This is a genomic window from Mesorhizobium sp. MC2-1-1 (assembly GCF_057597255.1).
Map to the genome: position 1 here is coordinate 3,848,150 of NZ_CP195205.1, position 109,906 is coordinate 3,958,055.

111 protein-coding genes, 1 tRNA gene, 2 pseudogenes and 1 riboswitch (1 of these 115 only partly in view) are annotated in these 109,906 nt (G+C 64.2%); of the genes and pseudogenes, 54 read left to right on the top strand and 60 right to left on the bottom strand.

Annotation, left to right across the window (positions count from 1 at the left end; translation table 11 throughout):
• The first annotated feature begins 108 nt into the window (after positions 1-108).
• Both ACR64R_RS19015 and ACR64R_RS19020 read left to right on the top strand, forming a co-directional pair.
• Positions 109-1,635, top strand: coding sequence for an ABC transporter permease (locus ACR64R_RS19015; protein ID WP_487357842.1), 1,527 nt, complete (start codon positions 109-111; stop codon positions 1,633-1,635).
• The gene (locus tag ACR64R_RS19020; RefSeq protein WP_487357843.1) at positions 1,632-2,714 is read left to right on the top strand and encodes an ABC transporter ATP-binding protein; all 1,083 of its coding nucleotides are present in this window, start codon (positions 1,632-1,634) and stop codon (positions 2,712-2,714) included. The genes ACR64R_RS19015 and ACR64R_RS19020 overlap by 4 nt, the downstream gene beginning before the upstream one ends.
• A gap of 15 nt (positions 2,715-2,729) precedes the next feature.
• On the opposite strand, the gene ACR64R_RS19025 is transcribed toward ACR64R_RS19020, so the two are convergent.
• The 5 genes from ACR64R_RS19025 to ACR64R_RS19045 form a co-directional block, all read right to left on the bottom strand.
• Positions 2,730-3,527 (bottom strand): phosphodiesterase, encoded by a 798-nt coding sequence (locus tag ACR64R_RS19025; RefSeq protein ID WP_487357844.1) that lies wholly within the window; start codon positions 3,525-3,527, stop codon positions 2,730-2,732.
• Positions 3,528-3,569: 42 nt separating this feature from the next.
• Positions 3,570-4,670, bottom strand: coding sequence for a sn-glycerol-3-phosphate ABC transporter ATP-binding protein UgpC (gene ugpC / locus ACR64R_RS19030; protein WP_487357845.1), 1,101 nt, complete (start codon positions 4,668-4,670; stop codon positions 3,570-3,572).
• Positions 4,671-4,681: 11 nt separating this feature from the next.
• On the bottom strand, positions 4,682-5,596 hold the full coding sequence (locus tag ACR64R_RS19035; RefSeq protein ID WP_487357846.1) for an ABC transporter permease subunit: 915 nt from the start codon (positions 5,594-5,596) through the stop codon (positions 4,682-4,684).
• An 8-nt stretch (positions 5,597-5,604) separates the two neighbouring features.
• A complete protein-coding gene (locus ACR64R_RS19040; protein WP_487357847.1) occupies positions 5,605-6,489 on the bottom strand; it encodes a carbohydrate ABC transporter permease in 885 nt (294 codons plus the stop codon).
• Between the two features lie 106 nt (positions 6,490-6,595).
• A complete protein-coding gene (locus ACR64R_RS19045) occupies positions 6,596-7,948 on the bottom strand; it encodes an extracellular solute-binding protein (RefSeq protein WP_487357848.1) in 1,353 nt (450 codons plus the stop codon).
• A gap of 336 nt (positions 7,949-8,284) precedes the next feature.
• On the opposite strand from ACR64R_RS19045, the gene ACR64R_RS19050 reads away from it, so the two are divergent.
• Positions 8,285-9,325 (top strand): endonuclease/exonuclease/phosphatase family protein, encoded by a 1,041-nt coding sequence (locus tag ACR64R_RS19050; protein WP_487357849.1) that lies wholly within the window; start codon positions 8,285-8,287, stop codon positions 9,323-9,325.
• Positions 9,326-9,358: 33 nt separating this feature from the next.
• Here the strand turns inward: ACR64R_RS19050 and tlpA are convergent, their stop codons facing one another.
• On the bottom strand, positions 9,359-10,042 hold the full coding sequence (gene tlpA, locus ACR64R_RS19055) for a thiol:disulfide interchange protein TlpA (RefSeq protein WP_487357850.1): 684 nt from the start codon (positions 10,040-10,042) through the stop codon (positions 9,359-9,361).
• A gap of 33 nt (positions 10,043-10,075) precedes the next feature.
• On the opposite strand from tlpA, the gene argH reads away from it, so the two are divergent.
• From argH to ACR64R_RS19080, 5 genes are all read left to right on the top strand, one after another.
• Positions 10,076-11,476 (top strand): argininosuccinate lyase, encoded by a 1,401-nt coding sequence (gene argH / locus ACR64R_RS19060; protein ID WP_487357851.1) that lies wholly within the window; start codon positions 10,076-10,078, stop codon positions 11,474-11,476.
• A 129-nt stretch (positions 11,477-11,605) separates the two neighbouring features.
• Positions 11,606-11,812, top strand: coding sequence for a lipoprotein (locus tag ACR64R_RS19065; protein WP_487357852.1), 207 nt, complete (start codon positions 11,606-11,608; stop codon positions 11,810-11,812).
• 54 nt (positions 11,813-11,866) lie between these two features.
• Positions 11,867-13,135 (top strand): diaminopimelate decarboxylase, encoded by a 1,269-nt coding sequence (lysA, locus tag ACR64R_RS19070; protein WP_487357853.1) that lies wholly within the window; start codon positions 11,867-11,869, stop codon positions 13,133-13,135.
• 38 nt (positions 13,136-13,173) lie between these two features.
• Positions 13,174-14,109: a threonine/serine dehydratase gene (locus tag ACR64R_RS19075; RefSeq protein WP_487357854.1), complete on the top strand. Its 936-nt coding sequence runs from the start codon at positions 13,174-13,176 to the stop codon at positions 14,107-14,109.
• 114 nt (positions 14,110-14,223) lie between these two features.
• The gene (locus tag ACR64R_RS19080; protein WP_487357855.1) at positions 14,224-16,815 is read left to right on the top strand and encodes a TIGR02302 family protein; all 2,592 of its coding nucleotides are present in this window, start codon (positions 14,224-14,226) and stop codon (positions 16,813-16,815) included.
• A gap of 48 nt (positions 16,816-16,863) precedes the next feature.
• Here the strand turns inward: ACR64R_RS19080 and ACR64R_RS19085 are convergent, their stop codons facing one another.
• Positions 16,864-17,748, bottom strand: a complete 885-nt coding sequence (locus ACR64R_RS19085) for a LysR family transcriptional regulator (protein ID WP_487357856.1) — start codon at positions 17,746-17,748, stop codon at positions 16,864-16,866.
• Between the two features lie 210 nt (positions 17,749-17,958).
• Here ACR64R_RS19085 and ACR64R_RS19090 point away from each other — a divergent pair, with 210 nt between their 5' ends.
• Positions 17,959-18,912: a DMT family transporter gene (locus ACR64R_RS19090; protein WP_487357857.1), complete on the top strand. Its 954-nt coding sequence runs from the start codon at positions 17,959-17,961 to the stop codon at positions 18,910-18,912.
• Here the strand turns inward: ACR64R_RS19090 and ACR64R_RS19095 are convergent.
• The 3 genes from ACR64R_RS19095 to ACR64R_RS19105 all read right to left on the bottom strand — a co-directional run bounded on the left by ACR64R_RS19095 (position 18,895) and on the right by ACR64R_RS19105 (position 20,705).
• The gene (locus tag ACR64R_RS19095; RefSeq protein WP_487357858.1) at positions 18,895-19,266 is read right to left on the bottom strand and encodes a response regulator; all 372 of its coding nucleotides are present in this window, start codon (positions 19,264-19,266) and stop codon (positions 18,895-18,897) included. The two genes, ACR64R_RS19090 and ACR64R_RS19095, sit on opposite strands and share 18 nt — an antisense overlap.
• 83 nt (positions 19,267-19,349) lie before the next feature.
• Positions 19,350-19,892 carry a hypoxanthine phosphoribosyltransferase gene (gene hpt / locus ACR64R_RS19100; RefSeq protein ID WP_095816886.1) on the bottom strand — a complete coding sequence of 181 codons (543 nt, stop codon included), beginning with the start codon at positions 19,890-19,892 and terminating at the stop codon, positions 19,350-19,352.
• Positions 19,893-20,072: 180 nt separating this feature from the next.
• Positions 20,073-20,705, bottom strand: a complete 633-nt coding sequence (locus ACR64R_RS19105) for a hypothetical protein (RefSeq protein WP_487357859.1) — start codon at positions 20,703-20,705, stop codon at positions 20,073-20,075.
• A gap of 180 nt (positions 20,706-20,885) precedes the next feature.
• On the opposite strand from ACR64R_RS19105, the gene ftsE reads away from it, so the two are divergent.
• The 3 genes from ftsE (at position 20,886) to ACR64R_RS19120 (ending at position 23,414) form a co-directional block, all read left to right on the top strand.
• Entirely contained in the window at positions 20,886-21,545 is a 660-nt protein-coding gene (ftsE, locus tag ACR64R_RS19110; RefSeq protein ID WP_487357860.1) for a cell division ATP-binding protein FtsE, read from the top strand.
• Positions 21,538-22,527, top strand: a complete 990-nt coding sequence (locus ACR64R_RS19115; RefSeq protein ID WP_487357861.1) for a cell division protein FtsX — start codon at positions 21,538-21,540, stop codon at positions 22,525-22,527. The genes ftsE and ACR64R_RS19115 overlap by 8 nt, the downstream gene beginning before the upstream one ends.
• A gap of 158 nt (positions 22,528-22,685) precedes the next feature.
• The gene (locus tag ACR64R_RS19120) at positions 22,686-23,414 is read left to right on the top strand and encodes a YdcF family protein (protein WP_487357862.1); all 729 of its coding nucleotides are present in this window, start codon (positions 22,686-22,688) and stop codon (positions 23,412-23,414) included.
• Here ACR64R_RS19120 and ACR64R_RS19125 read toward each other — a convergent pair.
• A complete protein-coding gene (locus ACR64R_RS19125) occupies positions 23,411-24,031 on the bottom strand; it encodes a pyridoxamine 5'-phosphate oxidase family protein (RefSeq protein WP_487357863.1) in 621 nt (206 codons plus the stop codon). The genes ACR64R_RS19120 and ACR64R_RS19125 overlap by 4 nt on opposite strands.
• Before the next feature lie 101 nt (positions 24,032-24,132).
• Here ACR64R_RS19125 and ACR64R_RS19130 point away from each other — a divergent pair, with 101 nt between their 5' ends.
• Together ACR64R_RS19130 and ACR64R_RS19135 are read left to right on the top strand one after the other, a co-directional pair.
• Positions 24,133-25,035, top strand: a complete 903-nt coding sequence (locus tag ACR64R_RS19130; protein WP_487357864.1) for a LysR family transcriptional regulator — start codon at positions 24,133-24,135, stop codon at positions 25,033-25,035.
• A 164-nt stretch (positions 25,036-25,199) separates the two neighbouring features.
• Positions 25,200-25,994: a lysophospholipid acyltransferase family protein gene (locus ACR64R_RS19135; RefSeq protein ID WP_487357865.1), complete on the top strand. Its 795-nt coding sequence runs from the start codon at positions 25,200-25,202 to the stop codon at positions 25,992-25,994.
• 4 nt (positions 25,995-25,998) lie between these two features.
• Here ACR64R_RS19135 and ACR64R_RS19140 read toward each other — a convergent pair whose 3' ends face one another.
• The 3 genes from ACR64R_RS19140 to ACR64R_RS19150 all read right to left on the bottom strand — a co-directional run bounded on the left by ACR64R_RS19140 (position 25,999) and on the right by ACR64R_RS19150 (position 28,279).
• Positions 25,999-26,619 carry a LysE family translocator gene (locus ACR64R_RS19140; RefSeq protein ID WP_487357866.1) on the bottom strand — a complete coding sequence of 207 codons (621 nt, stop codon included), beginning with the start codon at positions 26,617-26,619 and terminating at the stop codon, positions 25,999-26,001.
• Between the two features lie 76 nt (positions 26,620-26,695).
• Complete coding sequence (locus ACR64R_RS19145; RefSeq protein ID WP_487357867.1) at positions 26,696-27,643, bottom strand: aldo/keto reductase; 948 nt, start codon at positions 27,641-27,643, stop codon at positions 26,696-26,698.
• Positions 27,644-27,757: 114 nt separating this feature from the next.
• Positions 27,758-28,279, bottom strand: a complete 522-nt coding sequence (locus ACR64R_RS19150) for a gamma-glutamylcyclotransferase (RefSeq protein WP_487357868.1) — start codon at positions 28,277-28,279, stop codon at positions 27,758-27,760.
• 124 nt (positions 28,280-28,403) lie between these two features.
• Here ACR64R_RS19150 and ACR64R_RS19155 point away from each other — a divergent pair, with 124 nt between their 5' ends.
• Positions 28,404-29,402: a DUF2125 domain-containing protein gene (locus ACR64R_RS19155; protein WP_487357869.1), complete on the top strand. Its 999-nt coding sequence runs from the start codon at positions 28,404-28,406 to the stop codon at positions 29,400-29,402.
• Between the two features lie 3 nt (positions 29,403-29,405).
• Positions 29,406-30,335: a sugar kinase gene (locus ACR64R_RS19160; RefSeq protein ID WP_487357870.1), complete on the top strand. Its 930-nt coding sequence runs from the start codon at positions 29,406-29,408 to the stop codon at positions 30,333-30,335.
• Between the two features lie 15 nt (positions 30,336-30,350).
• On the opposite strand, the pseudogene ACR64R_RS19165 reads toward ACR64R_RS19160, so the two are convergent.
• Positions 30,351-31,287, bottom strand: a pseudogene (locus ACR64R_RS19165) (prephenate/arogenate dehydrogenase family protein).
• 6 nt (positions 31,288-31,293) lie between these two features.
• Positions 31,294-32,406 carry a histidinol-phosphate transaminase gene (gene hisC / locus ACR64R_RS19170; RefSeq protein ID WP_487362489.1) on the bottom strand — a complete coding sequence of 371 codons (1,113 nt, stop codon included), beginning with the start codon at positions 32,404-32,406 and terminating at the stop codon, positions 31,294-31,296.
• 127 nt (positions 32,407-32,533) lie between these two features.
• A riboswitch (SAM riboswitch) is annotated at positions 32,534-32,611 on the top strand.
• A 93-nt stretch (positions 32,612-32,704) separates the two neighbouring features.
• Here hisC and metX point away from each other — a divergent pair.
• The 3 genes from metX (at position 32,705) to ACR64R_RS19185 (ending at position 35,708) form a co-directional block, all read left to right on the top strand.
• Positions 32,705-33,874, top strand: a complete 1,170-nt coding sequence (gene metX, locus ACR64R_RS19175; protein WP_487357871.1) for a homoserine O-acetyltransferase MetX — start codon at positions 32,705-32,707, stop codon at positions 33,872-33,874.
• A gap of 34 nt (positions 33,875-33,908) precedes the next feature.
• On the top strand, positions 33,909-34,526 hold the full coding sequence (gene metW / locus ACR64R_RS19180) for a methionine biosynthesis protein MetW (RefSeq protein ID WP_487357872.1): 618 nt from the start codon (positions 33,909-33,911) through the stop codon (positions 34,524-34,526).
• A 252-nt stretch (positions 34,527-34,778) separates the two neighbouring features.
• Positions 34,779-35,708, top strand: a complete 930-nt coding sequence (locus ACR64R_RS19185; RefSeq protein WP_487357873.1) for a glycosyltransferase family 2 protein — start codon at positions 34,779-34,781, stop codon at positions 35,706-35,708.
• 72 nt (positions 35,709-35,780) lie between these two features.
• On the opposite strand, the gene ACR64R_RS19190 is transcribed toward ACR64R_RS19185, so the two are convergent.
• The 3 genes from ACR64R_RS19190 to ACR64R_RS19200 all read right to left on the bottom strand — a co-directional run bounded on the left by ACR64R_RS19190 (position 35,781) and on the right by ACR64R_RS19200 (position 38,723).
• Positions 35,781-35,963 carry a DUF1194 domain-containing protein gene (locus ACR64R_RS19190; protein ID WP_487357874.1) on the bottom strand — a complete coding sequence of 61 codons (183 nt, stop codon included), beginning with the start codon at positions 35,961-35,963 and terminating at the stop codon, positions 35,781-35,783.
• A gap of 58 nt (positions 35,964-36,021) precedes the next feature.
• Positions 36,022-37,845, bottom strand: coding sequence for an ABC transporter ATP-binding protein/permease (locus ACR64R_RS19195; RefSeq protein WP_487357875.1), 1,824 nt, complete (start codon positions 37,843-37,845; stop codon positions 36,022-36,024).
• A 101-nt stretch (positions 37,846-37,946) separates the two neighbouring features.
• Entirely contained in the window at positions 37,947-38,723 is a 777-nt protein-coding gene (locus ACR64R_RS19200; protein WP_487362490.1) for a class I SAM-dependent methyltransferase, read from the bottom strand.
• A 118-nt stretch (positions 38,724-38,841) separates the two neighbouring features.
• Here ACR64R_RS19200 and gloB point away from each other — a divergent pair, with 118 nt between their 5' ends.
• Together gloB and ACR64R_RS19210 are read left to right on the top strand one after the other, a co-directional pair.
• Positions 38,842-39,609 (top strand): hydroxyacylglutathione hydrolase, encoded by a 768-nt coding sequence (gene gloB, locus ACR64R_RS19205; RefSeq protein ID WP_487362491.1) that lies wholly within the window; start codon positions 38,842-38,844, stop codon positions 39,607-39,609.
• A 65-nt stretch (positions 39,610-39,674) separates the two neighbouring features.
• Positions 39,675-40,103 carry a cupin domain-containing protein gene (locus tag ACR64R_RS19210; RefSeq protein ID WP_487357876.1) on the top strand — a complete coding sequence of 143 codons (429 nt, stop codon included), beginning with the start codon at positions 39,675-39,677 and terminating at the stop codon, positions 40,101-40,103.
• 96 nt (positions 40,104-40,199) lie between these two features.
• On the opposite strand, the gene ACR64R_RS19215 is transcribed toward ACR64R_RS19210, so the two are convergent.
• Genes ACR64R_RS19215 through ACR64R_RS19225 form a run of 3 tightly spaced genes read right to left on the bottom strand, consistent with a single transcriptional unit; the run spans position 40,200 to position 42,589 of the window.
• Entirely contained in the window at positions 40,200-40,880 is a 681-nt protein-coding gene (locus ACR64R_RS19215) for a lysoplasmalogenase (protein WP_487357877.1), read from the bottom strand.
• Complete coding sequence (yddG, locus tag ACR64R_RS19220) at positions 40,877-41,764, bottom strand: aromatic amino acid exporter YddG (RefSeq protein WP_487357878.1); 888 nt, start codon at positions 41,762-41,764, stop codon at positions 40,877-40,879. Before yddG ends, ACR64R_RS19215 begins: the two co-directional genes overlap by 4 nt.
• Positions 41,765-41,797: 33 nt before the next feature.
• The gene (locus tag ACR64R_RS19225) at positions 41,798-42,589 is read right to left on the bottom strand and encodes a DUF3108 domain-containing protein (RefSeq protein ID WP_487357879.1); all 792 of its coding nucleotides are present in this window, start codon (positions 42,587-42,589) and stop codon (positions 41,798-41,800) included.
• A 257-nt stretch (positions 42,590-42,846) separates the two neighbouring features.
• Between ACR64R_RS19225 and rpmB the strand changes: the two genes are divergently transcribed.
• The 5 genes from rpmB (at position 42,847) to ACR64R_RS19250 (ending at position 47,485) form a co-directional block, all read left to right on the top strand.
• Positions 42,847-43,143, top strand: a complete 297-nt coding sequence (gene rpmB, locus ACR64R_RS19230) for a 50S ribosomal protein L28 (RefSeq protein WP_487357880.1) — start codon at positions 42,847-42,849, stop codon at positions 43,141-43,143.
• A gap of 111 nt (positions 43,144-43,254) precedes the next feature.
• Positions 43,255-43,935 carry a queuosine precursor transporter gene (locus ACR64R_RS19235; RefSeq protein ID WP_487357881.1) on the top strand — a complete coding sequence of 227 codons (681 nt, stop codon included), beginning with the start codon at positions 43,255-43,257 and terminating at the stop codon, positions 43,933-43,935.
• Between the two features lie 28 nt (positions 43,936-43,963).
• A complete protein-coding gene (locus ACR64R_RS19240) occupies positions 43,964-44,638 on the top strand; it encodes a polyamine aminopropyltransferase (protein WP_487357882.1) in 675 nt (224 codons plus the stop codon).
• A gap of 127 nt (positions 44,639-44,765) precedes the next feature.
• Positions 44,766-46,541 (top strand): GtrA family protein, encoded by a 1,776-nt coding sequence (locus tag ACR64R_RS19245; RefSeq protein WP_487357883.1) that lies wholly within the window; start codon positions 44,766-44,768, stop codon positions 46,539-46,541.
• A 134-nt stretch (positions 46,542-46,675) separates the two neighbouring features.
• The gene (locus tag ACR64R_RS19250) at positions 46,676-47,485 is read left to right on the top strand and encodes a hypothetical protein (RefSeq protein WP_487357884.1); all 810 of its coding nucleotides are present in this window, start codon (positions 46,676-46,678) and stop codon (positions 47,483-47,485) included.
• A 41-nt stretch (positions 47,486-47,526) separates the two neighbouring features.
• Here the strand turns inward: ACR64R_RS19250 and ACR64R_RS19255 are convergent.
• The 4 genes and pseudogenes from ACR64R_RS19255 to ACR64R_RS19270 form a co-directional block, all read right to left on the bottom strand.
• Positions 47,527-47,819, bottom strand: a pseudogene (locus ACR64R_RS19255) (esterase-like activity of phytase family protein); the annotation flags it as partial.
• Positions 47,818-49,716: a cobaltochelatase subunit CobT gene (gene cobT, locus ACR64R_RS19260; protein WP_487357885.1), complete on the bottom strand. Its 1,899-nt coding sequence runs from the start codon at positions 49,714-49,716 to the stop codon at positions 47,818-47,820. The gene cobT and the pseudogene ACR64R_RS19255, both read right to left, overlap by 2 nt.
• Positions 49,717-49,769: 53 nt before the next feature.
• Entirely contained in the window at positions 49,770-50,756 is a 987-nt protein-coding gene (cobS, locus tag ACR64R_RS19265) for a cobaltochelatase subunit CobS (RefSeq protein WP_292565373.1), read from the bottom strand.
• Between the two features lie 124 nt (positions 50,757-50,880).
• Positions 50,881-51,504 carry a J domain-containing protein gene (locus ACR64R_RS19270; RefSeq protein WP_487357886.1) on the bottom strand — a complete coding sequence of 208 codons (624 nt, stop codon included), beginning with the start codon at positions 51,502-51,504 and terminating at the stop codon, positions 50,881-50,883.
• Between the two features lie 136 nt (positions 51,505-51,640).
• Between ACR64R_RS19270 and ACR64R_RS19275 the strand changes: the two genes are divergently transcribed.
• Positions 51,641-51,943, top strand: coding sequence for a BolA family protein (locus ACR64R_RS19275; protein ID WP_487357887.1), 303 nt, complete (start codon positions 51,641-51,643; stop codon positions 51,941-51,943).
• Here ACR64R_RS19275 and ACR64R_RS19280 read toward each other — a convergent pair whose 3' ends face one another.
• From ACR64R_RS19280 to ACR64R_RS19300, 5 genes are all read right to left on the bottom strand, one after another.
• Entirely contained in the window at positions 51,944-52,372 is a 429-nt protein-coding gene (locus ACR64R_RS19280; RefSeq protein WP_487357888.1) for an alpha/beta hydrolase, read from the bottom strand.
• Positions 52,336-52,755, bottom strand: coding sequence for an alpha/beta hydrolase (locus ACR64R_RS19285; protein ID WP_487357889.1), 420 nt, complete (start codon positions 52,753-52,755; stop codon positions 52,336-52,338). Before ACR64R_RS19285 ends, ACR64R_RS19280 begins: the two co-directional genes overlap by 37 nt.
• 103 nt (positions 52,756-52,858) lie before the next feature.
• Positions 52,859-53,755 (bottom strand): transporter associated domain-containing protein, encoded by an 897-nt coding sequence (locus ACR64R_RS19290; RefSeq protein ID WP_487357890.1) that lies wholly within the window; start codon positions 53,753-53,755, stop codon positions 52,859-52,861.
• Positions 53,752-54,921, bottom strand: coding sequence for a 3-dehydroquinate synthase (gene aroB / locus ACR64R_RS19295; protein WP_487357891.1), 1,170 nt, complete (start codon positions 54,919-54,921; stop codon positions 53,752-53,754). Before aroB ends, ACR64R_RS19290 begins: the two co-directional genes overlap by 4 nt.
• Positions 54,918-55,547: a shikimate kinase gene (locus ACR64R_RS19300; protein ID WP_487357892.1), complete on the bottom strand. Its 630-nt coding sequence runs from the start codon at positions 55,545-55,547 to the stop codon at positions 54,918-54,920. Before ACR64R_RS19300 ends, aroB begins: the two co-directional genes overlap by 4 nt.
• A gap of 190 nt (positions 55,548-55,737) precedes the next feature.
• Between ACR64R_RS19300 and ACR64R_RS19305 the strand changes: the two genes are divergently transcribed.
• The 5 genes from ACR64R_RS19305 to ACR64R_RS19325 all read left to right on the top strand — a co-directional run bounded on the left by ACR64R_RS19305 (position 55,738) and on the right by ACR64R_RS19325 (position 59,648).
• Positions 55,738-55,890, top strand: a complete 153-nt coding sequence (locus ACR64R_RS19305; protein ID WP_042643428.1) for a hypothetical protein — start codon at positions 55,738-55,740, stop codon at positions 55,888-55,890.
• A gap of 13 nt (positions 55,891-55,903) precedes the next feature.
• Positions 55,904-56,818 (top strand): site-specific tyrosine recombinase XerD, encoded by a 915-nt coding sequence (locus tag ACR64R_RS19310; protein ID WP_487357893.1) that lies wholly within the window; start codon positions 55,904-55,906, stop codon positions 56,816-56,818.
• Positions 56,819-56,918: 100 nt separating this feature from the next.
• On the top strand, positions 56,919-57,869 hold the full coding sequence (locus tag ACR64R_RS19315; RefSeq protein ID WP_487357894.1) for an acetyl-CoA carboxylase carboxyltransferase subunit alpha: 951 nt from the start codon (positions 56,919-56,921) through the stop codon (positions 57,867-57,869).
• Between the two features lie 238 nt (positions 57,870-58,107).
• A complete protein-coding gene (locus ACR64R_RS19320; RefSeq protein WP_487357895.1) occupies positions 58,108-59,397 on the top strand; it encodes a L,D-transpeptidase family protein in 1,290 nt (429 codons plus the stop codon).
• A gap of 11 nt (positions 59,398-59,408) precedes the next feature.
• Positions 59,409-59,648, top strand: a complete 240-nt coding sequence (locus ACR64R_RS19325) for a sulfurtransferase TusA family protein (protein ID WP_487357896.1) — start codon at positions 59,409-59,411, stop codon at positions 59,646-59,648.
• 16 nt (positions 59,649-59,664) lie between these two features.
• On the opposite strand, the gene ACR64R_RS19330 is transcribed toward ACR64R_RS19325, so the two are convergent.
• Together ACR64R_RS19330 and ACR64R_RS19335 are read right to left on the bottom strand one after the other, a co-directional pair.
• Complete coding sequence (locus tag ACR64R_RS19330) at positions 59,665-60,768, bottom strand: CobW family GTP-binding protein (RefSeq protein WP_487357897.1); 1,104 nt, start codon at positions 60,766-60,768, stop codon at positions 59,665-59,667.
• Positions 60,769-60,776: 8 nt separating this feature from the next.
• On the bottom strand, positions 60,777-61,949 hold the full coding sequence (locus ACR64R_RS19335) for a D-alanyl-D-alanine carboxypeptidase family protein (protein WP_487357898.1): 1,173 nt from the start codon (positions 61,947-61,949) through the stop codon (positions 60,777-60,779).
• A gap of 220 nt (positions 61,950-62,169) precedes the next feature.
• Between ACR64R_RS19335 and ACR64R_RS19340 the strand changes: the two genes are divergently transcribed.
• Positions 62,170-63,333, top strand: coding sequence for a M20 aminoacylase family protein (locus tag ACR64R_RS19340; RefSeq protein ID WP_487357899.1), 1,164 nt, complete (start codon positions 62,170-62,172; stop codon positions 63,331-63,333).
• 88 nt (positions 63,334-63,421) lie between these two features.
• A tRNA-Arg gene (locus ACR64R_RS19345) sits at positions 63,422-63,498 on the top strand.
• A 29-nt stretch (positions 63,499-63,527) separates the two neighbouring features.
• Here ACR64R_RS19345 and ACR64R_RS19350 read toward each other — a convergent pair.
• From ACR64R_RS19350 to ACR64R_RS19385, 8 genes are all read right to left on the bottom strand, one after another.
• On the bottom strand, positions 63,528-64,454 hold the full coding sequence (locus tag ACR64R_RS19350; RefSeq protein ID WP_487357900.1) for an anti-sigma factor family protein: 927 nt from the start codon (positions 64,452-64,454) through the stop codon (positions 63,528-63,530).
• Complete coding sequence (locus tag ACR64R_RS19355; protein WP_487357901.1) at positions 64,441-64,980, bottom strand: sigma-70 family RNA polymerase sigma factor; 540 nt, start codon at positions 64,978-64,980, stop codon at positions 64,441-64,443. The genes ACR64R_RS19350 and ACR64R_RS19355 overlap by 14 nt, the downstream gene beginning before the upstream one ends.
• 257 nt (positions 64,981-65,237) lie before the next feature.
• On the bottom strand, positions 65,238-65,363 hold the full coding sequence (locus ACR64R_RS19360) for a hypothetical protein (RefSeq protein WP_487357902.1): 126 nt from the start codon (positions 65,361-65,363) through the stop codon (positions 65,238-65,240).
• A gap of 120 nt (positions 65,364-65,483) precedes the next feature.
• On the bottom strand, positions 65,484-66,866 hold the full coding sequence (gene chrA / locus ACR64R_RS19365; protein ID WP_487357903.1) for a chromate efflux transporter: 1,383 nt from the start codon (positions 66,864-66,866) through the stop codon (positions 65,484-65,486).
• Positions 66,863-67,681: a chromate resistance protein ChrB domain-containing protein gene (locus ACR64R_RS19370; protein ID WP_487357904.1), complete on the bottom strand. Its 819-nt coding sequence runs from the start codon at positions 67,679-67,681 to the stop codon at positions 66,863-66,865. The genes chrA and ACR64R_RS19370 overlap by 4 nt, the downstream gene beginning before the upstream one ends.
• 179 nt (positions 67,682-67,860) lie before the next feature.
• The gene (locus ACR64R_RS19375) at positions 67,861-68,649 is read right to left on the bottom strand and encodes a 3-hydroxybutyrate dehydrogenase (RefSeq protein WP_487357905.1); all 789 of its coding nucleotides are present in this window, start codon (positions 68,647-68,649) and stop codon (positions 67,861-67,863) included.
• Positions 68,650-68,766: 117 nt separating this feature from the next.
• Positions 68,767-70,368 (bottom strand): inorganic phosphate transporter, encoded by a 1,602-nt coding sequence (locus ACR64R_RS19380; RefSeq protein ID WP_487357906.1) that lies wholly within the window; start codon positions 70,366-70,368, stop codon positions 68,767-68,769.
• Between the two features lie 90 nt (positions 70,369-70,458).
• Positions 70,459-70,992, bottom strand: coding sequence for a TetR/AcrR family transcriptional regulator (locus ACR64R_RS19385; protein WP_487357907.1), 534 nt, complete (start codon positions 70,990-70,992; stop codon positions 70,459-70,461).
• 137 nt (positions 70,993-71,129) lie between these two features.
• Here ACR64R_RS19385 and ACR64R_RS19390 point away from each other — a divergent pair, with 137 nt between their 5' ends.
• Complete coding sequence (locus ACR64R_RS19390; RefSeq protein WP_487362492.1) at positions 71,130-72,443, top strand: efflux RND transporter periplasmic adaptor subunit; 1,314 nt, start codon at positions 71,130-71,132, stop codon at positions 72,441-72,443.
• Positions 72,440-75,523 (top strand): efflux RND transporter permease subunit, encoded by a 3,084-nt coding sequence (locus ACR64R_RS19395; protein ID WP_487357908.1) that lies wholly within the window; start codon positions 72,440-72,442, stop codon positions 75,521-75,523. Before ACR64R_RS19390 ends, ACR64R_RS19395 begins: the two co-directional genes overlap by 4 nt.
• Before the next feature lie 121 nt (positions 75,524-75,644).
• Here the strand turns inward: ACR64R_RS19395 and ACR64R_RS19400 are convergent, their stop codons facing one another.
• Positions 75,645-76,100, bottom strand: coding sequence for a L,D-transpeptidase (locus ACR64R_RS19400; RefSeq protein ID WP_487357909.1), 456 nt, complete (start codon positions 76,098-76,100; stop codon positions 75,645-75,647).
• A gap of 408 nt (positions 76,101-76,508) precedes the next feature.
• Here ACR64R_RS19400 and ACR64R_RS19405 point away from each other — a divergent pair, with 408 nt between their 5' ends.
• Positions 76,509-76,781: a hypothetical protein gene (locus tag ACR64R_RS19405; protein ID WP_487357910.1), complete on the top strand. Its 273-nt coding sequence runs from the start codon at positions 76,509-76,511 to the stop codon at positions 76,779-76,781.
• A gap of 33 nt (positions 76,782-76,814) precedes the next feature.
• On the top strand, positions 76,815-76,979 hold the full coding sequence (locus tag ACR64R_RS19410) for a hypothetical protein (RefSeq protein WP_487357911.1): 165 nt from the start codon (positions 76,815-76,817) through the stop codon (positions 76,977-76,979).
• Between the two features lie 84 nt (positions 76,980-77,063).
• Here the strand turns inward: ACR64R_RS19410 and ACR64R_RS19415 are convergent, their stop codons facing one another.
• Positions 77,064-77,753 carry a winged helix-turn-helix domain-containing protein gene (locus tag ACR64R_RS19415; protein ID WP_487357912.1) on the bottom strand — a complete coding sequence of 230 codons (690 nt, stop codon included), beginning with the start codon at positions 77,751-77,753 and terminating at the stop codon, positions 77,064-77,066.
• Positions 77,754-77,846: 93 nt separating this feature from the next.
• Here ACR64R_RS19415 and ACR64R_RS19420 point away from each other — a divergent pair, with 93 nt between their 5' ends.
• Complete coding sequence (locus ACR64R_RS19420; RefSeq protein ID WP_487357913.1) at positions 77,847-78,575, top strand: response regulator; 729 nt, start codon at positions 77,847-77,849, stop codon at positions 78,573-78,575.
• Positions 78,576-78,711: 136 nt separating this feature from the next.
• On the top strand, positions 78,712-80,814 hold the full coding sequence (locus ACR64R_RS19425) for a GAF domain-containing sensor histidine kinase (protein ID WP_487357914.1): 2,103 nt from the start codon (positions 78,712-78,714) through the stop codon (positions 80,812-80,814).
• Positions 80,815-80,977: 163 nt separating this feature from the next.
• Here ACR64R_RS19425 and ACR64R_RS19430 read toward each other — a convergent pair whose 3' ends face one another.
• Positions 80,978-81,388, bottom strand: coding sequence for a hypothetical protein (locus ACR64R_RS19430; RefSeq protein ID WP_487357915.1), 411 nt, complete (start codon positions 81,386-81,388; stop codon positions 80,978-80,980).
• A 474-nt stretch (positions 81,389-81,862) separates the two neighbouring features.
• Here ACR64R_RS19430 and ACR64R_RS19435 point away from each other — a divergent pair, with 474 nt between their 5' ends.
• Positions 81,863-83,065 carry an aromatic ring-hydroxylating oxygenase subunit alpha gene (locus ACR64R_RS19435; protein WP_487357916.1) on the top strand — a complete coding sequence of 401 codons (1,203 nt, stop codon included), beginning with the start codon at positions 81,863-81,865 and terminating at the stop codon, positions 83,063-83,065.
• A 170-nt stretch (positions 83,066-83,235) separates the two neighbouring features.
• Here ACR64R_RS19435 and ACR64R_RS19440 read toward each other — a convergent pair whose 3' ends face one another.
• Complete coding sequence (locus ACR64R_RS19440) at positions 83,236-84,654, bottom strand: aminotransferase (RefSeq protein WP_487357917.1); 1,419 nt, start codon at positions 84,652-84,654, stop codon at positions 83,236-83,238.
• A 293-nt stretch (positions 84,655-84,947) separates the two neighbouring features.
• On the opposite strand from ACR64R_RS19440, the gene ACR64R_RS19445 reads away from it, so the two are divergent.
• Genes ACR64R_RS19445 through ACR64R_RS19455 form a run of 3 tightly spaced genes read left to right on the top strand, consistent with a single transcriptional unit; the run spans position 84,948 to position 87,794 of the window.
• Positions 84,948-85,865, top strand: coding sequence for an ABC transporter permease (locus ACR64R_RS19445; protein ID WP_487357918.1), 918 nt, complete (start codon positions 84,948-84,950; stop codon positions 85,863-85,865).
• Positions 85,862-86,683, top strand: coding sequence for an ABC transporter permease (locus tag ACR64R_RS19450; RefSeq protein ID WP_487357919.1), 822 nt, complete (start codon positions 85,862-85,864; stop codon positions 86,681-86,683). The genes ACR64R_RS19445 and ACR64R_RS19450 overlap by 4 nt, the downstream gene beginning before the upstream one ends.
• Before the next feature lie 37 nt (positions 86,684-86,720).
• Positions 86,721-87,794, top strand: coding sequence for an ABC transporter ATP-binding protein (locus ACR64R_RS19455; protein ID WP_487362493.1), 1,074 nt, complete (start codon positions 86,721-86,723; stop codon positions 87,792-87,794).
• On the opposite strand, the gene ACR64R_RS19460 is transcribed toward ACR64R_RS19455, so the two are convergent.
• From ACR64R_RS19460 to ACR64R_RS19475, 4 genes are all read right to left on the bottom strand, one after another.
• Positions 87,758-89,056, bottom strand: a complete 1,299-nt coding sequence (locus tag ACR64R_RS19460; RefSeq protein ID WP_487357920.1) for a flavin monoamine oxidase family protein — start codon at positions 89,054-89,056, stop codon at positions 87,758-87,760. The genes ACR64R_RS19455 and ACR64R_RS19460 overlap by 37 nt on opposite strands.
• Complete coding sequence (locus tag ACR64R_RS19465; RefSeq protein WP_487357921.1) at positions 89,053-90,135, bottom strand: ABC transporter substrate-binding protein; 1,083 nt, start codon at positions 90,133-90,135, stop codon at positions 89,053-89,055. The genes ACR64R_RS19460 and ACR64R_RS19465 overlap by 4 nt, the downstream gene beginning before the upstream one ends.
• Before the next feature lie 93 nt (positions 90,136-90,228).
• Positions 90,229-90,912 (bottom strand): transcriptional regulator BetI, encoded by a 684-nt coding sequence (gene betI / locus ACR64R_RS19470; RefSeq protein ID WP_487357922.1) that lies wholly within the window; start codon positions 90,910-90,912, stop codon positions 90,229-90,231.
• A 6-nt stretch (positions 90,913-90,918) separates the two neighbouring features.
• Entirely contained in the window at positions 90,919-91,713 is a 795-nt protein-coding gene (locus tag ACR64R_RS19475) for a class I SAM-dependent methyltransferase (protein ID WP_487357923.1), read from the bottom strand.
• 240 nt (positions 91,714-91,953) lie between these two features.
• On the opposite strand from ACR64R_RS19475, the gene ACR64R_RS19480 reads away from it, so the two are divergent.
• Genes ACR64R_RS19480 through ACR64R_RS19495 form a run of 4 tightly spaced genes read left to right on the top strand, consistent with a single transcriptional unit; the run spans position 91,954 to position 96,650 of the window.
• Entirely contained in the window at positions 91,954-93,573 is a 1,620-nt protein-coding gene (locus ACR64R_RS19480; protein ID WP_487357924.1) for a phytoene desaturase family protein, read from the top strand.
• A complete protein-coding gene (locus tag ACR64R_RS19485) occupies positions 93,560-95,134 on the top strand; it encodes a phytoene desaturase family protein (protein WP_487357925.1) in 1,575 nt (524 codons plus the stop codon). Before ACR64R_RS19480 ends, ACR64R_RS19485 begins: the two co-directional genes overlap by 14 nt.
• 2 nt (positions 95,135-95,136) lie before the next feature.
• The gene (locus tag ACR64R_RS19490) at positions 95,137-96,396 is read left to right on the top strand and encodes an aminomethyl transferase family protein (RefSeq protein WP_487362494.1); all 1,260 of its coding nucleotides are present in this window, start codon (positions 95,137-95,139) and stop codon (positions 96,394-96,396) included.
• A 2-nt stretch (positions 96,397-96,398) separates the two neighbouring features.
• A complete protein-coding gene (locus ACR64R_RS19495) occupies positions 96,399-96,650 on the top strand; it encodes a hypothetical protein (protein ID WP_487357926.1) in 252 nt (83 codons plus the stop codon).
• A gap of 34 nt (positions 96,651-96,684) precedes the next feature.
• On the opposite strand, the gene ACR64R_RS19500 is transcribed toward ACR64R_RS19495, so the two are convergent.
• The 4 genes from ACR64R_RS19500 to ACR64R_RS19515 all read right to left on the bottom strand — a co-directional run bounded on the left by ACR64R_RS19500 (position 96,685) and on the right by ACR64R_RS19515 (position 99,829).
• A complete protein-coding gene (locus ACR64R_RS19500; RefSeq protein WP_487357927.1) occupies positions 96,685-97,743 on the bottom strand; it encodes a dipeptidase in 1,059 nt (352 codons plus the stop codon).
• A 156-nt stretch (positions 97,744-97,899) separates the two neighbouring features.
• Positions 97,900-98,199 carry a GNAT family N-acetyltransferase gene (locus ACR64R_RS19505; RefSeq protein ID WP_027166574.1) on the bottom strand — a complete coding sequence of 100 codons (300 nt, stop codon included), beginning with the start codon at positions 98,197-98,199 and terminating at the stop codon, positions 97,900-97,902.
• Positions 98,200-98,256: 57 nt separating this feature from the next.
• A complete protein-coding gene (locus ACR64R_RS19510) occupies positions 98,257-98,892 on the bottom strand; it encodes an alpha/beta hydrolase (RefSeq protein ID WP_487357928.1) in 636 nt (211 codons plus the stop codon).
• A 4-nt stretch (positions 98,893-98,896) separates the two neighbouring features.
• A complete protein-coding gene (locus tag ACR64R_RS19515) occupies positions 98,897-99,829 on the bottom strand; it encodes a VOC family protein (protein ID WP_487357929.1) in 933 nt (310 codons plus the stop codon).
• 210 nt (positions 99,830-100,039) lie between these two features.
• Between ACR64R_RS19515 and ACR64R_RS19520 the strand changes: the two genes are divergently transcribed.
• Positions 100,040-101,608 carry an alkaline phosphatase family protein gene (locus ACR64R_RS19520; RefSeq protein WP_487357930.1) on the top strand — a complete coding sequence of 523 codons (1,569 nt, stop codon included), beginning with the start codon at positions 100,040-100,042 and terminating at the stop codon, positions 101,606-101,608.
• 49 nt (positions 101,609-101,657) lie between these two features.
• Here ACR64R_RS19520 and ACR64R_RS19525 read toward each other — a convergent pair whose 3' ends face one another.
• Positions 101,658-103,025, bottom strand: a complete 1,368-nt coding sequence (locus tag ACR64R_RS19525) for a PRC-barrel domain-containing protein (RefSeq protein ID WP_487357931.1) — start codon at positions 103,023-103,025, stop codon at positions 101,658-101,660.
• Between the two features lie 246 nt (positions 103,026-103,271).
• Between ACR64R_RS19525 and ACR64R_RS19530 the strand changes: the two genes are divergently transcribed.
• Positions 103,272-104,192, top strand: a complete 921-nt coding sequence (locus ACR64R_RS19530; protein WP_487362495.1) for a diacylglycerol/lipid kinase family protein — start codon at positions 103,272-103,274, stop codon at positions 104,190-104,192.
• Positions 104,193-104,388: 196 nt separating this feature from the next.
• On the opposite strand, the gene ACR64R_RS19535 is transcribed toward ACR64R_RS19530, so the two are convergent.
• From ACR64R_RS19535 to ACR64R_RS19545, 3 genes are all read right to left on the bottom strand, one after another.
• Complete coding sequence (locus ACR64R_RS19535) at positions 104,389-104,850, bottom strand: hypothetical protein (protein ID WP_487357932.1); 462 nt, start codon at positions 104,848-104,850, stop codon at positions 104,389-104,391.
• A 6-nt stretch (positions 104,851-104,856) separates the two neighbouring features.
• The gene (locus tag ACR64R_RS19540) at positions 104,857-105,183 is read right to left on the bottom strand and encodes an ElaB/YgaM/YqjD family protein (protein WP_487357933.1); all 327 of its coding nucleotides are present in this window, start codon (positions 105,181-105,183) and stop codon (positions 104,857-104,859) included.
• Between the two features lie 76 nt (positions 105,184-105,259).
• Positions 105,260-106,060 carry a Crp/Fnr family transcriptional regulator gene (locus ACR64R_RS19545; protein ID WP_487357934.1) on the bottom strand — a complete coding sequence of 267 codons (801 nt, stop codon included), beginning with the start codon at positions 106,058-106,060 and terminating at the stop codon, positions 105,260-105,262.
• A gap of 113 nt (positions 106,061-106,173) precedes the next feature.
• On the opposite strand from ACR64R_RS19545, the gene ACR64R_RS19550 reads away from it, so the two are divergent.
• Complete coding sequence (locus tag ACR64R_RS19550; RefSeq protein WP_487357935.1) at positions 106,174-106,554, top strand: response regulator; 381 nt, start codon at positions 106,174-106,176, stop codon at positions 106,552-106,554.
• A 32-nt stretch (positions 106,555-106,586) separates the two neighbouring features.
• On the opposite strand, the gene ACR64R_RS19555 is transcribed toward ACR64R_RS19550, so the two are convergent.
• Positions 106,587-107,135 carry a sigma-70 family RNA polymerase sigma factor gene (locus ACR64R_RS19555; RefSeq protein ID WP_487357936.1) on the bottom strand — a complete coding sequence of 183 codons (549 nt, stop codon included), beginning with the start codon at positions 107,133-107,135 and terminating at the stop codon, positions 106,587-106,589.
• A 3-nt stretch (positions 107,136-107,138) separates the two neighbouring features.
• On the bottom strand, positions 107,139-107,342 hold the full coding sequence (locus ACR64R_RS19560) for a NepR family anti-sigma factor (RefSeq protein ID WP_487357937.1): 204 nt from the start codon (positions 107,340-107,342) through the stop codon (positions 107,139-107,141).
• Between the two features lie 216 nt (positions 107,343-107,558).
• Between ACR64R_RS19560 and ACR64R_RS19565 the strand changes: the two genes are divergently transcribed.
• Complete coding sequence (locus ACR64R_RS19565) at positions 107,559-108,353, top strand: response regulator (protein ID WP_487357938.1); 795 nt, start codon at positions 107,559-107,561, stop codon at positions 108,351-108,353.
• A 27-nt stretch (positions 108,354-108,380) separates the two neighbouring features.
• Here the strand turns inward: ACR64R_RS19565 and ACR64R_RS19570 are convergent, their stop codons facing one another.
• Positions 108,381-108,626: a hypothetical protein gene (locus ACR64R_RS19570; protein WP_487357939.1), complete on the bottom strand. Its 246-nt coding sequence runs from the start codon at positions 108,624-108,626 to the stop codon at positions 108,381-108,383.
• On the opposite strand from ACR64R_RS19570, the gene ACR64R_RS19575 reads away from it, so the two are divergent.
• Positions 108,625-108,789, top strand: a complete 165-nt coding sequence (locus tag ACR64R_RS19575) for a DUF1328 domain-containing protein (RefSeq protein WP_349007609.1) — start codon at positions 108,625-108,627, stop codon at positions 108,787-108,789. The two genes, ACR64R_RS19570 and ACR64R_RS19575, sit on opposite strands and share 2 nt — an antisense overlap.
• Positions 108,790-108,958: 169 nt before the next feature.
• Positions 108,959-109,906, top strand: partial view of a sensor histidine kinase gene (locus ACR64R_RS19580; RefSeq protein WP_487357940.1) — the 5' portion only. Its footprint extends 69 nt past the window's final position; only the first 948 of its 1,017 coding nucleotides appear in the window; the start codon lies at positions 108,959-108,961; its stop codon lies beyond the right edge, outside the window.

A 109,906-nucleotide genomic window follows, 5' to 3' on the forward strand; every position in this document is an offset into this window, starting at 1 on the left:
CTGCGTTCGCGGGCGCGTCCGCGGTTCATCACGTCGCGTCCAGCCGACCTGTTTCGACTGATGGCGTCCGCGATCCACCTCACGCCTTCCGCGCTGCTGGCGGCCGGGATGAAGAAGCACCGGTCCACGTCGTGGATCACGCTCGCCGCGGCGCTGATCTCGCTCATCGCGCTGCTGCCGCTCGGCTTCATTGTCTGGGTCGCCGTCCAGACCGGCTGGGATACGGTGGTGGCGCTGATCTTTCGCCCGCGCGTCGGTGAACTGCTGGTCAACACCGCGCTCCTGGTCATTGTCACCGTGCCGATCGCCATCACGCTGGCGGTGGCGCTGGCCTGGCTGACCGAGCGCAGCGACCTGCCGGGCAACCGATGGTGGTCCTGGCTTTCGGTCGCGCCGCTCGCCATCCCTGCCTTCGTGCACAGCTATGCCTGGATCAGCTTGGTTCCAGGCATGCACGGGCTGTGGGCCGGCGTGCTGGTTTCCGTCATCGCCTATTTCCCGTTCCTCTACCTGCCGATCTCCGCCGCGTTGCGCCGGCTTGATCCGGCGCTGGAAGACGCGGCGGCAGCGCTTGGCCTCGGCCCGTGGCGGGTTTTCGCGCGCGTCGTGCTGCCGCAGTTGAGGCTCGCCATCTGCGGCGGATCACTGCTGGTCGGGCTGCATCTGCTGGCCGAATACGGCCTCTATGTCTTCATCCGCTTTGACACGTTCACCACCGCGATCGTCGACCAGTTCCAGTCGACCTTCAACGGCCCCGCCGCCAACATGCTGGGCGCGGTGCTGGTGCTTTGTTGCCTTTTCCTGCTCGCACTCGAGGTGATGATACGCGGCGAGGAGCGGTATGCGCGCGTGGGCTCCGGCGCTGCGCGCAAGCAGCAGCGCGCCCGGCTTGGCCGCGCCACGCTGCCTTGCCTGCTCTTGCCGGCGGGCGTCACGCTGCTGTCGCTTGGCGTGCCGCTCGTGACCGTCGGCCGCTGGCTGTTCGCGGGAGGCGTGGATGTCTGGCGCTGGGACGAGATCGGCCTGGCGCTCGGCCAGACGCTGTTTCTTGCCATCGCCGGCGCGATGCTTGCGACGGTTGCGGCCATGCCGATGGCCTGGATATCGATCCGTGCCCCCGGCCGCTTGCAGCGCCTGCTGGAAGGTTGCAACTACATCGTCGGCGCCTTGCCGGGCGTGGTCATCGCGCTGGCGCTGGTGACGATCACCGTGCGTGTCGCGCTGCCGCTCTACCAGACGCTGTTCACCATACTGTTCGGCTATGCGCTGATGTTCCTACCGCGCGCGCTGATCAGCCTGCGCGCTTCGATCGCGCAGGCGCCGGTGGAGCTCGAACGCGCCGCTTCCAGCCTCGGCCGGCCGCCGGTCAAGGCGCTGTGGGCGACAACCATCCGTCTGTCGGCTCCGGGCGCGGCGGCCGGCATGGCCATGGTGGCGCTCGGCATCACCAACGAACTCACCGCCACCCAGATGTTGGCGCCCAACGGCACCCGCACCCTGGCGATGGCCTTCTGGTCCTACAGCGGCGAGATCGACTACGCCTCCGCCGCTCCTTACGCGCTGATCATGGTAGCGATGTCGCTGCCGATGACCTGGTGGCTCTACGTCCAGTCGAAGCGGATGGCCGGACGATGAGTCTCCTCGAACTCAACCAGGTCGCCAAGAACTATGGTCCGGTGACGGCACTGGCCGGCGTCGACCTCCGGGTCGAAAGCGGCAGCCGCACCGCGATCGTCGGGCCTTCCGGCTGCGGAAAGACTACGTTGCTCAGGCTGATCGCCGGCTTCGAGGCGCCGGACCGCGGCCGCATCTCGCTTGGCGGCAAGGTGCTCGCCGACGGCGATGCGGCCGTGCCCGCGCATCGCCGCGGCATCGGCGTGGTGGCCCAGGATGGCGCCCTGTTCCCGCATCTGAGCATCGCCGACAATATCGGTTTCGGCATGGCGCGCGGCGAGAACAGGCGGATGGAGCGCATCGTCGAGCTGGCCTATATCGTCGGGCTGGACAAGGCTGTTCTGAAACGCCGGCCGCACGAACTGTCCGGTGGCCAGCAGCAGCGCGTCGCGCTTGCGCGCGCCATGGCGATGAAGCCGAGGCTGATGCTGCTTGACGAACCCTTCTCGGCGCTCGACACCGGGCTTCGCGCTTCCATGCGCAAGGCAGTTGCCGAGCTTCTGGAGGAGGCAGGCATAACCACCATCCTGGTCACGCACGACCAGGCCGAGGCGCTGTCCTTCGCCAGCCAGGTGGCAGTGATGCGCGACGGCCTGTTCTCGCAGGTCGGCACGCCGCGCGAGCTCTATTTCCAGCCAAAGGACAGGATGGTCGCCGAATTCCTTGGCGACGCCATCATCCTGCCGGCGAAGATCGCCGACGGCTTCGCCATTTCGCCGCTCGGCCGGATCGCTGTCGACACGAAGGACCGCCGCGACATTGCCCGCATCATGCTTCGGCCCGAGCAGGTCGTCGTCAAACGAACGTCGCGCGAGGGCATGTCGGGCACGCCCGACACCATGTTCGGCGAGGTGACCGAAACCGAGTTCGCTGGTTCGGTTTGCACGGTCGCTGTCCGTCTGCTCAACAACCCCGACCCGCCGGACGCGGCTGCGATCGGCAGCCGACCGCTCATCCTGCGCAAGACCGGCATCGACGCCCCGGCCGTCGGCGAGATCGTGCGGCTGACCGTCACCGGCAAAGCGCATGTCTTTGCCTGAATGCAATAGCCGCTCTTAACGAACTCGTTCGCCGGTCGCCGGCGACCACAGCGGCCATTGCTCGAGGAAATCGCAGCTGTGGATGACGACGCGCTGCCCGTCGACCAGGATGATCGAGTAGGCGGGCGGCGCCTGCTCGACCATCTCGTCGCCGGCAAGGTCGAGCATGAAGCGGGCATGCAGGCCGCGTTGTACCGAGAACGGAATCCCGGCGACCGTTCCGGCGATGTCGCGGTGGACATGGCCGAAGAAGATGTAGCGGACATTGCCATAGCGGGTCAGCACATCGATGAGCCGCTGCGGCTGATCGAGGCCGAGCGGGTCGAGCAGCGTTAGCCCTAGCTCGACCGGCGGATGATGCAGGAAGAGATAGGCCGCCCTGCCCGCCGCCTCGGCGAGCCGGGCGTCGAGCCAGTCAAGCCGGCCGTCGCACAACTCGCCGGTGACGCGGCCTTCCGACAGGCTGTCGAGGAAAACCAGCCGCCCTTGCGGCGTATCGAAAACCGACTGCGCGAAGCCGTTCTCGTCGGTCCCGTTTTCCGGAAAGGCGGCGATGAGATTGGCGCGACGGTCATGGTTTCCGGGCAATAGCCGATAAGGCACGATCAAGCGGTCCAGCGCCGCCTTCAGGTCGGCATAGGCTTGCGTCTCGCCGGCGTCTGTCAGATCGCCGGTGAAGACGCAGAGCGCCGCATCGCCGTGGCGGGCGTTGATGTGGTCGATGCAGCGGTCGAGCCGCTCATGCAGATCGGCGCCGTAACGGATTTCTCCCCGGCGGCCGAGATGGACGTCGGTAACCTGGATGATCTTCATTCGGTTAACCCTCAATCAAACTTCGCCAAGCCGTCGATCGCCTTACAGCGCCGGCTCCGGCACCGACGCCTTGAACACATCGAGCCTGCTGCCAGTCTCCGAGGAGAAGAAATGCAGGTCCGATTCGGCGAACTGCAGCCCAACCGTGCTGCCCGGCTCGGTATGGACGGTCTCGGATGTCACGATGGAGAACGGCGCGCCGTCGAGATCGACATAGACGACGCGGCCGGCGCCCAATTCCTCGATGAGGTCGACGGCGCCAGCGAGCGCTCCCGGCGTGCCCGGCGCCACCATGCGCACCGCCTCCGGGCGGATACCGACCGCGACTTTGGCGCCGACGGGGAGGCCCGTGCGCGACACGTTTAGCTTGCGGCTGCCGCCGAGCAGCGCCAGCCCATCGAGCGTGACGGTGCCTTCGAGCATGTTCATGGCCGGCGCGCCGACGAAGGTCGCCACGAAGCGGCTTGCCGGCCGGCTGTAGACTTCCGCCGGAGTGCCGACCTGCTCGACGCGGCCGGCGTTCATCACGACCAGCCGGTCGGCCAGCGTCATTGCCTCGACTTGGTCATGCGTGACGAAGACGGAGGTGGCGTTGAGCCGCCGGTGCAGCTTGCGGATCTCGGAGCGCATCTGCACGCGCAGCTTGGCGTCGAGGTTGGACAGCGGCTCGTCGAACAGGAACACCTTGGGCTCGCGGATCATCGCGCGACCCATGGCGACGCGCTGGCGCTGACCGCCGGACAGCGCCATGGGCTTGCGGTCGAGCAGATGCTCCAGTTCCAGCACGCGCGCGACCGCCTGGATACGCTGGGCGCGTTCGGCCGATGGAACGCCGGCCACCTTCAGCGAATAGCCGATGTTCTGCGCCACGCTCATATGCGGGTAGAGCGCATAGTTCTGGAACACCATGGCGCAGCCGCGCTCGCGCGGCTCGAGCTTGTTGACCACCGTGCCGTCGATGGCGATCGTGCCGTCGGAAATCTCTTCCAGGCCGGCGATCATCCTGAGCAGCGTGGACTTGCCGCAACCGGACGGCCCCAGGATGACGACGAATTCGCCCGAGGCGAAGTCGAGGTCGACACCGTGCACGACCTGCGTCCTTGCGTAGTTCTTCTTGACGCCGCGGATGGTGATGGAGGCCATTTTTTGTCTCCTTATTTTTCGGTGGCGATCAGGCCGCGCACGAACCAGCGCTGCATCAGAACCACCACGATCAGCGGCGGCAGCATGACGATCAGCGTGCCCGCCATGGCGATATGCCACTCCGGCGCGCCGCCGACATTGGGGATGAGCTGCTTGAGCTCCGTCACGGCCGTGGCGTGGCTGGCATCGGTGGTGATCAGCAGCGGCCACAGATACTGGTTCCAGGCCCACAGGAACATGATGGTGCCGAGCGCCGCCATATTGTTGCGTGACAACGGCAGCAGGATATCGATGAAGAAACGCAGCGAGCCGGCGCCGTCCATGCGCGCGGCCTCCGTCAGCTCGTCCGGCACGGTCAGGAAGAATTGACGGTAAAGGAAAGTGCCGGTGGCCGTCGCAACCAGGGGCAGGATCAGGCCGGTATAGGAATTGAGCAGCCCCAGGCTGAGCGAGACCTCAACGCCGGACACTTTCTCGATCAGCCAGCTTATCCCGGTCACGTCGAGGATTGCCTGATAGGGCGACAGCACGTTGGCTACAACCGCGTAGGTCGGCACGATGCGCACTTCGAGCGGTAGCATCAGCGTGACGAAGATCAGCCAGAAGATCAGCGTCCGGCCGGGATAGCGGAAATAGACGATCGAAAAGGCGGTGAGCGCCGAGATGATGACTTTGCCGGCAGCGACGCCGGCCGCCATGATGAAGGAGTTGAGCAGCTTCGGGCCGAGGTCGGCCGTCGTCCAGGCGGTCTTGATGTTGACCCAGAAGTCGCTGCCCGGCAGCAGCGACATCGGCACGTCGTTGACGTCCTTCAGGTTGTGCGATGCGGCGATCGCAACGATGGCGAACGGCGCCACGCAGAACACGAAGCCGGCAAACAGGATGAGATGCGTGAAGAAGTTGAGGATGGGAGTGCGCTCGACCATGGCCCGCCTCAGCGATAGTGCACGCGCCGCTCGATGAAGCGGAACTGGACGATGGTGAGAGCAACGATGAGCAGCATCAGGATGATGCTCTGCGCGGCGGCGCCCGAGTAATCGAGGCCTTTGAAGCCGTCGGAATAGATCTTGTAGACCATCAGATTGGTGGCGTTGGCCGGGCCGCCCGCGGTCATGATGTCGACGATCCCGAATGAGTCCTGGAAACTCTCGGTGATGTTGATGACCAGAAGGAAGAAGATGGTTGGAGTGATCAGCGGGAACTGGATGTCCCGGAAACGCCTGATGACGCCGGATCCGTCCATCGCCGCCGCCTCGATCAGCGAGCGCGGGATCGCCTGGAAGGCGGCGAGGAAGAAGATGAAATTGTAGCCGACATACTTCCAGGAAAAGGCGATGATGACGGAGGCCATCGCATCGGCGCCGTCGAGACCGGGGTCCCAGAAACCCGGCCAGAACCGGTTGACTACGGCCATGAAGCCGGCTTCCGGCGCCAGGATGAAACGAAACGCCAGCGCCAGAGCTGGCGCGGCGATGCCATATGGCCAGATCAGCACCACGCGGTAGAGCCATGAGCCGGCAAGCTGCCGATCGGTCAGGGCGGCCAGCACCAGCGCGATGATCATCGCCAGGCCGGTGCTTACCCCGGCAAAGACGAGGCTGGCGGTGATGGAATTCCAGTAGTCGGCGTTGGCGAGGATCGAGCGGAAATTGTCGAGCCCGACCCATATGTTGCCCCCGCCCCAGGGCTGCTGCAGCGTAAGCGACCAGTAAACCGCCTGGCCGGCAGGCCAGTAGAAGAAGGTGAAGATCAGGAGGAGCTGCGGCACCGCGAACAGGATACCGATCGTCCATCTGCCGAAAGTGACGCGTTTTTCCATCGATCCGCCGATGTCGTTGAACCGCTAGCCCGCTTTCTTGGCGCAAGACTAGATATGAAATGGCCGCCCGTCGAATCCTCGCGGGCGGCCGTTTTGCTATCCGGGATCAGGGCAGGGTCTTACCCGGATAGGTCTGCTGGAACCGCTCCAGGATCGCGTCGCCGTTCTTCACCAGGTTGTCGAGGCCTTCCTGCACGCTGACCTTGTTGGCGAAGATCGCCTGCATCTGCGTGCCGAATTCCGCTCGGATCTGGGTGAAATTGCCGAGGCGGATGCCACGGGTGATTTCCGTCGGCTCCGAGGCGGTCAGGCTGGCGATCGCCACCTCGCGGCCCTTGTAGGGTGCCTTGTCATAGAAGCCGCTGGACTTCATGTACTCGAAGCCCGACTTCGTGACCGGGATGTAGCCGGTGTTGGTCGACCAGAACAAGGCGGTCTTGGGGTCGTGGATGAAGTTGAGGAATGCGGCAGCGCCCTTGTACTCGGCGTCCGACTTGCCGGACAGCACCCACAGCGAGGCTCCGCCGACCAGCGAGTTCTTGCGCTCGGTGCCGGCATAGACCGGCAGCTCGGCGACATCCCAGTTCATGCCTTCCTTCTGGGTGCGACCGACAGTCCCGTGGTCGCCGACGGAGGTCATGATGACCTGGCAGGTCCCGGTGGCGAAGGCCTGCACCATATCCTGGCCGAGATCCTTCGACTTGATCTTGATGAGACCCGCGTCATACCACTTCTTGAGGTCGGTGACGTACTGGACGAACTTGGTCTTGTTGACTTCCAGACGGGCGTCGAGACCGTCATAGCCGTTGTTCTTGGTGGCGATCGGCTGGTTGTGCAACGCCGAGAACTGCTCCATCAGCTGCCAGCTTTCATTGGCCGAGATGTTGATCGCCATCGGGCAATCGTAGCCGGCGTCCTTCAGCGCCTTGAGGTCGGCGCCGACATCTTCCCAGGTCTTCGGCGCCTCGGTCTTGCCGATCTTGGCGAAGGCATCCTTGTTCCAGTACATCAGCGCCGTCGACGAGTTGAACGGGAAGGACAGCATCTCGCCCTTCGACGTCGCATAATAGCGGGCGATGCCGGGGAAATAGTCGCTGTAGTCGATCTTGTAGCCGTTCTCTTCCATCAGCTTGTCTGCGGGCTTGTAAGCTCCCGACAGCATCATGGTTGCGGTGCCGACATCATAGACCTGGACGACGGTGGGCTGCTTGCCGGCGCGGAAGGCGGCGATCGTGTTCTGCAGCGTGGCGTCGTAATTGCCCTGGCTGGTGCAGACGACCTCGTAGTCCTTCTGGGAATCGTTGAAGTTCTTGCACAGCGTGTCGACCACGCGGGCGAGATCGCCCGAAAGACCGAACCAGAAATCGAATTTGACCGGCTCCGCGAAAGCAGGAAACGCTAGCGCTGAACCGAGCGCGCCGGCGGCAAGGGCAGCAAGGCCCCGCTTGATGATCGTCATGGCTTTTCCCTCTTGAGTGGCAGTGTGACAAGGGTTTTGCGCAAGTCCTTGCCCGCTCTCATAGAGAAGGTATGTGACAGTTCTGTTGTGGCCCTGAGGCCCCTGTGGACAGCCGGTCTCTCCTCCCTGGCAGCGGTCGCGCCGGCATGAAAACGTCACATCGGCGCTCTAGAGCATGATCCCGAAAAGTGGGAACCGGTTTTCGGACAAGATCATGCCCCAACAAAGAGTTGGATCAGAATGGCGATTCAACGAAGCGCCGTCCTGATCCAGGAAGCTAGGGCGCCCCGACGCGGCGAAAAGACCTTTTAACCGGCTAACTGGATGAGAAGAGACATGCTGGTCCCGCAGCTCACGCACGTGCCTGTCAGCGCCCGCAACGCGATGCGGGACGGGCCGCGCGACAGCGCCACCCACCTGCGCCACGCGGCCGCCGTTCCCGCCCTTGGCGAAATCGAGATCGGCGGCCAGCCGTCGCGCGAGAGCGCCCGCGAGAGCTTGACCGTCATGGCCTGGAACGTCGAGCGACTTCGCCATCTCGATGCCATAGCCGGAACCATCGCGGGCCAGACGCCGGACGTCGTGCTGCTGTCGGAGGTCGACAAGGGCATGGCCCGTTCCGGCAACGGCCATCTGTTGGGCCGGCTAGCCGACCGGCTCGGCCACGCCTTTGCTTATGGCGTCGAATTCCTGGAACTCGGCACCGGCAACGATACAGAGCAGGCGGCAAATGGCGGCGCCGAGAACGCCGAGGGTTTCCACGGCAACGCAATCACCAGCGCCGTCCCGCTGATGCGGCCTTTTCTCGTTCGCTTCGACGCAGCCGGCGCCTGGTTCCTGCCGGAGCACGGCCAGCCGCGCATTGGCGGCCGCATGGCTCTGGGTGGCCAGGTGATGGCCGGCGACCGCCGTGTGACCGTCGTTTCCGTGCATCTCGAGAACCGCACCACGCCAGCCGGCCGGGCTGACCAGACGCGCCACCTGCTCGATGCCATCGACAAGTATGACGCCGAAGCGCCGGTTCTCATCGGCGGCGACTTCAACACGCTCACCGCCACCTACCCGGAGCGCAATGACGACCCGGCCGCGTGGCTAGGTCGCATCGCCGCGGAGCCCGACCGGCTGATGCGCCCCGACCGCCACGAGCCCCTCTTCGCGATCATGGCCGAACGAGGCTACGACTGGCGCGACGCCAACGCGTTGGACAAGCCGACGCAGCGGCGCGCAAGCGGCGACCTGACGCCTGCCGGCCATATCGATTGGTTCTTCACGCGCGGGCTCATCGCAAGCGCGCCGGCGACGCTCCCGGCGGTGAAGCCGGACGGCAGCCCGAGCTCCGATCACGAGGCGCTGGTCGTGACCGTCCGCGCGAGGTGAGCGTCGCGGCGAAGTCCCGCCGGCGTTCGGCTGTCACGGAGCCAGAGCCGCTTCCACCAGCCGCTTGGCGTCCGGGCTCGACCATTCGGCCGGGCCGTTCATATGCGCGATCAGGCAGCCTTCGCCATCGATCAGCATGGTGACCGGGAGCCCCAGCGCCAGCCCGCGCGTCTTGGCTTCGTTGAACAGCGCGATCGTCGGGTCCCGGTAGAAGGCGAGCGATTCAACGCCGGTCTCGTTGAGGAATTTCTTCGGCTTGGCATCATCGCCGGTGTCGACATTGACCGCGACGACCTCGAAGGCGTTGCCCCCCTTCTCCTTCTGCAGCGCATCCAGCGCCGGCATCTCGGCGCGGCACGGCGCGCACCATGTCGCCCATAGGTTGAGCAGCACCGTCTTGCCGGCATGGTCGGCAATCGTCATAGGCTTGCCGTCCGGGCCGTTGAAGGCAAGAGCTTTCAGCGATTGCGGCGGATCGGCCGGCTGCAGCGCCGCGACTTGGCCGACGGCCTTGGCGGCGACCTGCTTGGCGCGCCCGGCCTTGGCGGCGCAGGCGGCATCGTCCTTGCCGGTGGCCGCGGCGACCTTCTCTGGGGCATTGTTGCCAGAACCGCTCTCGCTGACATATACCGCGACCGCGCCAGCCAGCACGCCCGCCAGCAAAGCGGCCAGGATGAGGCGCGTAGCCGGAAAAAAGAATCTCTTGCCGTCTGCCATTTTCAAAACTGCTCCGGAGCACGGGTTATAGCTATGAGCGACAAGAAGGCCAGCAATCAGATGTGGGGCGGACGTTTTGCCTCGGGTCCGGCCGCGATCATGGAAGCGATCAACGCGTCGATAGGCTTCGACCGCAAACTCTATGCGCAGGACATAAGCGGATCGATCGCCCATAGCGAGATGTTGGCTGAAACAGGCATTATTTCGGCGGCCGATCAAGAAAAAATCGCTCACGGACTGAACACGATCCTGAAAGAGATCGAGGCCGGCAGGTTCGAATTCTCGACCAGGCTCGAAGACATCCACATGAATGTCGAGGCCCGCCTCGCCGAACTGATCGGCCCGGCGGCTGGACGGCTGCACACCGCCCGCTCCCGCAACGACCAGGTGGCGGTCGACCTGAGGCTCTGGGTCAAGCAGGAGTGCCAGCGCGTCGCCCACGCGCTGAAGGACCTGATCGCCGCCTTCCTCGAACGGGCCGAGGAGCATGCCGCCACCGTCATGCCCGGCTTCACCCATATGCAGGCGGCGCAACCGGTGACCTTCGGCCATCATTGCATGGCCTATGTCGAGATGTTCGGCCGCGACCTCTCGCGCGTCCGGGACGCCATCGAACGCATGGATGAAAGTCCGCTGGGCGCGGCGGCTCTTGCCGGCACCAGCTTTTCCATCGACCGCCACATGACCGCGAAGGCGCTGGGTTTCCGCGAGCCGACGCGCAATTCGCTGGACTCCGTTTCGGACCGCGACTTCGCGCTCGAGTTCCTGAGCCTCGCCGCGATCTGCGCGACGCATCTCTCCAGGCTCGCCGAGGAGATCATCATCTGGTCGACGCCGCAATTCGGCTTTATCCGCCTGTCGGATTCCTTCTCCACCGGCTCCTCGATCATGCCGCAGAAGAAGAACCCGGACGCCGCCGAGCTGGTGCGCGGCAAGACCGGTCGCGTCAACGGCCACCTCGTCGGTCTGCTGACCGTGATGAAGGGCATGCCACTGACCTATGGCAAGGACATGCAGGAGGACAAGGAAGCTGTCTTCGACGCCGCCGAGACGCTCGACCTGATGCTGGCGGCGACCGCCGGCATGGTGCGCGACATGACCGTCAACGCCGCCGCCATGAAGAAGGCCGCCGGCGCCGGCCATGCCACCGCCACAGACCTCGCCGACTGGCTGGTGCGCAATCTGGGCCTGCCATTCCGCGAGGCGCACCATGTCACCGGCCGCGCCGTGGCGCTTGCCGAGGAGAAGAAGGTCTCCCTGGAGAAGCTCTCGCTGGAGGACCTGCGTTCGATCCACCCAGGTATCACCGGTGATATCTTCTCCGTGCTTGCCGTGCAGAACTCAGTGAAGAGCCGCACGAGCTTCGGCGGCACCGCGCCGTCGGAAGTGCGCAAGCAGATCCGCTACTGGAAAAAGCGCCTCGCCAAGGCATGATGCATGTCGCCCGGAAGTGTGCGGCGGTTCTGGGACGACGACATGCATCGACGCAATTGCCCGGATGCAAAGTGCCGAAAACTCGGCTAAAAGCGGCGGCAACAGAAACAGTTTCGAACGGATGGATCGATGACCCGTAGCAGGATTTTTCTGACGCTCGCGCTGCTGGCGGCGGTTGTCACCGTCACGGCCTGCGGCAGGAAGACCGGGCTCGACACGCCCTATGAGGCGGCGGTGCAGGCGCGCAAGGATGCCGAGCACGCCAAGCAGCCGGTGCCGCCCGAGCCGGAGAAACCGGTCAAGGACCGGAAGTTCATCCTCGATCCCCTGCTCTAGAGCCGGCGGGATCACTCGATCCCATCGTGCGCCAACTTTCCGGAACCAACCCTCGTGAACCATTTCGATTACCGCGACGGCGTGCTCCATGCCGAGGACGTCGCCATCCCCGATATCGCAGCCGAGGTCGGCACGCCCTTCTATTGTTACTCGACGGCGACGCTGACCCGGCATTTCCGCGTTTTCAGGCAGGCTTTCGCCGGCCTCGAAGCGCTGGTCTGCTATGCCATGAAGGCGAACTCCAACCAAGCCGTGCTGAGGACGCTGGCCAGGGAGGGCGCGGGCGCCGACGTGGTCTCCGAGGGCGAGTTGCGCCGCGCTTTGGCCGCCGGCATCCCGGCGAACAAGATTCTGTTTTCCGGCGTCGGCAAGACCGCGCGGGAGATGGACTTCGCGCTTTCCGCCGGCATTCTCTGCTTCAACGTGGAATCCGAGCCTGAGCTGGAATTGCTGTCGGCGCGCGCCGTGGCGCTCGGCAAGGTGGCCCCTGTCTCGCTTCGCATCAATCCGGATGTCGACGCCAGGACGCACAAGAAGATCTCGACCGGCAAGGCCGAGAACAAGTTCGGCATTCCATGGCAGCGTGCCCGGCAGGTCTATGCCCGCGCGGCTGAACTGCCTGGCATCAAGGTCACCGGCATCGACACCCATATCGGCAGCCAGATCACCGAGTTGCAGCCATTCGACGATGCTTTCGCGTTGCTTGCCGAACTGGTCGGCGCGCTGCGCGCTGACGGGCATTCGATCGAGCATGTCGATCTCGGCGGCGGCCTCGGCATCCCCTACCGCGTCGACAACAGCCCGCCGCCGCTGCCGGACGCCTACGCCGAGATCGTCAGGAAGCACGTAACCCAACTTGGCCTGAAGGTGATGTTCGAGCCCGGCCGCCTGATCGTCGGCAATGCCGGGATCCTGGTGTCTGAGGTCATCTATGTGAAGGAAGGCGACGCGAAGAATTTCCTCGTCGTCGACGCCGCGATGAACGACCTGATCCGGCCGACGCTCTATGACGCCTTTCACGACATCAGGCCGGTGGTGCAGCAGCCTTCCTCCATGCCGCGCATGAAGGTCGATGTCGTCGGCCCGGTCTGCGAGACGGGCGACTTCATCGGCCTCGACCGCGACCTGCCGAGGCTGAAGCCTGGCGACCTTATCGCCGTTTCCACCGCCGGCGCCTATGGCGCGGTGCAAGCCGGCACCTACAACACCAGGCTTCTGGTGCCGGAGGTGCTGGTCGATGGCGACCGCTTCCATGTCGTGCGGCCGCGCCAGACCTATGATGAGCTGATCGGGCTCGATTCGATGCCCGACTGGCTGAAATAGCGGCGTGGGGCACCGCCCGCGCCCGAAGGAGCAGAGTCATGCCGGGAACGATCACACGCGAACGCATTGCCGTCGTGGAGCCGCGCATCCGTCCATATGTCCGTCATACGCCGGTGATGCGCGTCGACATGGCGGATTTCGGCCGTCCCGCCTTCCCGGTCGATCTCAAGCTCGAATGCCTGCAGCATTCAGGGTCGTTCAAGGCGCGCGGCGCCTTCACCAACCTGCTCGAGCGTAGGGTCCCGGAGGCCGGCGTGGTCGCCGCGTCCGGCGGCAACCATGGCGCCGCAGTCGCCTACGCCGCAATGAAGCTCGGGCATAAGGCCACCATTTTCGTGCCCGAGGTCAGCCCGCCGGCGAAACTCGGGCGCATCCGCGGCTATGGCGCGGAATTGGTGGTCGGCGGCGCCCGCTATGCCGAAGCGCTGGCCGCCAGCGAGGATTTCGCTGCCAGAACCGGCGCCCTGCAGGTCCACGCCTTCAACCAGGAGGAAACGCTGCTCGGCCAGGGCACGCTCGGTCTGGAGATCGAGGCCGACTTGCCCGAGATCGACACGCTGCTGGTCGCCGTCGGCGGCGGCGGCCTGATCGGCGGCATCGCCGCATGGTTTGCGGGACGCATCCGCATCATCGCCATCGAGCCGGAGGGCGCGCCGACGCTCTATCGCGCCCTGGAAGCCGGCCGGCCGGTCGATGCCCCGGCCGAGGGCATCGCCGCCGATTCGCTGGCGCCCAAGCGCGTCGGCGAGATGATGTTTCCGATCGCCGAGGCCTTCGTCGAGCGCTCGATCCTGGTCAGCGACGACGATATCGTCGCGACGCAGAAAGCGCTGTGGGACCGCGTGCGAATCATCGCCGAGCCGGGCGGCGCCGCGGCCTTCGCCGCCATGCTTTCCGGACGCTATGTGCCCGCCGACGGCGAGCGCGTGGCGGTGCTGGTCTGCGGTTCCAACACGAGCCCCGCCAATTTCTGATCTTAATCCGGCCGAACCGCTTCACGTTTTTGGAACCCGCCTCGCCTTTGCCGTGTTTGCTGTTATCCTTCTGACGATGACGTCCGGGCTGTTGAGCCCGGGCAGGAAGGGCCGATGACGGAACGACCCATTTCCAGCGGCGAACGCGCCTTGGCCTTGCGCCTGGCGCTCAGCCGGTTGGCGACGCGGGCCTCGATGGTTTTCGAGCGCGCCTGGCCGCTTGTGTTGCCGCTGACGATCGTCATCAGCCTGTTCCTCAGCTTTTCCTGGTTCGGCCTGTTCCCGCGCCTGCCCGACGTGGCGCGCATCGGGCTTCTGATCCTGTTCGCGCTGGCGGCGGTGGCGGCGCTCTATCCGTTCCGCTTCTTCCGCATGCCTTCGGCCGTCGAGGTCGACAGGCGCATCGAAGCTGCGAACGAATTGCCGCACAGCCCGGTGCAAGTGCAGACCGACCGGCCGAGCGGCGCCGAGAGCATCTTCTCGCAAGCGTTGTGGCGCGAGCACCAGAGGCGCATGGCCGAACGGCTTTCCAGTCTCGGCGCCGACCGCCCGCGCAGCCGCGTGCCGGACTACGATCGGTGGGGCCTGCGAGCCGTGGCGGGGCTGCTCTTCGTCACGGCGCTTGCCTTCTCCTTCGGACCTTTCGGCGGCAGGGTCAGCGACGGTTTCATTGCCCGCGCCGCGCGTGATTCGGTACCGCCGCGCATCGACGCCTGGGTGACGCCGCCCGCCTATACCGGCAAGGCGCCGCTGTTTTTGACCGCCGATGCCAACCAGGCAGTCCAGACCTTCTCGGTGCCGCAAGGCAGCGATGTTTCGCTGCGCGTCACCGGCGGCTCGGGCGAGGAAACGCTGAGCTACGCCGATCAAGGCGGTAATGCGCGCGCCATCGAGCCTGCGGCGCCCAAGGAGCCTGCGGCCGCCTCCAGCCAGGCCGCGCCCAAGGTGCGCCAGTTCTCAGGCAGGCTGGACTCGAACGGCACGCTGACGCTCAAATCCGGTGAAAGCGATCTTGGCCACTGGGCCTTTGCCGTCGTCCCCGACAGGCCGCCGACAATCCGCTTCGTCGGCGAGCCGAAGCGCGCCGTCAATGGCGCCATCGAGCTCAACTACCAGATCGACGACGACTACGGCGCCGCCTCCGCCAAGGCCGTTTTCGAGCTGTCTGCCCCGCCGGGCGCCAACGCGCATCCGCTCTATGGCCCGCCCGACATGCCGCTGACGCTCCCGCGCCGCGGCGGCAAGGCTAACGCGGCCAAGACGACCAAGGACCTGACCGAGCATGTCTGGGCCGGCAGCAACATCAAGCTGACGCTCACCGCTACGGACGATGCCGGCCACACGGCCAGCAGTGAAACCAAGACGCTTGTCATGCCCGAGCGGCCGTTCGCCAACCCGCTGGCCCGCGCGGTGATCGAGCAACGCCGGCTGCTGGCGCTCGACACGAACGCCAAGCCGCGTGTTCTGGACCTCATGGATGCGATCACGCTGCGCCCCGAGGACACGTTCGACAACATGTCGAACTATCTCGCCATCATGAGCGCCAGGAGCAGGCTGAAGCTCTCCGAGAGCGACGACCAGCTGCGCAACGTGGTGTCCTATCTCTGGGAGATCGCGCTCGGTATCGAGGAAGGCAATCTGTCGGCCGCCGAGCGACGGCTGCGCCAGGCGCAGCAGGCGTTGCAGGATGCCATCAAGAACGGCGCCAGCGATCAGGAGATCGAAAAGGCGATGAAGGAACTGCGCGAGGCGATGAACCAGTTCCTGCAGGAATTCGCCCAGCGCGCGCAGCAGAACCCGACGGCCCCGCAGATGCAGCAGAACGGCCGCGAGCTGCGCAAGAGCGATATCGATCGCATGATGGATCAGATCGAGAACCTGGCCAAATCCGGTGATCGCGACAAGGCCCAGCAGCTCCTCTCCGAGCTGCAGGACATGATGAACAACCTGCAGGCCGGCCGCCAGCAGCAGGGCGGCGAGCAGGACGGCGAGTTGCGTCAGCAGATGGACAAGCTCGGCGACATCATGCGGCGTCAGCAGGAGATGATGAACGACACCTTCCGGCTGGACCAGATGCAGCGCGGGCAGCGTGGCCAGGGCGAGGAACAGCAGCAGCTCGGCCAGGATGGCGAACAGGGCCAGTCCGACGGCCCGCAACAACCAGGCCCCGGCCCGGACCGCGATCCGTTGGGACGGCCGAAAATGTCGCCGAAGGATTTCGCCGATGCGTTGAAGCAGCTGCAGGAAGGCCAGGGCAAGCTGCAGAGCGAGCTCGACCAGTTGAAGAAGGGGCTTGAGGGCCTTGGCATGGAGCCCAATGAAGGCTTCGGCGAGGCTGGCAAATCCATGGGCAACGCCGAACGGTCGCTCGGCGAAGGCGATGGCGACGTGGCCGTCGGCCACCAGGGCCGCGCGCTGGAAGCGCTGCGCCGTGGCGCCAAGGACATGATGAAGCAGATGCAGGCTATGCAGGGCGATCAGGGCGGCAGCGAGCAGGGCGGCCGCCGACAGGACGCCGACCGCGATCCGTTGGGACGGCCGCGCGGCACGAACGGCCCGGATGACGGCACCTCGGTCAAGGTTCCCGACGAGATCGACGTTCAGCGCGCCCGCCAGATCCTCGACGCGATCCGCAAGCGGCTGGGCAACGCGCTCAGCCCAGATATCGAGCGCAGCTATCTCGAACGGCTGCTGGAGCTGAAATAGTTTGGAGGACGGCTTGCGGGTTCCGCCATCGATGGCGGTTGCCGCCGCTCAGCCACCAACAGCCGCGCCCGCCTGCCTCGTCAACATGAAGGCCTCGCGGATTGCGTTCTCCATGCCGTCGATCGCCTCGCCGGTCGCCAGCGGATTGCGGTGCAGCACGACGTTTGACGAATCGATGTCGCCGAAACCGTCGGCGGCCTTGAGTTCACGGCAATCGGGCGGGATGTTGCTGCGCGAGATCGGCGCGATTGCCAGGCCGGACGTGACCGCAAGCGTCAAGCCGCCATTGGTGTCACTGGTGTAGGCGACGCGGTAGTCGAGGCCGCGCTGCTGCAGCGACTTGATGGCGAAGTCACGGCACCAGCCGTTGCGGCTGTAAAGCGCGATCGGCACCGGTCGCTCCTCATGCATGTCGTGCAGCGTCGAAGTCACCCACACTGTCGGATCGTGCATCAGCACCTCGCCGCCCGAAGAGCCCTCCCATTCGAACACCACCGCGAGATCGAGCTCGCCGGACGCAAGCGCCTTCACCTGCGAATCCGAATGAGCGTAGCGCACCGTGACCTCGACGCGCGGATGACGCTTGGCAAATTCGCCCAACGCCCGCGACAGGATCGAACGGCCATATTCGGCCGGGATGCCTATACGGACCAGGCCGCCGAGCGGTGGCGCCACCAGCGAGGCCGCCGTCTCGTCGAGCAGCGAGACGATCCGGCGCGCGTTCGAGATCAATTCGCTGCCGCGCCGCGTCAGCGCCACGCCGCGCGAGCCACGTTCGAACAGGTCATCGCCGACCATGTCCTCCAGCTTCTTCATCTGCATCGACACAGCCGACTGCGTGCGTCCGGCTTTTTCCGCCGCGCGCGTGAAATTACCGGTTTCGGCCACCGCCACGAAGGTGCGCAAAAGGTCGCTGTCGAGCATGGGCTTCATCGATGCCGCCATAAGAAAATTTCATTGCTGGTATCATTCCAATTCGTTTGCACTATGTCAAACACCGCAGGATAGTGGCTACACCCATTGGATATGCGGCCGCGAATTTGGCCGCGGACCGATAGATGAGTCCTCACTCGTACCCGCTGCCTGAAAACGGTAGCGGGTTCTTTTTGCTGGTAAGTCACGGCTTGCGGGGGGCCGATACTGATGCGGAACCGGATGGTGCTTGGCATTCTGAGCCTCTGTCTCGGCGTGCTGGTTTTCTCGCTGCAGGATCCCCTGGTGAAGGCAGTGTCCGGCCGCTATCCGGTAACCGAGGTGATGGCCATCCGTGCGATCGTCGCGCTGCCGATCCTGATCGCGCTCGTGCAGGCCGATGTCGGCCTGAAGGCAGTTCTGTCGAGGCGATTCGGGATGCTGACGCTGCGCGCCTTCATCCAGTTCTCGTCTTACACGGTCTACTATCTGGCGATCGCCGCCCTGCCTCTGGCCGACGCGGTGGCGCTCTATTTCATGGCGCCGCTGTTCATCATGGCGATGGCCGGTCCCTATCTCGGCGAACGCGTCTCGTGGAAAACGCTGGCAACGGTGCTGGTCGGCCTGGTCGGCGTTTTTGTGATGGTGCGTCCGGGCGCCGGCGTGTTCGACTGGGCGGCGCTGCTGTCGCTGGGCTCCGCCTTTCTGTACGGCTTTTCACAATTGATGGCGCGCCGCATCGGCGACACCGAATCGTCGACGGTAATGGCCTTCTACCAGAACGGCGCCTATCTGAGCGGCGCCGTTGCCGTTGCGATCGTCTTTCACGTTGCCGGCATCACCCATGCGGCGCATCCAAGCGTCGAATTCCTGGTTCGGCCATGGGTATGGCCGGCGATGCCGGATTTCCTGAAGATGGCCGCCTGCGGCTTCGTCGCTTCCGCCGGCATGATCCTGCTGTCGCAGGCCTACCGGATGGCGCCGGCCAACCGGGTCGCCACTTTCGAATATACCGGCATCCTGTGGTCGCCGCTGTGGGGATTCCTGTTCTTTGCCGAGGTGCCGCGTGAGACGACCTTACTGGGCGCGGCGCTGATCATCGGCGCCGGCCTGCTTGCGCTCACCGGGGGACGCCGGCGCAATCCGGCACCGGCCGCCGGTGTGGTCTCAAGCGAAGCAGCTTAGGGCTTTGCCGACGCGGGCGCGTATCTCGGCAAGCGTGAAAGGCTTCTCCACGACGTCGAGGATGATGCCATTGAGTTCCTCCGCGCGCTCACGCTGGTCGGCATAGCCGGTCATCAGCATGATCCTCATCGTCGGGAACTCTTTCGCGGCGGCCGTCGCCATTTCAATGCCGTCCATCTCCGGCATGCGGATGTCGGACACCACCAGATCGTAGCCGCCAAGGGCCTGCCGGATCATGTCCAGGCCCCGCGCGCCGTCGGTGGCGGTGGTGACATTGTGCCCATCGCGCTCCAGCGCGCGGGCAGCGAGGGTGCGGACGGAATCATCGTCCTCGACGATCAGAAGCTTTGCCATGCCGGAATTGATGCCGCCGAAACGTTGACTTTTTCTGAAAATTCTAACGATCAGCGGCTTCTTGCGATGGACGCCGGCATTCTTCAGGCGTCGCCCTTCACCACCCCGACAAACGGCAATTCACGGAACGCGTGCGCGACATCCATTCCATAGCCGACCACGAAATAGTCCGGACAATCGAAGCCGACATAGTCGGCGTTGAGCGCTGTCTGGCGGCGCATCCGCTTGTCGAGCAGCACGGCGATGGCGCAGCTCTTGGCACCGCGCGACAGCATCAGGTCGCGAGTGTAGGAAAGGGTCTTGCCGGATTCCAGTATGTCGTCGATCAACAGCACGTCGCGACCGGCGACCTCGTTGTCGATGTCGCGCAGCACCCTGACCTCGCCGCTCGTCGTGCCGGCGCCGTAGCTCGAAATGAAGATGAACTCGACCTCCGGCGACAGACCAACATCATGCATGGCGCGAATGAGATCGGCGGCGAAGACAAACGAACCTTTGAGGATGGAGATCACCAGGAGATCATGGTAGTCGCGCCCGGCGATTTCCTTGGCGAGCTCTAGATTGCGGCGCGCGATCGCCGACGCCGAAAACAGGACCTCAATGTCCTTGCCGCGCACAACTGGCATTCTTTTTGTCCTTTGAAATCGGATGCAACGTCGGAAGATGAGGTGTGTTGAGATTCAGGTCGGCCGGGTCGAGAACGATGGCTTCCGAGAACCGGAGCGGAGCGTACTTGAAGTACGTGAGCACCGGAAGCGCAGGAAGCCGTCGTTCGCAGGCCAGCCTCACCTGAAGATCGACACACCTTAGCCGGCGAAGATTACAGAGACGGTCTTCACGCCGTCTTTAGGCACATCGAGGCGGCTGGAAAAGCCGAATCTTTCGCCGGGCCCCAGGGAACGGCTCGATGTCCCCAGCCTGTAGCGTATAATGTTCGACTTGTTGTCGATGACCCGGATTTCGAGCGGCGGCAGCGCCTCCGATCTGGTCCCGTCATTGGCCGCCTCGCCATCAACGAAAAGCACCGGTTTCAGGCCCGAGGCATCGATGCGCGACGTCACGCCGGAAATCGTCAGCGCGCTTGCGGGTTGCTCGGCCATCAGGAATGGACCCTGCCGCACCAGCGCATGGCCACCCGACACCCAGAAGGAGACCAGCGCCATGCCGACGCCGGCGATCCAGAAAATCGGACCGCCGCGCGAGGAACGCGCCGGGGCGGTCTCGGGTTTGCGCAGCATGCCCATGCCTTGGATCGGCGGAGCCGAGAGGATCGGCGCCGGCGCCGATGGCAGCGGGTGAGCGGCAAGACGCGGGAGCACCACATAGTCGGCATCGACGATGTCGGCCGCATCGACAATGACGCGCTCCGGCCAGGCATTTGTTGCCGTGCCGGTCATGATTTCGCCGGAAACAGGGCGCGCGGTTCTCTCGTCAGCCATTACGGCACCAGTGCAGCTTCGTTTCTTTTGCGTAAACGCAATTGGTTAACGCTTCGCCACCGGAATGGCTTTGAGACGTGGAAATCGAGCCGAAATTAACCGACCGTTAACCATGCCGGCCGATGGTCTATTAGAATTAGATTGTGGCGCGTCGCCGCCGAAAGTTCCAGGTCGCCGAACGTGATCCGCTTCGAAAATGTCGGCCTCCGCTATGGCATGGGTCCGGAGATTCTCCGCGACATCTCCCTGCACATTCCGGAGAGCTCCTTTCAGTTCCTGAGCGGCCCTTCGGGCGCCGGCAAGACGACCTTGCTGCGCCTGCTGTTCATGTCGCTGAAGCCGACGCGGGGCCTGATCACCATCTTCGGCAAGGATCGCTCGCGCATTTCGCGCAGCGAATTGCCTCTGCTGCGCCGCCGCATCGGCGTGGTGTTCCAGGATTTCCGCCTGCTCGATCACATGACGACCTACGAGAATGTCGCGCTGCCCTTGCGCGTGCGCGGGCGCGAGGAATTTGGCTATCGCACCGACGTCACCGAACTTCTGAAATGGGTTGGCCTCGGCGACCGCATGCATGTGCTGCCGCCGGTGCTGTCGGGCGGCGAGAAACAGCGCGCGGCGATCGCGCGCGCACTGATCGAACAGCCGGAAATCCTGCTTGCCGACGAGCCGACCGGCAATGTCGATCCGCCGCTGGCGCGCCGGCTGCTGAGGTTGTTCATCGAGCTCAACCGCCTGGGCACCGCCGTGGTGATCGCCACCCACGACCTCGGCCTGATGGAACAGGTCGATGCGCGTCGCATGATTCTGGCCGGCGGAAGGCTGGACGTCTATGACTGACCTTCCAGCCGATCACTTCCAGGACGAAACCGCCGAGGAGACGGCGGCGGTCCGGCGTGTCCAGCGCAAGATGGCGCCGATCGTGCCGGCCCAGAACATCGCCGGCCGGGCGCTGGTGCTGGTCATAGCCATCATGACCTTCCTGTCCTGCCTCACCTTCGGCGCGGTGACGCTGGTGCGAGACACCGCCTCGGTCTGGGAGAACCAGATCTCGCGCGAGGCGACGATCCAGATCAAGCCGGCCGACGGTCTCGACATGGAGGCGGCCCTTGCGCAGGCCGCGCAGATCGCCGGCGAGTTCCCCGGCGTGAAGAGCACCAAGATCATCGACCGCGACGCGACGGCGCGCCTTTTGGAGCCGTGGCTGGGCAGCGGCCTCAACATCGACGATCTGCCGGTGCCGCGCCTCATCGTCGTCACCATCGACGAGGCGAGCCCGCCTGACTTCGCCGCCATGCGCGCCGCCATCACCCCCAAGATACCGACCGCCGCGCTCGACGATCACCGCAACTGGGTCGACCGTCTCGTCGCCATGGCGCACACGACGGTCACGATCGGCATCGCCGTTTTGCTGCTGATGCTGTCGGCGACGGTGCTGACGGTGGTTTTCGCCACGCGCGGCGCCATGGCCGGCAACGGCCACATCATCGAGGTGCTGCATTTCGTCGGCGCCGAGGCGCGTTTCATCGCACGCGAATTTCGCTGGCATTTCCTGGTCACCGGCATGAAGGGCGCGGCCGCCGGCGGCGCGTTGGCGATCGCCGTCTTCATCGTCTTTTCCTGGTGGTCGTCGCGCAACATGGCCACGCCTCAGGCCGACCAGGCGACCGCGCTGTTCGGCAATTTCGCCATAGGCTCCGCCGGCTATTTCGGCGTCGGCCTCATGGTGCTGGTGATCGGCGCGCTGACTGCGGCGACCTCGCACGCGACCGTTGTCGCATATCTCAGCGATATCGACGTTCGCCAGCCGGATGGCGGCTGACCCATGAGTTCCAACCGAAAGTCAGCGCAAGGCGTTGTCTGCGAACAAGACAGCGATCACGGGTTGGGCAAGTGCCGTAACGCAAAGTGCGCCCGTTTTATCTATCAAAGGCCGCATTTCGGAGTTAACCATGAGATGTTTTCAGGATTAACCTGGGGATGATGGAAGCGCGGGAAACGATCGAGACGGCTGGACGGATGCCGGCGGCGCGCGTTTGCGCGTCCGCCCCAGCCAGGCTCGGTCGTCTGCGGCTCACACTGCGTGTCCTTGGTTTCGCCGCTCTTGCCGGGCTGGCGCTTTTCGCCGGCGGCTTCGGCTGGTTCGCCGACAAGGTCAGTCACATGACCACCCCGCTCAACCCGGCCAGGGCCGACGCCATCATCGTGCTCACCGGCGGGCAGTCGCGCCTCGACGCCGCGATGGACCTGTTGGCGTCCGGCAAGGGCGAGCGGCTGCTGATCAGCGGCGTCCATCCGTCGGCCACCAAACGCCAGTTGCAGGCCGCAATGGGCGGCGACAAGCGGCTCTTCTCCTGCTGCGTGGATATCGACCGCGCCGCGCTCGATACCATCGGCAACGCCGAGGAAAGCGCCAAATGGGTGGAGAACCACGCCTATGGCAGCATCATCATAGTCACCAACAATTACCATATGCCGCGCAGCCTGCTCGAGATGAGCCGCCTGCTGCACGGCGCGCGCCTCGAGCCCTATCCGGTGGTCAACACAAATCTCGGCAATGGCGGCTGGCTGACCAAGCCGGAAGCGCTGCGCGTGCTGCTTACCGAATACAGCAAATATGTGCTGTCGCTGGCGCGCGGCCTACTGCCGCTTCGCACGACGCCGGAGGGCATCACGCTGGCCGAAGCATCGACCGAGGCGAAGAATTAAAGCTTGGACGCCGCACTCCCGCGCAGGCGGGCAACCTCCCGCTCCAGGCTGGCGATGCGCCGGTCACGCTCGGCCAGCGCCGCGGCGACATCCGCCGCCTCGAAACGCTGTGGAATATGCTGCGGGCAGTTGGCATCCCAGGCCGAGACCGTGAACAGGATCGCCTGTTCCGGCCGCGCCTTGTAGTCAGCCGGCATCAGCCTCGACATCAGTTCCGGATCGTTTTCGACGACACGCGCCCTGCCCCAGATCTTGATGCGCCGCCTCAGCATATAGTCGATCAGGAACAGGAAGGATCGGTCATTGTCCTCCAGATTGCCCTGCGTGATGAACTGCCTGTTCCCGGAAAAATCGGCAAGGCCGATCGTGTGTTCGTCCAATACCTTGAGGAAGCCGGACGGCCCACCCCGATGCTGGATATAGGGCTGCCCTTCGGCATTGGCCGTCGCCAGGAACACGCTGGTCTGCGCTTCGACGAAGGCTCCGAGGTCCGGCGTGATCGTTGCCTGCCAGCCGCCGCGCTGCTCGACGCGCGCATAGGATTCGCGCGACCCCTTGCGGGACTGGATGGCCTTGACGGTCGGCGTGAAGGCGACGTCACTGGTGAATTCATGCATACCGGCGCTCCTCTGACAGGATCTCACATCAACTAGCTCCTTCCGGAAAACGGATGTAGGGAGCATATTTGCAAGTTATCCTCCCGTTTCCCGGAAGAATGATGGACCGCCTCGAAGCCATGTCCCTGTTCGTCGCCACGGTGGAGGCGGGCAGCCTTTCCGCCGCCGCTCGTCGCGCCGGCGTGCCGCTGGCGACCGTCAGCCGCAAGCTCTCGGAACTGGAAAAGCATCTGAAGACGCGCCTGCTCAACCGCTCGACGCGGCGGCTGACGCTCACCGACGCCGGCCAGTCCTACCTCATCGCCTGCCGCCGCATCCTCGATGAGGTGGGCGAAGCCGAGCGCACGGCGGCCGGCGAATATTCGAGCCCGACAGGCGAGCTGGTCATCACGGCACCGGTCGTCTTCGGCCGCGTGCATGTGCTGCCGGTGATCACCGGCTTTCTCGCCGCCTATCCGCAAGTGGATATCCGCCTGGCCTTGTCGGACCGGATCACACAACTGGCCGAGGAGCATATCGATCTTGCCGTGCGCATCGGCGAGTTGCCCGATTCAACCATGGTCGCGATCCGCGTCGGCTCGATCCGCCGTATCGTCTGCGCCAGCCCGGCCTACCTGGCCGCGCATGGCACGCCGGCCACCCCGCCGGAGCTGGCAGGCCACGACTGCATCACTTTCGAGGGTCTTGGCGCCCCGGCGCCATGGAGTTTCGGGACAGGCAGGATGGAGACCAACGTCCCGGTCCGCTCGCGCCTTCAGGTCAACACGGCCGAGGCGGCGATCGATGCCGCGATTGCCGGGCTCGGCCTGACGAAAGTGCTATCCTACCAGGCGGATGCCGCGGTGCGCGCCGGCACGCTGCGGGTGGTGCTGGAGCCGTTCGAACCGCCGACCTGGCCAGTGAACCTCGTCCATGCCGGACAGGGCCGGCTGCCGGTCAAGCTGCGCGCCTTCCTCGACTTTGCCGCACCCCGCCTGAAGGAACGGCTGGCGCAGTCACTTTAGACAATTCCAGGAGAAGTGCATCGCCGTCAAGTTCGGCGCCTTCGCCGTAACTCTCCTTCCGCAATTGCGGCAAAAACGCAAAGCAAGAGTTGGCAGGCTTCGTGCAGTTTCCTTTTTGCCGCCGCTTGGTGTAACCAACGCACACTTCCTCTCGGGCCCCTCGCATGCTCATCATCCGCTCGCTGGCGTTCAACCTCGTCTTCTATCTCAGCCTGATCGTTCAGATGATCTTCTGGACGCCTTTCTACTTCCTGGCGCCACGCCACCGAGCCTGGTTCGTCCCGAAATTCTGGTCGCGCACCTCGATGTGGCTCTATGACAAGATTGCCGCGACGAAGAGCGAGATCACAGGCGTCGAAAACCTGCCGCAAGGTTCCTTCATCCTGGCTCCGAAGCACCAGTCCTTCTGGGATGCGATTGCTTTCTTCCCCTATCTCGACGACGCGCTCTACATCCTCAAGCGCGAGCTGACCTGGATCCCCTTCTTCGGCTGGTACATCATGAAGATGCGCATGATCCCGGTCGATCGCGGCAGCCGCTCGAAAGCGCTCAAGGCGGTCGTCGCCGCGACACGGCAGGAGATGGATCGCAACCCGCGCCAGCTCATCATCTATCCCGAAGGCACGCGCCGGCCGCCGGGCGCCGAGCCGTCCTACAAATACGGCATCGTCGAGATCTACGCCCAGCTCGGCGTTCCGGTCGTGCCGGTCGCCCATGTCGCCGGCCTCTACTGGCCGCGCCGCAAGTTCCTGCGCTATCCGGGCACCATCAAGGCGCGCTTCCTGCCGCCGATCCCGCCGGGGCTCGGCAAGGAGGAATTCATGCGGCGCCTGATCGGCGAGACGGAAGCTGCTTGCGACCAGCTGCTTGTCGAGGCGGCGCAGGGGCCGACCCCGCCGCCCATGCCGCCGACGGCGGTGAAGCGGCTGGCGGAACTCCGCGCGGCCGCAAGGACCTGACCCGCTAACGCAGCGCCGCCAGGACGGTCGTCAGCACCAGCGTTGCGGCGAACGCCAGGTTGATGATTCGCGAGGCCACCGGATGGCGCAGGAAGCGCGCAAACGCCGTTCCGGCAAGCAGCCACACCGCGTGGATGGCCACGATCATCGCCGCAAGCACCAGCAGCCTGGTGGAACCGCTGAGCGCATTGGCCCGCGACGCGGCGCCGGCGAACACGGCGCCAATCGCCACATAGGCTTTCGGATTGGCGACGGCGAGCATCAAGCCGCCTGCAAGATCAGGCCTCGTCGCCGTGCTCCCGCTTTCGGCCAATGGCGGCGCGGTCGCTATTTTGAAAGCGAGATAGAGGATGTAGCCAGCCGAGGCGATCGAAAGCACCGGCGCCAGCCCGGGCAGAGAGGTGATCGCGCCGAAGACGCCGGCCGCCACGATCAGAAGCACGACGATCGTGCCGAGCACTACGCCCGAGGTGTAACCCAGCGAAAGGCGCAGCCCGAAAGCCGCCCCGACAGCGGTAACGCTGATGGTCGCGGGTCCGGGGCTGCCCATCACGACCATCGCCGCTAACACAAGCGTCAGCACCTGCTGCCAGGGCTGCGCTTCGCTCAAGATGCCGCCGGCCATGCCGAACCCTCCTGCTGTCGCAACGCGACAGGATTACGAGGGATCGTCGTGGCCGTCTTGGACGATCGTGCGAATGTTACGAGCTGGCGCGGTCGAGCGCCGCAACGTCCTCGGCCGAAAGCTTGAGCGATGCGGCGCGGATCAGGCTGTCCATCTGGACCGGCGTCGTGGCGCTGGCGATCGGCGCGGTGACGCCCGGCCGCGCGATGATCCAGGCCAGCGCCACTTCCGCCTGCTTGGCCGAATGGCGCTCCGCCACGGTATCCAGCGCGGCAAGGATGCGCATGCCTCGCTCGTTGAGATAGCCCGCCACGCCTTCGCCGCGCGCGCTTTGCCCGAGATCGGCCTTGCCACGGTATTTGCCGCTCAGGAATCCCTTGGCCAGGCTGAAATAGGTGATGACGCCGATATCCTCCGCCTTGCAGAGGTCGAGCAACGGCCCATCGAGCGAAGAGCGATCGTACAAATTGTACTCAGGCTGAAGGACTTCGTAACGCGGCAGGTTGCGCAGGCTGGCGACGTCGAGGGCCGCGCGCAACTGTCCGGCGTCGAGATTGGAGCAGCCGGGATAGCGGATCTTGCCCTTTTCGAGCAGACGTTGATAGGCGCCGAGCGTTTCCTCGTAAGGCGTGGCCGGGTCCGGCCAATGCGACAGATAAAGGTCGATGACATCGACCTGCAGCCGCTTCAGCGATGCCTCGACCGCCTTTTCGATATAGGCGGCGGAGAGGTCACGCTTGCCCTGCCCCATGTCGGAGCCGACCTTGGTGATGATGACGACCTTGTCGCGGTTGCCGCGGCTCTTCATCCAATTGCCGATGATGGTTTCCGATTCGCCTCCCTTGTTGCCGGGAACCCAGCGCGAATAGGCATCGGCCGTGTCAATGGCGTTCAGGCCCGCGCCGACGAAGCGGTCGAGCAGATCGAAGGAGGTCTTCTCGTCGGCGGTCCAGCCGAAGACGTTGCCGCCTAGGACCAGCGGCGCGATGGAAAGGTCGGTGCGACCGAGACGACGTTTCTGCAAGGCTGATCTCCGTGATGCTTGAACGGGCCTGATGCCCAAGGACGATTGCGGCTAAGCTAGGTCATGCCCGGCCGAGTTCAAAGGCATGGTTTGTCTTTTGATTCGACAGGCGCTTCAGGAAGGCGTGACCTGACGTCCCACCTCCTCCAGCCAGTGATCGCGGATGCCGAGCGCCTCGAGGTGCTCTAGCGTGCTCAAGACATAGTCCTCGTTGTGCCCGGATTGGCCAACGGCGCCGCAAACGATTTTTGCCGCGTGACCGGCATCGAGCGCGCCGGCATATTGCTCATGCCTCCGGTCGACGATGTAGGCGACCGCCTCGACCGAATCGCCGCCATCCAACCTGACCTCGAGTATCCGTTCGAGATAGACGCTGGTCACCAGCTCGCGTTCGCGCAGGTAGGAAAGCACCTCATCGCGCAGATTGCCGGGAACACGGTAGGCGAGGCCGATGCAGGAGCCGCCCCGATCGAGACCGAGCACCAGGCCGGGCCGCCGGCGAGTGCCGCGATGCACGAAGGAATAAACGCAAAGTGAGCGCCGGTAGCCGTAAAGCCGGGCGCGACGGGTCTCGACATGGGCAAATCCGGGCCGCCAGATCAGCGACCCATAGCCAAAAACCCAAAAATCGCCCATATCGCCAAGCCTGATCGCATTCGAGTGAACGACACCGCACCGCCAAGGTGCTTCTTCTGTCCCGCCGCTTGTTTGCGTGAGTGAATCGCCGCTCGCCGTATGAGGGGTTAACGAGAGCCGCAGCATGACGTCAAGTGACGAGCGATCGCCCAAACCTCGCCGCCGGCTGTTCTGGCTAGCCGCGTTCCTTGTAGTGCTGTTCGCCATCTACAGCGGCGGCTGGTTCTATCTCGCCGACAGGCTAAAGACCGAGGCCGACCAGGCGGTGGCGCGGCTGGGCAGCAAGGGCATCGCGGCCGGCTGCGCCAACCTCGCCGTTAGCGGCTATCCGATGAGCTTCACAGTTTCCTGCGACAACATCGCCTATGAGGACGACGCCCGCAAAGTCGCCGCCTCCACCGGGAGTTTCAACGCCGTCGCCGGGATCACCGGACCTCTGTCGCCGGTCGCCGACCTGCGGGGGCCGCTGCGGACGATGGCGCCCGGCATGCCGCCGCTCTGGATCGACTGGGATCAGATGCAGGCCAATGTCAAAATGTGGTGGCCGCTGCCGCGCAGCGTTTCGCTGAGGGCCGAAGGCCTGAACGGTCAGACCGATCCGCAGGACGACACGGATCCGATGCAATTGTTCAGCGCCGGCAAGGCCGCCGGCCAGTTGCAGCCGGCGGGCCAGGACATCAATTATGTCGGCAGCTTCGGCGATCTGGAGATCAATGCGGATGCCATCGACGGACGCGTGCTGCCCGCGCTTGACGGCAGCGGCGACGTAACGCTCAAGAACGGCCTGGCGCTGATCGCCGCGCCGCCAAAGAGCCTGCGGGGCCAGTCGGTCGACATCGCCAGGCTTGACCTCTCGTCCGGCACGGCGCGCATCACCGTGTCCGGGCCGGTCTCGGTCGATGCGGATGGCCTGGTCGACGCAAGTCTGATGATCAAGCTCAAGGATCCGAAAGCGGTGGCTACTATCCTCGCCGGCGCGGTTCCGGAGCACAAGAGCGAAATCGAGCAGGGCTTTGCCGCCATTGCCATGCTTGGCAAGGAGCCGTCCTTGCCGCTGAAGATCGTCAAAGGCAAGGCCTCGCTGGGCTTCATCCCGCTCGGCAAGATCAAGCCGATCGATTAGAACATGGCCCGACCGGTCAGGTTGCTCAGCGTCGGCGCCTTCACCCTCGACACGATCCTGCGCGTCGAGACGCTCCCCGCGCATCAAGGCAAGTTCATCGCCAGCGATGGGGTCCAGCTGGCTTCCGGCATGGCGACGAGCGCCGCCTGCGCCGCGCACCGCCTCGGCGCCGAGGTCTCGCTTTGGGCGAGCGCCGGCGACGATCTCGTCGGCGACCAGTTGATCGCCGACATACAGGCCGAGGGCGTCGATTGCAGCCTTATTCGCCGCGTTCCCGGCGCGCGCTCGGCGCTGGCCGCGATCCTGGTGGATGCGCATGGCGAGCGCGTCATCGTCCCCTTCTACGACAGACGAGCGCAAGCCGATCCCGAGGCGTTGCCGCTCGCCGAACTCTCCGCCTTCGACGCGGTGCTCGTCGATGTCCGCTGGCCGGGCGCCGCGGCGCTCGCTCTGAGCGCGGCCAGATCGATCGGCCGCCCGGCAATCCTGGACGCCGACACCGCGCCCGTCGAGGTTCTGGAGCGCTTGCTGCCCTTGGCGTCGCATATAGTTGCCTCGGAGCCCGCGGCCCGCATCGTCTGCGGCCACGCGCTTGACCCCGAAAGCGCCTGCGCCGACCTCGCCTCGCGCACCGACGCCTTTGTCGCGGTGACCGGCGGCGCGGCCGGCACCTGGTGGCACGACCGGGCAACCGGGGGCGTGCGCCATGTCGAGGCGCCGAGGGTCAAGGCTGTCGACACGCTCGCCGCCGGCGACGTCTTCCACGGCGCCTTTGCCGTTGCCCTCGCCGAGGCGATGCCGATGGAGGAAGCGCTACGCTTCGCCAGCGCCGCCGCCGCGCTCAAATGCCTGCGTTTCGGCGGCAGGCTCGGCGCGCCGAATAGGGCCGAGACGCTGGCCATGATGACGGCGAACTGGCCGGCATCGCAATAGCGCCGAGGAATCCGCTTACGATTTGGCCGGGTGCTCGACGGCCTGCCGACCAAAATCCGGCACGTCGATGTCCTGGCCGGCCTCGATGATCGAGCGGCGGATGGCGCGGGTACGAGTGAAGAGATCGAACAGCTTCTCGCCGTCGCCCCAGCGGATCGCCCGCTGCAGCGAGGCGAGAGTCCTCCGAGAATCGCGCCAGCATCTCCAGGATCGCGTCCTTGTTGTGCAGGCAGACATCCCGCCACATGGTAGGGTCCGAGGCGGCAAGCCGGGTGAAGTCGCGGAAACCGGAAGCGGAATATTTGATGACCTCGCTCTTGGTCACCGCCTCCAGATCGTCCGCCGTGCCGACGATGTTGTAGGCGATGATGTGCGGCAGGTGCGAAACGATCGCCAAGGTCATGTCGTGATGCTGCGGATCCATCGTGTCGATGTTGGAGCCGCAGCGCCGCCAGAATTCCGAGAGCTTCTCGAGCGCCGAGGGGTCGGTGCCAGTCAATGGCGTGAAGATGCACCAGCGGTTCTCGAAGAGATCGGCGAAGCCGGCGTCTGGTCCGGATTTTTCCGTGCCTGCCAGCGGATGTCCGGGAATGAAGTGCACGCCCTCCGGCACATGCGGCTGCATCTGCGCGATAACGGAGGCCTTGGTCGAGCCGACATCGGTAAGGATGGCGCCTTTCTTCAGTGCCGGCGCGATCTCGGCCGCAACCTCGCCCGATGAGCCGACCGGCACAGAGACGATAACGAGGTCGGCATCGCGCACCGCTTCCCTGGCATCGGTCGTGTAGGAATCGCCAAGGCCGAGCTCTTCGGCGCGCTTCAACGTCGATGCGCTGCGCGTCGCGATGGCGACATGGCGCGCCAGGCCCTCGCGGCGGATGACGCGGGCAAGCGACGACCCGATCAGGCCGATGCCGACCAGCGCTATTTTCTCGAACATCGGTGATGCCATGGTGCTTCAGCTTTTCAGGAAGGTCTTGAGCGCCTCGACGACGCCGCGATTGGCCTCCTCGGTGCCGATGCTCATGCGCAGCGCGTTGGGAAAGCCGTAGCCGGTAACACGGCGCAGTATATAGCCGCGCTGGCTCAGATAGTCGTCGGCCGCGGCCGCCGAGTGCTTATTGTCGTCGGGGAAATGGATCAGCAGGAAATTGCCGACGCTGGGCGTCACGCGCAGCCCAAGCCCGACCAACTGTTCGCTGAGCCAGGTCAGCCATTTCTCGTTATGCGCCACGCTGCGCTCGATATGGGCGCGGTCGCGGATAGCGGCAATGCCGGCCTCGATCGCGGTTGCGTTGACGTTGAAGGGACCGCGAATGCGGTTGATGGCGTCGACGATATGCGGTGGTCCATACATCCAGCCGATGCGCGCGCCGCCTAGGCCGAGCTTGGAGAATGTGCGGGTCATGACGACGTTTTCCGAACTGCCGGCGAGCTCGATGCCGGCTTCGTAGTCGTTGCGCCGCACATATTCGGCATAGGCGGCATCCAGCACCAGGAGCACATGCTTCGGCAGAGACGCATGCAGGCGGCGCACCTCCTGGAACGGCACATAGGTGCCGGTCGGATTGTTGGGATTGGCGAGGAAAACGATCTTCGTGCGCGGTGTGACCGCGGCAAGGATCGCATCGACGTCGGCGCGTTCGTCGGTTTCCTTGACCGCCACCGGCTTGGCGCCCGCCGCCTGGATGTAGATCTTGTAGACCATGAAGGCGTGTTCGGTGAACACGGCCTCGTCGCCTGGCGCGAGGTAGGTCTGCGCCAGCAGCCCGAGGATCTCGTCGGAGCCGTTGGAGCAGATGATGTTTGCAGGGTTCAGTCCATGCACCTCGGCGATCGCCTCGCGTAGCCGCCGCGCCGTGCCATCGGGATAGACGTCGAGCTTGGCCGCCACTTCGCGCGCGGCCTCGATTGACTTCGGCGAGGGCCCCAGCGGATTCTCGTTCGACGACAGTTTATAGACTTTCGTCACCCCGGCGGGCGCGGTGCTTTTTCCTGGCACATAGGCCTCGATGTCCATGATGCCCGCGCGGGGCGTCGGACGTGCCTGATCCTGCTTCATGTCACAAATCCGTCGAGAAGACCTTCGTCCGAAGGCCGCAGCGGAAATACAGGCCACGGGCTGGAATGTCGAGTGCCGGCGCTTGCGGCAGGATGCTTACCGTTGACGAACGGCGGCGCTGGTCCTAGAAGGATTGTCAGACTTCCGTGGTGATTTGGCCGGTCGGCTTGCAGCCACGTTAAACAACTCGCTAAAGGGCCGTTTGCAATCTGTAACCGGCTTTGCGAAGGCAGGCCGGTTTTTTGTTGTCCGCGGACCGGCCGGATAACGCGCCGGAAAAAGTCCGGTGCGGACGGATGAGGGTGCCATGGCCGCAGAGCGTGCAGCAAGGACCAACGACGAGGCCGACAATCCGTCGAGTCCGGTGTTGCGCTTTGGCGCCGACAAGCCGCTGAAGCTCGATGCCGGCACCTTTCTTGCGCCTTTCCAGATCGCTTACCAGACCTATGGCACGCTTAACGACGCGCGCTCCAACGCCATCCTCGTCTGCCATGCGCTGACGGGGGACCAGCACGTCGCCAACACCAATCCGGTGACCGGCAAGCCCGGCTGGTGGGAAGTGCTGATCGGCCCCGGCAAGATCATCGACACCAACCGCTTCTTCGTCATCTGCTCCAACGTCGTCGGCGGCTGCCTCGGCTCGACCGGCCCGGCCTCGACCAACCCGGCCACCGGCAAGCCCTATGGGCTCGACCTGCCGATCATCACCATCCGCGACATGGTGCGGGCGCAATCGATGCTGGTCGATCATTTCGGCATCGAGAAGCTGTTTTGCGTGCTCGGCGGCTCGATGGGCGGCATGCAGGTGCTGGAATGGGCGGCCAGCCATTCGGAGCGCGTTTTCTGCGCCCTGCCGATCGCCACCGGCGCCCGCCATTCCTCACAGAACATCGCCTTCCACGAGGTCGGCAGGCAGGCGGTCATGGCCGATCCGGATTGGCATGGCGGCAGATATCTCGAGTTCGGCAAGCGGCCGGAAAAAGGGCTCGCCGTCGCGCGTATGGCCGCCCACATCACCTACCTTTCGGAAGCCGCGCTGCATCGCAAGTTCGGCCGCAATTTGCAGGACCGTGAAGAGCTGACATTCGGCTTCGACGCCGATTTCCAGATCGAGAGTTACCTGCGCCACCAGGGCATGACCTTCGTCGACCGTTTCGACGCCAATTCCTATCTCTATCTGACCCGTGCGATGGATTATTTCGACCTTGCCGCCGATCACGGCGGGCGCCTTGCCGACGCCTTCGCCGGCACCAGGACGCGCTTCTGCCTGGTCTCCTTCACCAGCGACTGGCTGTTTCCGACCGAGGAGAGCCGCTCGATCGTGCATGCCTTGAACGCGGCGGGCGCTTCCGTTTCCTTCGTCGAAATCGAGACCGATCGCGGCCACGACGCCTTCCTCCTCGACGAGCCCGAGTTGTTCGCCGCCATCAACGGCTTCATCGCCTCGGCCGCCCGCGCCAGAGGGCTCGGCGCATGAGCGGAACGCAAACCCAGGATCGGACCGTATCCCCATGAGCGTCAATCGCGCCCAGCGTGTCGACCTCGATGTCGTCACCGATCTCATTCCGGCCAATTCGCGCGTGCTCGACGTAGGCTCGGGCGACGGCGTGCTCCTGGAACTGCTGCAGGAGACCAAGCAGGTCGACGGCCGCGGCCTGGAGCTTTCGCAGCGCGGCGTCAACGAATGCGTGGCGCGCGGCCTGTCCGTCATCCAGGGCGACGCCGACACAGATCTGAAATTCTACCCCGACAAGGGCTTCGACTTCGTCGTGCTGTCGCAGACGCTGCAGGCGACGCGCAACCCGAAGGTGGTGCTCGACGAACTACTCAGGATCGGCAACCGCGCCATCGTCTCCTTCCCCAATTTCGGCCACTGGCGCGTGCGCTTCTCGCTTTTGGTCAAGGGCAGGATGCCGGTCACCAAGGACCTGCCCTATTCCTGGTACGACACGCCCAACATCCACTTCTGCACCATCCGCGATTTCGTCAACCTGTGCGAGGAGCTCGGTGCGACCGTCGAGAGGGCCACCGCGCTCGACGCCAACGGCCAGAAGATCGGCTTGTCGATGCCCTGGTGGTTCTGGAATTTCTTTGGTCAGCAGGCGGTGTTTCTGTTGAAGAGGACTTGACCTCACGGAGCGTGATCGATCAGCGCATGTCCCTCGCCTTGAGCGGACCTGTCCCACCGAACCCAAGGGCCGATCCTGTCGTCTTCAAACCGCAATGCCACGGGAAAGCCGCCTGTTGCCGCATTTCTTGGCGATAGCGGCGTGACACAAGCGTGGCTTTTCTGTAGCGTCGGCCACGATCAGAGATGGGAACCGAAGATTATCCTGAGACCCATCCGGCACACACCACATCCGACCAGTCACGGCAGCCCGATGTCGAGCGAAGACGTTCCGCTGATTACTGTGATCACGCCGACTCACAACCGGCGCAGCCAGGTCGTGCGCGCGGTGGAAAGCGTCCTGGCGCAGACGCTTACGCGCTTCGAGCACATTGTGGTCGACGATGGTTCGACGGATGGGACGGCCGCGGCGATCGCCGAAATCCGCGACCCGAGGCTGATCTATGTCGGCGCCAAATGGCGTGGCGCCAATGCCGCCCGCAATGCGGGCATAGAGCGGGCGCGGGCGCCCGTGGTGACTTTCCTCGATTCGGACGATGTCTATCTGTCGGACCGGCTGGAGCGGACGCTGGCTTGCTTCGACGAGAACCCTTCGCTCGAAGTGATGATCAGCTCCTTCCTGTCGCTGAAGGGCGGTCGCGCCACCAAATGCATCAATCGCGGCGCAATCCTCGACAAGAGCGCGCTGCAGCGGGCCCTGGTCTCCCAGACGATCTTCATTGCGGGCTCGGCGATCACGGCCCGGCTCGAGCCGTTGCTCGCGATCGGCGGCTACGACAGCGACGTGACGCGCATGCAGGACCGCGAGTTGCTGCTGCGCTTCGCCCAGCGCGGCGGCGCCTTGCTGTCCGAGGACATCGACTGGAAGAAATATAGTTCGGAGAATTCGATCTCCGGCCGCCGCGACGGCTATGTCGAGGCCTATGCCAACCTTATCGGCAAGCATCCCTATATCGCCGATCGCTATCCCGACATTCCGCCCTATATGATTGCGCGTCAGATCATCGCCGATATCCTCAAGGGCAGGCTGCCTCAGGCGCTCTCTGGTTATCACGCCAACCGGTCGTCCAAGTCGCTCGGCTATTCGCCGACCGAACTGGTGCGCGGCTATGTCGTCGGACGCCGCTGGCGCCGCGACTGTTATGACGAGTTCCGCGCCAAATATGGCGCCCGGCCAGTCTAGCGCGTGAACGGAGCCGGCTACCTGTCAGGTTCCGGAAAGTATGGATCGGAAGGCTGCCGCAGGCGCACCGCGTTAATGGAAACGCGATGGCGCCTCGATATAACCGGGGCGCTGGAGCGCGAACTCCTCATCATCCATGGACCGCGAGATGTCGACAGCAGGCACCAGCTCCACATCGGCCCGCATACCGTTGTCAGGCGCGGGCAACGAAGCCGCGCAGGCGAAACAGGCAAGCAGGCTGAGCATCTCGAGCATGGCTGCGGGCGTTCTGTCGGCGCCGGCGATAATTCCCCACGATCGCGGCAAAATAGAGCTATTTCCTGCGGCGCGCCGCCTGGGGTGGCGGTTCGATAGCCCCGGCGCGGACGCGCGCCGGCTTGAGGGCCGAACCGCCACTGTCCTTGACGATGGTGAAAGCCCGCGGAAAGAACTGGTTGTTGTGCAGGCCTCGCCCGATATTGAGGATTGCCGCATCCGGGAGCCTGGTCTGCAACATCGCTAGCACGCGCCGCAGCGTCGTGCCGTCCAACGTGTCCAGCGCCTCGTCGATGATGACCCATTTCGGCTTCCGCAGCGCCAACCGGGCAAAAGCCAGCAGGCGCTGCTCGTCATCCGCCAGCTCACGCTCCCAGCGCGCCGAGCGGTCGAGCTGGGATGACAGGCGCTCCAGGCCGACCTCGCCGAGCACGGCCTTGATCTCGGCGTCGTCGATCTTGGCGCCTTCGACGTGGTTCAGCACGTCGCGCAGCGAACCAAGCGGGAAGTAAGGCGTGCGCGGCACGAAGAATGGCTTCTCCCCGTCCGGCATGCCGATTCGTCCCCCTCCCCAGGGCCATAGGCCTGCCAGGGCACGGAAGAACAGCGTCTTGCCGGCGCGCGGATCGCCGGTGATCATGATGTGCTCGCCCGGATGGATTTCGACATTCGTCTCGGAAAGCTTGGTACAGCCGTCGGGCGAGGCGACTTCGAGCTTGTCGAAAGTCAGCTTGCCGTCCGGATTTTCCCCGATCTCGATACGCTTCTCCTTGTCGTGCAGGATGTCCGTTTCGCCAAGCGCGATTCGGAAATCGGCGACACGCATCAGCGTCGCGCGCCAGTCGGCGATGGCCCCGATATTGTTGATGAACCAGCGCAGCGAGGAATTCACCTGATTGAACGCGCCCACCGCCATCATCAACCCGCCAAAGCTGATGTCGCCCGCGAAATAGACCGGCGCCGCCACCAGGATCGGGGCCACCACGGTGATCCAGCCATAGCCATCGGTTACCCAGGAAAGATTGATCTGGGCGCTATAGATACGTCGCATGGCGCCTAGCACAGTGCCGAGGTCGAGCTCGAGCTGGCGCCTTGCATCGGCCTCGCCATGAGCAAGCGCGATCGCATCGACATTCTCATTGACCCGGACCATCGAGGAGCGCAGCTCCGCCTCGCGGGTGTAGCGGTCGCTGTTGAAGCCTATTAGCGGCCGGCCCACCAGCCAACTCAGCCAGGACGCGATGCCGGCATAGAGGATCGCGGCCCAGACCATGTAGCCCGGTATGGTGATCGAATGGTCGCCTATGTGGAAAACGAAGCCGGAAGAGAGCTGCCAGAGCACGCCGATAAAGGACGCCAGCAGAATGAAGGATTGCAGCAGGCCGACGCCGAGATCGGTGGAAAGATCCGACAGATGCGAGGCATCCTGCTGCATGCGCTGATCGGGATTGACGCCGATGGCGCCTGCATTGGCCAGCCGAAAGGCCCGCGCCGGACGCATCCATTGATCGATCAGGTCGAGCGTCAGCGCCTCGCGCAGCCTCAGCCGGATCATCTGGTTGAGCCAGGTCTGGCCGATATTAAGCACCAGCAGGGTGCCAGCGATTTCCGCAAAGATCATCAGTTGGTGAAGGAAGCCCGCCAGGTCGCGCCGGGCAAGCGCATCGTAGAAGGGCTGGTTCCAGCGGTTGAGCAATACCTGCCCGATCGACGTCGCGATGATGACTGCGACGATGCCGACGGAGACCCACGCAAGCGGCCAGCGCACCGGCGACGTCTTCAGCGCCATGCGTATCGTGGCCAGTTGATCCGAAAGGCTGCTGGCCTCGACCGAGAACGCGGCCTGCTCGGCGCCTGGCTTGTAATCGATTTGGTCAGCCATAAAGGAAGTCCCTGATTTCGGGCGCGATCACCGGTGCCGCGCGGCGAAGCTTTCCCTCAGATAGGGTCGCGATGGGGGTATAGGACAAGGCACGGTCCCGATCACGAACGCGTCACCCGTCGGGCGGTGGCGTCCGTCGTCCTGCGCCCAAGCCGCGTCGCGCCTTGTGGCGAGAAGACCGGCACGAAAACGCGGCGCGAGGCGCGCTGGGCGACCGGCACGCCCTGGTAGAGCCGTTTCTGCGCCTCGACGACGATGACGCCGGAGAAGATCGGCCAGAACCGGCGTCCGGCTCGCTCCAGCACATTGTGGAACCGCATCATGAAGGGCCGCGGCGACGGCGGGAAGAACAGCGCATCGCTCCACGCCGCCGGGGTGAAGTTCGCCTCGCGCAGCAGTTCGGTCAGCTGGCCGCGCGAGAACGGCCGGCCATTGCCGAAGGGCGTATGCTCGAAGCGTGCCCAGACGCCGCGCCGGTTGGGCACGACGATGACGACGCGCCCCGCCGGCGACAGCACGCGCCATATCTCGTTCAGCGTCTCGCGCGGGTTCTCGGCATGCTCGAGCGAATGCACCAGGAGCAGGCGATCGATACAGGAATCGACCAGCGGCAGTTCCTCGTCGAAGACCAGCGCCGTCGCTGTCGGCCCCGAAACCGGCCACACCACCGCGCCTTGCGTAGCCGGCATGAAGGCGAAGACGCGCTCGGCATCGGCGCCGAAGCGCTCCAGCCATGGCAGCGCATAGCCAAGGCCGACCAGCCGCTCGTTGGGGACCGCTGTCCATATGGACGACAATGCCATGGTGATCGAACGCTCGGCCAAGCGGCCAAGCGCGGTCGAGTAGAAGGAACGCAGATCGACGATATCCGAATGCATGCGCGGGACGGTAGCTGTGAAGCCTGCCAAGTTCAACAAAGGCGCCAAGTTCGATAAACGCGGATGACATCGACGGGCGCTCGCCCTATGTCTGCGCCGATAACGGAGAAAGATGCCGATGCCCGTTGAGATCGAGCAATTCATGTGCCGCACCGACAATTTCGGCGTGCTGGTTCACGATCCGAAAAGCGGTGAGACGGCGATCATCGACGCGCCGGAGGAAGCACCGATCCTGGCGGCGATCAAGCGCACCGGCTGGACGCCGACATTGATCCTGACCACGCATCATCATGCCGACCACGTCGAAGCCAATCTGGCGCTGAAGGAACGATTCAAACTTCGCGTCATCGGCCCCGAAGCCGAGAAGGCAAAGATTCCAGGCATCGACGAGACAGTCCGCCAAGGCTCGGTCGTGCGTCTTGGCGAGCAACGGATCGAGGTTGTCGAGACGCCCGGCCATACCGCCGGCCACGTCTCCTACCACCTGCCGGCCTCGAAAGTGGCCTTTACCGCCGACACGCTTTTTGCGCTGGGTTGCGGCCGCCTGTTCGAATGCAAGCCGCCGGTGATGTATGAATCGCTCAAGAAGCTGGCGGCGCTGCCGGCGCAAACCGCCATCTATTGCGGCCACGAATACACTTTGGCCAATGCGCGCTTCGCGGTCACGGTCGACCCGGGCAACCCGCTGCTGAAACAGCGCGCCGCCAGGATCGAGGCCCTGCGCGCCGACAACAAGCCGACATTGCCGACGACCATCGGCGAGGAATTGTCGACAAACCCGTTCCTGCGCTGGCACGACCCTGCGATCCGCAAGCATCTCGGCATGGAGAAAGCCTCGGACGCCGAGGTCTTCGCCGAGATCCGCAAGCGCAAGGATAATTTTTGATCTATGCCGCCCGAGAGTGTGCGCTGGTTTTGAGATAACGACATGCATCAAGACAAAGGATGCGAATGACCCCCAGCGCCGCCGAGATCATCGCAACGCTTGGCCTTGAGCCGCACCCGGAAGGCGGCTGGTATGCCGAGACGTTTCGCGACGCCGCGGGCGGTCCGCGCGGTCATTCGACCGCGATCTATTTCCTGCTCGAGCAAGGCCAGCTTTCGGCATGGCATCGGGTGAAGGACGCGGCCGAGGTCTGGCATTTCTACGCCGGCGCGCCGCTGGCGCTGTCGATGCATGAGGCAGGCGCGGGCGTGGTCCTCGAGCAGGTGCTGGGCGCAGCCCTTGCCGCGGGCGAGCGGCCGCAGATCGTCGTGCCGGCCGGCTGGTGGCAGCCGGCGCGCAGCCTCGGCGAATGGACGCTGGTCGGTTGCACGGTGGCGCCGGGCTTCGATTTTGCCGCGTTCGAGATGGCCGAGCCGGGTTGGCAGCCATCCTAGAGCCATCGCGGGAAAAGTTTGAGCGGTTTTCCGTCTGCAACTGCATATAACAAAGGGATAGAGCGGTTTACCGAATCTATGAAACGGTGAGACGCTCTAACCGGCTCCGCCCAACAAGAAGCCCAATGTGATCGCCAGTTGAGCGGCATAGTAAAGCACCCAGACCGCGTGGCGCATCCACACGCGATGCAGCGAGATCGCCGCGAGCAGGAAGCGCTCGGCCGCCAGCAGCCCGTCCGAGGCGATGAACAGCACCGCCCCCGCAATGACCCAGGCCTTGTCCGTGATGAGCGCCGAAAGGCCCATGGCGAGGATGGCAGCGACATAGACGGCAATCGGGATGCGCAGTTGCGCACCGACTCGGCGCCAGAGCGCCGCAAGCATGACGATGCTGAAAGCGGCCATGGCCAGCGCGAGCGCGCTGCGCCAGGGTTCGGCGCCCAACAGTCGTAGCCCGCCGCCTGACTGCGCGAAGAGTGCGACATAGGCGATATGGCCGGCGAGGAAGCTCGCCAGCCCACCGAGAAAGGCCTTTTCGCCGTCACGCGAGAGGAAGGCGTCGCCGAGGGCGCTCAAGCCCAGCGCCGCAACCAGAAGCAGCGGAGCGCCCTGTATGGCGGCAAGCACGGCCAGCAAGGCGACGGCGAGCGTTTTTGCCGCCGTGCGCGTCCACTTCGGCGGCATGTCGAGCGCAAAGGCGTAGATCAAGGCCGCGACGAACGAGAACAACAGCGTCGCGTTGGCGTTGGCCTCGATGCCACCTGGGAACGGCATCATGCGTTAGCCTCTTTGGCCGCCGGCTTGCGCATCAGCAGCGATTTCGCCGCCAGCGCCGCGCCGCCGGTGATAAGCACGCAGGCCGCGAGGATGCGCAGCGACGGCTCGGCAACGCCGGCGGCGATGAGCACCAGCGTCGACAAGAGCGGCGCGGCATAGCTGGCCGCGCCCAGCACCTGGATGTTGCCGCGCTTGACGCCAATGTCCCAGGCGTAGAAGGCCGCCCCCACCGGCATTAGGCCGAGCCCGATGACGGCCAGCCACTGGCCAAGGCCGTCCGGCAGCACAGTTTTCTCAAGCAGCAGGTGGCAGATCAGCGAAAGCGCCGATGTCGCCGCGCAGAACCAGGTGACGATCGAGGTCGGCACGGACGGGAAGCGCCGCGACAGCAGCGAATAGGCCGACCACAAAAGCGCGCAGACGGCCGCCATGGCGTAGCCGAAGGCGTAGCGCGCATCGAAGGCGAGCGCGCCGCCCTTGGTGACGATCAGGAACGTGCCGGCAAGGCCGAGCAGCGCGCCGACGACATGGTTCCAGGCTAGCCGCTCGCCCGGCATCAGCGCCGAGCCCAGCACGATCAGCAGCGGCCACAAATAGGCGATCAGGCTCGCCTCGACCGCCGGCGCGTTGCGAAGAGCGGTGAAGTAGAAGAAATGGTAGCCGAACAGGCCGGCTATGCCGATCACCCAGACCTGCGACGGAACTTTCTGGCTCCGGGCGGGGGCGGGCATCACGAGCCGCGCGGCGAGGCCGACGCAGGTGCCGATGGCGAAGGTGATGGCCGACAGCAGGAACGGCGGCACTTGGCCCGAGGCGTCGGTGAGCAGCGCCAGCAACGCCCACATGGCGACCGCCGAGAACCCGATCAGTGTTGCGCGCCCCATCCATTCCCCCGGCGGCGCGCGGTAGCGCCCGATCTAGTTGACTGCCTCGAATCGTCCCGCGCTGATGGTAAGCGGACCGATCTGGGTTCCGACCGTGGCGCGGATCGGCGCATATACTCCGGTTTGGCCGAGCGGTGCAAATGTCACCAGCATGCGGCTCCTGTTCTTCAGGAAATCCAGCGCCTTGCGGCCCTTGCGATATCCCGCCACGGGCTCGAAGCCCATCTTGCAGGTCACCGTGTCGCCCTTGTAGCCGGGCACCGAGATCGACCCTTTGGATGCATAGGTCAGGGTAAGGTCGGCGCGCATCTCTCCGTCATAGAACTTGACCGTGCGACCGCAGACCTTGTCCAGGCTCTCGGCGTGGATCACGGTCGCCGCCATCGGATCGAGCACCGATTTCAGATCTCCGTCGCTGATCGGCACCCAGCTGTTCGGATCGCGTTTCTTCGGAGCGGGGACGACTTGAGTGGAGGTGACCGCGCCATTGCTGAAGCGGATGTCGACCATCGAGGCCTTCTTGCCGGATGTGTAGTCGGCCCTGAAGGCTTGCGGCTTCATCTGCGCGCCGGAAATCGTGCCCTTCGACGAAATCGTGCCTTTCGTGTCGTCGAACAGCCTGCCGAGGCCCGCGGCCGACACGGTGCCGTCGATGGCATAGCTGCCGCCTTCGTAGTGGCTGGAAAAAGTCGCCCTGGCTATCGAAAGGCCAAGATAGGAGACAGTATATTCGCCCTTGAAGGATTGTGGCGAGGCGGCGGCGAAGCTCGTAGCCGGCACGGCAAGGACAAGCAGGCTGGCAAGTGCATGAAAAGGACGGAGCATGGCGGCTGGAGAATCCCTGACGGTTCGGCCGGAACGCGACGTCTCCAGCCTGGCATATCCCTTCTCGAAGGGCTTATAGTATGAAATCCGGCCTTTATATGAAGCCAGCTCGACAACTGGCGATGTGCCGAAGCTTGACGCAGTGGTGAAATGCCACTATGGAACGCCAACTTTTCCAAAGGCCGCATGACCGAGACCGCGCGCCGCCTGGCGCGGGCAGAATGGTTTGGCAGGTCTAGAAACTGAAGGTTAGACAAATGTCCCGCATCTGCGAACTCACTGCCAAGGCAGTTCAGACCGGCAACAATGTGAGCCACGCCAACAACAAGACCAAGCGTCGCTTCCTGCCGAATCTGGTCAATGTGACGCTGATTTCCGAAGCGCTGAACCAGAACGTTCGCCTGCGCATTTCGGCGAACGCGCTGCGTTCGGTCGAGCACCGCGGCGGCCTCGACGCCTTCCTGGTCAAGGCCGACGTCAAGGAACTGTCGCAGCGCGCCCGTCTGCTCAAGAAGCAGATCGCCAAGAAGCTTGCCGAGCAGTCGGCGGCTTAAAGCAGTTTTCAGGCGGGGGACGACCGCCTCGAGCACTGGCCCGGCCGGTGCTCGAAAGAAGAGCGAGCGTCGTTATGACGCCCGGCTGGTTCCATTACCCAGGATAAAAAAATGAATTTCCTGACGCGATATCTGCCCTTCGTGGCCGCCATGGCGCTTGTCGTCGTGGCGTCGAACATCCTTGTGCAGTTTCCGATGCAGGGCCAGGTCGACGGCCTGTCGCTGGCGGACGTGCTGACCTGGGGCGCCTTCACCTATCCATTCTCCTTCCTGGTCACTGACCTCGCCAACCGCCGCTACGGACCGGCCGTGGCGCGCAAGGTGGTGTTCGTCGGCTTCATGACGGCCGTGAGCTGCTCGATCCTGATCCCGCCCTTCCTGTTTCGCCACGGGCTGATCGAATTCGAGACCGCCGCCGACCGGCTGGTGCGCATAGCGGCCGCTTCCGGAGCGGCCTTCCTCACCGCGCAGTTGCTCGACGTCACGGTCTTCAACCGGCTGCGCCGGCAAAGCTGGTGGCGCGCGCCCATCGTCGGCACGCTGGTCGGCTCGGTGTTTGACACGATCGTCTTCTTCGGCGTCGCCTTTTCAACCGCCTTCGCCTTTGCCGGTCCAAATGACGGTTTCGCCTTGGAGACCGCGCCGCTGATGGGCGTGCTGCCGGTCGAGACGATGCGCTGGGTGTCCTGGGCGCTCGGGGACCTTTCGGTGAAACTGATGATCGCCTTCGTAGCGCTGATCCCCTACCGGCTGCTCGCCGCGCGCTGGAGCCAGCCGGCGGTCGCGGCCTGACCATGAACACAGGTAGGGGAATCAGCATTTGATCCCCTGGGTTCAGCTCGATTCCACCCGCACACCGGATGGCGGCCAGGAGCTTCGCCTGAAGCGGCGCGGCGATGAATTCTCGATCATGCCGGGCTCCAACGAACTGATGAACAGCCGCCTCAGCGGCTCCGAGGAAGCGCTCGCCAGGCTCTCCTGCGAGCGGATTGCCGGCCGCAAGCAGCCAAGGATGCTCATCGGCGGGCTTGGCATGGGCTTCACCTTGCGCGCTGCCCTCGCCGCGCTCGATCGCGACGCCACCATCACCATTGCGGAGCTTGTGCCCTCGGTCGTCGCCTGGGCGCGCGGTCCGATGTCCAGTATTTTCGACGGCTGCCTCGACGATCCCCGCGTCACCGTTCGCGAGGCCGACGTCGGCCAGTTGATAAAGGCGGAGAAGGCCTCATGGGACGCTATCCTGCTCGACGTCGACAATGGCCCCGAAGGCATCGTCTACAAGGGCAATGACACGCTGTATGCCGCGGCTGGCCTCGCGGCCGCGCGGGCTGTATTGAAGCCCGGCGGCGTGCTGGCGGTCTGGTCCCAGGGGCCGGACAGCAGCTTCACCCGTCGGTTGAAGCAGGTGGGCTTCGCGGTCGAGGAGATCAACACGCGGGCCAACGGCAAGCGCGGCGCTCGCCACGTGATATGGGTTGCAACCAACGGACGCTGAACTCTGCACGTCCCGGTGGGGTTGGCCGCCGCCTGATTTACGATCGCGGGATTACCGCTGCGGCTTTACGCTTTGTTACGGCAGATGGTGGAGGATCGCCGAAGTTCTCCAGGGCATTGCGACCAGCATGACCGTGCCAGGCACCGGTTGGAAAAACGATCTCCTGCTTGCGTTGAGCGCCATGCTGGTGGTGCTGGCGATCAACGCCGTTTCAGGCTTCCCCACCCTTGCCAACTATGGCGCCGACAATGACAGCATGCTGCGGCTGGTCGAGGTTCGCGACCTGCTCGGCGGCCAAGGCTGGTTCGATCTCCATCAATACAGGATGGGCACCTCCGGCGGCTTCGTCATGCACTGGTCGCGGCTGGTGGACGCGCCGCTCGCGCTGATCATCAGTGCCTTCGATGCGTTAGGCGCCAATGCCGCGACCGCCGAAAGCGCCGCACGGATCATCTGGCCGACCTTGCTTTACGGGCTGACCATATTCGTGCTCATGCGCGCCGCGCGGTGCTTCGCCGGCGCGGATGTGGCGATGCCGGCGGTGATCCTGTCGACGACAGCGCTCTTCTTCCTATTGATCTACAGCCCGGGCGTGATCGATCACCACAATGTCCAGCTGCTGCTGACGGCGGCCAGCCTATGGCTTTTGATGGAAGCGCCCGCCTGGCGGCCGGCATCCCTTCTTTCAGGCATTTGCGCGGGCCTGACGCTGGCTGTCGGCATGGAGACCGCACCCTATGTGGCGATGCTCGGCGTTTGCGCCGCGGTTCTGTTCGTCCTCGATGACAGAGAACGTATCACGGCACGAGGATTCGGCCTCGGATTTGCCGCCACCGCCTTGCTGGTATTCGTGGCGACCATCCGGCCGGCCGACTGGAGCGCCGTCCAGTGCGACGCCTTCTCGTCCTTCCAGTTCGCGGTTGCGGCACTTTCCGGCTTCGGCCTGGCGATCGCCAGTGCGTTCGTCGCATCGACCCGCCAGGCGCGGATTGTTTCAACGCTGGCTCTGGCGGCGACGATAGCAGCCGCCGTGATCGTCTTCTTCCCGCAATGCGTGGCGTCACCCTATGCGGACATGGACGAGCGCCTCCGCACCTATTGGCTGGCCGACGTGGTCGAAGCCCAGCCCTTCTGGAGCGTGGCCATGCACCAGCCGAAATTGATGGCGGCGCGCTACGTGACGCCCTTCGTCGCGATTGTGCTGATCGGCTTCCAACTGCGAAGCCATCGCCTGCGACGCGAGGAGATGCTCGCCGCCATACTGCTTGTCGTGGCCTTTGGCGTCAGCCTGTGGCAGGTGCGCGGCTCGACCTTCTCGGTCGCCTTCGCCGTACTGCCGCTCTCGGCCTGGATCGCGAAGATCCGCCTGCGGGCGAGCGCCGTGCCCTCGTGGCGCATCTCCGCCGGCATCGTCATGGCGTGGCTGGTCTCGCTCAACGCGACCTGGGCCGGGGTCGCGATGGCCGCGCAGTCCATGGTCCAGAAGGCGCCGCAGCGGATCAATTCCGACCCCGACCATGCCATAACCTGCGGCAAGCCGGATGACTTTCGCGCTCTTGCAGCCTTGCCGGCGACGACGGTGCTTGCCTCGTCCAATCTCGGCTCGGGAATATTGGCGTTCACCGGTCACCGGACGCTGGCTGGCCCATACCACCGCAATGTCGCCGGCAACCTCGCCATGCTCGACGCGTTCATGGGGACGCCGGACGCCGCCCGCGCCGTCATCCAGCGCGAGCATGTGGGACTGATCGCGATCTGCCGCGGCAACACGGAAGAGACATCGCTGGCCCTGGACGCGCCAAAGGGCCTTGCCGCGGAACTCCTGCGGGGCGACATGCCGGGGTGGCTCGAACCGGACCGCTCAACCTCGGGACAGCCGATCGAGATCTATAAGGTTCGCTGAATATCGGCCCAGGGGCCCAGATCAGCGTCGTCGGCAGCGCCCTTCGCGACGCACTTCTCTTTTCCGATAGATCTTCACTTTGTGACGCGGTGAACCGCGATTAAGATCAGTCCGATTTGGGGAAAGGGATATCAATGGCGGCTATGGATCGCGCGGCGGCGCCCGCATCGGCCTCGCAAACGCTGCGGCATGTCATTTCCCACATGGTGGAGGCCGTGAACCGCGCCAGGTTTGTGGAAACACCCTTCTGGCACCTGGAAATGACGGACGTCTTCCCGCCGGACCTCTATCTGCGTATGCGCGCCGCCATGCCCGAGGCGAGCGAATATCGCGCGCTCAAGGGCCGCAACAATGTGAATATCAAGGCCGACGGCACCGTGACCCGGATCAAGATCGACCTATACCCCGAATATATCCGCCATCTGCCAGCTGAGAAACGGGCCGTCTGGGCCCTGGTCGGCAAGGCATTGCACGCGCCGGAACTGAAGGAGGCATTCATGCGCCGCCTTGCCCCGGGCCTGGAGCGCCGGTTCGGGCCGGACTTCATGAAGGTCGGGATGTATCCGGTGCCGATGCTGACGCGCGACGTGGCGGGCTACAAGATCGGTTTCCATACCGACACGAAATGGAAGGGCATCACGGTCCAGTTCTATCTGCCGGAGGACGAAAGCGTCAACCACATCGGCACGCGCTTCGCCCAGCGCAAGCCTGGCGGGGGTTTCGAGAATTCGCACCGGATGTCGTTTTCGCCCAACACCGGTTACGCCTTTGCGGTCGGCACCGACACCTGGCACGCGGTCGACACCGTCGGACCGGAAGTCCGCACCCGCGACAGCATCCTTCATACTTACTTCGTCGACAACACCGCCATGCTCAAGATCCGCAACCGCAGCAAGCGTGCCGCCAACTTTCTGATGAACGAGGTTCGCCATGTTGGCAGGTAACCTCCCGCTGCATTAGGCTGATCCACTGTGGCAGGGCTCGTTCAGTCCTGGTGCAGGACAAATTCCAGGTAGTGGTTGCGCTGCAGGATCGAATGGTTGTCATAGGATATCAGTGACACCATCAGCGCGCCGTCATTGCGTGTCCAGACGTCGAGCCATTCCATATTGTCGATCTGGTAGCCCATTTCGGCCTCTATCAGCACCGGCCCGTCGGCGACCGCGCCTTCTCGACGCTCTCGCCAAAGATGCGCCGCAGGCGCATCTTCACCCCGCGCGCGATCGAGAAGCTGTGCTCCAGCAGCAACAGGTCGCCGTCCGGCAGGGAGGCGCCATCACCCCGCGCGCCGCAACCCGCTGCGTCGGGTGTCGCGCGCGTTTTCCTCGCCGAACAGCGAGGCGAGTTGCTCGGTCATGGCGCCGGCCAATTCCTCGGCGTCGACGATGGTGACGGCGCGGCGATAGTAGCGGGTGACGTCGTGGCCGATGCCGATGGCCAGAAGCTCGACCGGCGAGCGTGTCTCGATCAGATCGATGACCGCCCGCAGATGGCGCTCCAGGTAATTGCCGGGGTTGACCGAAAGCGTTGAATCGTCGACCGGCGCGCCGTCCGAGATCATCATCAGGATCTTGCGCTGCTCGGGCCGGCCGATCAGCCGGTTATGCGCCCAAAGCAGCGCCTCGCCGTCGATGTTCTCCTTGAGCAGACCCTCACGCATCATCAGCCCAAGATTGCGCCGCGCCCGCCGCCACGGATGGTCGGCGGATTTATAGATGATGTGGCGCAGGTCGTTGAGCCGGCCGGGATTCGGCGGCTTGCCGTCCTTCAGCCATTTCTCGCGCGCCTGCCCGCCCTTCCAGGCCCGCGTCGTGAAGCCGAGGATCTCCACCGAAACGCCGCAGCGCTCCAGCGTGCGCGCCAGGATGTCGGCGCAGGTCGCCGCGACCGTGATCGGCCGACCGCGCATCGAGCCCGAATTGTCCAGAACCAGCGACACGACGGTATCGCGGAACTTGGTGTCGCGCTCCTGCTTGAAGGACAGCGGCTGCATCGGATCGATGACGACGCGCACAAGCCGCGCCGGATCGAGATAACCTTCCTCCAGGTCGAAGTCCCAGGAGCGGTTCTGCTGCGCCATCAGCCGGCGCTGCAGCCGGTTGGCCAGCCGCCCGACGACGCCGGAAAGATTGGCGAGCTGCTTGTCCAGGAAGGCGCGCAGCCGGTCGAGTTCCTCTTCCTCGCAAAGTTCGTCGGCGCCGACGGTCTCGTCGAACGCCGTGGTGAAGACCTTGTAGTCGATCTCTTTCGGCAGGTTCAGGAACGGGTTGTCGTTGCGCTTGGCCTCGCCCGGCGTCTCGGCGTCGGAATCGTCCTCGTCGGAGAGGTCGTCGGAAGTGGCGTCGGTCGCCTCGGTCTCGGCCGACTCTTCCTCGTCGGAGGAGGCTTCGGCATCTTCCGATTGCGACTGTTCGGAGCCGGAATCCTCCTCGCCGCCTTCCTCGCTCTGTTCCTCGCCCTGCTGCTCGTTCTCCTCGTTTTCCTCCGAGTCGTCGGTTTCCTGGTCGTCGCCGAGCTCCTCGGCCATTTCCATGGAAACCAGCATGTCCCGCACGACGCGGGCAAAGGCCTGCTGGTCCTCGAGCTTGGCCGACAAGCCATCGAGGTCGCCGCCCGCCTTTTCCTCGACCCAGGGGCGCCACAGATCGACAAGCCGCTCGGCGCTCTTCGGAATCGGGCGGCCGGTGAGCTTCTCGCGCACCATCAGCGCGATCGCCTCCTCGAGCGGCGCGTCGGCCTTGTCCCTGACGTCGACGAGATTCGCCTTGGCGTATTTGTCCTCGAGCATTGAGCCGATATTGTCGGCCACGCCCTGCATCGCGCGGCTGCCAATCGCCTCGACGCGGGCCTGTTCGACGGCGTCGAAGATAGACCGCGCGAGCTTGCCTTCCGGCGCCAGCTTGTTGTGGATGCGCTGATCGTGGCAGGCGCGCTTAAGCGCCATGGAATCGCCGATGCCGCGCGTGATCGCGATGTCGTTCCTGGTGGCCTTCTTCGGCAGCTCGGGCAGGCGGGCGCGGTTTCCCGCCAGCGCCGGCCGATCCTTGGCGAAGCCGACCTCGAGGTCCTTGTCGCCGGCGACGGCGCGCATGCACACGGTGACGGCGCGCTTGAAGCTGTCGGCTTCAGAACCCGTCTTCGGCTTGTTGCGCGTGTTGTCGCCCGGACCCGCCATTTGTCATTCCCTGCGCGATCGGCCTGGAAGGCCAACCGCCTTCCGGCTCGCGCCTACCCCAGCACCACGTTGGCGGCGCTCTCCGGCAGATCCTCGCCGAAGGCGCGCTGGTAGAACTCAGCCACCACCGAACGCTCCAGCTCGTCGCACTTGTTGAGGAAGGTCAGCCGGAACGCCATGCCGACATCGCCGAAAATCTCGGCATTCTCGGCCCAGGTGATGACGGTACGCGGGCTCATCACCGTCGACAGGTCGCCATTGATGAAGGCCGAGCGCGTCATGTCGGCGACGCGCACCATCTTGTTGACGATGTCCCTGCCCTTGTTGTCGCGATAGTGCTTGGCCTTGGCCAGCACGATGTTCACTTCGTTGTCATGCGGCAGGTAATTGAGCGTGGTGACGATGGACCAGCGGTCCATCTGCGCCTGGTTGATCTGCTGCGTGCCGTGGTAGAGGCCTGTGGTGTCGCCCAAGCCCACCGTATTGGCAGTGGCGAACAGCCGGAAGGCCGGATGCGGGCGGATAACGCGGCTCTGGTCGAGCAGCGTCAGCCGGCCCGACGATTCCAGCACGCGCTGGATGACGAACATCACGTCCGGACGACCGGCATCGTATTCGTCGAAGCAGAGCGCCACATTGTGCTGGTAGGCCCAGGGCAGGATGCCGTCGCGGAACTCGGTGACCTGCAGGCCTTCCTTGACGACGATGGCGTCCTTGCCGACGAGATCGATACGGCTCACATGGCTGTCGAGGTTGACGCGCACGCAGGGCCAGTTGAGCCGCGCCGCGACCTGCTCGATATGCGTCGACTTGCCGGTGCCGTGATAGCCCGACACCATGACGCGGCGGTTATAGGCAAAGCCGGCGAGGATCGCCAACGTGGTCGCCTTGTCGAACAGATAATCCGGGTCGATGTCCGGGACATGCTCGGTCGCCGCGGAATAGGCGGGAACCACCATCTTGGAGTCGAAGCCGAATTTCTCCTTCACCGACACCGTCGTGTCTGGCAGGTTGGCGATGTCGCGATCGACCTTGTTCATCTCTATCAACGTCTCCACTGGCGAAACGCCGCGTTTCGCCGGCAATCGATTTTGTCCGGGGGCGGTCTTAAAGCGTTTTCCAACCTTATGAAAGTTGGAAAACGACATGGGACCGTAGGGCCGCTCAGCACAATCCTGCTTGCTTGAGCACGCGATAGGCCTGCAGCACATCGCGGAACCGGTCTTCCGAACCTCTGTCGCCGCCATTCGCATCCGGATGGTGGCGCTTAACGAGTTCCTTATAGCGCGCCTTGATGTCCTGACCAGTCGCCTTTGTATCAAGGCCAAGCGTTTCCAGCGCCTTGGCCTCAAGCGGCTTTGCCTTGCGCTCGCGCGGCTCGCGCGCGCCCGAACCGAACAGGTTGAAGGGATCGCGCATGCGGTTGTGGTAGCCGGCGCGCCCCGAGCGCTGCTGCGCGAAATCCGGCGCCGAGCGCATTCCGCCGCCATTGGCGCCCATGCGCCATGTCGGCCTGTGGCCGGTCAGCGCTTCCTTCTGGAAGCGGGCGATCTCGCTGTCCGACACGCCGGAGAAATAGTTGAAGCCCTTGTTGTATTCACGCACATGATCGAAGCAGAAGCGGAAATACTCGCCCTCCTTGAGCCTCCCGACCGGCGCGCGATGGGTGCCGGCCTCGTTGCAGCCGTCCCACTGGCAGATCGGGGCGCGCGACTTCAGCTCCGCGTCCTTCTCCGGCCGGATTCGAAGCTTCTCGAAATATTTGGGATACGCTTTCATCTCACCCATTTATGGGCTGTTCGCACGTGCGAAACAAGAATTGACATTTTGCCGATGATCGCCCTAACCGCTGAATCGCGGCATAAAAGCGGTCTAAGACTCGAGATTTGCGGCTGTGACGCACATGTGGGGAAGGAAAACAGGGATGTCCATACAGTCGACGATGGAAACCAAGCTGAAAGCGGCATTCTCGCCCGTAAGGCTCGCCGTCATCAATGAAAGCCATCTTCACGCCGGCCACCATCACGCTGAGTCCGGACACCATGCGGCGTTCGACGGTACCGGCGAAACGCATTTTCGCGTCCGCATCGTCTCGCCTGATTTTGCCGGCATGAGCCGCATCGAGCGCCATCGCGCCGTCAACGAACTGCTCGCCGACGAACTGATGGCCGGAGTTCATGCGCTGGCGATCGAGCCGGCTGCACCGGGCGAAAAGACGCGTTGGTAGTCAGCCGACATTCGCCTTCAGGAACGACATCACGGCGTCGGTCAAGGCATCGCCCGGCTCGCCGAAACGCCGGTTGATCGCCATGTGCGTGTAGGCCCTGCCGTCGAACAGCGTGGCCTTGGTGCCGGTTGCGCGCAGGCGGTCGACGAAGGCCTTCGAGCTGTTGCCACGACCCGATGCGCGCGAATAGGCGACGAAGACAGGCGGGTGCTTGCGGCCCTCGATATAGGTCGCCGGCGACAGCGAGCGCCATTGCGCGGGGTCTGGAAAGGCCTGCTCGTAGATGGGCCTCAGCTTGCCGCCTTGAGCCTGCGCGAGGGCTTCGAGATCATAGGCTTCGGTGTCGTCCAGAATCAGCGCGGCGACGCCGGGCAGCCCGCCGCGCAGGCCGGTCAGGGCCGCCAGATGGCAGCCGGCCGAGTGCCCCATGACGGCGATCGGTTCGGATCGCCGCCATATTTGGCGATGTTGGCGCGTACATAGGCATAGGCCTTCTCGACGTCGCTTGCCTGGGTGGCGACGTCGACCTCCGGCAGCATGCGGTAGTCTATCGAGACGAACACGAAACCGTTGGCGAGCAGGAAGCCCGGCTTGGCGTCCACATTGTTGCGATTGCCGATGCGCCAGGCGCCGCCATGTACGAAGAACACGACGGGCCTGCCCTTTGCTCCGTCGCGCGCATAGATGTCGAGCTTAGCGGGCCCGTAATCGACGCTTTGCGGCGCCGGGTCACGCGGCCGCCAGGCGGCATGAGCGCTGCGCGGTAACATCGCCGACAGGGATGCAAGCATAAGGCTGCGTCGATCGATCATGGCCGCTTCCGAACCGTCTCGCGGCACGAAACTGCACGCGAACACCGCGCGCGTCCAGCCAAGGTTGGTAATCAGGACGGATCGGTCAAAGCCCCGAGCCCATCTAGACGTCGCCAGCCGGCCTGATCCTCAGCCTGGCGATACGGTTCTTTTCGCGCTTCATCACCATGAAACGCTTGCCGTGGAAGGTGAAGGCCTGCTTCTCCTCCGGGATGGACTGCGTTTCGTGGATGACGAGGCCGGCGATCGTCGTCGCCTCCTCGTCTGGCAGATCCCAGTCGAGGGCGCGATTCAAGTCGCGGATCGGCACCGTGCCGTCGACAACGACCGAGCCGTCCGCTTCCTTCTTGACGCCCTGCATATCGACATCGTGCTCGTCGGCGATCTCGCCGACGATCTCCTCAATGATGTCTTCCAGCGTCACCAGACCTTCGACCTCGCCATACTCGTCGACGACGATGGCGAAATGCGTCTTTCGCCGCAGGAAGGCGTTAAGCTGTTCCTGCAAGGTGGTGGTGTCCGGCACGAACCACGGCTTCGCCGCGATCTTCATCACGTCGATCTGGGTGAAATCGTTGCCGACCTCGTTGAGGGCCCGCAGCAGATCTTTCGCGTGCAGCACGCCGACGATGTTGTCGAGCGACCCCTTCCACAACGGCATGCGAGTGTGCGGGCTCTGCAGGATCTCGCGCACGACTGCCTCCGGTCCGTTGTCGGCATTGACCGAGCGCATATTGGTGCGGTGGACCATGATGTCCGACACTTCGAGCTCTTCCAGATCAAAGAGCCCCTCGAGCCGGTTGCGCGCCTCGCGGGCAGCCTCGCCATCGCGGCGGGGATCTTCGCCGTCTTGATCCTTGCCGATGCGCTCGGATCTCTGCGGCGGCTCGATCGGCCGCAATGCGTAGCCGAGAGCGGCGAGCAATCGGTCGCGGAACAGGAGCGCCGAAATAAGAATGGCGGCAAGCACGGCGGCGACGATCCAGCCGGCGCCGTTCATCTGGGAAGGCTCGCCTTGGGCCGTCCGGAACGGCTCGCCTTCAGCCCTTCGGGATGGCTCGTCGTGAGGAAAGAGAGCACCTCCGATGGCGGCACGTCCTTGGCGATGAAGGCCTGGCCAATGCCGCGCGTCAGGATGAAAGTCAGCGCTCCGCGCGACACCTTCTTGTCCTGCGCGATGAAGCCGAGCAGCGCCTCGGCATCCGGCAGTTCGCCCGGAATATCGGCCATGCGCGATGGCAGGCCGACGGCGCGCAGATGCGCCTCGACGCGTTCCGCATCGTCCGGACTCGCCAGGTTGAGGCGCGCCGAGAAGCGGTGCGCCAGCGCCATGCCGATGGCCACACCCTCGCCATGGACGAGGCGCGCGCCGTCATAGCGCGTGGCGGCCTCCAGCGCATGGCCAAATGTGTGGCCCAGATTGAGCAGCGCGCGGTCGCCGGTCTCGAACTCGTCGCGGGCAACGACATCCGCCTTGGCGCGACAGGCCTCGGCGATCGCCTCGACCCGCGCCGGGCCGCCGGCGAAGACGTCACGCCAGTTCTTTTCCAGCCAGGCGAAGAAGGCCGGGCGGTCGATCAGCCCGTATTTGGCGAGCTCGGCATAGCCGGCGCGGAACTCGCGGATCGGCAGCGTGTCAAGAACCTGGGTGTCGGCGAGGACCAGCCTCGGCTGGTGGAAGACGCCGACCAGGTTCTTGCCGCGCGGGCTGTTGATTCCGGTCTTGCCGCCGACGGAGGAATCGATCTGCGCCAGGAGCGAGGTCGGTATCTGCACGAAATTCATGCCGCGCCGCACGATGCCGGAAGCGAAGCCGGCCAGGTCGCCGATAACGCCGCCGCCGAGCGCGATCACCACGTCGCGGCGTTCGAGCTTCGCCGCGAGCACGCCGTCGACAACTTCCTCGAGATGGGCGAAGCTCTTTGTCTTTTCGCCGGCGGGCAGCGTGACGACGGCCGACTGGATGCCGCCTTTCGCCAATCCCGCCTTCAGCGTGTCGAGATGCGCGGCGGCGACATTCTCGTCGGTGACGATGGCCGCTCGGGTGTTGGGAAGCCTGCGCGCGACCTCCTCGCCGGAACGCGCCAGCAATCCGGAACCGATCAATATGTCATAGGCGCGGTCACCGAGTCCGACCTCGACCTTAACCGGTTCGGCATGGCTCACGGCTGCACCTCGTCCGTTGTAGCGCTTGCAGTGCCTGCCGCGATCGCATCGACGCCGAGATGGGCGCAGAGCGCCGCGACGACCTCGCTGGCGATGATTTCCTTGCGGTCGTCGCGCGTCGGCACCGTAAGGTCGGCGGTGGCGTAGACCGGGTAACGCTCGCCCATCAGCCGTTCCAGCACGCCGCGCGGATCGGGGTTCTTCAGCAGCGGCCGGTTCTGCTTCTTCGAGACCCGCTCCATCAACAGGTCCAGGTCGGCCTTCAGCCAAACCGATATGCCATAGGCCGCGATCGCCTCGCGCGTCTGCGCGTTCATGAACGCGCCGCCGCCGGTCGACAGCACCTGCGGGCCATTCTCCAGCAGACGCAGGATCACGCGTTGCTCCAGCGCGCGGAATTCCGGCTCGCCATAGCGCTCGAACAGCTCCGGAACCGTCATGCGCGAGACGCTCTCGATCTCCTGGTCGCTGTCCATGAAGGGCAGCGACAGCATCGTCGCAACCTTGCGGCCGATCGCCGTCTTGCCGGCGCCCATCAACCCGACGAAGACGATCGAGCGTCCGCCGAGCCGTTCGATCAGCGCGGCATGGCCATCTTCCGTTGGATTTGCGGGCAGAGCGTTCATCAGGGCCTCTTTGCGCCGTATCGACATCAAAAGCCTGTTTGCGTCAAGCACGGCCGGACAACCGGCCCGGTAGCCTTCGCCGCAAAACCTCCTGTTCACCGGAATCCTTCGTCCTTGAATTGGCCGGATTGGCGTCCCATAAGGGCACAGGGCTTTGGAAACGCAGAACAGCAAGACGGGCGAAAATTGAATGCCGACTTTGTTTCGCTTCGTCGTGACGCTGGCGGTTCTGGCGGGCATTGCCTACGGCGCGATGTTCGCGCTGGCGATGTTCGTGGAGCCGAAAAAGGCGGAAATGAGCATCCGCATTCCAGCCGAAAAGCTCAACCCCAAGAAGAACTGACAATCCCGGCCCGATGAACAGCGCCGCCCGCATCGAAGCCTTCCTGGAGATGATGAGCGCCGAACGTGGGGCGGCCGACAACACGCTTTCCTCCTATCGCCGCGACCTGGAGGACGCTTCGGAAGCGATCGAGGGTGGGCTCGCGGCCGCGGGCGCGCCGGATATACGCGCCTATCTCGACGACATTGCCGCGCGCGGCTTCGCGCCGACCTCGCAGGCGCGCAAATTGTCGGCGATCCGCCAGTTCTTCAAATTCCTCTATGCCGAAGGCCTGCGCGGCGACGACCCGACCGGCACGCTGGACAGCCCGCGCAAGGGCCGGCCGCTGCCGAAGACGATGAGCGAGATCGAGACCGGGCGCCTGCTCGACCGGGCGGCCCTGGAAGCAGCCGAATCCGGTTCGGACGGCGACCGGTTGGCCGCCCTGCGCCTGCACGCGCTGGTCGAGGTGCTATACGCCACGGGCCTGCGCGTATCGGAGCTTGTCGGCCTGCCGGTCACGGTGGCGCTGCGCGACGACCGGTTCTTCATTGTGCGCGGCAAGGGTGACAAGGAACGCATGGTGCCGCTCTCGGCCAAGGCGCGCGCCGCCATGCGCGCCTGGCTTGCCGCACGGGCCGAGCGACCGGCCTTCGCCGAGAGCCCGTTCCTGTTTCCCGCCTCCTCCGACAGCGGCCATCTTTCCCGGCAGGTTTTCGCCCGCGATCTCAAGGGGTTGGCCGCGCGCTCGGGGATAGCCGCGGCGAAAATCTCGCCGCATGTCCTTCGCCATGCTTTTGCCAGCCATCTGCTGCAGAACGGCGCCGATCTCAGAGCCGTTCAGCAACTCCTTGGCCATGCCGACATCTCGACCACGCAGATCTACACCCATGTGCTGGAGGAGCGGCTGGTGCGGCTGGTCAACGATCATCATCCGCTTGCCGACTAGGCCTCATATCGCTATGTGAGGGCGACGTTCCACCGCCCGGAGCCGGCATTTCAGCGGTTCCGCCAGTCATTTGCCTTCCGACGGATCGGTCCGCTCAAGCATGTACAACTACCTCGACTTCGAAAAGCCGGTGCAGGATCTGGAGCTCAAGATCCTTGAGCTGAAGAAGCTTGCCGAGAACGGCGAGGCGGTCGATGTCGCCGAAGAGATCAGCAGGCTGGAAAAGCGTTCGCGCGACGCTTTGCGCGACCTCTACAAGTCGCTCACCCCCTGGCAGAAAGTGCAGGTCGCGCGTCATCCCGACCGTCCGCATTGCGTCGACTACATCAAGGCGCTGTTCACCGATTTCACTCCTCTGGCGGGCGACCGCAATTTCGGCGACGACCAGGCGATCGTCGGCGGCTTCGCCCGTTTCCGCGGCGAGCCGGTGGCGGTGATCGGCCAGGAAAAGGGCTCGGACACCGCAAGCCGCATCAAGCACAATTTCGGTTCGGTGCGGCCGGAGGGCTATCGCAAGGCGGTGCGCCTGATGGAACTGGCCGACCGATTCAAGATTCCGCTCTTGACTCTGGTCGACACCGCCGGCGCTTATCCCGGCGTCGGCGCCGAGGAGCGCGGCCAGGCCGAGGCGATCGCGCGCTCGACTTCGGCCTGCCTGGCGCTGAAAGTGCCGTCGATCTCGGTGGTCATCGGCGAAGGCGGGTCCGGCGGCGCCATCGCGATCGCCACCGCCAACCGTGTCTACATGCTCGAGCACGCCATCTATTCGGTGATCTCGCCGGAGGGCGCGGCGTCGATCCTGTGGCGCGACACCACGCGCTCGAAGGACGCGGCGACAAACATGAAGATCACCGCGCAGGATCTTCTGGAGATGAAGATCATCGACGCCATCATTCCCGAGCCTATGGGCGGCGCCCAGCGCGCGCCGGAGACGGTGATTGCCTCGACCGGCGACCTCATCGCCAGGACGATGAAGGATTTTGCCGGCGCCAATACCGATTTCCGCGAGCAGCGCCGCGAGAAATACCTGGCGATGGGCCGCAGCTTGTGACCCTTTAGCCTGCGTGTAGGTTCAACTGTGGCCGCATTGAGCGTTTCGCCACAAAAATGCCGCCGCATTCGGGTCAATGAACACGCCGTAAAGGGTTGGGAGCTTGCCGTGAGGTGTTGGCCAAGGCTTGCGGTAAGGAATTTTCAAGGTTAACGGGCTTACGGTCCACTGGTGTTCAGCCTGCGGGCCCGGCCATGCCGAGAGCCGTCGGCCCGAAAGAAGAGACGTAGCCGTACCGATGTTTGCCAAGCTCGCCCGCACCGGAGTCCTGATCGCTGCCATCGGCGTCGCCGGCTGCAACGATTCGTCGATGAAGGATTTCGCGCCGGAGGCCAACAAGCCGCTGCCGGACAAGATCCTCGCCGACATGAAGGCAAAGGGCATGGTGCGCACCTCCTCGGTGATGGCGCGCATCTTCAAGGAAGAAGGCAAGCTCGAGATCTGGAAGGCCAAGACCAATGGCCGCTACGATCTCGTCGCCACCTACGACATCTGCAAATGGTCGGGAAAGCTCGGCCCCAAATACACCGAGGGCGACCGCCAGGCGCCGGAAGGCTTCTATACGGTCCGTCCCTCGCAGATGAACCCGCGATCGAATTACCATCTGTCCTTCAACATTGGCTTCCCCAACGCCTATGACCGCGCCAACGGCCGCACCGGCCAGAACCTGATGGTTCACGGCGCCTGCTCGTCCTCCGGCTGCTATTCGATGACCGACGCGCAGATCGAGCAGATCTATGCCTTCGGCCGCGACGCCTTCCAGGGCGGCCAGACCGAATTCCAGATCCAGGCCTTCCCGTTCCGCATGACCGCCGCCAACATGGCGCGCTACCGCAACGACCCGAACTACGAATTCTGGAAGATGCTGAAGGTCGGCTACGACAATTTCGAGATCACCAAGGTGCCGCCGAAGGTCGATGTCTGCGAGAAGCGCTACGTCTTCAATCAGGTCGCGCCCGAAGGCACCACCTTCAACCCGACGGGCCCGTGTCCAGCGATGACGCAGCCGGATTCGCTGAAGACCGCCTACGCCAGTTACGAGAAGAGCTACGACGCGGCCTTCAATGCGGCCGTGAACTCGAGCACACCGCCCCCGAAGCCGACGATTGCCGGCATCAAGGAAGCCAGCATCGTTTCCGACTGGTCGAAGCGCCGCGCCCGCGGCGAACGCGTGCCGATCGAGCCGCCGTCTCTGAATTCCGACGGTTCGGTGACCGAAACGACTCGCATGGGCCGCATCGATTCCCCGCTGGGCCGCAAGATGGCGGCGCTCGACGCGGAGAAGGAAGCCAAGCGCAAGGCCGAGGAGCAGCGCCTGGCGGCGATCGAGGCGGCCAAGGCAGCGAAGGAAGCGGCCAAGCAGCAAGCCCTGGCCGAGAAGGAAGCCGCCAAGCAGGCGGCGCAGCAGCCGGTCGTCACCGCGGGCGTCGAACCCGCGCCGGCGCAGGAAACCCAGCAGGCCGCCGATGCCGACCAGGGCACCGTGTCGAAGCTGAAGAAGAAGCTGCTCGGCATGTTCGGCGGCTGAGAGCCCTCAGCTTGGCAAGACAGGCCGCCATCTACGATCTCAAGGGACTGAACTGTCCATTGCCGGTGCTGAAAGCCCGCAAGCGCCTGGCCGCGCTGCGGCCAGGCGCCCGGCTATGGCTCGAAACCACCGATCCGCTGGCCGTGATCGACATCCCGGCCTTCTGCGCCGATGCCGGTCACCGGTTGATCGAAACGGCCGCGGTGATGGGCGGTCATCGTTTCCTGGTCGAGCGCGGCAACGCCAACTGACCAGCTGATTTTCAGTTTACATCCCGGCAATCGCCAGCGGGTTGGCTTCAAGCGCCGCGCGGTCCGGCGTGTCGATCGACGGCTTGTTGGTGAAGGCCGCGAACAGCCGCCGGATATAATCTTCCGGCATGTCGAGCGTGATCAGCACCAGCCTGGTGCCGCGCTGGCCGTCGGGCCAGGCCGGCAGTCTTGCCGGCGGATGCAGGATCTTCTGCACGCCGTGGATGACCAGCGGCCGTGACGGATCCTCCGCGAGTTCGATGACACCCTTCATGCGCAGGAGCTTCTCGCCATGAGTCGAGCGTACAAGATCGAGGAACATCTCGATCGCCGAGAACGGCACCGGCCCGTCATGGACGAGCGAGTGCGAGCGCACGCGCGTGTCGTGGCGATGCTCATGATGGTGGTGATGACCATCGTCGTCGTGTTGGTGATGGTCATGATCATGCGCCGTCTCTTCGCCGAGCCAACGCCGCACATCGGCGGACTTGGTCTCGGGATTGTAGAGTCCGCAATCGAACAGGGCCGCAGCGCCCGTGCCGGTTGCGTTGACGTCGAGCACGACGGCGCCTGGATTGATTTGCCTCAGCCTTGCCCGCAACGCCTCTATGGCGGCCGCGTCGGCAAGGTCGGTCTTGGTCAGCACGATACGGTCGGCGACCGCAGCCTGTTTCACCGCCTCGACATGGGCATCGAGCGTTGCCTCGCCATTGACGGCGTCGACCAGGGTGATGACGCCATCGAGCCGGAAGGCCTGCACCAGCGCCGGATGCGCCATGATCGACTGCAGCACAGGTGCCGGGTCGACCAGTCCCGTCGTCTCAACGACGACGCGGGCCAGTTTCGCGATGCGGCCGGTCTGCAGGCGGTCAACCAGATCGGCCAGCGTGTCGACCAGGTCGCCGCGGACAGTGCAACAGAGGCAACCGTCGGAAAGCTGGATGATGCCGTCGGAGGCCTGCTCGACCAGCAAATGGTCGATCGCCACTTCGCCGAATTCATTGATGATCACCGCCGTATCGGCAAGGGTCGGCTCCTTGAGCAGCCGGTTGAGCAACGTCGTCTTGCCGGCGCCGAGAAAGCCGGTGAGGACGGATACGGGAATGGGAAAACTGCTCATCAACTTGGCTAATTGGCGACTTTGACGGGCTGGTCGCCCTGCGCGGCGGCGGCGGCCGTTCCGGTCGCCAGCGGCTCCGCGCCCTTCGGCGCCGGTACGTCTGGCCGCCAGCTCGGCAGCGGCACGTCGGCATAGTTCTGATCGGTCTGGTCGACGAAGGCCTTCGGCGCCGGCCCGGTAGCGCCGCCGAGGCCGACGGCGATGAGCGTCGGGTGTCCGAGCTTTACCTGATAGGGCGATTTCGGCTTGTCCTTGGCGGCAACCTCGGGGGCCGCCTCGGATTGCTCCTCCTTCGACTTCTTGGCGCAGATCTCGTCGTGCAAGTCGTTGGGCGACAGCGTGTCGCCATAGGGCTTGAGAGCGGCCAGCGTGGTCGAACCCGGCACTGGAGTATCAAAACCATGGTCAAGCAGCTTCGCCGCTGCCTCGGCGCGGCTGACCGCCGATTTCTCGCCAAGCACCACTGCGACCAGCGTGCGCCCGTTGCGCGTCGCCGAACCGATCATGTTGAAGCCGGACGAGCAGACGAACCCGGTCTTCATGCCGTCGGCGCCCGGATAACGCCCGATCAGCAGGTTGTAGTTCGGGATCGCCTTTTTGCCGACGGCCAGGCCTTCAATCGAAAACCACGGAGCATATTGTGGAAAGTCATTTCGCAACGCCGTCACCAGCACGGCAAGGTCGCGGGCGGTTGTATATTGTTCCGGCGAATAGAGGCCGTTGGGGTTGACAAAATGCGTGCCGACCATGCCGAGCCGGGCTGCCTCGGCGTTCATGCGATCGGCAAATGCCGCCTGCGAACCGCCGATATTCTCGCCGATGGCCATGGCGATGTCGTTGGCCGACTTGACCAGCATCATCTTCAACGCATTGTCGAGCCGCATCACCGAGCCGGGCTTGAAGCCCATCTTGCTCGGCGGCTCGCCGGCCGAATGTTTAGTCACCTTGATCGGCGAATCGAGCGCCACCTCCCCGGCCTGGATGGCGCGGAAGGCGACATAGGCCGTCATCAGCTTGCTGAGCGAGGCCGGATACCAGCGTTTGAACGCGTCCTGATGCTCCAGAATGGCGCCGCTCTTGAGGTCGAAGAGAACGATCGGATTGGCCCGGGCCAATCCGCCAAACACCGGAAGCGCGAGCGCGCTTGCCAGCAACAGGTTGAGGAAATGCCTCTGCCGCATGATCTGATCCGAAATCGCCTCTTGCCGTAATCGCTGCTGGGTCCGTAAGATTTCGTTACCCATCGCCAGCATAAATGCGGCCCGACCCTCGATCCGGGCTGCATTGTTGCGGTGCTATTTACCCTATGTGACGCCAAAATGGCAAAGTGCGATACAATCACAATTGCTGAGCATCGGTTCTGAACCGAGCGCCGCCAATAAACCAAGAAATGGACCGATCATGCCGATTCTCAACCGCGCCGCGGAAATGCAGGAAGAAGTCGCCGGCTGGCGACGCCATCTTCACCAGACGCCGGAGCTGAACTTCGACGTCTTCCAGACCGCCGACTTCGTCACCGACAAGCTGAAGGCCTTCGGCTGCGACGAAGTGGTGACGGGGCTGGGCAGGACCGGCGTCGTAGGCATCATCCGCGGCCGCAAGGGCGACGGCCCGACCATCGGGCTGCGCGCCGACATGGACGCGCTGCCGATCGACGAGATCACCGGCAAACCCTGGGCCTCGACCGTGCGCGGCAAGATGCATGCCTGCGGCCATGACGGCCATACCGCCATGCTGCTGGGCGCGGCCAAATATCTTGCCGAGACGCGCAATTTCACCGGGGCCGTGGCGGTGATCTTCCAGCCGGCCGAGGAAGGCGGCGGCGGCGGCAATGAAATGGTCAAGGACGGCATGATGGAGCGCTTCGGCATCGAGAAAGTGTTCGGCATGCACAACATGCCGGGCCTGCCCGTCGGCCAGTTCGCCATCAAGCCGGGCCCGATCATGGCCGCGACGGCGGAATTCACCATCACCGTCAAGGGTCGCGGCGGCCATGCCGCGATGCCCCATGGCACGATCGACCCGATCGTCATCGCCAGCCAGTTGGTCGGCGCACTGCAGACCATCGCCTCGCGCAGCACCGACCCGGTCGAGGCCGTGGTGGTATCGGTGACGAAGTTCCACGCCGGCGATGCCTACAACGTCATCCCCGAAAGCGCCGAGATCGCCGGCACCGTGCGCACGCTGAGGAAGGAAGTGGCCAAGCGATCGGAAGAGCGCATCCGCGCGCTCAGCGCCGGCCTCGCCGCCGCCTTCGGCGCAACGATCGAGGTGGATTACGACGCCAACTACCCCGTCACCTTCAACCATGCCGAGGAAACCGTCTTTGCCGGCGATGTCGCGGCCCACGTCGCCGGCGACGGCCATGTCCACCGCGCCATTCAGCCGCTGATGGGCGGAGAGGATTTCTCCTATATGCTGGAGGCCCGCCCCGGCGCCTTCATCTTCATCGGCAATGGCGACTCGGCAGGCCTGCACCATCCGGCCTACGACTTCAACGACGAGGTCATCCCGCACGGCATGAGCTACTGGGTAAAGCTGGCGGAAACGGCGCTGGCCGCTTGACGACTCGGCGGTGGCAGACGACGGGCGCCCCCTTCGCCTTCTCGCCTCTTGGCGAACCGTCCTGAAGCGTTTATGTGTCTGGCCGCGTGGTCCCGTAGCTCAGTAGGATAGAGCGGCAGATTCCTAATCTGTAGGTCACAGGTTCGATTCCTGTCGGGATCACCACTTTCGAGTAGTTGGTAACGCCGCCCTGCCTATCCCGGGCTGCCGGCCGCTGGGTTGGCGAGGACGGCGGCGCGGAAGCGGGTGACGAAATCGTCGAGCGCGGGGCGTTCGGCGTCCGAGATCGCCCAGTAGGAGAAGGCGTCGTCGGTCCAGTGGACCAAGAGGAAGCCGCCCGCCGAGAGATCGTCAGCCACCGGCACCGATTTGGCCTCGTTCTGCCGCGGCGCGGCCACCAGCGTGATCAGATGCTCGTGATGGCGGTAGACCAGCGCCGGCATCGGCCTGTCGCCGATCACCTCGACGCGCCCGCCGAGCAGCGCGTAGCCGTCCTTGGCCATGTCGGGCGCCGCCGGCGACACGCCGATGCGGGCGTCAAGCCATGGCTTCACCGTGTGGCGGTCGGACGAGACGATGTCGACCGGAGTCGCCGCGAGCAGGCTGCGGCGATGGCCGTTGGCGACTGCCACCGCAAAGCTCTCGGACCCATTGTCCGCCGTCGTCAGCCACTGCGTGGCGCCGCTGGCGAGAACAGCCGTCAGCGCGATCGAGGCCGCCATCTGGCGCCAGTCGAAGGAGTTGAACCAGCGTGCCGCGCGCGGCCGCATCGCGATCACATTGCCTTGCTGCTGTTGCGCGGATTGCTGCGCTTCCGCCGTGATGGCCGAAGGCTGGGTTACGTCGCCCTCCCCGGTATCCTTGACCTCGGCGATGGCCGCGATACGCGCCAGGAAATCGTCGCTGACGGCCGCACGCGGCAGGCTGGCGACAACACCGCGCAACGCCAACAGGCGCGCATGTTCGGCGGCAAGCTCCGGGTCGGCGGCCATGCGCCGCTCGACCGCCAAAGCGGCCGCGGCATCGAGCTCGCCATCGACAAGGGCGTGGATCATCAGCTTCATGTCCTGCGGGTCTTGCGGCAATCCATCCTCATGCGGGCGATTTTCATGCGGGCTCATGGCGCCCTCCAAGTTCCGTCATCAACAGGCCGCGGGCCCGCGCCAGCCGCGACATCACCGTGCCTTGCGGCACCCCGAGCATGGTGGCGATCTCGCGGTAGCTGAGACCGTTGATGTCGCGCAGCACCACCGTCTCGCGGAACGCTTGCGGCAGCCTTGCGATCGCTGCTTCCACCGCCGCCGAATCCGCCTTGGCGATCAGCGCCGCCTCCGGGCTGTCGGCATCGGAGTCCGGCGGCGGCGAGACATCGTCGAGGTCGGCGAGGTCGCCGACGGCCACCACGCTGCGCGGCCGATTGCGCGCCATCCATGTGTAGGAAGCGTTGCGCACTATGGTGAGTAGCCAGGCGCGGGCATTGCCGCCGGCAAAGCCAGCAATGCCAGCATGCGCCTTGAGGCAGGCCTCCTGCACCACATCCTCGGCATCGGCGGTGTTACCGGTCAGCCACCGGGCGAGGGAAAGCGCGTCGCCGAGGTGCGGCAGCACCACTTCGGCAAAACGCGCGGCCAGCATCTTTTCGCTCAACACCGTTCCGCCGTCGGGCGCTCCCGCCTTGGGTCTGCCGCCATCGGCGGGGGGCGATGGTCTGTCCCTGCTCGTGCGGGAGAAGATCGCGACCGCAGGCGATGGCGCCTGCTTCGAGGGAGGAGAAGGCATTGGTGTCACCGGAGTCAAGTGTCTCGGAAGCAAGGCGCGCCTCGGAAGGGGACAGCGCATCGCTGGCTGAAACGTGATGCTCGCCGTCATGGTCGTTGGTCTCGATGGCTGCGATCGGCACAGAATTAGGGCTGGCGGCGGGGCGGTATCGCCCAGAACAGATGCGTCCGGCGCCAATGCGCCAGGGGACGGCGGCGGCTGATGCCTTCGCCGTCAACGGTCCTTGTGCTCTTGTCTTCGTGCCGCTTCATGATGGTCTCCTGCTGTTGCGCACAGGTGGCGCATGCCTTGGAGACCAGCGGACTCAGCCGTTTATTCCCGGCGCCCGGCCTTTTTCCTTCACGCCGATGTGACCGGTTCGCCGGGCCGCCTCACAGCGCCAGCAGCGCCAGCCCGGCAAGCGCCGATCCGGCCAAGGTCGGCAGCATGCCTAGTTTCAGCCTGAACATGGCGACCATCGCCGCCGCCGACAGCAGCGCGGCGCGCCAGTCGAGCGAGGACAGGACCGGAAGCTCCACGCCCCAGCCGACGCTTTCGACCTTGCCGAAGACGACATGCAGCGCGAACCACAGGGCAAGGTTCATGATCACGCCGACCACCGCCGCGGTGATCGCGCCGAGCGCCGCCGCCAGCGCCCTGTTCTGCCGCAATCGCTCGATGTAGGGCGCGCCCAGAAATATCCAGAAGAAGCAGGGCACGAAGGTGACCCAGAGCGTCAGCAGCGATCCGAGCGATCCGGCCAGCAACGGACTCATGGCGCCGGCATGGCGGTAGGCGGCGGCGAAGCCGACGAATTGCAGCACCAGGATCAGCGGCCCGGGCGTCGTCTCGGCAAGCCCCAGCCCGTCGACCATCTGGCCGGGCGAAAGCCAGCCGAACGAGGTCACCGCCGCCTGCGCGACATAGGCCAGAACCGCGTAGGCGCCGCCAAAGGTGACGACGGCCATCAGGCTGAAGAAGCCACCGAGATGGCTCCACACGCTGGCCGGGCCTGTCAACGCAGCGATCAGCGCCACCGGTCCAAGCCAGAGCGGCAGCCAGATGGCGATGGTGCGGACGGCATGCCACCGCGTCGGCATGGTGTGGCCGAGTTCACCGCGCTCGAACATCAGGTCCACCGCCCCGCGATTGTCGGCAGATACCTTGCCCTTGCCATGCGCCGAACCGGAAAACAGCGCCGGCGCGAAACGGTTGCCGATCCAGCCGGTCAGCCCCGCCAGAAAGATAATCAGCGGGAAAGGCAGCCCGGCTGCGTAAATGGCAAGGAAAGCCGCCACCGCGATCGCCACCATTGCGCGATTCCTCAGCGCCCGCTTGCCGATGCGGATCACCGCCTCGACGACGACGGCCAGCACCGCCGCCTTGACGCCGAAGAACAGCGCCTCGACGACCGGCGCGTCATTGTAGAGCATGTAGAAGCTACTCAGGCCCAGCATGACCAGCGCGCCGGGCAGCACGAACAATGTGCCGGCGACGAGGCCGCCGGTCGTCCGGTGCAGCAGCCAGCCGATATAGACGGCAAGCTGCTGCGCCTCCGGGCCGGGCAGGAGCATGCAGTAGTTGAGCGCGTGCAGGAAGCGTTCCTCGCCTATCCATCGGCGTTCCTCGACCAGCTCCTTGTGCATCAGCGCGATCTGCCCCGCCGGCCCGCCGAAGGAAAGCAGGCCGATCATTGCCCATAGCCGCGTCGCTTCGCGAAAACTCGGCACGGCCGGGACCTCGGCAGGCCGCGCGTCCTTGGCGAGAGCCGTCATTGCGCCTTGCCTCCAACGGGCCAGTTATGCGTCTCGCCCGCTGCGTCGCGGCACCAGCGGAAGAATGCGTCGTAGAAGAGCATGCCGGCTTCGAGCTGTTCGAGGTCGTCGCGGAACATGCGCGACAGGCCGAGCGAAGCGGCGAGGAAGCCGGCAGCCTGTGGCACGAGGTCGAGGCGCGCCGTATCGGCGGCGCGAACGATCAGGGCAAGACGATCGAGGGCCTCGACGCGCAAACCGAACTCCTCGATCATCGTGTCGAATGTGCAGCGATCGCCGCGGTGGCTCCAGAACACGCCTTCGATATCGAAGGCAATCGCGGTGAAGCGATCCGCCACAAGAGACACCTCCGCCGGATCGACGAAAAGGAATACCGCTTCTGGGTCGACGAAGCGGCGGATCAGCCAGGGACAGGCGATGCGGTCCACCTTTGGCCGCGAACGCGTCACCCATATGGTGCGGCCGTCCTCGTCGCGAGGCGGGACCGCGCCGGCCGTTACCAACGGCGCCCCGGCGGCGACCCAGGCCTCGAAGCCGCCTTCCAGCGACTCTGCCTGAACGCCTTCGTGACGCAGCCATGCGGCCACGCCTTGCGAAAGCTTCTGCCCCTTCTGGCAGATCACGGCGACCCTGCGTCCGGAAAATTCCGCCGCCCAGGTCGAAACGGTTTTGAAATCCCGCCGGCACGACGCCGGCAGCAGCCGCGCATCGGCTTCATAATCCTCGTCGGTGCGCACGTCGATAAGAACCGGCGCGTCGGGCAGACCGACGAGACGTGAGAGCTGCGGAACGGTGATTGCGGTTGTTGATGGCATAGCGTCCACCTCCTGAACAAAGAGAGTCTGGACGCGATCGTTGGGCTGACGCCTCACGGGGTCGTCGCGGGAAACCCCTTGGCCGGGATGCTGGTACGCTCCCCCGCGATTGTCAAGAATTCAAATTGCCAAGCAAGACGGGAACGCCGCCTGCCCTTTCCCCGAGACGGCCGTCGCGCTTACTGCGCGGTCCAGCCGCCATCCATCGGCAGGGTCGTGCCGGTGATCTGTCTGGCCGCGTCCGTGCACAGGAACAGCGCAAGCGCAGCGAGTTCGTCTCCTGTGACGAACTCCTTGGTCGGCTGCGCTGCCAGGAGCACGTCATGCTTGACCTGCTCCTCGGTCATGCCGCGTGCCTTCATCGTGTCCGGGATCTGCTTCTCGACCAGCGGCGTCCAGACATAGCCGGGCGCGATCGCATTCACGGTGATGCCGTCCAGGGCCACTTCCAGCGCCACCGTCTTGGTCAGGCCGGCGATACCGTGCTTGGCCGAAACATAGGCCGACTTGAACGGCGATGCGACCAGCGCGTGCGCCGAAGCCGTGTTGATGATGCGGCCCCATTTGCGGCTCTTCATGCCGGGCACCGCCGCCTTGATGGCGTAGAAGGCGGCCAAAAGGTTGATGCGGATGATGGCTTCCCATTTGTCGTCCGGAAATTCCTCGATCGGCGCGACATGCTGGATGCCGGCATTGTTGACCAGGATGTCGAGGCTGCCGAACGCTTGCTCGGCCTCATGGACCATGGCGGTGACCGCGGCGCCGTCCATCATGTTGGCGCCGGAGTAGCGGCACTTGATGCCGAAATCCCTTTCGATGCCGGCCCGCTCCTGCTCGATCGCAGCGGCATCGCCCAGGCCGTTGATGGTGACGTTGGCGCCCTCGGCCGCAAAGGCGCGGGCGATTGCCAGGCCGATGCCGCTGGTGGAGCCGGTGACGAGCGCGTTCTTCGAAGACAGGGAACCCATGGGAGATCTCGCGAGCGGGAAGACTGGAGGCAAGAATATGACGACGACAGCCGGTAAGGCACATGATTTGTGCGTCGCAGCATCACAATGCCACACCCACGTTATCTTTGCGCAAGCTCAGAAGACGTGGCGCAAGATCACGAACAGGACGAAGGCAAGCGCGATCGAGCAAGGCAGCGTGAGCACCCAGGCCAGCAGGAGATTGCGCACGGTCGACCACTGCAGTCCGGAACCGTTGGCCGCCATAGTGCCGGCGACGCCGGACGACAGCACGTGAGTGGTCGACACCGGCAGGCCGAGGCGGTCGGCCATGCCGATGGTTACCATCGCGACCAGCTCGGCGGCGGCGCCCTGGCCGTAGGTCAGATGGCTTTTGCCGATCTTCTCGCCTACGGTTACGACGATGCGCTTCCAGCCGACCATGGTGCCGAGCCCTAGCGCCAGCGCGACCGCTATCTTCACCCACAGTGGGATGAACTTCGTCGCATTGTCGACCGCCTTGTGATAGTCGGTGACCGCCTTGAGGTCGTCCGGTTGCATCGGCAGCAGCTGCTTCTTGTCGATCAGTTTCAGCGCCTCGCCGATCAGGTAGATATCGTTGCGCGCGTTGCTGACCAGATCGGTCGGAACCTTGTCGACGGAGGCGTAGGGCTGCAGCCCGGCGGTCGTCTTGTGGATGTAGGTCTGCAGCGCGAGCGTGGTCTGGTCGTTCCACGACTTGCTGCGCACGGCTTCCTGGACGGCTGTCTTCGGATCGGCGGCAGTCACGCCCGGCTTGACATACTTGCCCAGCGCCTGCTCGACGGCGCTCGAGGCCGACTTGTAGGCTTCGAGATAGTTGATGTCGGGCGTGCGGTTGAGCGCATAGGCTGTCGGCACGACGCCGATCAGGATCAGCATGATCAGGCCCATGCCCTTCTGGCCGTCATTGGAGCCATGCGCGAAGCTGACGCCGGTGCAGGTGAAGATCAGCAGCGCGCGGATCCACCACGGCGGCGGCGCTTTGCCCTTCGGCGCCTCGTATAGGGCCGGATTGCGCACCAGCAGCTTCATCGCGTAGAGCAGCACGGCGGCGGCGAAGAAACCGACGATGGGCGAGACCAGCAAGGTGGTGCCGACATTGGTCGCCTGCCCCCAATCGACGCCGCTGGTAGCGCTTCCGGCCGGCGCCATGAACTGGTTGGCGAGGCCGACGCCTATGATCGAGCCGACCATGGTGTGCGAACTCGAGGCCGGCAGGCCGAGGAACCAGGTGCCCAGGTTCCACAGGATGGCGGCGAGCAGCAGGGCGAACACCATGGCGAAGCCGGATGACGAGCCGACCTGCAGGATGAGCTCGACCGGCAGCAGCGACAGGATGCCGAACGCCACCGCGCCGCTCGAGGTCAAAACGCCGAGGAAGTTGAAGACACCCGACCACATGACGGCGAATTCTGCCGGCAGCGAGCGTGTATAGATGACCGTCGCGACCGCATTGGCGGTGTCGTGGAAGCCGTTGACGAACTCGAAGCCCAGCGCGATCAGAAGAGCGATGCCGAGCAGGATCCAGGGCACCGTCTTGGCGATGGCCAGGTCCTGGCTGAGCGCATAGCCGACATAAATGATGCCTACGAGCACCAGCGCCCCGAAAGCCGGCAGGAACCATCTGGCGCCCGCCGATTGCTCTAGCGGATGATCCGGCCGCGGAATACCCGCCTCACTGGAAACCACGTCCACCATGTCCCACTCCATTTGCATCGCAGCAAAGAACCGGGAAGGACGCTATGTCCCCCGGATGAAGCTGGTGTGACGTCTTCGACCGAGTGGGGCCTACCCGGCTATCTTCAGGAGCGCGGATATCAGAAGCTTGTGCTCTTCTTCGGAAAGCACGTCGGAATCGAAAAGATTCATGCTGCGCAGGCCTTCGATGGCGACAAAACAGACGAGCAGCGAGCCGAGATCGCTGGTTTCGCCTTTCAACCGTTCGAACAGCTGGTGCTTGAAGGCTTTTATCGGTGTCAGGAAATCGGGATCCTCGGCGATCGCCGAGAACATCCAGGAGGCCGAGGGTTTTGGGCGCTCGCAGTCGTCGGCCGACAGTTTGATATAGGCCGAGAGTACGCTTTCGTGCCCGGCACCGGCGGCGCGCGCTTCAAGCGCCTTCCGGAAGTCGCTGAGATAGTTTTCGACCAGCCCCTGCATCAGCTTGGCCTTGGTCGGGAAGTTGTAGAGCAGGCCGCCTTTCGACACGCCGGCACGGCTGGCGACCGCCTCGAGCGACAGGCTTCCCGGGCCTGTCTCGCGGGCCACGTCGGCGGCGGCGGCAAGTATCTTTTCGCGCGAGTTTGCCCTGGGTACTCTCATCACGCCTTCCCTACATTAGCATAGGCGGAATTGACAAGACCGTCCAGCCGGTACAGTAAGGCGCCGTTTGAAACCGGGACTTATCGTCGATATGTGTCCCGGCATCGATTGTTCTGCCGGTTGCCGGCTCGAGGGGACTGTCCGTGAAGCGCTTCATCATCATCGTCGTGTTCCTGATTCTACTCGCTGTGATCTGTGTCGGCATCGTTGGTTTCAACTTCATGCGCGATGCCGGCATCAAGCAGTATTTCGCCACCATGAAGCCGCCGGCCGCCACTGTCTCGACAGTGATCGTCAAGCCTTCGGTATGGACGCCCGGCGTCGAGGCGATCGGCTCTGTCAATGCGGTGCACGGCGTCGATCTGACCCTTGAGACGAGCGGCATCGTCAAGCAGATCCTTTTCCACGCCAACCAGAAGGTTGCCGCCGACGCGGTGTTGGTGCAGCTCGACGATGCCGTTGAAAAAGCCGATCTGGTAGCTCAAAAGGCGCAGGCCGCCTCGGACCAGGCGGCGCTGACCCGTGCGATCGAACTGCAGCGGCGCGGCGTCGGTACGGACGCGACGCTCGACGCCGCGCGTGCCGCCGCGGATGCCTCGGCGGCGCAGGTGAACAAGCTGCAGGCGGTGCTCGACCAAAAGCAATTGTCCGCGCCCTTCAGCGGCACGGTCGGCATTCCGAAGATCGATATCGGCCAGTACCTGGCCCCCGGAAACGCGGTGGTGACGATCCAGGATCTCGATACCATGCGTGTCGATTTCACGGTCCCCGAACAGCAGCTGCCGCTGTTGAAGATCGGTCAGACCATGCGCATTGGCGGCAGCCTGGCGGATCTGTCCTTTGCCGGCTTTATCCGGGGCATCGACCCCAAGATCGACCCGGCGAGCCGGCTGGTCTCGGTCCGCGGCGAGGTCGCCAATCCGGAAGGCAAGCTGACGCCCGGCCAGTTCGTCCAGATCCGTGTCGAGCTGCCTCAGGAAAACAATGTCATCTCGGTGCCGCAAACAGCGGTGACGACGAGCCTTTATGGCGACTATGTTTTCGTGGTCGTGCCGGCGAAGCCCGCTGAGGGTGCCGCTGCGGCTCCGGCAAAGCCGGACGAGCAGAAGGCCGCCACCGATAAGGCGGCCGCCGATGCCGCCAAGCCGCAGGCGGATGCGTCCAAACCCGCCGACAACGCTGCCAAGCCGGCAGATACCAAGCCTGCCGACAAGGCGGCTGCCGACAGTGCCAAGCCGGCCGATCCCGCCCAGCAGCCGGCGTTGACCATCTCGCAAGTGTTCGTGAAACTCGGACGCCGCAACGACGGCCTGGTTGAGATCACCGAGGGCCTCAAGGATGGCGACCAGGTCGTCACGGCGGGCCAGAACCGGCTCTTCAACGGCATGTCGGTTGCCGTCGACAACACCATCGATCCCAGCAAATCGGCGAACAAGCAGGTTCAGCAATGAGCTTTTCCGACCTTTTCATCCGCCGGCCCGTGCTCTCGACGGTGCTGGCCTGCATGATCCTGCTGCTGGGTTTCCAGGGCATCTTTGGCCTGTCGATCCGCGAGTATCCCAAGGTCGACGAGACGGCGATCACCATAACCACCGCGTATCCGGGCGCCAGCGCGGACCTCATCCAGGGCTTCATATCGGCCCCGATCGCGCGCGCCGTCGCCTCGACCGAAAATATCGACTACGTGACCTCCTCCAGCCGTCCGTCATCGAGCACGGTGACGGTGCAGATGAAGCTCGGCTCAAATCCGGACGTGGCACTCACCGAGGTGCTGTCCAAGGTCCAGGGCGTGCGCGGCACGCTGCCGAGCGCGGCCAAGGACCCGGTGATCGTCAAGGGCACCGGGCAGCAGTTCGCGATGATGTATATATCGATGCAGAATCCGAACATGACGAAGGAGCAGCTCACCGAGTATATCGAACGCGTCATTCGTCCCCGCATCTCGACCGTGGAAGGCGTCGCCGACGTGCAGGTCTTCGGCGCCCAGGAATATTCCATGCGCATCTGGATCGACCCGATCCGGCTAGCCGCGCGCGGTGCCACGGCCGTGGACGTGCTGACCGCCATCAACAACTCGAATTTCCTGTCGGCGCCCGGCAACACCCAGAATGAGTATGTGGTCTCCTCGATCACCGTGCGTTCTACCCTGCAGACGCCAGAGGCGTTCGCCCAGCTCCCGATCCGCTCGACGAATGGCGAGGTTGTGCGCTTGCGCGATGTCGCGCGTGTCGAACTCGCCGCGGCCAACACCGACACCAGGGTGAGCTTCAACGGCAAGCCAGGCACCTTCCTCGCCATCTTCCCGACGCCGGCGGCCAACCCGCTGACCACGGCGGCGGCGCTGACCAAGCTTGTGCCGCAGATCCAGGATACGCTGCCGAAAGGCATGACGATCGAGATCGTCTACGACGCCACCGGACAGATCAGCGCCTCGATCGAGGAAGTGTTCAAGACCATCGGCGAAGCCGTGGCCATCGTCATCGTGGTGATCCTTCTGTTCCTCGGCTCGTTTCGCTCGGTGATGATGCCGATCGTGACGATCCCATTGTCGCTGATCGGCGTCTGCTTCCTTTTGTTCGCGGTGGGCTACTCGATCAACCTTTTGTCGCTGCTGGCCATGGTGCTGGCGATCGGCCTTGTCGTCGACGATGCCATCGTGGTGGTGGAGAACATCCACCGCCATATGGAGGAGGATCACATGTCGCCGATGCAGGCGGCCTTCAACGGCATGCGCGAGATCGCGACGGCCATCGTGGCGATGACCATCACCCTGGCCGCCGTGTTTGCCCCGCTTGCCTTCACCGGCGGCCTGACCGGCGCCCTGTTCCGCGAGTTCGCCGTGACGCTGGCCGGCTCCGTGGTGCTGTCGGGCCTGATCGCCATGACGATCACGCCGATGATGTCGGCGCGCTTGCTCAAGGCGGGCCAGCACAGCCGTTTCCAGCGCATCGTCGATGGTACGTTCAGCCGCGTCGAACACGTCTATGAACGGGCCGTCACCGCTTCGCTCAGGAACCGGCCGGTGACGCTGATCATCGTCGTCGCGCTTGTCGCTCTCACTGGCTTCATGTTCACCAAGACATCGACCGAGCTGGCGCCCGAAGAGGATCAGGGCTTCCTGCTATCGCTGGTGACCGGGCCACGCTATGCGACATCGGATTACACTGAGACCTACGTCAACCAGATCCTGGGGCTTGTGAAGGACATCCCGGAGACCCGAGCGCAGTTCTCGGCCGTTGCCTTCGGCGGCGCCACCAACAGCGCATTCGTCGGTTTCGCCTTCAAGGACTGGGCCGACCGCAAGCGCAATTCGAAGGAACTGCAGGCCGACATTACCGCACGGCTTGCCAAGGTCGCCGGCGTTCAGGCCTTTGTCTTCGCACCGCCGACACTGCCGGGTTCCGGCGGCGGCCTGCCGATTTCCATGGTCGTGCGCTCGACGGGCGATCCGTCCGAGGTCTACGACCAGGCGGAAAAAATCAAGAACAAGGCTCAAGCCTCGGGCCGCTTCATCGTTGTGCAGAACTCGATGGCCTACGATGCGCCGCAGGTGACCGTCACCATTGACCGCGAACGCGCGGCGGCGTTGAACCTGCCGATCGCCGATATCGGCAATACACTGACGCTCCTTGTCGGCGGCGCCGAAGTGGCGCAGTTCGACCGCGATTCCAACAGCTACGACATCATCCCGCAGGTGCCGCAGGAATTCCGCGACAACCCCGAGAAGCTCGGCCAATATTTCATTCGCAGCGTTGACGGCAAGATGGTGCCGCTATCGGCAGTCGTGAAGATTTCCACCAACGCCTCGCCGGCGGCGATCGAGCAGTTCAACCAGCTGAACTCTTCGACGATATCGGCCTTGCCCCTGCCCGGCGTCACCACCGGCGACGGCTTGAAGGTGCTGGAGGACCTCGCAAGGGAGACCCTGCCCGACACCTTCTTCATCGACTATTCCGGCCAGTCGCGTCAGGAGAAGGAGCAGGGCAACACCATCCTGATCGCCTTCGCCGCGGCAGTGGTCGTGATCTATCTGGTGCTGGCGGCGCAGTTCGAGAGCTTCCGTGACCCGCTGATCATCATGATGGCCGTGCCGCTGTCGATCTTCGGCGCCATCGTGCCGCTGAACATCGGCCTGGGGACGCTCAACATCTACACCCAAGTCGGCTTGATCACGCTCATCGGCCTGATCACCAAGCACGGCATCCTGCTGGTGGAGTTCGCCAACCAGCAGCGTGAGGTGCACGGCATGCGCAGGCGCGACGCCATCGTCGCGTCGGCCAAGGTGCGCCTGCGCCCCATCCTGATGACGACGGCGGCCATGGCGCTCGGCGTCGTGCCGTTGATCATCTCCAGCGGCGCCGGCGCCGCTGCCCGTTACTCCATGGGCCTCGTCATCTTCACCGGCATCCTCGTCGGCACCATGTTCACGCTGTTCGTCGTGCCGATGTTCTACACCTTCATCGCCAGCAAGGACCTACCGCATCTTGCCGAGAAACCCGATCCGAAGCTGATGCCGGCGCTGCCCGACTGAGACGGCAAACAAAGCGGAGAACAAAAGAAGCCGGAGAATTCCGGCCTCTTTTTTGGCGGGTGCCTCACGGCTTCGCGATCGGCGGAAGGCGGCAACCTGCCAGCTACTTTTTCCCGGCGCGTTACTTCTCGATGACGATGCTGGTGTTGGCGGGGCCGAAAGACTCGACGAGTTGATAGAAATCGGCCGCGGCGTCGGGATGCAACCGCACGCACCCGTGCGAGGCGGGACGACCGAGACGGCTGATGGCATAGGTGGCGTGAACGGCGTAACCGCCATTGAAGAACACCGAATGCGGCATCGGCGCGTTGTCGTATTTCTTCGAATACCACATCTCGTGCATGCGGGTCGGCTTGAACGAGCCGGTCGGCGTGATGTGCCCCCTGGCGCCGGTCGATACCTTCCAGGTGTAGGTCGGACGGCCGTCGACCGTGACTTCCATGATCTGCTGCGACAGCGAAACTTTGGCGACGATCTGGCTGGCGTGGGCGCTGTTGCCGGCGCCGAAGAGCAGTCCCGCGCCGGTGAGCGCAGCGGCGGCGACATTGATGAGCCTGGCGGCAGTGGCGGTATGCATGACGATCCCTCTTTTTTTGCCGGTCGCGCCGGCTTCAATTCGATGAACCGCCTTATCTGGGTTGCCTGTTTCAGATCAATTTCGCTTGATGCGCGTTTCTGTTTCGAATTTGTTTCCTAAAGTTGACGGAAAGGGCGCCGGAAAATGCTATTGCCGCATCTGGAGGACGCGCAGCGACTCGCGGTCATATGACATGGTGCAGCGCAAACGAACGCGCATCTGGCCGCCATATGAAAGTCTGGAAGCCAATTTCGAAACAAATCTGCAACAAGTCGAGCCCTCGGCGGCATGATGCGGATACAGGCTGGGGACAAATTTGCTGAAACGGGAACAGACATACGCAGACGAAAATAGGCAGGAAATCGAAATTCCGCTCCTGGCTTTCCCAGGATCGGCGTGGCGGCGATCATGCCGGGTGCCGCCGGCTCGGTGGCCGGCAGCCCGGCGATGCTGGCGACGATGAATTCCGCCGAGGTTTCCACGCTGCACATGGCTCTGTTCATCGCCACGGTCTGGATTTTGTCCAGCCTGCGCGTCCACCGGCTGAAGGCCCTCTGGCGGGTCGGCCTTCGGCTGGGGCAGACGCGCGGCCCCTCCGGCTACTTGCTGCCGAGAGGACCGAAGGCCCGCGCCGCAGCGGGGGGCTCCGTCAGCGGCGCGGGTGCTTCGGGAGTTTCCTGAAGCACCGACGACATCGAGAATTGGGGATAGGACATGAACACGAAACTTGCTGCCTCGGTGCTTTCCGCGCTTCTTTACGCGCAGGGTCTGCTTGGCTTCGCTGCGCTGGCGACGGCACTGCTCAAGGAGCCGGCACGGGCCGACATGACCGTCAGCGCGAACGTCCCAACTGGACCCTCGGTCATCGTGGTGCGCTGAGCGCCCGGCGTCGGACCCAAAATGACCACCGCTTTGGGCAATCCGATGCTCGCCAGTTTCGCCGACCCGACCTCACGACGTTCCCTAGAGCGGCGGGTCGAAACGATAGCCGGCGCCGCGAATGGTGGTGATCGCCTCGGTGTCGAGCTTGCGGCGAAGCCGCACGATGCGCGAATCGATGGAACGGTCGAAAGCGTCGGCATTCTCGGCGGGTGCCGCAGCGATGATGTCGTCGCGCGTCAGTACCTTGCGCGGGCTCGCCAGAAACAGCTTGAGCAGCGCCACCTGCCCCGGAGAAAGCTGTTCCTCCGCGCCCGAGCGATGCATCACCATGGCCGACCGCAGATCGACGGTGGCGTTCTCCAGCACGATCAGCTCTCCGGCGGCCCTACCGCGTCTCATCAGCAGGCCGCCGATGCGCGCGGCAAGCTCGCGCACATTGAGCGGGCTTTCGATGACGTCGGCGGCGCCGAGCTCAAGCGCCAGTACCTTGTCGACGAGATCGCGCGGCCGGCAGATCAGGATGAAGTCGGGACCGCGCTCGCTGCCTCCGCCTTGCCCGCCATAGCGCCTGAGCAACTCCCGGCCCTCGGCCTGAGTAACTTCGTCACCCACGACCACGACATCGATGCCGCCCGCCGAAAGCAGCGTCTCGGCCTCCCAGGGCTGGCGCGCCAGGCGCACGTCATGCCCGCGCCGGTCGAGATGATCGGCGAGTTCGCCCGCCACCACTTCGGCGATGGACACAAGTGCGATGACGGATCGTGCGGCCATTTTCTACACCCCGCCACAGGCAACCCGAGATGAGCGCTGGACATCATGTTTATACCCAATCTACTTTCCGCTGAAAGCGGGAGCGAGCGCGTCGTGAAGGCACGCATCATCATCGTCGAGGACGAACCGGATCTGAGGGAAGCGGTGGCCGAATATCTCGGCGCCAGCGGCTATGAGGTCGTCACGGCAGAGAATGCCGCGGCCGCGCGCGCGCTGTTCGAATCGCAGCCTTTCCATCTCGCCATCCTCGATATCGCCATGCCCGGCGAGGACGGCTTGTCGCTCGGCCGCTGGCTGCGCTCGAGAACACAGATCGGCATCATCTATGCGACGGCCGCCGGCACCGCGCTGGACCGCATCGTCGGGCTGGAGCTCGGCGCCGACGATTATATCGTCAAGCCATACGAATTGCGCGAGGTGCTGGCGCGGGTGCGCAGCGTGCTGCGCCGCGTGCCGCAGCCGGCCGAGCCGCAAGCGTCGAAGACTGAAACCGGCAACCGCCGCTTCATGAATTTCGGGGGCTTCCAGGCGGATTTCGACGGCCGTCTGGTCATCGGCGCCAATGGCGCGGTCATCGAGATGGCCAAGAGCGAATTCGACGTGCTCGAGGTTTTCCTCACCCGCGCCAACCGGCTTTTGACGCGGGCGGCGATTTCGGAAGCCATAGGCTTCGTCGAGGACCCGGAATCGTCACGCGCCGTGGACATCCGGATCATGCGATTGAGGAAGAAGATCGAAGCCGACCCCGCAAATCCGAAATTCCTGCGCACGGTGCGTGGCGAAGGCTATATCTTCTCGCTGCCGAGCGGCGATGGCAATTGAACCGCCCAATGCATGTTGTCCAGTAGTGCGCAGCGGTTTTTGGGAATACGACATGCATCAAGAGGGCAGGTCAGGCGCGCCGCTCGATCCTTTTTGGGAGCGACGCGTTTAAGCGGACTCCGAGAGACGGCGGACCATGACTGCTGAGGCAGCACGCAACGATATGCATGGCTCGCGCCCGGGCGGCGCCGCGATGGCGGCCGTCCACGTCGTGCGCCGATTGCGCGAGGCGGGCGACTGGCGGCGCGAGATGCACGGCATACTGGAGACGATGTGCCGCCGAATGGACTGCCAGCGCGGCATCCTGTTCCGCCTGAGCGAATTGCCGGGCGAGGGCTTCGCGCAGTCCGTCGCCGCCTACTGGATCGACCCGGATTTCGGCGGCGAGTTGGCCTCCCCAACCGTGATCATGCAGTCGATCATCAATTCGGACCCGCTGCTGGAGCAGCTGCAGGAGGACGAGCGGCAAGGCAAGATCTTCTCCGGCCATACGCGCGACCTCGACGGTTTCCTGCGGACCGATTTCGAACAGCAGAACATCAAGTCGTTCCTGTCCGTCTCGGTTTTCGCGCATGGCCACCTCTGGGGCACGCTGGCCATCAACGACTGCGTCGACGAGCGCGAATGGACGGATGAGGAAGAAGCGGCGCTGCACATCATCGCTCTGGCCATCGGCGACGCCATCGAACGCTCTCCGTCCGAGGCGCATGTCAGCGAAGTGATCCGCCGCACCATGCTGCAGGCCTCGCTCGATGCCATCATCGTCATCGACGAAACGGGCTCGATCATCGAGTTCAATCCTGCCGCCGAGAAGATGTTCGGCTTCCAGCGCGGCGCCATCCTGGGTAAGGACCTGCTCGATACAATCGTCCCGATCTACTACCGCAAGGGCTATGCCTCGGGCGCCGAATACATGGCCGGCCGCGGCGCGCCGATGGTCGGCCAGCGCCTGGAGACAGTCACCCAGAACGCCGCCGGTGAGATTTTTCCCATCGAACTGACGGCGACCGAGATGCGCGTTGCCGACCGCCGACTGATCTTCGGCTCGATCCGTGACCTGCGCGAAAGGCTGCAGGCCGAGGAAGAGATCAACCGCCAGCGCGAGAAGCTGCATCAGAACGAGAAGATGGCGGCAATGGGCTCGCTGCTGGCCGGGGTTTCGCACGAGCTCAACAACCCGCTGGCGGTGGTGGTGGCGCAGTCGACGCTGCTGCACGAATTCGCCAGCGATCCGCAGACCAAGGTTCGCGCAGAGAAGGTGCGCGCCGCCGCAGAGCGCTGCGGCCGTATCGTCAAGAGCTTTCTGTCCATGGTGCGGCTGCACCCGAGCGAGCAGGCCGAGACGGACCTCAATCAGGTGGTACGGGCGGCGCTCGAAGTCACCGCCTATGGCGCGCGTTCCAGCGGCATCATCATCGACACCGATTTCGCGGCCGGACCGCTGCTGGCCATGGCCGACGCCGACCACATCACGCAGGTCGCGGCCAACTTCCTCATCAACAGCCAGCACGCGCTTGCCGGCATCACCGGCGAGCGGCGCATCAAGGTGCGGACTTTCCGCAGCGAGGGCGGCAATCCGGGTTTTTCCGTCGAGGACAACGGCCCGGGCATTCCAGATGCAATCCGCTCACGCATCTTCGAATCCTACTTTACCACCAAGCCGGTCGGCGTCGGCACTGGCATCGGCCTGTCGATCTCGAAATCGATCGTCGAGCGTCACAACGGCAACATCTGGTTCGAGGAGGTCAAGCCGAACGGCGCGCGTTTCGTCGTGCAATTGCCGGCGATCGCGGGCGGAGCCGCCGCGCCCGGTGAAGGTCCGGCGCGGTCGAGCGGGCTGCGCCATGCGCTGGTGATAGACGACGAGCCGGACGTCGCCGCCTCATTGTCCGACATACTCGAGCTGATGGGCCTCAAGTCGCGCGTGGTGGCAAGCTGGACATCGGCGGCGGACGTGTTGAACGGTCACATGCCGCCGGACATCGTTTTTTCCGATCTGCGCATGCCGGGCATCAGCGGTATCGCGATCTACCGCGAACTGCTTTCGCAACAGCCCGCGCTGGCCAGGCGCTTCGTGCTGGTGACCGGCGACATGATCGGCGCCAAGGCGGAAATCGAAGCGCTGCCGCCGCCGCAGCGCCCGCATATCCTGGAGAAGCCTTTCTCGACGCTCGACGTGCGCGGCGTGCTTTCGACGGTCGCCGATCTGGTGGCCGCCGACGACGGCGCCCACATCTGAGCCGAACCGCACCGTCGCGGGATCGGCCAGGATTCAGGGCAAGCCGGGGCCGAGCGTGGAGGTGGCACCTGAATTCCGGCCGATCCCCCAAAAAAAGAGGCTCCCGACCGACTGAGCGGCGGGAGCCTGACTTGAGCGCAGGAGGGAGCGCTCTGGGGAGGGCTTAAAAAACGTTCGGCGTGCTGGTGAGCGGAGCCGCGCTGGCGATCATGCGCACCGCGCGCTCCCGGTGCTGGCCGGACTGCTCGGCAATGGCGCGCAGGCAATCGATGCTCTCGGCGCCCCAATTCTGACCTTTGCAGGCAAAATCGATCGCGGATTCCGGCAGGCGGGCGGTCTTGAGCGTGGTCTGCGCACCCTCGACGACATTGGCCGGCGGGTTGATCGACGCGAAAGCAGGGCCTGAGGCAGGCGCGGCCAGCATACCGACGAAGGCGCATGCGCCGATCAGCATGAACATCGCCATCGGATGGTCGCTGGCGCGCTGGCGCAGCGCAAGCCTCGGCCGACGGTCATTGCGCTCCGGACCATGCTGGCGGCGATTGGCATCGGCAATGCGGACTCTCGCAAACATCGGTTGTTCCCTTCGTTATCTTTCTTTTTCCTATGAAACGAACTTAAACGCACCAGGTAACAGCCATATGATTTCCGGAGGTGGCCCGTGTAACAGGTCTTGAAACAAGCGCCGGATGACCCGCCCACGCGCCCACCGCGATCATTTGGCTTGTATCGAGCCGGTCGGCGAACCTATGCGCCCGTCGCGCTTCGCCGACTGTAAGCAGCATCACACAGCAAAGCCTGAATCGAGCACGTTGCGACTATCCGCCTCGCGCCCGTGACCCTTCTGGCAAGCCTTCCGCAGGTCCCTATCGGCGTTCGGAATTGCTCTTGCGCTTTCCTGATTAAGACCCGGGTTTTCCGAAGCTTTTCCGGTTCGTGTGGCCTCAATCTTGCCGACGATGAGTTTCCAAATTACCGCAAGCCATTGCATTTCAATAGGAAATGTGTTTATATTGAATGAGTATTCAACAAAAAGAAGACCATGCCCATGAACCCGCACCTCCGTGATGTGGCGATCCCCAATGATTGGGACCGGCGGGGCTTGCCAGGGTGGAGTTATCACTCCGACGCCCTTCTCGAGCTCGAGAAGGAATACGTCTTCCGCAACCACTGGCAGATTGCCGGCCATGTCAGCGACGTGCCGAATCCGGGCGACTATCTGACCATGGACGTCGTCGGCGAGCGCGCGCTGATCGTGCGTGGCAAGGACGGCGTCGTGCGCGCTTTCAACAATATGTGCCGCCATCGCGGCAGCCGCGTGGTCGCAGACAGCCAGGGCACCTGCAAGAACGCGCTGGTGTGCCCGTTCCATGGCTGGGTCTACAATCTCGACGGCACGCTGCGCGGCGCTGCCCGTCCGCACTCCTTCCCGGAGCTCGACAAAACCGAGTTCGGCCTGATGCCGCTCGAACTCGAAATCTGGATGGGTTTCATCTTCATACGTTTCCGCAAGGGCGGCCCTCAGCCCTCGGTGGCGGAGCTCCTCAAGCCGATCGAGGCCGAGATCGCGCACTACAACGTCGCCGACATGGTACCGTCCTGGGGCATCTGGACGCAAAAGTCTCCGGTCAACTGGAAGTCGGTGCGCGACGTCGACAACGAAGGTTACCATGTCGCCATGGCGCATCCAGCGCTGCAGGACCTCTATGGCGCGACCTATTTCGACGAGCCCTTTATCAACGGCGTGTCGCGGTCCTTCGCCACCTACAATCCGCACGCCGGACGGCGCTGGAGCGTGCGCGAATACATCAAGCTCTCGACCGGTGCCATCGATCTGCCGGAGCATCTGCGCAAGGCCTGGATCTACTACGGGATCTTCCCCAACAACGCGCTGTCCATCATGCCGGAGTCGGTGCAGTTCTATCAGGAGTTTCCGCTGTCCACCGGCGAAACTCTGCTGCGCGGCGCCATCTACCGCTACAAGGACGAGACGCGCGAACAGGCCGCTGCGCGCTACCTCGCCTACCGCATCGACCGCGACACCATGAACGAGGACGTGCAGCTCTCGGTGTGGTCGAACGAATCGATGCTGTCGGAGGCCTTCGAGGGTTTCTACCTCTCCGACCTCGAATATGGCGTGCGCACCCACCACGACCACCTGCGCAAACAGGTCCCGGTGCTGAGCCTCGCGACCGCGCCCGAGGAAAAGGATATGTGGGGGTTGAACGAGGCGTTGCGCTCAAGGGGATGAAAGCTGCTGATCTCCCACCTTGAGGGAGATAGCCGCGGAGCGGCCAGAGGGGGTCGCTGCGCGTGGAGCGCCGACGCCCTATGTCATCGCGGAAGACGCAGGCGCTCTACGTGAGACGACCCCCTCTGTCGCCTTCGGCGACATCTCCCCTCGAGGGGGGAGATTGACGCTCATCCCCGCCACACCCCTTCTTTCCTCAGATCATCCATGGTCCGCGAAATGCCTTCGCGCAGAATCCTGACCATGTCGTCGACCTGCTCCTTGGTGATGATCAGCGGCGGCGACATCACGCACATGTTGATCAGCGGCCGCACCAACAGGCCCAGTTCGTGGCAATGCGCATCGATGCGTTTTCCCACGTCCTTGTCGAGCTGCAGTGGGTTCTTGCTTTCGCGGTCTGCGACGCATTCGACGCAGGCCATAAGGCCGAGGCCGCGCACCTCGCCGACCAGCGGCAGCTCTTCCAGCGTCTTCAGTTGCGCCTGGAAATAAGGTGCGATTTCACGCGTGTGCGCAAGCACCCCTTCCTCCAGCAGGTCCAGGTTCTTCAGCGCCACCGCGCAGCCGATCGGATGGCTGGTGTAGGTAAGGCCATGGCCGAACAGCGCATCCGGGTGGTTTGAGCGGCGCAGCTCTTCCAGCAGCCGCTCCGAGATGATGACGCCGCCGAGCGGAAAATAGCCTGAGGTGACGCCCTTGGCGAAGGTGATCATGTCCGGGTCGATGCCGAACACGTCGCCGGAGGCAAAGACATGGCCGAGCCTTCCGAAACCGGTCACCACCTCGTCCGAGACATAGAGGATATCGCTTTCGCGGCATATCTCGCGGATCCGCTTGAGATAGCCGTCCGGCGCCACTACGACGCCTCCGGAAGCCTGCACTGGCTCGCCGACAAAGGCGCCGATTCGATCGGCGCCGACGCGCGCCACGGTATCGCGGAACTGGTCGACCAGGAAATCGGTGAAGGCGGCGATGCTCATCTCTTTCGGCCGCCGGAAAGGATCGGGCGAGGACAGCTTCACCACCAATTCGTCGGCGCCGTCCATCCAGTCGCGGTCGCGTGGGCGGCCGTTGAGCGAGGCCGACAGATAGGTCGAGCCGTGATAGGCGCCGCCGCGGCTCAGGATCAGCTTCTTCTCCGGCCGGCCGCGCACATTGTTGTAGAACTGCATGAAGCGCAGCGCCGTCTCAACCGCCGATGAGCCGCCGGTGGTGAAGAAGGTGTGGCTGAGGTCGCCGGGTGCCGCATCGGCAATGCGCCGAGCAAGCTCGGCCGAGGGCGCGTTCATCGTGTACCAGGGCGTGTTGTAGGAGAGCTGCATCGCCTGGTCGTACATGACCTTGGCCAGTTCCTCGCGGCGATGGCCCACATTGATGCACCACATGCCGGCCGGGCCGTCGATCAGCCGCTTTCCGGATGCGTCGGTGATGTAGATGCCGTCGCCCTCGCCGATCAGCGCGCGCGCCTCGTTGCCGACCGAACCGGCATAGGGCCAGGGCTGCACGAGATGGCGCTTGGCGAGCTCGACCGCGTCGTCATTGCCGGGCTCGGTCATTTCGCTTGCCTTGCTCTTGCTTAGAGCCGCCATCTTCGCCTCGCATCGTCAGATTGTGGAAGTTGTCCTGGGCAGTTGAAGCTGCTGAAAAGTCCCGGAAAATTGACGCTTCATCACTTCATTTTGAATATCCGTTCAATCAATATCGCAGAAATAGCGCTTGATTTCAATCGGCTGATGCGCTCATGATGAAACAAAGCCGGCAAGCCAAGGAGCGATCACGCTCCAAACATAAAATCGGGAACGGGCGGCCGGTGCCGCGAATGGGAAAGCCGCATGGCGGGACAGTCCGAGCCAGCAACTGAAATCCCGCCCGGAGCGCTGCAATGACGGTTGCCGCGGAAGGGTCGCCGCCGCTACGCGTGGCGGGATCGAGACGAAGTCCCCTTCTGCAATCGGAAGCCGTCCAGGGCTTCGCCCTGATCAGCCCGACATTCGTCTATGCCCTTGTTCTCCTCGTCCTGCCGATCCTGGTCGTCATCGCGCATTCCTTCTGGACGCAGAACTATCTCACCATCGACCACACATTCACCCTCGAGAACTATCGGATCGCGCTGACGGAGCCGATCTACCGCGACCTGCTCTGGCGCTCGCTCTATATCTCGCTGACGGTCAGCCTGCTGACGGTGGCGCTTGCCTACCCGATTGCCTATTTCATCTCCTTCCATGGCGGCCGCCACAAGAGCCTGTGGCTGTTCCTCATCACCATCCCGTTCTGGACAAGCTACCTGCTGCGCGTGATGTCGTGGAAAGTGATCCTGGGCTACAACGGCGTGCTCAATTCCGGCCTGATGGGCCTCGGCATCATCGACGAGCCCTCGACGGCGCTGCTCTACAACTCCAGCGCCGTCATCATCACGCTGACCCATGCCTGGGCCACCTTCGCCATCCTGCCCATCTTCGTCTCGCTGGAGAAGGTCGACCGGACCCTGGTCGAAGCGGCGACCGATCTGGGCGACGGGCCGCTGCGCTCCTTCCTGTGCGTCACCCTGCCGCTGTCGGCGCCCGGCGTCATCTCGGCCGCGCTGATCGTCATGATCCCGACAGTCGGCGACTATGTCACGCCGAAGCTGGTCGGCGGCAAGGACGGCGTCATGATCGCCAACGCCATCCAGGCGCAGTTCGGCAAGGCGTCTAACTGGCCGCTGGGCGCGGCACTTTCGGTTACCACCATGATCATCGTCTCGCTGATGGCCGGCGCCACCGTGCTGATCTTACGCGCGCTGCAGAGGCTGGCGCGATGACGGCGATGAGACGCTTCCTGCCCGGCTGGCTGCCGACCTACGCCGTCCTCTATCTGTTTTTCCTTTATCTGCCGGTGATCTTCCTGCCGATCTTCTCGATCAACACGGCGGCGACGCCAAAATTCCCGCTCTCCGGCGTCACGCTGCACTGGTACGAGGACCTGCCGCGCACGCCGGCGCTGATTGACGCCACCTGGAACAGCCTGATCGTCGGCGTCTCCGCATCGATCCTGTCCACCGTGCTCGGCATTCTCGCCGCCCGCTCGATCACTCGTTACCGCTATCCCGGCCGCCGCGCCATCAACGGGCTGATCATGGCGCCGCTGGTGCTGCCGGAAGTGATCGTCGCGATCTCGATGTTGCTGGTCATGCTGCAGCTGGGCCTCAGCCTGTCGCTTTTCACCGTGGTGCTCGGCCATGTGCTGGTCTGCATCCCCTATTCGATGACCGTGCTGACCTCCGGCTTCGAGGGTTTCGACCGCAGCCTGGAGGAAGCTTCCGCCGATCTCGGCGAAAGCGCCTTCGGCACCTTCAGACGGGTCACGCTGCCGATGGTTGCTCCGGCGATCATCTCCAGCCTGCTCGTCTGCTTCACCATCTCGCTGGACGAATTCATCATTGCCTTCTTTCTCACCGGCACGGAGGCGACTCTGCCGATCTACATCTGGGGCCAGTTGCGTTTCGCGGCCAAGCTTCCCGGTGTGCTGGCGCTCGGCACCTTGCTGCTGCTGGCGTCCTTCGTGCTGATGACCGTCGCCGAAATCCTGCGCCGCCGGGCGGCGAGACGCACCCAGAACGAGGGAGGCCTCTATGCTTGAGCGGGTCCAATCCGATCGCACCCAGTCCGAGCGCACGATGATCGATATCCGCGACGTCACGCGTAGCTACGGATCCTTCAAGGCGCTGGACAGCGCCTCACTGGCGATCCGCGAGGGCGAGTTCTTCTCGCTGCTTGGCCCTTCCGGCTGCGGCAAGACCACGCTGTTGCGCATGATCGCCGGCTTCGACACGCCGACCAGCGGCTCGATCGCCGTCGACGGCCAGCCGATGGACGGCATCCCGGCCAACCGCCGGCCGACCAACATGGTCTTCCAGAGCTATGCGATCTTCCCGCACCTCGATGTCGAGCAGAATGTCGCCTACGGGCTGAGGCGGCTGAAGCTCGCCGCAGGCGAGGAGAGGCGTCGCGTCGAGGAGGCGCTGGCGCAGGTGTCACTGACCGGCCTCGGCAAGCGCCGCGCTACCGAGCTCTCCGGCGGCCAGCGCCAGCGCGTCGCTCTGGCCCGCGCGCTGGTCATGCGGCCCAAGGTGCTGCTGCTCGACGAGCCGCTTTCGGCGCTCGACAAGAAGCTGCGCGAGCAGATGCAGGTCGAGTTGCGCCGCCTGCAGCAGGCGGTCGGCATCACCTTCGTGCTGGTCACGCACGACCAATATGAGGCTTTGGCGATGTCGGACCGTATCGCCGTGATGTTCGGCGGGCGCATCGCGCAGGTCGCCTCGCCGAAAGAGATCTACCAGCGCCCGGTCAATCGCCAGGTCGCCGATTTCCTCGGCGGCATGAACTTCGTCAAAGCCGAGATCGTCGAGGAGAACGGCGCTTCGCTGCTGCTCGACACGCTGGGTTTCGGCCGCGTCAGGACCGAAAGGCCGAAGGCCTTCGTGCGCAATGGCGGCGCAGCCACGCTCGGCATCCGTCCGGAACGATTGCGCGTGCTCTGGGACAATGCGACAGCCAAATTCGAAGTCGCCGGAAAGGTCGTGGAGCGCCACTATTTCGGCGAGATCACGCATCTGATCGTCGAGATACCGGGACTCGAAAAGCCACTCTCCGTGACGGAGACCAACGATTTCGGCGCCGACGACATTCCGGTCGGCGCGCCGATCCGTCTGGCCTACGACCCGGAAGCGCTGGTTGCGATGGCCGACTGAATCTTCCCGGCCGCGATCCGCCCCGCCACGATAGCGCCCTCGACATAGCCCGGGAACGACGGCGAGATTTCCGAAGCGGCGAAATAGACGGGCGGCGCGCCGGCAAGGATCGTTCGTTCCGCGTACCGCGCGGTCACGTCGACGATGAGGTCGCTATAGGCGCCGCCGCTCCAGCGGTCATGCGTCCAGTCGCGTGCGCTGAAATCGACGATCTCCGCCGCCCGCGGGCCGAGTGCCTCGACAAGTCTTGCCGCGACTTCCGCGCGCAACGCCGCCTCGCCGAGCGGATGCCAGCGCAGCGCCAGTGGCCCGCCGACAAAGACGACAAGCGCGGCATGGTCGGCATCCCTGCTGGCGTCGCAGGCGAACAGCCCAGGCAGGTCGCGCCACATCACCATGCCGCACAGGCCTTGCTCGCGCCAGAACGGCTTTGCGTAGCGAACCAGGATCTTGATCACCGCGCCGCTTTCCCAGACGCCGAGCGCGCTTGCCAGTTCCGGCGGCAGGGCGGGCGCGAAATCGAGCTTCGCGGCCGTCGCCGGCGGCAGCGCGATCAAGACCTCGCGCGCTTCGATCGTCGCCGCGCCGACGACGATGCGGACGCCCTGCCGCACGCGCTCGACACGCGTCACAGCTTCGTTCAGCCGCAGCCGGTCGCCGAGTGCGAAGGCCAGGTCCTCCGCCAGCGATTGCATGGTGTCGCCTAGGAAATACTGCAGCTCGAACACCTCGTTGGTGATGCGGCGGTCATTGTCGATCAGGTACCAGAGCGGCACCTTGTCCGCCGCCAGGCACCACAAGCCCTCGACCAGCGAGCGGAAAGCGGCTTTGGCATCGGCCTCGTCGTGCTGGCGCTCCAGCCAATCGGCTACGGTCAGCCCGGCAATGGCCGGATCGTCCGGATCTATCCGGTTCATGCGCTCGCGGATGGCCATCGAGAGATGATAGGTGCGTTCCGCCCGCGCCGGCGTCATCGATGGATGGGTGATGAACTCGCCGTCGACATAGGTCTCGATGAAAGTCTTGCCGTGGGCCTTGGCCAGCGCCATCACTTCGGGCATATCCTCGCACAGGAACTGGCCGCCGCTGTCGATGCGCTCGCCGAGTCCGTTACAGACAGCCTCCACCCTGCCGCCGACGCGATCGCGCGCCTCCAGCACGAGGAAGTCGGTGCCGGCGCGCTGAAACTCGAGCGCGGCGGCAAGGCCGGTGAACCCGGCGCCGACGATGACGACGTCGGTTCTTTCAGTGATGCTGCTCAATAGCCGGCCTTGATCTTCTCGAACTCGGCGATCATCTTCAGCTTGAGGTCCGAAGGCAGCGGCTGCTGGAACAGTGTCTTGTCGACCCATTTTTCCACATTGTCGTAGCCCTTTTCCTTGAGAACCGCCGGGTCGACGCCGGCCATGCCCTTGGCGTTGGCCTGGCCGTAGCCCCAATCCTTGACCAGGGTGTTGGCGACTTCGGGATCGTTGACGGCGTTGAGATAGTCATAGGCCTTGTCGATGTTGCCGGGCGCGTCCTTGAACAGCACATAGCCGCACACCCAGGTCGACATGCCCTCGTCGGTGTCCTTCTTGGACTTGATCGGCACACCGGCCTTGACCGACTGCACCGTCGCGTCGTTCCAGGCCCAGGCGAGATCGACCTCGCCCCCGGAGAGCAGTTGCACGATGTCTGTGGTGTCGGTCCAATAGGAGCGAACGTTCTTGTGCACCTGGCGCAGGAAATCGGACGCCTGCTTGAACTGTTCATCCGTCATCTTGGTCCAGTCCTTGAGCCCGATGGCAAGGCTGGCCAGCGCGTAGGCGTCATCGACATTGTCGCCGATCGAAACCCTGCCCTTGTATTTCGGATCGGCGAAGACCTTCAGCGACTGCACGTCCTTTTCGGCGATCTTGTCGGAATTGTAGGTTAGCTGGGTGTCGCCCCAGTCCCAGGGCATGAACCAGGCCTTGCCGTCGGGCGTGGTGGCAAGGTTCTTCATCGCCATGATGCCCGGATTGAGATCCTTCCAGCCGGCGATCTTCGAGGTGTCGAGCGGCTGCAGCAATCCGGCTTCGCGCCACTTCACCACGCTCTGCGAGCAGGGATGGCCGAGATCGGATTTGAAGCCGGAGCGGATCTTTTCGAACGCCTCGTCCTCGTCGCCGAAGAAGGCGAAGGTCGGCGAGTCGCCGTTCTTCTCGACATATTTGCCGTGGAAGCTCGGATCCTCATAGCCGGACCAGTCGAACACGATAAGGTCCTTGTCGGCGGCGACGGCGAACGCCGCCGCCGAGGCAGCGATCGCGCTCCCAAGCGCCAATGTCAGTGTCAGGCGTCGGCTGAGTTTCTTCATGCTGTTCCATCCTCTTTGGTTGCCGGTCTTGTTTGGCCGGCTGTTGCTAACCCGGCTTTTGCTAGCCCCATCTTTTGCTAGCCCCATCTTTTGCTAGCCATAGTGTTTCGGGAAGGCGGCCGCCAAAAATGCATTGGCGGCCTGCAGGGCTGTCTCGCGGGTGGTGTCCTCGGTTCCCATCATCAGCCGCAGCCAAAGGCCTTCGAGCATGGCGCTGAGCGCCAGGGCGATGACCTGTGGGTCATAGGCGTAGCCGCCGCTCTGCTTGAGCGTCGCGCAAAGGTCGATAAAGACCTGCTGGTAATAGGCGTCGCGCGAGCTGCTCAGCGCCTGGTAAGTTGGCCGCGACTTGGCCTCGCCCCAGAAGGCGAGCCATGCGGCAAGCTTGCGCTTGTTGCAGATCGAGCGGTCGAAATCGGCCCACACCAGCGCCTGCAACTGCCTTGCCGGATCGTCGCCGGCCTTCTGCAAAGCGTTGCGCCAATGCGCCGAGTACTCGTCATACATGTGCTGCAGCGTGGCGATCAGCAGCTTTTCCTTGCTTTCGAAATGGAAGTTGACGATGCCTCGCGAGAGCCCCGCGCCGTCGGCAACGTCCGCCATGGTCGTTTCGGCATAGCCGCGCTTGGCCAGTGAATCGATCGTCGCCTCGATCAGCTGCTGTTGCCTGACCTCCTTCGAAGCCTTGCGGCCGCGCTTTTCGGCGTCGCCTTTCCGCGCCGTTTCGGGAGCCTCGCTCGCCTCTGCAGTCTTCATGGGTGTGAAGGTCTCCAGCATCGCCGGCTATCCGACCGGCTTCCAACCGCGCAGATGAGTGGGACGGTGCTCGCCACTGTCAAGCACCTTCTGCATCGCCTCCCAGGTCCTGATGTTCTTGTCGACATAGGCCGCGCCGACCGCCGCGGCCACGGGTTGATAAAGCGGCCCCTTCAGCCGCGCCAGTTCCTCCCGCGCCACCTCGCGGTACCATGGATTGCGGTCGCGCATCGTGATGTCCGCAAAGCCGGCGCGCCGCATCGCCTCGGCATAGCGCGCCGGCGATGCCATCGTGAAGGACAGGCCCTCTGCGGCGACATAGGCCTTCATCTCAGGCGACGGTTCGCCGTCATGCGAGATCATCCAGTTCGACGCGGCAAAGACGCCGCCCGGCTTGAGCACACGGAAGATCTCGGCAAACAGCGCGTCCTTGTCGGGCACATGCAGAAGCGCATCCTTTGAGAAGACAACGTCGAAGGAAGTGTCCCAGAACGGCAGCGGCCCCGGCGGCGCCTGGACAAAGCTGACGCGGTCCGCGAGGCCTTGCCGGAGTGCCCGTCGCCTTGCCGTCTCGATCACCGGCTTCTCGACATCGAAGCCGGTGGCCCGGGCCGCGCCATGGCGCGCGACCAAATGCAGCGTGATGCCCCCTGCGCCGCAGCCGATATCGAGGATCGACTTGCCGTCGAGCGAGAGGCCGTCGACAACGCGGTCGACCTCTTCCGGACCGCCCGGCGACAGATAGCCCTCGCCCCATAGCGCCTCGAGGAAGCGGATGGCGGTGTCGTCATATTCCGGCTCGGCGTCAGCCGTCTCGATCATCGGATCGTCAACCCAAAATGGCGATGTGGATCAATCCAGAATGCCGGCAAAGCCTAGCGCATCAATGGGAAAACGCAACACCATTTGTTGAACATTCATTCAATATGGCTGGACAAAAAACCGTGACCCGTGCCAAATTCGAGTGGTCAGGAAACAAGACGCGCCGGGCAGTTACAGCAAAAGTCCGGAGTTGCGTGAAAACGAGAAGACAACAGGCAGCCGGACGGAGGCTCAGTGCGCATGAAGGCATGGGACGCGATCGTCATCGGCGGCGGCCACAACGGCCTGGTCAATGCCTGTTACCTGCAGCGCGCTGGGCTCGACGTGCTGGTGGTGGAGAAAAACGACTGGGTCGGGGGCGCAGCGACCAGCCGCGAGCTGACGCCGGGCTTCCTCTATTCCAACTGCTCCTATGTCTGCTCGTTGTTCCGGCCCGAAATCATGCGCGATCTGGAATTGCCGCGCTTCGGCCTGCAGGTGATCTCCTATGAAGGCGGCGCAGTGTTCACGCGCGACGGCGACTATCTCGCCAACTACCGCGACCATGACGCGCATCGCCGCGAGTTCGCGCGCTTCTCGAAACGCGACGCCGAGGCCTATAACCGCTATTCGCGCGACGTCACGAGGCGGTGCCGCTTCATCCAGCCGCTGTTGATGCGCACCGCGCCCGACCCGACCAGCTTCAGGCCGCGCGACCTTGGCGAATTGCTCTATCTCGGCAGGAAATTCGCCGGCCTCACCGCCGAGGAAATGGCGCTGACCTTGCGGTTCTGGACCATGTCGATCTCCGACTTCCTCGACGAGTATTTCGAGACCGATGTCATCAAGGCGAACTTCGCGCTGTCCGGCATCATCGGCACGGCACTCGGCCCTATGTCGCCCGGCACCGCCTATGTGCTCCTGCACCATTACATGGGCGAGGTCGACGGCTCGGTTGGCGCCTGGGGCTATGCGCGCGGCGGCATGGGCGCCGTCACCAAGGCGCTGGCCGCCTCCTTCAAGGCCTGTGGCGGCACGATCCGCACCGGCGCCGAGGTCGACCATGTGCTGGTAAGGAACGGCAAGGCCAAGGGCGTCGTGCTGGCCGGCGGCGAAGAAATCCAAGGCAAGCTCGTCGTCTCCAATGCCGACGTCAAGCGCACCTTCCTGAAGCTGGTCGAGGAGAAGGAACTCCCCGACATCTTCCTGCGCCGCGTCCGGAACTTCAAGATCCGCGGCTCGTCCGGCAAGGTCAATATCGCGCTGGATTCGCTGCCCGAGTTCCCGGCTTTGCCGAAAGATTCGCCGGTCTACCGCGCCGACATGCACTTCACCGATTCCATCGAGCGCATGGAGCGGGCCTATGACGACTGGAAGGCCGGGCGCTGGTCGGCCGACCCGTTCCTCGACATGATGATCCCGACCACGCTCGACCCGACCATGGCGCCGCCGGGCAAGCATTTCATGAGCTGCTTCGTGCAATATGCGCCGCCGAAGATAAGGGGGGCGGACTGGACCGATGCCGATCGCGACGGCTTCGCCGAGAGCGTGATCTCGCAGATATCCGCATACTCTCCCGGCTTCCGCGACCGCATCGTCCACATGGAAGTGCGCACGCCGCGCGAGATCGAAGCCGAGGTCGGGCTGACCGAAGGCAACATCTTCCAGGGCGAGCTCACCTTCGATCAACTGCTCTTCAACCGCCCGGTGCCCGGCTACGCGCAATACCGTTCGCCGGTCGGCGGGCTCTATATGTGCGGCTCCTCCACCCATCCGGGTGGCGGCGTCATGGGCGCGCCCGGACGCAACGCCGCCGCCGAGATCCTGCGCGACCTCGCCAAGCCGACCCTGCATATGAGCCCGGCCCATGACGTCATCTGATTTGAACTGGGACGCGATCGTCATCGGCGGCGGCCACAACGGCCTTGTTGCCGCCGCCACGCTGGCCAAGTCGGGCCGCAAGGTGCTGCTGCTCGAGGCCGACAACGAGCTCGGCGGCGCCGCGCGTACCGAGGAATTCGCGCCCGGCTTTCGCGTCTCGGCGGTCGCGCATCTGCTCAATCGCCTGCATCCCGAAGTCGTCAAGACGCTGGAGCTGGAGCGGCATGGGTTGAGGATCGAGCGCGGCGATATCGTGCCGTCGGTCGCGCTGTCGAAGGATGGTCCGCTGGTGCTGTACGGCGCCTATGGCGAGGTGCTGACCGGCGCCAGCGCGTCGGAGCAATCCGCCTGGAAGGAGCTGCGTGCGCAATTGCTGCGCTATGCAGGCGTGCTGAAACCGTTCCTGTCGCGCCGACCGCCTGACCTCGCCAACCTGTCGCTCGCCGAGATGACCGGGCTCGGCCAGACCGCGCTGGCGCTGAAGAAGCTCGGCAAGGAAGACATGCGCGATTTCCTGCGTGTGCTTCTGATGAATGTCTACGACCTGCTCGACGAGCAGCTCCAGGACGACCGGCTGAAGGGCCTGCTTGCCTTCGACGCGACACTTGGCTCGCATCTCGGCCCGCGCTCGCCGACCTCGCTGATCGGCCTCTACTACAGGCTGGCCGGCGAAATCGGCGGTCTTGCCGGCGCGCAGATACAGCCGAAAGGCGGCATGGGCGCGGTCGTCGCCGCTATCCGCGCGGCGGCGGAGAAGGCGGGCGTCTCGATCCGCCAGGCTTCGCCGGTCGCCAAGGTGATCATCGAGAAGGGCCGCGCCGTGGGTGTCGTCACGCAGAGCGGCGAAACGCTGCGCGCAAAAGCGGTCGTCTCGGCCATTAATCCCGCAACGACGATCCTCGACCTCGTCGGCCCGCGCGAAGTCGACACCGGTTTCATGCGCAAGGTCAGAAACATCCGCATGAAGGGTGACGCGGCGAAGCTCCATCTGGCGCTCGAGCGGCCGCCGCAATTCACCGGCGTCGACGCCGCCGGCCACAATGGCCGCCTCGTCATTGCGCCTTCGCCCGGCCATGTCGAACGCGCCTTCAACCCGTCGAAATATGGCGAGTTCTCGCCTGAGCCGGTGATGGAGATCACGCTCCCCAGCCTGGCCGCCCCATCGCTTGCACCGTCAGGCGCCTGCGTGCTGTCGGCGGTGGTGCAATACGCGCCCTACGCGCTGAAAGAGGGCTGGGTCGCCGGCAAGCCGCAATTCCTTAAGGCGATCATGGCGCAGCTCGAAGCCCATGCACCGGGCATCGGCGCGACGGTTCGCCATGCCGAGCTTTTGACCCCGGCCGATATCGAGGCCCGCTACCGCATGCCTGGCGGCCATTGGCACCATGGCGAATTGCAGGCCGACCAGATGCTGATGTCGCGGCCGGTCTCCGGCTGGTCGGGCTACGACACGCCGCTCGAAGGACTGTTCCTGGCCGGGGCAGGCTCGCATCCCGGCGGCGGCATCTCCGGCGCGCCTGGCCTCAACGCCGCGCGCCGCATCATCGCGATGAGGGCATGACCATGGCACGGGCAACCAGGAAGAAGCCCATCGACACCGACGCCGACACGGCGCTCGACGCCCGCGCCCTCGCGCAATCCCACTTCCGCACACTGCGGCTCGGCACGCCCTTCCAGCCGCGCATCGACGCGCTGGGGCTGAAGCAGGACTGGTACAACTGGGCCGGCTACCGCGCCCCGCATTCGCTGTGGGACGAGGAGCTCGAATATTTCGCCATCCGCAGCCAGGCGGCGCTGTTCGACATCTCGCCGATGGTCAAATACCGCATCGAGGGCCCGGATGCCGAAGCCTATCTCGACCGGGTCACCTTGCGCGACGTCACAAAGCTCAAGCCCGGCCGCGTCCACTATACCGCCTGGTGCGACGACGAAGGTTTCGTGCTCGACGACGGCACGTTGTTCAGGCTCTCGCCGACACGCTTCCGGCTGTGCTCGCAGGAACGGCATCTGCCCTGGCTGCTGGACAGCGCCATCGGCTATGAGGTGAGCGTCGAGGAAGAGACAGAGGCCGTCGCTGGCTTGGCGTTGCAAGGCCCGACCTCCTTCGCCATCCTGCGCGACGCGAGCTTTGCCGGCGTCGAGCGGCTGAAAATCTTCGACCTCGCCGAATTCGCGCATGACGGGGGAACCGTCATCATTTCGCGCACCGGCTTCACCGGCGATCTCGGCTACGAACTGTTCGTGCCGGCGGACAAGGCGCTCAGCCTGTGGGACCGGCTGATGGCGGCGGGCGAGCTGCGCGGCATCCGCGCCATCGGCTACGCGGCGCTCAACCGTGCTCGCCTCGAAGCCGGGCTGATCGTCGCCAATGCCGACTTCACCACCGCCGAGCACGCCATCCGCTCCGATCGCCTGCGCATGCCGGATGAGATCGGCCTCGGCTTCATGATCGATCCGGAAAAAGATCATTTCAATGGCCGCCGGGCCATCCTCGAAGCCCGGGCGAAAAAGAAGCTGCGCCATGTGCTTGTCGGGCTGGAGATCGAAGGCAACATCCCGGCCGAGCATGCCATCGTCTACTACAAGAAGGCCCAGGAGGTCGGACTGGTGAGCGCGGCGATGTGGTCGCCCATGGCAAAGCGCAACATCGCGCTCGCCTCGCTAGAGAGGCCCTATGGCGACACGATCCTCGACGACCTCTGGGTCGAGATCTACGCCATGCGCGAGCTGCAGTATCAGAAGCTGATGAAGAAGGCGAAGGTGGTGCCGCGGCCCTTCATCAGGCTCGACCGCCGCACCGCCAACCCGCCGGCGGACTTTTGACCATGGCAAGCGCGGCGCAAGAGCCCGAAGCGGAAGCCGCCGAGCAGTGGCAGCTCGTCAACACGCCGCTCGGCGAGATGTGGTCCGGCCGCACCCGCTACGCGGCGGCGATGTATTTCTTCAAGCGCGGCGAGATGAATGCCGAGACGCTGGAAGTCTACCGCATCTGCGCCCGGCTCGATGCGGAAAATCCCTTGCCGATCATCCGCGACCGTGGCGTAGGCAAGGAATGGCTGAAGCGAATGGGTGCGTAGCGGAATCCGCAACGAGAAGTGCTGAGCTCCGATCCTATCCGATCGTTCTTTCCAGCACGCTCAACCAATTTTTGTAGGCGATCTTCTCGATCAGCGGCCGTCCGAAACCACGCGCGGCCAGCGCATCGATGAGCTTGGGCAGGCCGGCGACGTCGCCGATGGGAGCCGGAATCATGGCGCCATCGAAATCCGAGCCCAGACCCACGCCATCCTCGCCCAGGGCCTGCAAAAGCGAATCGATGTGGCGCACCATGATATCGATGCTTGTGTCGGCGTTCATGCGACCGTCCTCGCGCAGGAAGCCGGTGGCGAAGTTGAGGCCAACCATGCCGCCGGACTCGCGGATCGCGCCGAGCTGCCAGTCGGTCAAGTTGCGGGAATGGCCGCAGATCGCATGCACGTTGGAATGGGTCGCGACCAGCGGCGCGTCGCTCAAACCCGCGACATCGCGAAAACCCTTCTCGTTGAGATGCGAAAGGTCGATCATGATTTTCAGCCTGTTGCAGGCCTGGACCAGCGCCTTGCCGGCATCGGTGAGGCCAGGCCCGGTATCGGGCGACGACGGGAAGCGGAACGGCACGCCATTGCCGAAGGCGTTCGGGCGGCTCCACACGATGCCCAGCGAGCGCAGGCCGGCGGCATGAAGCACATCGAGCATGGCAAGTTCGGGGTCGATCGCCTCGACGCCTTCGATGTGGAACACTGCGGCGATCGAGCCTTTGGCCATCGCCTCCCGCACATCGCCGGCGCTGCGGCAGACGGTGAGCGCGCCGGCGCGTTCCAACCGGATCAGGATCGAAGCCATGCCGATGGTCGAGGTGATCGCCTCGGCCTGCGGCAGCTCCGGAGGCAGCGGCTCGTTGTCGCTCGGCGCCGGCGGCACGGCGCTGCGCTTCGACTTTTCGACCGGCGGCGGAAAGATAGCGAACATGCCGCCGGCAAAGCCGCCTTTCCTGGCGCGCGGCAGGTCGATATGGCCGCCCGGCGTCCCCTCGATGAACAGCTTTTCGACATCGGCTTCCTTCGACTGGTAGAGCCGAAGCAGCGTGTCGTTATGTCCGTCGAAAACGGGGATCAAGTCGGTATCGGTCATCAGGGAAGCCATTCGAATCGGTGACGGGCGGGACGGCAGGTTTCGTCCGAGCGAGCCGTCAACTTAGGCAAGATGGCCGGCGTGCGCAAATGCCAAGCCAGTATTTGCATTTAGGGCTGGGCCTCAAAAAAGAGAGGCCCAGCTTCGGCATAAGACTTATTGCTTCAAAACATCCGCCCATTCCGGGTGACGCCGGAACTGGGCGTTGGCGAAGGGGCAAAGCGGGATGATCTTCTTGCCGGCGGCGCGCGCATCCTCGACCGCGCGGGTGACGAGCCGCAGCCCGGCGCCCTGGCCGCGAAAGACATCCGGCACCTCGGTATGGTCGATGATGAGCTGGTGCTCTCCGATCTTGGTGAAGGTCATCTCGGCCTCGGCCCCGCCCGGTCCGCGCAGCACGTAGCGCCCCTTGGAGCCGCGGTCTTCCAGTTCGATCTCGGGCAGTTGGTCAGCCATTTCATTTGCCTCCTTTGAGCATGATGCCGAAAAGTGTGAAGCGGTTTTCGGACGACATCATGCTCTATCTCTTTGAATTAGAGCCGGCGCCGGCGCAAAGAGCCGCCGGGCCGCTTCGATTTCATTCGGCCGAACCTCATGCCCGCCGTCGTGCCATTCCACTGTGACATCGGCGCCGTCGGCGCGCAAATAGCCCTCCAGCCGCGAGGTCAGATTGGGCGGGCAGATCGGATCACGCCTGCCGGCCGTGATCAGGATCTGGCGGCCGGCAAGGCTGCCTCGCACCTCGGGCTCGAATGGGATCAGCGGATGCATCAGCGCCGTCGCGTCGAATAGCCCCGGCTCCGCGAACACCACCGAAGCCAGGATGTTGGCGCCGTTTGAGTAACCCAGGCCGAGCACCGCCGAAGGCTCCACCGCCGCGACATGCGCCCTGACGAAGCCCGCCATCTTCGATGTCGCGCGCGCCAGGTCGCCCATGTCGTAGACGCCCTCGCCGGTGCGGCGGAAGAAACGGGCAGCGCCATGCTCCGACACATCGCCGCGTGGCGAGATGATCGTCGCCGAAGGCACAAGGTCGCGGCCGAAACCAAGCAGCTGGTTCTCATCCGCGCCGGTGCCGTGGAAGACGAAGAGCAGCGGACTGCCCGGCGAACCGGGCAGCATTTTGTAGATGTAGGCGTCCTTGCTCATGGCTTCAGCCTTCCAGCTTCTGCAGATGTTCTTCGAGATAGGGCCGCAGATGCTGGTGCTGCGTCGGCAGCTTCAGCGCCTCGCCGAGATGCGCGGTATCCTCGTCGCGGTCGAAGCCGGGCTCGTTGGTCGCCACCTCGAACAGCACGCCGCCGGGCGTACGGAAATAGATCGCCCAGAAATAGTCGCGATCGATCACCGGCGTCACGCCGTAACCCGTGTCGATCAACGCCTTGCGCACTTCGAGCTGCTTGGCGCGGTCCTCGACCGCGAAGGCGACATGGTGCACCGAGCCGGCGCCGAGATTGGCAAAGCCTGCACCCGGTAGCGATTCGATGTCGACGACGTCGGCGCCATTGCCGTTCTTGATCGCAAGTCGGCGGATGTTGCCGGACTTGTCGACTTCCTCATAGCCCATGAACTTCAAGAGCTCCTCGGTGGCGCCGCCGTCCTTCAGCCTGAGCGAGACCGAGTGGAAGCCGCGGATGGCCTCGTCGCCGGGAACCCCGCCCTTGACCCAGGGCGCCCTGCTGTCGGCCTTATCCTCGACCAGCGCGAAACTGTCGCCGTCGGGTCCGGTGAAGGTGAGCCGCTTCTCGCCGAAACTTTCCGCGCGGGCGACATTGCCCACGCCCTCGTCGGCGAAGCGTTTTTCCCAATAGCCGAGCGTGCCTTCCGGCACCGAGAACACCGTGGTGCCGACTTCGCCGACGCCGTGCCGACCCTTGCCGATATCGGGGAACGGGAAATAGGTCATCACCGAGCCGGGCGTGCCGACCTCGTCGGCGTAGTAGAGATGGTAGACGTCCGGGGCGTCGAAATTGACCGTCTTCTTCACCCGGCGCAGGCCGAGCTTCTTGGTGAAGAACTCATTGTTGCGGCGTGCGTCGCTCGCCATCGAGGTGACGTGATGCAGGCCCTTGATCTGATTGAGCATGATCGTGCTCCTTCCCTTGTTCTTGCGGCCCTCGCCGCTGTCCTCGCCAATATGAGGATAGGCGGGCCAGCGGCAAAGCAGGCAAACACAGAATGGACTGTATCATAAAAGTGAACGACTGTTCAAAATCTGTTCACGATTCCATAACCCGGTGTTGACTTGCAACGCGGGTGATTTCCGTACATCTGGGCTCTTCACAAGGAGACGATCTTGCACCTCCAGCCTCGCCGCCCGAATGTTCTCCTCATCACTTGCGACCAGTGGCGCGGCGATTGCCTGTCGGCGGCCGGCCATCCGGTCGTGAGGACGCCAAATGCCGATGCATTAGCTGCCGAGGGCGTGCTTTTCCGCCGCCATTATGGCGGAGCGGCTCCCTGCTCGCCGGCGCGCGCCTGCCTATATACCGGCCTCTACCAGATGAACAATCGCGTCTGCCGCAACGGCACGCCGCTCGATGCGCGCCATGGCAACATCGCGCTTTCGGCGCGCGCGGCAGGATATGATCCCACCCTCTTCGGCTATACCGACGTCTCGCTCGATCCGCGCCAGCTTGCGGCCGGGGATCCGCGCCTGCGCAGTTACGAAGGCGTGCTGCCTGGCTTCACAGTACGGCAGGCCCTGCCTGAACATCAGAAGCAGTGGTTGTCCTGGCTGCGCGCTCAAGGCATCGAGACCGGTGCCGGCAGTCCCGACATCCATCGTCCCGCCGAAGGCCAGGCCAAAGTCGACGTGACGAACGCGCCGCCGGTCTATTCGAAGGACCAGACGCCGACCGCGTTTTTGGCCGGCGAGTTCATCCGATGGCTCGGCGAGCAGGAGAAAAGCGCGCCATGGTTCGCGCACATCTCATTCATCAGCCCCCACCCGCCCTTCATCGTGCCGGAGCCCTACAACACCATGTACGATCCGGCCGAAGGCCCCGCTTTCAAGCGCGCGGCGGACCGGCAAGCCGAAGCCGCAAGCCACCCCTACCTCGCCTACGATCTGGCCCTACAGAAAAGAACGAAATTCGTTCCGGGCATGGAGGGTAGCGTGCCCGACTGGAGCGAGGAGAACTTCCGCCGTATCCGTGCGATCTACTATGGCATGATTTCGGAGGTCGATGCCCAGCTCGGCCGCATCTGGCAGGCTATCAGATCACTGGACGCGTGGGACGATACCGTCATCGTGCTCACATCGGACCACGCCGAGATGATGGGCGACCATTTCATGCTCGGCAAGGGCGGCTTCTTCGACGCCAGCTACCACATTCCCCTGATCATCCGTGACCCACGCCGGAGAGCCGCAGCCGGTTCATCTGTCGACCGTTTCACCGAGGCCGTCGACATCTTCCCGACGCTGCTCGAATCGATCGATGCGGCGCCGCAGCCTCATCTTGACGGCAGATCGCTCGCGCCGTGGCTTGATGGCGAGACTCCAACCGGGTGGCGCGACGCCGCGCATTGGGAGTTCGATTTCCGCACGATCGCCGGCGGCGAAGCGGAACGCCATTTCGGCGTCGGCCCCCGTCAGTGCAATCTCGCCGTCATCCGCACCATGGACTTCAAATACGTCCATTTCGGCGGCGGCCTGCCGCCACTGCTGTTCGATCTGTCGAAAGATCCGGACGAACTGGATAACGTCGCCGGCGATCCGGCCTATCTGCCGATAAGGCTCGAGTTCGCGGAGAAGATGCTCGCCTGGCGCGCCGCTCATCTCGATCAGTCTCTGGCACTGGCCGAACTGACAGAGAGCGGTGTGGCCGGCCATATCGCCGGGCGGCCTACCCCTGCAACATAAGAAAGCCCGCGCGATGATCGCGCGGGCTCCCCTGGTCTAACGCAGGCGTTTAGTCGTTTAAGATCAGGCGCTGCTGATCGCGTTTTTGGGCATAACTGCCTTTGTCATAGGCAGTCTGCTTTTCAAGCTGCTCCTTGGAAAAGTTGGTGTAGAGATATTTCTTGCCGTCCTTGTCGGTCATGAATTTCAAGTGATCCATTCCGACCGCCACCTCCTTGGCGCCGATGCCGAGGAAGCCGCCGACATCGACAATCACCGCGTCCGGCTTGTTGTCCTTAAGCACAACATCGCCGATCTCACCGATCTTCTCATCGTTGGCGCCGTAGACGGTAGTGCCCTTCAAATCGTCACCGCGAATATCGCCCATCGGCATCTCGGTCAGGGTCGACTTGTCGATCGAAGCGGTCTTGGTCTCGTCGGTGGCGTTGGTGTCTGCCGGCTTGTTTTCAGCCGTGGCCGGGGCCGGCGGTGCAGGCTTGGTTTCGGCCGTCGACTTGGCAGGCTCCGCCGGCTTCGCTCCCTTGTCGGAGGTCGTATCGGAAGACACCACCGCGGGGGTGGTCGCCGCGGGGGCGTTGTTCGCGGCCGTCGTCGAGCCGGGCGCCGGATCATAGGCCTTGCGATCGAAGTCGGGCTGCGCCTGCAGTTCCTCCTTCGTCGTCTCGGCCACCAGCCAGCGGTCGCCATTCTTCTCGGCCCACTTCGCCTTGGCAAAGTCGTAGGTGACATTCTTCGTGCCGATGCCGAGGAATCCGCCGACGCCGATCACCAGCGACTCCGCCTTGCCGTCCTTGGCAAGAACGATGTCCTTCACGTCGCCGATCTTCTGGGCGTCGTCCGCGGTGCCGTTATAGACCGACTCGCCCATGATGTTGCTGGCGAGGTTGCCTTCCGCCTTCTTCACTGGCGCGGCAGGCGCGGCCGCCGGAGCCTGCGCCGTGGTCGTCGTGGTGGTGTTGTTGGCGGGCTGCGTGGCGTCGGACGACTGCGCCGGCGCCGGATCATAAGCCTTGCGATCGAACGACGGCAGAGCGTTCAGCTCGTCCTTGGTCGACTTCACTACCAGCCAGCGGTCGCCGTTCTTCTCGGCCCATTCCAGCTTGGCGTAATCGAATGCGACGTCCTTCTTGCCGACGCCAAGGAACCCGCCGACCCCAATTATGGCCGACTTGGCGTTGCCGCTGGCATCGAAGACGACATCATCGACCTTGCCGATGTCCTGGGCATCGTCGCCGGTGCCGTTATAGACGGATTCGCCGATGATGTTGGTCATGAGAGCGCCGTCCGAGCGCACGACCGGCGCCGCTTTGTCGGCAGCAGCTGGGGCCTGCTGGGCCGGAGCTGGCGTCGTCTGTGCCAGAGCGCCGGTTGCGAGCAGCGTTGCGATCGCGGTTGTCGCAAAAAGGGTGCGGATCATGTTGGTTTCTCCTCGTGCCTGATCTCTAAATCGCGCCTTTTGACCGCCCTCTGAGCGGCGGTTGGAAGCGCGTGTCGACAGGTTCACAACGTCGTGACCGGAGTGTTGTTCCAACCCCAACGCGTTAACGAATGCCCGGATTCTAAACCTGCGGTGGAACTCCGTGGAACCTTTGCGGCTTCATCTTCGTTTCGGCCTGCGGCAGAGGGGGTCCGCCGGCTCAAGCGACCTGAAATGGAGCTCGGTATGCGGTTTGCTGCGGTGCTGAACCAGGACGGCGGCACGCTCCGCACCATCGACATGGGAGGATTCTGCAACACGCTTCGGGAGAGGCTCGAAGCGGCGGGACATTCGGTCGAGATCGATATCGTTGCGGGTAGCGACATCGCCACGGCGCTGAAAAAAGCGATCGCCAGACGGAACATCGACGTTGTCATTGCGGGGGGCGGCGACGGTACGATTTCCACCGCAGCCTCCCTTCTCATGAACAAGAAGAAAGCCCTGGCAATCTTGCCCGCCGGCACCATGAACCTTTTCGCACGCGGACTGGGCATCCCGCAGACGTTGGAGGCGGCGTTGCAGTCTTTCGCCGATGGCGAGGTGATCGCGGTCGACATGGCCAGTGCAAACGGCCGGCCTTTCGTCCATCAGTTCTCCGTCGGCATGCACGCCAAGATGGTTCAGCTGCGCGAAAAGATGGAGTTCAGCTCTCGGCTTGGGAAAATGCGGGCCTCGGTGCGCGCCGCATGGGCGGCCATCAAGAATCCGCCCACGCTCAAGGTCAGCCTGAGCATCGGGGAGGCTGAGATCGTCACCCGTACGACCGGCATCGGCTTTTCCAACAATCTGTTCGGCGAAGGGCATCTGCCCTATGCCGATAACCCGGCCGGCGGCGTGCTGGGCATCTATGTCAGCGTGGCGCGCCAGCGTCACCATCTGGCGAAACTTTTCCTGGACATGCTGCGCGGCCGGTGGCGCCAGAACGCGCATGTGGAAGTCCATCAGGCCGGCAGGGCCGTGCTGAAGATACACTCGCCGGCCAAGAGATTCAGCGCGGTTTTGGACGGTGAATTGATCAAGCTTGAGCGCGAAACCACGATCGAGATTCACCCCGGCGCGCTGAAGGTGCTCGTCCCGGCAAGCAATGCGCAGGCGAAAGCCGCTTGATGCGAAGATTACCCGCCTGGACGGGTTCCTGCGAGGTGGGCGACGCTTTCGGCTCGGTCTGTTGCGTCGCAGGCGATTTGATCAGCTCGCCGTAGACCTCGACCGCCACGCGATGAAGGCCGTCTTCGCCGGGATATCGATCCCGCTCAGGCCTTCATGGAAACTGGAAAATTCGTCGCGGGAATCCTTCAAGCGCCTACCGCGTGTCTCCCGGACCCTGCTTTGGCGGCTTGGCGTTCTCGCGATAAATCGCATAGGCGACAACCGCCAAGGCGGGCGCCATTAAAACGGCTCCCAGCCCGGCCTTGCTCCTGGCGAGGGCCGGAAGCAGGGCCAGCCCCGCGGCAATGCCCACCGCCTTCATGTCGGCCTGACGCTCCCGCGCACGCCGCCTCCCACGCGCGCCGGCGGCCAGCTTGTGGATGACCAGGATGAGCCCGGCAATTATCAGGAACCCGATGCCGAAGCCGAGACTGGTCGCCAGCGGTCCGTAGCGCGCCGCCAGCCAGATATAGGCGGCGCCGATGAGGAAGCCGACTCCACAAATGGCCAAAACGCCGGCGATTCCGTAAAGGATTGCCGTCGTCCTCGCCCTTTGTACGGCGGCCAACGCCTCGCCCGACGCGAGGGCCGAAATCAGCGAGACAAGCGCCCCCATCGGAGGCTAGCGGCGAGAAAGAATGGCGAAGAGGAAACCGACGCCCGCGGCGATCGCCAGCGACGTTACCGGCTTTTCGCGCACCTTGGCTATCAGCTGCGCTTCCACATCCTCGGCGCTACCCCGCATGCTCTCGAATGCCGCTTCGCCTTGCGCGCGCAGTTGTTCGACGCCATCCGCGGCGGCGCGCCGGGCCGCCCCATAACCATGTTGACCTGTCCTGGCGAGTTGCTCGGTGAGTTTCTGGATATCGGCCTTCAACTGCTCGATATCAGCCTCGAGGTCGGCAGTGGTTGCTTCATCCGTAGCGGATTTGCCGGCGGCGGTTGCCATCTCTAACTCCTTGCGTTTCCTTCGGCTTGAACGTCCGTTCGGTGCCAAAGTTCCAGTCTCGAGGATCCAGAACGCTTTATATTAGTGGTCTGCGTTCTTCACCGAGCCCTTCCCAGCGGGCCAGCTTCTTCAGCCCATCATAATCGATCACTTCGCAGCCGCCATCCCGCCACATGACCAATTTGCGGTCCATCAGCTTGCGGATCGTCTTGTTGGTGTGAACAAGCGAGAGGCCAAGCGTGTCGGCGATGTGCTGTTGCGTGATCGGGATCCGCACCGGCGTCGTGCCGTTTAGGCCTGCGCCGCGAGCCCGGCTTGCGATGAAGGCGATGAGATAGGCGGCGCGTTCGAGCGCGGTGCGGCGGCCGACGCTGAGCAGGTTCTCGTCCAGCATGCGCTCCTCGCGCGAAGCGATCCAGGTTATGTCGTAGGCGAGGCCCGGATGATTGCGATAAAGCTCCTGCAGCTTCTCGCGTTCGAAAACGCAAAGCAGCATCGGCGACAGGGCTTCGACGGAATGTTGCATCTCGCCCATCAGGCTTCCCTGCAAGCCGATGAGGTCGCCGGGCATGGAGAAATTGAGTATCTGCCGGCGCCCGTCGGGCAAGAGCTTGTAGCGGAACGCCCAGCCCGAAAGCACGGTGTAGAGATGCGCGCTGTGGCTACCTTCCACCAGGACCGTAGCCCCCTTGTCGACCGCAAGTTCACCGCGCTTGAAGGTGCTGATGAACGACAATTCCTGATTGTTGAATTCACGGAATGCCGGCAAGCGCCGCAGCGGACACTTTTCGCAAGGATATTGACGACTGGCAGCCGGACGTGCGCTTTGGCTGGACACTTCGACCCCTCTTCGAAATCCCTGCCCTTGTGGGCGCATGGGAGGGCTTGAGACCAGCACGGTTTACGCGAGGCCTGACCCCATGTCTTTTTTAAATGACATAACCGCGGATAGCTAGCATGAGTGCGGCCCAGCCGAGGAGACATCGATAAGTGCCAGCATTGCTTGAAGGACTGCGAATTCTCGTCCTGGAAGACGAGTTCCTGATCGCGATGGATGTCGAGCAGCTTTGCCGCGACCACGGCGCCGCGGACGTGACCATCGCCCGCGAGATCCGCGAGATCGATGGGCAGTCGCTGCCCGCGAACTTCGACGCGGCGGTGATCGATCTGATGCTCGGTGGCGTATCGACCCTGGATTTCGCCGCGCGGCTGCGCGGCGAGGGCGTGCCGTTCGTATTCGCCTCGGGCTATTCGGATTCGGAAGAGATCAAGGGCTCGTTCCCCGACATAAGGCTCGTCACCAAACCCTACTCTGGCGACGATCTGATCGAAGCGGTGGCGATAGCCTGCGGCCGGGTCCCCCCGGCCTGAGGTCATCCTGCAATCGGTATCAGGCGATCCACTTACGCCGCGTTCGACCCTGTGACCTGCGCCGAGATCGCATCGGGGCCGAACTCATCCTCTCCGGAAATCTTGAGGATCTCCTGCAGCCTCGTGCGAGCCCGGCTGACCCGGCTCTTGATAGTGCCGACCGCGCAGCCGCAGATCTCGGCGGCTTCCTCATAGGAGAAGCCGGAGGCGCCGATCAGGATGATGGCTTCGCGCTGGTCCTCGGGCAGTTGCTCGAGCGCGCCGCGGAAATCCTTGAGGTCGAGCTGGCCATGCTGGGCCGGATGGACGGCAAGCCTGGCGGTCATGATTCCGTCGCTGTCTTGCACTTCGCGGCCTCGCTTGCGCATCTGCGAATAGAATTCGTTGCGCAGGATGGTGAACAGCCATGCCTTCAGATTGGTGCCGGGCTGGAAGCTCTCATGTTTGTCCCACGCCTTGACCAGGGTTTCCTGGACGAGGTCGTCGGCCCGGTCGGCATTCTGCGTCAGCGACACGGCGAACGCGCGAAGGCTCGGGATTGCACCGAGCAGGTCGGTCTTGAAGCCTTGGGATACCGCCATGCCTCAGTCCTTTTTCTGGGCAGGTTCGGCCTGTTCCAGTTGGCTGAGCAACTGAGCGAAACGGTCCGGCACATGATCCGAAACCAACTCGTCATAATACTGCTTGAGCTTGCGGCCTATCTCGGAGTTTGTTCCGAGCGGGTTGCCGTCCCCGGTCCGATGCCTGCTTGCGGCATCAGTCATCTGTTTTTTTGTCATTTCTTTCATAGTAGCCCTAGTTTCCAGCGCCGAACCGCTCATAACTTCACAGCACAACGCAAGCGGAACTGTCGTCTGGTTGCCCATCCCGAGACCACGAAACGCCCGCCTGCAAATTTAGTTCCACAGTCGTTGGAACTTTTTCCCAAGGCCGGCGTTTGGCGTCCGGGGCTTGCAATCGGCGCGGCCTTGAACGTGCAACGTCATCTGAGGGAGACGTAAATAATGAGTTTGTCCGCCACCATCGCTCCGCATCTTCCGTTCCTGCGCCGCTTCTCGCGGGCGGTATCGGGATCGCAGGAGAGCGGTGACGCGTTGGTCGCCGCGATGCTGGAAGCCATCATCGCCGACACCAATATCTTTCCCGAAGCCTCGAGCGACCGCATCGCGCTGTACAAGGTTTTCGCAAGGCTCTTCACATCCGTGGCCATCCGCGTGCCGCAGGAACAGGCGCAGACCGCCTGGGAGCAACGGGCAGCGGCCAACCTGAACGCGCTCGCGCCCTTGCCCAGGCAGGCTTTCCTTCTGGTTGCGGTCGAGGGCTTCAGCGAGGACGAGGCTGCGGAAATCCTCGATGTCGACGAAGATGATTTTTCGGAGCTGCTTGCCCAGGCGAGTAACGAGATTTCGCGGCAAGTCGCGACCGACGTACTGATCATCGAGGACGAGCCGCTCATCGCCATGGACATCGAGGAGATGGTCGAAAGCCTCGGCCACCGCGTGGTCGGCACCGCGCGAACCCATGCCGAGGCGGTGGCACTTTTCGGCAAGACGCGGCCGAAAATGGTCTTGGCCGATATCCAGCTGGCCGACGGCAGCTCAGGCATCGAAGCCGTCAACGAGATCTTGTCGTCGACGCCGGTGCCGGTGATCTTCATCACGGCCTTTCCGGAGCGCCTGCTGACCGGCGAGCGCCCGGAGCCCGCCTTTCTGGTCACCAAGCCTTTCAATCCCGACATGGTCAAGGCTCTGATCAGCCAGGCCCTGTTCTTCGATCGCCAGGCCAAAGCCGCCGCCTGATCCCTTCCGGAGCTTGAATCTCGAGCGTCACGCGGGGCCTTCGCCAAGCGTGACGCTTAATGCTTCTCTGCCCAGAAGTGCGCGGCGGGTCTCGCAAACCATATCCTTTGAATAAGACTTGAAGCGCGTCGAATGCATATGTTGCAGCGCGACGGCCTTAGCTGTTTGTGCACTGAAAAAGTCCCCGTCGAGGGGATCGTATTTTTCCGCAAATGGTGGAACAAACCACACCGAGCCACGTTCTTTTCCCGACGCAAGAAGGAGACGCATCATGCTGTACTGGGCGCTCGTTTTTCTCGTAGTTGCGATCATCGCCGGCGCGCTTGGGTTCGGCGGCATCGCCGGCACATCGGCAGGTATCGCGCAGATCCTGTTCTTCATCTTCCTCGCCTTCCTGGTGATTTCGCTTATCGCTGGCCTCGTCAGGAGAGCTTGACCCCAACACTGGAAGCCGCACCCCTCAAACGGTTTCCAGCCACCGCCGGGCGGCGCTTCAAAAGAGCACCGTCCGGCGGACCGTTTTTGGGAGCCTGCGATCCGTCTCGTCGACAACGTGCGGAACCAGTTGCGGATTGAGCCGTTCAAGGACCGAGGGGGATACCCCAATGCCTTCCGACGGTCCCAAGAAAGACAATGGCGAAGTGATCGCGATCCCTCCCGCCGAGAACGGAATGCAGGTAGGACGTGCGTTGCTTCATGCCCTGCATAACGCGGGAATCTCGGTTCTCTACCAGGATCGGCAGATGGAGACGGTATGGGCGCGCAACATGCCCGCGCCCTGGGTATCCGAAATGGCAGACGGCAAGGACTTGCTTTCGCCGGCGCAGGCCGAACGCATCAGAGTCGCCAAGCTCAATGTGATTGAATCCGGCAACGCGGATCAGCTTGAGCTCAGCATTCCGGGAAACCAGGGCGTCCGCTGGTTTCACATCTGGATCGATGCCGACCACGACGACGCCAGCGAAGTGTTCGGCGTCGTCACCACCATGGTGGAAACGACGGAGCAGAAACGACGCGAGCAGGCGCTGAGGACGCTGTTGCGCGAGGTCAGCCATCGGTCGAAAAACCTCATCGCCATCATTCAGAGCATCGCGACCCAGACCGGCCGCTATACCGAGACCCTTGGTGAGTTCCTGGCGCGGTTTCGCGGCCGGCTGCAATCGCTTGCCTCCTCGCAGGACCTGGTGACGTCCTCCAACTGGCGGGGAGCGGCACTGCAGGAGCTCGTCTCCGGCCAAGTCGGCCGATACAGCAGCGACCTAGGGCAAAGCTTGCGGTTCGCTGGCGAGAATCCCTATCTCAGTCCCAACGCAGCCCTGCATATCGGCCTCGCCATGCATGAGTTGGCCGTTAACTCCGTGAGTTATGGCGCGCTGTCGCGGCCCAACGGTCACGTCGAGGTGAGCGCAAGGCTCGAACCCGAAGCGGGTACATCTCCAAACCTTTTGCTCATCTGGACGGAGGCAGTCGGCGACGCTCAGCGCAACGAAAAACGCTTCGGCAGCGTGGCGCTGGAGCGCGTCGTGCCGATGTCGCTGAATGGTTCCGCGACG

Excerpts from the sequence above, each read along its gene's own strand:
- ACR64R_RS19085 (WP_487357856.1), bottom strand. The coding sequence starts at position 17,748 with ATGAAGCCCATGCTCGACAGCGACCTTTTGCGCACCTTCGTGGCGGTG.
- ACR64R_RS19035 (WP_487357846.1), bottom strand. The coding sequence starts at position 5,596 with ATGGTCGAGCGCACTCCCATCCTCAACTTCTTCACGCATCTCATCCTG.
- ACR64R_RS19020 (WP_487357843.1), top strand. The coding sequence starts at position 1,632 with ATGAGTCTCCTCGAACTCAACCAGGTCGCCAAGAACTATGGTCCGGTG.
- gloB (WP_487362491.1), top strand. The coding sequence starts at position 38,842 with ATGCCCGTTGAGATCGAGCAATTCATGTGCCGCACCGACAATTTCGGC.
- ACR64R_RS19445 (WP_487357918.1), top strand. The coding sequence starts at position 84,948 with ATGACGGTTGCCGCGGAAGGGTCGCCGCCGCTACGCGTGGCGGGATCG.
- ACR64R_RS19505 (WP_027166574.1), bottom strand. The coding sequence starts at position 98,199 with ATGGCTGACCAACTGCCCGAGATCGAACTGGAAGACCGCGGCTCCAAG.
- yddG (WP_487357878.1), bottom strand. The coding sequence starts at position 41,764 with ATGGGGCGCGCAACACTGATCGGGTTCTCGGCGGTCGCCATGTGGGCG.
- ACR64R_RS19530 (WP_487362495.1), top strand. The coding sequence starts at position 103,272 with ATGCGGTTTGCTGCGGTGCTGAACCAGGACGGCGGCACGCTCCGCACC.
- ACR64R_RS19415 (WP_487357912.1), bottom strand. The coding sequence starts at position 77,753 with ATGGCCGCACGATCCGTCATCGCACTTGTGTCCATCGCCGAAGTGGTG.
- ACR64R_RS19405 (WP_487357910.1), top strand. The coding sequence starts at position 76,509 with ATGCCGGGTGCCGCCGGCTCGGTGGCCGGCAGCCCGGCGATGCTGGCG.
- ACR64R_RS19270 (WP_487357886.1), bottom strand. The coding sequence starts at position 51,504 with ATGGGTGAGATGAAAGCGTATCCCAAATATTTCGAGAAGCTTCGAATC.
- ACR64R_RS19315 (WP_487357894.1), top strand. The coding sequence starts at position 56,919 with ATGTACAACTACCTCGACTTCGAAAAGCCGGTGCAGGATCTGGAGCTC.
- ACR64R_RS19250 (WP_487357884.1), top strand. The coding sequence starts at position 46,676 with ATGGCGGCTATGGATCGCGCGGCGGCGCCCGCATCGGCCTCGCAAACG.
- metX (WP_487357871.1), top strand. The coding sequence starts at position 32,705 with ATGGCCGCAGAGCGTGCAGCAAGGACCAACGACGAGGCCGACAATCCG.
- ACR64R_RS19350 (WP_487357900.1), bottom strand. The coding sequence starts at position 64,454 with ATGAGCCCGCATGAAAATCGCCCGCATGAGGATGGATTGCCGCAAGAC.
- ACR64R_RS19210 (WP_487357876.1), top strand. The coding sequence starts at position 39,675 with ATGACCCCCAGCGCCGCCGAGATCATCGCAACGCTTGGCCTTGAGCCG.
- tlpA (WP_487357850.1), bottom strand. The coding sequence starts at position 10,042 with ATGGCAGACGGCAAGAGATTCTTTTTTCCGGCTACGCGCCTCATCCTG.
- ACR64R_RS19310 (WP_487357893.1), top strand. The coding sequence starts at position 55,904 with ATGAACAGCGCCGCCCGCATCGAAGCCTTCCTGGAGATGATGAGCGCC.
- ACR64R_RS19235 (WP_487357881.1), top strand. The coding sequence starts at position 43,255 with ATGAATTTCCTGACGCGATATCTGCCCTTCGTGGCCGCCATGGCGCTT.
- ACR64R_RS19015 (WP_487357842.1), top strand. The coding sequence starts at position 109 with ATGAAGAAGCACCGGTCCACGTCGTGGATCACGCTCGCCGCGGCGCTG.
- ACR64R_RS19155 (WP_487357869.1), top strand. The coding sequence starts at position 28,404 with ATGACGTCAAGTGACGAGCGATCGCCCAAACCTCGCCGCCGGCTGTTC.
- ACR64R_RS19475 (WP_487357923.1), bottom strand. The coding sequence starts at position 91,713 with ATGATCGAGACGGCTGACGCCGAGCCGGAATATGACGACACCGCCATC.
- ACR64R_RS19450 (WP_487357919.1), top strand. The coding sequence starts at position 85,862 with ATGACGGCGATGAGACGCTTCCTGCCCGGCTGGCTGCCGACCTACGCC.
- ACR64R_RS19395 (WP_487357908.1), top strand. The coding sequence starts at position 72,440 with ATGAGCTTTTCCGACCTTTTCATCCGCCGGCCCGTGCTCTCGACGGTG.
- ACR64R_RS19090 (WP_487357857.1), top strand. The coding sequence starts at position 17,959 with ATGCGGAACCGGATGGTGCTTGGCATTCTGAGCCTCTGTCTCGGCGTG.
- ACR64R_RS19465 (WP_487357921.1), bottom strand. The coding sequence starts at position 90,135 with ATGAAGAAACTCAGCCGACGCCTGACACTGACATTGGCGCTTGGGAGC.
- betI (WP_487357922.1), bottom strand. The coding sequence starts at position 90,912 with ATGCTGGAGACCTTCACACCCATGAAGACTGCAGAGGCGAGCGAGGCT.
- ACR64R_RS19160 (WP_487357870.1), top strand. The coding sequence starts at position 29,406 with ATGGCCCGACCGGTCAGGTTGCTCAGCGTCGGCGCCTTCACCCTCGAC.
- ACR64R_RS19140 (WP_487357866.1), bottom strand. The coding sequence starts at position 26,619 with ATGGCCGGCGGCATCTTGAGCGAAGCGCAGCCCTGGCAGCAGGTGCTG.
- ACR64R_RS19360 (WP_487357902.1), bottom strand. The coding sequence starts at position 65,363 with ATGAAGCGGCACGAAGACAAGAGCACAAGGACCGTTGACGGCGAAGGC.
- ACR64R_RS19565 (WP_487357938.1), top strand. The coding sequence starts at position 107,559 with ATGAGTTTGTCCGCCACCATCGCTCCGCATCTTCCGTTCCTGCGCCGC.
- chrA (WP_487357903.1), bottom strand. The coding sequence starts at position 66,866 with ATGACGGCTCTCGCCAAGGACGCGCGGCCTGCCGAGGTCCCGGCCGTG.
- ACR64R_RS19555 (WP_487357936.1), bottom strand. The coding sequence starts at position 107,135 with ATGGCGGTATCCCAAGGCTTCAAGACCGACCTGCTCGGTGCAATCCCG.
- ACR64R_RS19225 (WP_487357879.1), bottom strand. The coding sequence starts at position 42,589 with ATGCTCCGTCCTTTTCATGCACTTGCCAGCCTGCTTGTCCTTGCCGTG.
- ACR64R_RS19025 (WP_487357844.1), bottom strand. The coding sequence starts at position 3,527 with ATGAAGATCATCCAGGTTACCGACGTCCATCTCGGCCGCCGGGGAGAA.
- hpt (WP_095816886.1), bottom strand. The coding sequence starts at position 19,892 with ATGCCAGTTGTGCGCGGCAAGGACATTGAGGTCCTGTTTTCGGCGTCG.
- argH (WP_487357851.1), top strand. The coding sequence starts at position 10,076 with ATGAGCGACAAGAAGGCCAGCAATCAGATGTGGGGCGGACGTTTTGCC.
- ACR64R_RS19385 (WP_487357907.1), bottom strand. The coding sequence starts at position 70,992 with ATGAGAGTACCCAGGGCAAACTCGCGCGAAAAGATACTTGCCGCCGCC.
- ACR64R_RS19215 (WP_487357877.1), bottom strand. The coding sequence starts at position 40,880 with ATGATGCCGTTCCCAGGTGGCATCGAGGCCAACGCCAACGCGACGCTG.
- ACR64R_RS19570 (WP_487357939.1), bottom strand. The coding sequence starts at position 108,626 with ATGATGCGTCTCCTTCTTGCGTCGGGAAAAGAACGTGGCTCGGTGTGG.
- ACR64R_RS19535 (WP_487357932.1), bottom strand. The coding sequence starts at position 104,850 with ATGGGGGCGCTTGTCTCGCTGATTTCGGCCCTCGCGTCGGGCGAGGCG.
- metW (WP_487357872.1), top strand. The coding sequence starts at position 33,909 with ATGAGCGTCAATCGCGCCCAGCGTGTCGACCTCGATGTCGTCACCGAT.
- ACR64R_RS19400 (WP_487357909.1), bottom strand. The coding sequence starts at position 76,100 with ATGCATACCGCCACTGCCGCCAGGCTCATCAATGTCGCCGCCGCTGCG.
- ACR64R_RS19185 (WP_487357873.1), top strand. The coding sequence starts at position 34,779 with ATGTCGAGCGAAGACGTTCCGCTGATTACTGTGATCACGCCGACTCAC.
- ACR64R_RS19150 (WP_487357868.1), bottom strand. The coding sequence starts at position 28,279 with ATGGGCGATTTTTGGGTTTTTGGCTATGGGTCGCTGATCTGGCGGCCC.
- ACR64R_RS19045 (WP_487357848.1), bottom strand. The coding sequence starts at position 7,948 with ATGACGATCATCAAGCGGGGCCTTGCTGCCCTTGCCGCCGGCGCGCTC.
- ugpC (WP_487357845.1), bottom strand. The coding sequence starts at position 4,670 with ATGGCCTCCATCACCATCCGCGGCGTCAAGAAGAACTACGCAAGGACG.
- ACR64R_RS19500 (WP_487357927.1), bottom strand. The coding sequence starts at position 97,743 with ATGACCGATACCGACTTGATCCCCGTTTTCGACGGACATAACGACACG.
- ACR64R_RS19135 (WP_487357865.1), top strand. The coding sequence starts at position 25,200 with ATGCTCATCATCCGCTCGCTGGCGTTCAACCTCGTCTTCTATCTCAGC.
- ACR64R_RS19490 (WP_487362494.1), top strand. The coding sequence starts at position 95,137 with ATGGCACGGGCAACCAGGAAGAAGCCCATCGACACCGACGCCGACACG.
- ACR64R_RS19425 (WP_487357914.1), top strand. The coding sequence starts at position 78,712 with ATGACTGCTGAGGCAGCACGCAACGATATGCATGGCTCGCGCCCGGGC.
- cobS (WP_292565373.1), bottom strand. The coding sequence starts at position 50,756 with ATGAACAAGGTCGATCGCGACATCGCCAACCTGCCAGACACGACGGTG.
- ACR64R_RS19485 (WP_487357925.1), top strand. The coding sequence starts at position 93,560 with ATGACGTCATCTGATTTGAACTGGGACGCGATCGTCATCGGCGGCGGC.
- ACR64R_RS19120 (WP_487357862.1), top strand. The coding sequence starts at position 22,686 with ATGATGGAAGCGCGGGAAACGATCGAGACGGCTGGACGGATGCCGGCG.
- ACR64R_RS19095 (WP_487357858.1), bottom strand. The coding sequence starts at position 19,266 with ATGGCAAAGCTTCTGATCGTCGAGGACGATGATTCCGTCCGCACCCTC.
- ACR64R_RS19515 (WP_487357929.1), bottom strand. The coding sequence starts at position 99,829 with ATGCTCAATCAGATCAAGGGCCTGCATCACGTCACCTCGATGGCGAGC.
- ACR64R_RS19375 (WP_487357905.1), bottom strand. The coding sequence starts at position 68,649 with ATGGGTTCCCTGTCTTCGAAGAACGCGCTCGTCACCGGCTCCACCAGC.
- ACR64R_RS19115 (WP_487357861.1), top strand. The coding sequence starts at position 21,538 with ATGACTGACCTTCCAGCCGATCACTTCCAGGACGAAACCGCCGAGGAG.
- ACR64R_RS19430 (WP_487357915.1), bottom strand. The coding sequence starts at position 81,388 with ATGTTTGCGAGAGTCCGCATTGCCGATGCCAATCGCCGCCAGCATGGT.
- ACR64R_RS19410 (WP_487357911.1), top strand. The coding sequence starts at position 76,815 with ATGAACACGAAACTTGCTGCCTCGGTGCTTTCCGCGCTTCTTTACGCG.
- cobT (WP_487357885.1), bottom strand. The coding sequence starts at position 49,716 with ATGGCGGGTCCGGGCGACAACACGCGCAACAAGCCGAAGACGGGTTCT.
- ACR64R_RS19380 (WP_487357906.1), bottom strand. The coding sequence starts at position 70,368 with ATGGTGGACGTGGTTTCCAGTGAGGCGGGTATTCCGCGGCCGGATCAT.
- ACR64R_RS19435 (WP_487357916.1), top strand. The coding sequence starts at position 81,863 with ATGAACCCGCACCTCCGTGATGTGGCGATCCCCAATGATTGGGACCGG.
- ACR64R_RS19300 (WP_487357892.1), bottom strand. The coding sequence starts at position 55,547 with ATGAACGCTCTGCCCGCAAATCCAACGGAAGATGGCCATGCCGCGCTG.
- ACR64R_RS19050 (WP_487357849.1), top strand. The coding sequence starts at position 8,285 with ATGCTGGTCCCGCAGCTCACGCACGTGCCTGTCAGCGCCCGCAACGCG.
- ACR64R_RS19305 (WP_042643428.1), top strand. The coding sequence starts at position 55,738 with ATGCCGACTTTGTTTCGCTTCGTCGTGACGCTGGCGGTTCTGGCGGGC.
- ACR64R_RS19275 (WP_487357887.1), top strand. The coding sequence starts at position 51,641 with ATGTCCATACAGTCGACGATGGAAACCAAGCTGAAAGCGGCATTCTCG.
- ACR64R_RS19525 (WP_487357931.1), bottom strand. The coding sequence starts at position 103,025 with ATGATCCGCACCCTTTTTGCGACAACCGCGATCGCAACGCTGCTCGCA.
- ACR64R_RS19125 (WP_487357863.1), bottom strand. The coding sequence starts at position 24,031 with ATGCATGAATTCACCAGTGACGTCGCCTTCACGCCGACCGTCAAGGCC.
- ACR64R_RS19040 (WP_487357847.1), bottom strand. The coding sequence starts at position 6,489 with ATGGAAAAACGCGTCACTTTCGGCAGATGGACGATCGGTATCCTGTTC.
- ACR64R_RS19545 (WP_487357934.1), bottom strand. The coding sequence starts at position 106,060 with ATGCGCCCACAAGGGCAGGGATTTCGAAGAGGGGTCGAAGTGTCCAGC.
- ACR64R_RS19330 (WP_487357897.1), bottom strand. The coding sequence starts at position 60,768 with ATGAGCAGTTTTCCCATTCCCGTATCCGTCCTCACCGGCTTTCTCGGC.
- ACR64R_RS19190 (WP_487357874.1), bottom strand. The coding sequence starts at position 35,963 with ATGCTCGAGATGCTCAGCCTGCTTGCCTGTTTCGCCTGCGCGGCTTCG.
- rpmB (WP_487357880.1), top strand. The coding sequence starts at position 42,847 with ATGTCCCGCATCTGCGAACTCACTGCCAAGGCAGTTCAGACCGGCAAC.
- ACR64R_RS19105 (WP_487357859.1), bottom strand. The coding sequence starts at position 20,705 with ATGGCTGACGAGAGAACCGCGCGCCCTGTTTCCGGCGAAATCATGACC.
- ACR64R_RS19335 (WP_487357898.1), bottom strand. The coding sequence starts at position 61,949 with ATGCGGCAGAGGCATTTCCTCAACCTGTTGCTGGCAAGCGCGCTCGCG.
- ACR64R_RS19290 (WP_487357890.1), bottom strand. The coding sequence starts at position 53,755 with ATGAACGGCGCCGGCTGGATCGTCGCCGCCGTGCTTGCCGCCATTCTT.
- ACR64R_RS19130 (WP_487357864.1), top strand. The coding sequence starts at position 24,133 with ATGGACCGCCTCGAAGCCATGTCCCTGTTCGTCGCCACGGTGGAGGCG.
- ACR64R_RS19455 (WP_487362493.1), top strand. The coding sequence starts at position 86,721 with ATGATCGATATCCGCGACGTCACGCGTAGCTACGGATCCTTCAAGGCG.
- ACR64R_RS19320 (WP_487357895.1), top strand. The coding sequence starts at position 58,108 with ATGTTTGCCAAGCTCGCCCGCACCGGAGTCCTGATCGCTGCCATCGGC.
- ACR64R_RS19075 (WP_487357854.1), top strand. The coding sequence starts at position 13,174 with ATGCCGGGAACGATCACACGCGAACGCATTGCCGTCGTGGAGCCGCGC.
- ACR64R_RS19575 (WP_349007609.1), top strand. The coding sequence starts at position 108,625 with ATGCTGTACTGGGCGCTCGTTTTTCTCGTAGTTGCGATCATCGCCGGC.
- ACR64R_RS19280 (WP_487357888.1), bottom strand. The coding sequence starts at position 52,372 with ATGGGGCACTCGGCCGGCTGCCATCTGGCGGCCCTGACCGGCCTGCGC.
- ACR64R_RS19080 (WP_487357855.1), top strand. The coding sequence starts at position 14,224 with ATGACGGAACGACCCATTTCCAGCGGCGAACGCGCCTTGGCCTTGCGC.
- ACR64R_RS19440 (WP_487357917.1), bottom strand. The coding sequence starts at position 84,654 with ATGGCGGCTCTAAGCAAGAGCAAGGCAAGCGAAATGACCGAGCCCGGC.
- ACR64R_RS19245 (WP_487357883.1), top strand. The coding sequence starts at position 44,766 with ATGACCGTGCCAGGCACCGGTTGGAAAAACGATCTCCTGCTTGCGTTG.
- ACR64R_RS19065 (WP_487357852.1), top strand. The coding sequence starts at position 11,606 with ATGACCCGTAGCAGGATTTTTCTGACGCTCGCGCTGCTGGCGGCGGTT.
- ACR64R_RS19370 (WP_487357904.1), bottom strand. The coding sequence starts at position 67,681 with ATGCCATCAACAACCGCAATCACCGTTCCGCAGCTCTCACGTCTCGTC.
- ACR64R_RS19560 (WP_487357937.1), bottom strand. The coding sequence starts at position 107,342 with ATGAAAGAAATGACAAAAAAACAGATGACTGATGCCGCAAGCAGGCAT.
- ACR64R_RS19510 (WP_487357928.1), bottom strand. The coding sequence starts at position 98,892 with ATGAGCAAGGACGCCTACATCTACAAAATGCTGCCCGGTTCGCCGGGC.
- ACR64R_RS19195 (WP_487357875.1), bottom strand. The coding sequence starts at position 37,845 with ATGGCTGACCAAATCGATTACAAGCCAGGCGCCGAGCAGGCCGCGTTC.
- ACR64R_RS19200 (WP_487362490.1), bottom strand. The coding sequence starts at position 38,723 with ATGCATTCGGATATCGTCGATCTGCGTTCCTTCTACTCGACCGCGCTT.
- ACR64R_RS19540 (WP_487357933.1), bottom strand. The coding sequence starts at position 105,183 with ATGGCAACCGCCGCCGGCAAATCCGCTACGGATGAAGCAACCACTGCC.
- ACR64R_RS19495 (WP_487357926.1), top strand. The coding sequence starts at position 96,399 with ATGGCAAGCGCGGCGCAAGAGCCCGAAGCGGAAGCCGCCGAGCAGTGG.
- ACR64R_RS19340 (WP_487357899.1), top strand. The coding sequence starts at position 62,170 with ATGCCGATTCTCAACCGCGCCGCGGAAATGCAGGAAGAAGTCGCCGGC.
- ACR64R_RS19480 (WP_487357924.1), top strand. The coding sequence starts at position 91,954 with ATGAAGGCATGGGACGCGATCGTCATCGGCGGCGGCCACAACGGCCTG.
- ACR64R_RS19285 (WP_487357889.1), bottom strand. The coding sequence starts at position 52,755 with ATGATCGATCGACGCAGCCTTATGCTTGCATCCCTGTCGGCGATGTTA.